The sequence below is a fragment of the Streptomyces sp. NPDC037126 genome, assembly GCF_055605965.1.
Genome location: NZ_JBVJTD010000017.1, coordinates 1 through 111,925, shown reverse-complemented (window position 1 = coordinate 111,925; position 111,925 = coordinate 1). Strand labels below are relative to the sequence as shown.

At 72.6% G+C, this 111,925-nt stretch carries 108 protein-coding genes, 1 tRNA gene and 2 pseudogenes (1 of these 111 cut by a window edge); 62 read left to right on the top strand and 49 right to left on the bottom strand.

The annotated features are described in order from the left end of the window. Together ACZ7FF_RS31505 and ACZ7FF_RS31500 are read left to right on the top strand one after the other, a co-directional pair. Positions 1-105, top strand: partial view of an HpcH/HpaI aldolase family protein gene (locus ACZ7FF_RS31505; RefSeq protein ID WP_470816427.1) — the final stretch only. It extends 675 nt beyond the left edge of the window; only the last 105 of its 780 coding nucleotides appear in the window; its start codon lies off the left edge, out of view; its stop codon occupies positions 103-105. A gap of 26 nt (positions 106-131) precedes the next feature. Continuing rightward, positions 132-1,028, top strand: coding sequence for a PLP-dependent cysteine synthase family protein (locus ACZ7FF_RS31500; protein WP_470816556.1), 897 nt, complete (start codon positions 132-134; stop codon positions 1,026-1,028). A gap of 211 nt (positions 1,029-1,239) precedes the next feature. Here the strand turns inward: ACZ7FF_RS31500 and ACZ7FF_RS31495 are convergent, their stop codons facing one another. From ACZ7FF_RS31495 to fabF, 4 genes are all read right to left on the bottom strand, one after another. Next, positions 1,240-2,580 carry an ATP-grasp domain-containing protein gene (locus ACZ7FF_RS31495; RefSeq protein ID WP_470816426.1) on the bottom strand — a complete coding sequence of 447 codons (1,341 nt, stop codon included), beginning with the start codon at positions 2,578-2,580 and terminating at the stop codon, positions 1,240-1,242. A 55-nt stretch (positions 2,581-2,635) separates the two neighbouring features. Then, positions 2,636-3,349 (bottom strand): serine O-acetyltransferase EpsC, encoded by a 714-nt coding sequence (gene epsC, locus ACZ7FF_RS31490; protein WP_470816424.1) that lies wholly within the window; start codon positions 3,347-3,349, stop codon positions 2,636-2,638. Positions 3,350-3,388: 39 nt separating this feature from the next. Further along, positions 3,389-4,591: an FAD-dependent oxidoreductase gene (locus tag ACZ7FF_RS31485; protein ID WP_470816422.1), complete on the bottom strand. Its 1,203-nt coding sequence runs from the start codon at positions 4,589-4,591 to the stop codon at positions 3,389-3,391. Between the two features lie 309 nt (positions 4,592-4,900). Further along, positions 4,901-6,139 carry a beta-ketoacyl-ACP synthase II gene (fabF, locus tag ACZ7FF_RS31480; protein WP_470816420.1) on the bottom strand — a complete coding sequence of 413 codons (1,239 nt, stop codon included), beginning with the start codon at positions 6,137-6,139 and terminating at the stop codon, positions 4,901-4,903. A 475-nt stretch (positions 6,140-6,614) separates the two neighbouring features. On the opposite strand from fabF, the gene ACZ7FF_RS31475 reads away from it, so the two are divergent. Together ACZ7FF_RS31475 and ACZ7FF_RS31470 are read left to right on the top strand one after the other, a co-directional pair. Next, on the top strand, positions 6,615-6,872 hold the full coding sequence (locus tag ACZ7FF_RS31475; protein ID WP_470816418.1) for a phosphopantetheine-binding protein: 258 nt from the start codon (positions 6,615-6,617) through the stop codon (positions 6,870-6,872). Between the two features lie 20 nt (positions 6,873-6,892). Continuing rightward, complete coding sequence (locus ACZ7FF_RS31470; protein WP_470816417.1) at positions 6,893-7,651, top strand: 4'-phosphopantetheinyl transferase family protein; 759 nt, start codon at positions 6,893-6,895, stop codon at positions 7,649-7,651. A gap of 132 nt (positions 7,652-7,783) precedes the next feature. On the opposite strand, the gene ACZ7FF_RS31465 is transcribed toward ACZ7FF_RS31470, so the two are convergent. Together ACZ7FF_RS31465 and ACZ7FF_RS31460 are read right to left on the bottom strand one after the other, a co-directional pair. Next, a complete protein-coding gene (locus ACZ7FF_RS31465) occupies positions 7,784-8,683 on the bottom strand; it encodes an alpha/beta fold hydrolase (RefSeq protein ID WP_470816415.1) in 900 nt (299 codons plus the stop codon). A 76-nt stretch (positions 8,684-8,759) separates the two neighbouring features. Beyond that, positions 8,760-9,230: a nuclear transport factor 2 family protein gene (locus ACZ7FF_RS31460; protein WP_055705649.1), complete on the bottom strand. Its 471-nt coding sequence runs from the start codon at positions 9,228-9,230 to the stop codon at positions 8,760-8,762. A 249-nt stretch (positions 9,231-9,479) separates the two neighbouring features. Here ACZ7FF_RS31460 and ACZ7FF_RS31455 point away from each other — a divergent pair, with 249 nt between their 5' ends. The 13 genes from ACZ7FF_RS31455 to ACZ7FF_RS31395 all read left to right on the top strand — a co-directional run bounded on the left by ACZ7FF_RS31455 (position 9,480) and on the right by ACZ7FF_RS31395 (position 24,948). Next, positions 9,480-11,354: an AfsR/SARP family transcriptional regulator gene (locus tag ACZ7FF_RS31455; RefSeq protein WP_470816413.1), complete on the top strand. Its 1,875-nt coding sequence runs from the start codon at positions 9,480-9,482 to the stop codon at positions 11,352-11,354. Between the two features lie 308 nt (positions 11,355-11,662). Next, the gene (locus ACZ7FF_RS31450; protein ID WP_470816555.1) at positions 11,663-13,207 is read left to right on the top strand and encodes an acyl-CoA carboxylase subunit beta; all 1,545 of its coding nucleotides are present in this window, start codon (positions 11,663-11,665) and stop codon (positions 13,205-13,207) included. Further along, a complete protein-coding gene (locus ACZ7FF_RS31445; protein ID WP_470816411.1) occupies positions 13,204-13,446 on the top strand; it encodes an acyl-CoA carboxylase subunit epsilon in 243 nt (80 codons plus the stop codon). The genes ACZ7FF_RS31450 and ACZ7FF_RS31445 overlap by 4 nt, the downstream gene beginning before the upstream one ends. Beyond that, positions 13,446-14,444 carry an ACP S-malonyltransferase gene (fabD, locus tag ACZ7FF_RS31440; protein WP_470816409.1) on the top strand — a complete coding sequence of 333 codons (999 nt, stop codon included), beginning with the start codon at positions 13,446-13,448 and terminating at the stop codon, positions 14,442-14,444. Before ACZ7FF_RS31445 ends, fabD begins: the two co-directional genes overlap by 1 nt. Positions 14,445-14,521: 77 nt before the next feature. Further along, complete coding sequence (locus tag ACZ7FF_RS31435) at positions 14,522-14,935, top strand: acyl carrier protein (protein ID WP_470816408.1); 414 nt, start codon at positions 14,522-14,524, stop codon at positions 14,933-14,935. Then, positions 14,907-15,464, top strand: coding sequence for a holo-ACP synthase (gene acpS, locus ACZ7FF_RS31430; RefSeq protein WP_470816406.1), 558 nt, complete (start codon positions 14,907-14,909; stop codon positions 15,462-15,464). Before ACZ7FF_RS31435 ends, acpS begins: the two co-directional genes overlap by 29 nt. A 110-nt stretch (positions 15,465-15,574) precedes the next feature. Then, on the top strand, positions 15,575-16,867 hold the full coding sequence (locus ACZ7FF_RS31425; protein ID WP_470816404.1) for a beta-ketoacyl-[acyl-carrier-protein] synthase family protein: 1,293 nt from the start codon (positions 15,575-15,577) through the stop codon (positions 16,865-16,867). Continuing rightward, positions 16,864-18,165: a beta-ketoacyl-[acyl-carrier-protein] synthase family protein gene (locus ACZ7FF_RS31420; protein ID WP_470816402.1), complete on the top strand. Its 1,302-nt coding sequence runs from the start codon at positions 16,864-16,866 to the stop codon at positions 18,163-18,165. The genes ACZ7FF_RS31425 and ACZ7FF_RS31420 overlap by 4 nt, the downstream gene beginning before the upstream one ends. A 37-nt stretch (positions 18,166-18,202) precedes the next feature. Beyond that, positions 18,203-20,569: a beta-ketoacyl synthase N-terminal-like domain-containing protein gene (locus ACZ7FF_RS31415; RefSeq protein WP_470816400.1), complete on the top strand. Its 2,367-nt coding sequence runs from the start codon at positions 18,203-18,205 to the stop codon at positions 20,567-20,569. Continuing rightward, positions 20,566-21,672, top strand: a complete 1,107-nt coding sequence (locus ACZ7FF_RS31410) for a 3-oxoacyl-ACP synthase III family protein (protein ID WP_470816397.1) — start codon at positions 20,566-20,568, stop codon at positions 21,670-21,672. Before ACZ7FF_RS31415 ends, ACZ7FF_RS31410 begins: the two co-directional genes overlap by 4 nt. Positions 21,673-21,765: 93 nt before the next feature. Next, the gene (locus tag ACZ7FF_RS31405; protein ID WP_470816395.1) at positions 21,766-22,770 is read left to right on the top strand and encodes an aldo/keto reductase; all 1,005 of its coding nucleotides are present in this window, start codon (positions 21,766-21,768) and stop codon (positions 22,768-22,770) included. A 47-nt stretch (positions 22,771-22,817) separates the two neighbouring features. Beyond that, the gene (locus tag ACZ7FF_RS31400) at positions 22,818-24,026 is read left to right on the top strand and encodes an FAD-dependent oxidoreductase (protein WP_470816392.1); all 1,209 of its coding nucleotides are present in this window, start codon (positions 22,818-22,820) and stop codon (positions 24,024-24,026) included. 40 nt (positions 24,027-24,066) lie between these two features. Further along, a complete protein-coding gene (locus ACZ7FF_RS31395; protein ID WP_470816390.1) occupies positions 24,067-24,948 on the top strand; it encodes an ester cyclase in 882 nt (293 codons plus the stop codon). A 211-nt stretch (positions 24,949-25,159) separates the two neighbouring features. On the opposite strand, the gene ACZ7FF_RS31390 is transcribed toward ACZ7FF_RS31395, so the two are convergent. From ACZ7FF_RS31390 to ACZ7FF_RS31380, 3 genes are all read right to left on the bottom strand, one after another. Further along, a complete protein-coding gene (locus tag ACZ7FF_RS31390) occupies positions 25,160-26,068 on the bottom strand; it encodes a glycosyltransferase (protein WP_470816388.1) in 909 nt (302 codons plus the stop codon). A 17-nt stretch (positions 26,069-26,085) separates the two neighbouring features. Beyond that, positions 26,086-26,898: an AfsR/SARP family transcriptional regulator gene (locus tag ACZ7FF_RS31385; protein ID WP_470816385.1), complete on the bottom strand. Its 813-nt coding sequence runs from the start codon at positions 26,896-26,898 to the stop codon at positions 26,086-26,088. A 248-nt stretch (positions 26,899-27,146) separates the two neighbouring features. Continuing rightward, complete coding sequence (locus ACZ7FF_RS31380) at positions 27,147-27,764, bottom strand: dTDP-4-dehydrorhamnose 3,5-epimerase family protein (protein WP_470816382.1); 618 nt, start codon at positions 27,762-27,764, stop codon at positions 27,147-27,149. Between the two features lie 156 nt (positions 27,765-27,920). Between ACZ7FF_RS31380 and ACZ7FF_RS31375 the strand changes: the two genes are divergently transcribed. Next, on the top strand, positions 27,921-29,327 hold the full coding sequence (locus ACZ7FF_RS31375; RefSeq protein ID WP_470816380.1) for an NDP-hexose 2,3-dehydratase family protein: 1,407 nt from the start codon (positions 27,921-27,923) through the stop codon (positions 29,325-29,327). 69 nt (positions 29,328-29,396) lie between these two features. Here the strand turns inward: ACZ7FF_RS31375 and ACZ7FF_RS31370 are convergent, their stop codons facing one another. The 3 genes from ACZ7FF_RS31370 to ACZ7FF_RS31360 form a co-directional block, all read right to left on the bottom strand. Then, positions 29,397-29,816, bottom strand: a complete 420-nt coding sequence (locus ACZ7FF_RS31370; protein ID WP_470816378.1) for an ester cyclase — start codon at positions 29,814-29,816, stop codon at positions 29,397-29,399. A 149-nt stretch (positions 29,817-29,965) separates the two neighbouring features. Next, positions 29,966-31,096: a glycosyltransferase gene (locus tag ACZ7FF_RS31365; protein WP_470816375.1), complete on the bottom strand. Its 1,131-nt coding sequence runs from the start codon at positions 31,094-31,096 to the stop codon at positions 29,966-29,968. Between the two features lie 136 nt (positions 31,097-31,232). Beyond that, positions 31,233-32,720 (bottom strand): MFS transporter, encoded by a 1,488-nt coding sequence (locus tag ACZ7FF_RS31360; protein WP_470816372.1) that lies wholly within the window; start codon positions 32,718-32,720, stop codon positions 31,233-31,235. A gap of 308 nt (positions 32,721-33,028) precedes the next feature. Here ACZ7FF_RS31360 and ACZ7FF_RS31355 point away from each other — a divergent pair, with 308 nt between their 5' ends. From ACZ7FF_RS31355 to ACZ7FF_RS31315, 9 genes are all read left to right on the top strand, one after another. After that, positions 33,029-34,021, top strand: coding sequence for an NAD-dependent epimerase/dehydratase family protein (locus ACZ7FF_RS31355; protein ID WP_470816371.1), 993 nt, complete (start codon positions 33,029-33,031; stop codon positions 34,019-34,021). 56 nt (positions 34,022-34,077) lie between these two features. Continuing rightward, a complete protein-coding gene (locus ACZ7FF_RS31350; RefSeq protein WP_470816370.1) occupies positions 34,078-35,178 on the top strand; it encodes a DegT/DnrJ/EryC1/StrS family aminotransferase in 1,101 nt (366 codons plus the stop codon). Beyond that, on the top strand, positions 35,178-35,777 hold the full coding sequence (locus ACZ7FF_RS31345; RefSeq protein ID WP_470816368.1) for a dTDP-4-dehydrorhamnose 3,5-epimerase family protein: 600 nt from the start codon (positions 35,178-35,180) through the stop codon (positions 35,775-35,777). Before ACZ7FF_RS31350 ends, ACZ7FF_RS31345 begins: the two co-directional genes overlap by 1 nt. 6 nt (positions 35,778-35,783) lie before the next feature. Beyond that, positions 35,784-36,680: a glucose-1-phosphate thymidylyltransferase RfbA gene (gene rfbA, locus ACZ7FF_RS31340; RefSeq protein ID WP_470816366.1), complete on the top strand. Its 897-nt coding sequence runs from the start codon at positions 35,784-35,786 to the stop codon at positions 36,678-36,680. Between the two features lie 33 nt (positions 36,681-36,713). Further along, positions 36,714-37,745, top strand: a complete 1,032-nt coding sequence (gene rfbB / locus ACZ7FF_RS31335; RefSeq protein WP_470816363.1) for a dTDP-glucose 4,6-dehydratase — start codon at positions 36,714-36,716, stop codon at positions 37,743-37,745. 109 nt (positions 37,746-37,854) lie between these two features. After that, positions 37,855-38,178 carry a hypothetical protein gene (locus tag ACZ7FF_RS31330; RefSeq protein ID WP_470816361.1) on the top strand — a complete coding sequence of 108 codons (324 nt, stop codon included), beginning with the start codon at positions 37,855-37,857 and terminating at the stop codon, positions 38,176-38,178. Further along, positions 38,175-40,472 (top strand): TOMM precursor leader peptide-binding protein, encoded by a 2,298-nt coding sequence (locus ACZ7FF_RS31325; protein WP_470816359.1) that lies wholly within the window; start codon positions 38,175-38,177, stop codon positions 40,470-40,472. The genes ACZ7FF_RS31330 and ACZ7FF_RS31325 overlap by 4 nt, the downstream gene beginning before the upstream one ends. Positions 40,473-40,596: 124 nt before the next feature. Next, the gene (locus ACZ7FF_RS31320) at positions 40,597-41,835 is read left to right on the top strand and encodes a sensor histidine kinase (RefSeq protein ID WP_470816357.1); all 1,239 of its coding nucleotides are present in this window, start codon (positions 40,597-40,599) and stop codon (positions 41,833-41,835) included. Positions 41,836-41,938: 103 nt separating this feature from the next. Then, complete coding sequence (locus ACZ7FF_RS31315) at positions 41,939-42,547, top strand: response regulator transcription factor (protein ID WP_470816356.1); 609 nt, start codon at positions 41,939-41,941, stop codon at positions 42,545-42,547. Between the two features lie 36 nt (positions 42,548-42,583). Here the strand turns inward: ACZ7FF_RS31315 and ACZ7FF_RS31310 are convergent, their stop codons facing one another. Continuing rightward, a complete protein-coding gene (locus ACZ7FF_RS31310) occupies positions 42,584-43,213 on the bottom strand; it encodes an NADH oxidase (protein ID WP_470816353.1) in 630 nt (209 codons plus the stop codon). A 266-nt stretch (positions 43,214-43,479) separates the two neighbouring features. Between ACZ7FF_RS31310 and ACZ7FF_RS31305 the strand changes: the two genes are divergently transcribed. The 5 genes from ACZ7FF_RS31305 to ACZ7FF_RS31285 all read left to right on the top strand — a co-directional run bounded on the left by ACZ7FF_RS31305 (position 43,480) and on the right by ACZ7FF_RS31285 (position 48,309). Further along, the gene (locus ACZ7FF_RS31305) at positions 43,480-43,758 is read left to right on the top strand and encodes an acyl carrier protein (protein ID WP_470816350.1); all 279 of its coding nucleotides are present in this window, start codon (positions 43,480-43,482) and stop codon (positions 43,756-43,758) included. Between the two features lie 21 nt (positions 43,759-43,779). Then, positions 43,780-44,574, top strand: coding sequence for a 3-oxoacyl-ACP reductase FabG (gene fabG, locus ACZ7FF_RS31300; protein ID WP_470816348.1), 795 nt, complete (start codon positions 43,780-43,782; stop codon positions 44,572-44,574). A gap of 30 nt (positions 44,575-44,604) precedes the next feature. After that, positions 44,605-45,540, top strand: coding sequence for an aromatase/cyclase (locus ACZ7FF_RS31295; protein ID WP_470816344.1), 936 nt, complete (start codon positions 44,605-44,607; stop codon positions 45,538-45,540). A gap of 214 nt (positions 45,541-45,754) precedes the next feature. Continuing rightward, positions 45,755-47,035: a beta-ketoacyl-[acyl-carrier-protein] synthase family protein gene (locus ACZ7FF_RS31290; protein WP_470816341.1), complete on the top strand. Its 1,281-nt coding sequence runs from the start codon at positions 45,755-45,757 to the stop codon at positions 47,033-47,035. Next, positions 47,032-48,309, top strand: coding sequence for a ketosynthase chain-length factor (locus tag ACZ7FF_RS31285; RefSeq protein ID WP_470816339.1), 1,278 nt, complete (start codon positions 47,032-47,034; stop codon positions 48,307-48,309). Before ACZ7FF_RS31290 ends, ACZ7FF_RS31285 begins: the two co-directional genes overlap by 4 nt. Positions 48,310-48,428: 119 nt before the next feature. On the opposite strand, the gene ACZ7FF_RS31280 is transcribed toward ACZ7FF_RS31285, so the two are convergent. From ACZ7FF_RS31280 to ACZ7FF_RS31265, 4 genes are all read right to left on the bottom strand, one after another. Next, a complete protein-coding gene (locus tag ACZ7FF_RS31280; RefSeq protein WP_470816337.1) occupies positions 48,429-48,878 on the bottom strand; it encodes a nuclear transport factor 2 family protein in 450 nt (149 codons plus the stop codon). Between the two features lie 128 nt (positions 48,879-49,006). Beyond that, complete coding sequence (locus tag ACZ7FF_RS31275) at positions 49,007-49,567, bottom strand: antibiotic biosynthesis monooxygenase family protein (protein ID WP_470816334.1); 561 nt, start codon at positions 49,565-49,567, stop codon at positions 49,007-49,009. A 156-nt stretch (positions 49,568-49,723) separates the two neighbouring features. Continuing rightward, complete coding sequence (locus ACZ7FF_RS31270; RefSeq protein WP_470816331.1) at positions 49,724-49,927, bottom strand: ferredoxin; 204 nt, start codon at positions 49,925-49,927, stop codon at positions 49,724-49,726. Between the two features lie 41 nt (positions 49,928-49,968). After that, a complete protein-coding gene (locus ACZ7FF_RS31265; protein ID WP_470816326.1) occupies positions 49,969-51,180 on the bottom strand; it encodes a cytochrome P450 in 1,212 nt (403 codons plus the stop codon). Positions 51,181-51,562: 382 nt separating this feature from the next. Here ACZ7FF_RS31265 and ACZ7FF_RS31260 point away from each other — a divergent pair, with 382 nt between their 5' ends. The 7 genes from ACZ7FF_RS31260 (at position 51,563) to ACZ7FF_RS31230 (ending at position 57,872) form a co-directional block, all read left to right on the top strand. Next, positions 51,563-53,047 (top strand): FAD-dependent monooxygenase, encoded by a 1,485-nt coding sequence (locus ACZ7FF_RS31260; RefSeq protein ID WP_470816325.1) that lies wholly within the window; start codon positions 51,563-51,565, stop codon positions 53,045-53,047. Between the two features lie 24 nt (positions 53,048-53,071). Beyond that, on the top strand, positions 53,072-53,398 hold the full coding sequence (locus tag ACZ7FF_RS31255; RefSeq protein WP_470816323.1) for a TcmI family type II polyketide cyclase: 327 nt from the start codon (positions 53,072-53,074) through the stop codon (positions 53,396-53,398). Next, entirely contained in the window at positions 53,395-53,574 is a 180-nt protein-coding gene (locus tag ACZ7FF_RS31250; RefSeq protein ID WP_470816322.1) for a hypothetical protein, read from the top strand. The genes ACZ7FF_RS31255 and ACZ7FF_RS31250 overlap by 4 nt, the downstream gene beginning before the upstream one ends. A 1-nt stretch (position 53,575) precedes the next feature. Continuing rightward, entirely contained in the window at positions 53,576-54,769 is a 1,194-nt protein-coding gene (locus tag ACZ7FF_RS31245; RefSeq protein WP_470816321.1) for an FAD-dependent monooxygenase, read from the top strand. Continuing rightward, positions 54,766-56,280, top strand: a complete 1,515-nt coding sequence (locus ACZ7FF_RS31240; RefSeq protein WP_470816320.1) for an FAD-binding oxidoreductase — start codon at positions 54,766-54,768, stop codon at positions 56,278-56,280. Before ACZ7FF_RS31245 ends, ACZ7FF_RS31240 begins: the two co-directional genes overlap by 4 nt. A 40-nt stretch (positions 56,281-56,320) precedes the next feature. Then, complete coding sequence (locus ACZ7FF_RS31235) at positions 56,321-56,689, top strand: antibiotic biosynthesis monooxygenase family protein (RefSeq protein WP_470816318.1); 369 nt, start codon at positions 56,321-56,323, stop codon at positions 56,687-56,689. A gap of 214 nt (positions 56,690-56,903) precedes the next feature. Then, positions 56,904-57,872, top strand: coding sequence for an LLM class flavin-dependent oxidoreductase (locus ACZ7FF_RS31230; protein WP_470816317.1), 969 nt, complete (start codon positions 56,904-56,906; stop codon positions 57,870-57,872). A 200-nt stretch (positions 57,873-58,072) separates the two neighbouring features. Here the strand turns inward: ACZ7FF_RS31230 and ACZ7FF_RS31225 are convergent, their stop codons facing one another. Both ACZ7FF_RS31225 and ACZ7FF_RS31220 read right to left on the bottom strand, forming a co-directional pair. Further along, positions 58,073-58,756 (bottom strand): TetR/AcrR family transcriptional regulator, encoded by a 684-nt coding sequence (locus ACZ7FF_RS31225; protein ID WP_470816316.1) that lies wholly within the window; start codon positions 58,754-58,756, stop codon positions 58,073-58,075. 223 nt (positions 58,757-58,979) lie between these two features. Further along, on the bottom strand, positions 58,980-59,282 hold the full coding sequence (locus ACZ7FF_RS31220; RefSeq protein WP_470816315.1) for a hypothetical protein: 303 nt from the start codon (positions 59,280-59,282) through the stop codon (positions 58,980-58,982). 935 nt (positions 59,283-60,217) lie between these two features. Between ACZ7FF_RS31220 and ACZ7FF_RS31215 the strand changes: the two genes are divergently transcribed. From ACZ7FF_RS31215 to ACZ7FF_RS31200, 4 genes are all read left to right on the top strand, one after another. Beyond that, on the top strand, positions 60,218-60,445 hold the full coding sequence (locus ACZ7FF_RS31215; RefSeq protein WP_470816313.1) for a hypothetical protein: 228 nt from the start codon (positions 60,218-60,220) through the stop codon (positions 60,443-60,445). 195 nt (positions 60,446-60,640) lie between these two features. Continuing rightward, positions 60,641-60,898 carry a helix-turn-helix domain-containing protein gene (locus tag ACZ7FF_RS31210; RefSeq protein WP_470816311.1) on the top strand — a complete coding sequence of 86 codons (258 nt, stop codon included), beginning with the start codon at positions 60,641-60,643 and terminating at the stop codon, positions 60,896-60,898. 8 nt (positions 60,899-60,906) lie between these two features. Then, positions 60,907-61,638, top strand: a complete 732-nt coding sequence (locus tag ACZ7FF_RS31205; protein ID WP_470816309.1) for an IS3 family transposase — start codon at positions 60,907-60,909, stop codon at positions 61,636-61,638. Positions 61,639-61,679: 41 nt separating this feature from the next. Beyond that, positions 61,680-61,907 (top strand): hypothetical protein, encoded by a 228-nt coding sequence (locus ACZ7FF_RS31200; RefSeq protein ID WP_470816308.1) that lies wholly within the window; start codon positions 61,680-61,682, stop codon positions 61,905-61,907. A gap of 157 nt (positions 61,908-62,064) precedes the next feature. Here ACZ7FF_RS31200 and ACZ7FF_RS31195 read toward each other — a convergent pair whose 3' ends face one another. The 4 genes from ACZ7FF_RS31195 to ACZ7FF_RS31180 form a co-directional block, all read right to left on the bottom strand. After that, positions 62,065-62,436, bottom strand: a complete 372-nt coding sequence (locus tag ACZ7FF_RS31195; protein WP_470816305.1) for a helix-turn-helix domain-containing protein — start codon at positions 62,434-62,436, stop codon at positions 62,065-62,067. 1,308 nt (positions 62,437-63,744) lie between these two features. Beyond that, the gene (locus ACZ7FF_RS31190) at positions 63,745-64,740 is read right to left on the bottom strand and encodes a BN159_2729 family protein (protein WP_470816304.1); all 996 of its coding nucleotides are present in this window, start codon (positions 64,738-64,740) and stop codon (positions 63,745-63,747) included. Then, positions 64,737-65,336: a sigma-70 family RNA polymerase sigma factor gene (locus ACZ7FF_RS31185; protein ID WP_470816302.1), complete on the bottom strand. Its 600-nt coding sequence runs from the start codon at positions 65,334-65,336 to the stop codon at positions 64,737-64,739. Before ACZ7FF_RS31185 ends, ACZ7FF_RS31190 begins: the two co-directional genes overlap by 4 nt. Positions 65,337-65,450: 114 nt before the next feature. Then, on the bottom strand, positions 65,451-65,744 hold the full coding sequence (locus ACZ7FF_RS31180) for a helix-turn-helix domain-containing protein (RefSeq protein ID WP_470816300.1): 294 nt from the start codon (positions 65,742-65,744) through the stop codon (positions 65,451-65,453). 236 nt (positions 65,745-65,980) lie between these two features. On the opposite strand from ACZ7FF_RS31180, the gene ACZ7FF_RS31175 reads away from it, so the two are divergent. The 5 genes from ACZ7FF_RS31175 (at position 65,981) to ACZ7FF_RS31155 (ending at position 71,146) form a co-directional block, all read left to right on the top strand. Next, positions 65,981-66,544, top strand: coding sequence for a transcriptional regulator (locus tag ACZ7FF_RS31175; RefSeq protein ID WP_470816299.1), 564 nt, complete (start codon positions 65,981-65,983; stop codon positions 66,542-66,544). A 379-nt stretch (positions 66,545-66,923) separates the two neighbouring features. Continuing rightward, complete coding sequence (locus ACZ7FF_RS31170; RefSeq protein ID WP_470816297.1) at positions 66,924-67,163, top strand: hypothetical protein; 240 nt, start codon at positions 66,924-66,926, stop codon at positions 67,161-67,163. Positions 67,164-67,984: 821 nt separating this feature from the next. Further along, positions 67,985-68,197: a hypothetical protein gene (locus tag ACZ7FF_RS31165; RefSeq protein WP_470816295.1), complete on the top strand. Its 213-nt coding sequence runs from the start codon at positions 67,985-67,987 to the stop codon at positions 68,195-68,197. Between the two features lie 425 nt (positions 68,198-68,622). Further along, a complete protein-coding gene (locus ACZ7FF_RS31160; protein WP_470816553.1) occupies positions 68,623-70,416 on the top strand; it encodes a zinc metalloprotease in 1,794 nt (597 codons plus the stop codon). A gap of 37 nt (positions 70,417-70,453) precedes the next feature. Continuing rightward, the gene (locus ACZ7FF_RS31155) at positions 70,454-71,146 is read left to right on the top strand and encodes a hypothetical protein (RefSeq protein ID WP_470816293.1); all 693 of its coding nucleotides are present in this window, start codon (positions 70,454-70,456) and stop codon (positions 71,144-71,146) included. A 970-nt stretch (positions 71,147-72,116) separates the two neighbouring features. Here the strand turns inward: ACZ7FF_RS31155 and ACZ7FF_RS31150 are convergent. From ACZ7FF_RS31150 to ACZ7FF_RS31140, 3 genes are all read right to left on the bottom strand, one after another. Beyond that, a complete protein-coding gene (locus tag ACZ7FF_RS31150) occupies positions 72,117-72,626 on the bottom strand; it encodes a transglycosylase SLT domain-containing protein (RefSeq protein WP_470815753.1) in 510 nt (169 codons plus the stop codon). 830 nt (positions 72,627-73,456) lie between these two features. After that, positions 73,457-73,612, bottom strand: coding sequence for a hypothetical protein (locus ACZ7FF_RS31145; protein WP_470816557.1), 156 nt, complete (start codon positions 73,610-73,612; stop codon positions 73,457-73,459). Between the two features lie 141 nt (positions 73,613-73,753). Then, the gene (locus ACZ7FF_RS31140) at positions 73,754-74,245 is read right to left on the bottom strand and encodes a MarR family winged helix-turn-helix transcriptional regulator (protein ID WP_470816292.1); all 492 of its coding nucleotides are present in this window, start codon (positions 74,243-74,245) and stop codon (positions 73,754-73,756) included. Between the two features lie 103 nt (positions 74,246-74,348). Between ACZ7FF_RS31140 and ACZ7FF_RS31135 the strand changes: the two genes are divergently transcribed. Then, entirely contained in the window at positions 74,349-75,716 is a 1,368-nt protein-coding gene (locus ACZ7FF_RS31135; RefSeq protein ID WP_470816291.1) for a pyridoxal phosphate-dependent decarboxylase family protein, read from the top strand. Between the two features lie 350 nt (positions 75,717-76,066). Here the strand turns inward: ACZ7FF_RS31135 and ACZ7FF_RS31130 are convergent. From ACZ7FF_RS31130 to ACZ7FF_RS31105, 6 genes are all read right to left on the bottom strand, one after another. Beyond that, positions 76,067-76,140 (bottom strand) — tRNA-Met (locus ACZ7FF_RS31130). Between the two features lie 188 nt (positions 76,141-76,328). Beyond that, positions 76,329-76,535, bottom strand: coding sequence for a DUF6417 family protein (locus ACZ7FF_RS31125; protein ID WP_470816290.1), 207 nt, complete (start codon positions 76,533-76,535; stop codon positions 76,329-76,331). 126 nt (positions 76,536-76,661) lie between these two features. Then, positions 76,662-77,543 carry a helix-turn-helix domain-containing protein gene (locus tag ACZ7FF_RS31120; protein WP_470816288.1) on the bottom strand — a complete coding sequence of 294 codons (882 nt, stop codon included), beginning with the start codon at positions 77,541-77,543 and terminating at the stop codon, positions 76,662-76,664. 30 nt (positions 77,544-77,573) lie between these two features. Further along, a complete protein-coding gene (locus tag ACZ7FF_RS31115) occupies positions 77,574-78,263 on the bottom strand; it encodes a peptidoglycan-binding protein (RefSeq protein WP_470816286.1) in 690 nt (229 codons plus the stop codon). Positions 78,264-79,252: 989 nt separating this feature from the next. Continuing rightward, complete coding sequence (locus tag ACZ7FF_RS31110; protein ID WP_470816285.1) at positions 79,253-80,428, bottom strand: ABC transporter permease; 1,176 nt, start codon at positions 80,426-80,428, stop codon at positions 79,253-79,255. 168 nt (positions 80,429-80,596) lie between these two features. Further along, positions 80,597-81,382, bottom strand: a complete 786-nt coding sequence (locus ACZ7FF_RS31105) for an SDR family NAD(P)-dependent oxidoreductase (protein ID WP_470816283.1) — start codon at positions 81,380-81,382, stop codon at positions 80,597-80,599. A gap of 230 nt (positions 81,383-81,612) precedes the next feature. Here ACZ7FF_RS31105 and ACZ7FF_RS31100 point away from each other — a divergent pair, with 230 nt between their 5' ends. Together ACZ7FF_RS31100 and ACZ7FF_RS31095 are read left to right on the top strand one after the other, a co-directional pair. Beyond that, complete coding sequence (locus ACZ7FF_RS31100) at positions 81,613-82,278, top strand: TetR/AcrR family transcriptional regulator (protein ID WP_470816282.1); 666 nt, start codon at positions 81,613-81,615, stop codon at positions 82,276-82,278. A 266-nt stretch (positions 82,279-82,544) separates the two neighbouring features. After that, on the top strand, positions 82,545-83,183 hold the full coding sequence (locus tag ACZ7FF_RS31095) for a nucleotidyltransferase domain-containing protein (protein WP_470816280.1): 639 nt from the start codon (positions 82,545-82,547) through the stop codon (positions 83,181-83,183). Between the two features lie 90 nt (positions 83,184-83,273). On the opposite strand, the gene ACZ7FF_RS31090 is transcribed toward ACZ7FF_RS31095, so the two are convergent. The 3 genes from ACZ7FF_RS31090 to ACZ7FF_RS31080 form a co-directional block, all read right to left on the bottom strand. Continuing rightward, positions 83,274-83,771, bottom strand: coding sequence for an RICIN domain-containing protein (locus ACZ7FF_RS31090; RefSeq protein WP_470816278.1), 498 nt, complete (start codon positions 83,769-83,771; stop codon positions 83,274-83,276). Positions 83,772-84,207: 436 nt separating this feature from the next. Further along, positions 84,208-84,378 (bottom strand): DUF5670 family protein, encoded by a 171-nt coding sequence (locus ACZ7FF_RS31085; protein WP_285563149.1) that lies wholly within the window; start codon positions 84,376-84,378, stop codon positions 84,208-84,210. Between the two features lie 168 nt (positions 84,379-84,546). Next, positions 84,547-85,503 (bottom strand): NAD-dependent epimerase/dehydratase family protein, encoded by a 957-nt coding sequence (locus tag ACZ7FF_RS31080; RefSeq protein WP_470816277.1) that lies wholly within the window; start codon positions 85,501-85,503, stop codon positions 84,547-84,549. Between the two features lie 203 nt (positions 85,504-85,706). Between ACZ7FF_RS31080 and ACZ7FF_RS31075 the strand changes: the two genes are divergently transcribed. Both ACZ7FF_RS31075 and ACZ7FF_RS31070 read left to right on the top strand, forming a co-directional pair. Then, a complete protein-coding gene (locus ACZ7FF_RS31075; RefSeq protein ID WP_470816275.1) occupies positions 85,707-86,414 on the top strand; it encodes a TetR/AcrR family transcriptional regulator in 708 nt (235 codons plus the stop codon). Positions 86,415-86,753: 339 nt separating this feature from the next. After that, the gene (locus tag ACZ7FF_RS31070) at positions 86,754-87,659 is read left to right on the top strand and encodes an alpha/beta fold hydrolase (protein WP_470816274.1); all 906 of its coding nucleotides are present in this window, start codon (positions 86,754-86,756) and stop codon (positions 87,657-87,659) included. A 4-nt stretch (positions 87,660-87,663) separates the two neighbouring features. Here the strand turns inward: ACZ7FF_RS31070 and ACZ7FF_RS31065 are convergent, their stop codons facing one another. After that, entirely contained in the window at positions 87,664-87,822 is a 159-nt protein-coding gene (locus tag ACZ7FF_RS31065) for a hypothetical protein (RefSeq protein ID WP_470816272.1), read from the bottom strand. A 288-nt stretch (positions 87,823-88,110) separates the two neighbouring features. Further along, positions 88,111-88,656 (bottom strand): RNA polymerase sigma factor, encoded by a 546-nt coding sequence (locus ACZ7FF_RS31060; protein ID WP_470816270.1) that lies wholly within the window; start codon positions 88,654-88,656, stop codon positions 88,111-88,113. 213 nt (positions 88,657-88,869) lie between these two features. Between ACZ7FF_RS31060 and ACZ7FF_RS31055 the strand changes: the two genes are divergently transcribed. After that, on the top strand, positions 88,870-89,574 hold the full coding sequence (locus ACZ7FF_RS31055; RefSeq protein ID WP_470816269.1) for a Clp protease N-terminal domain-containing protein: 705 nt from the start codon (positions 88,870-88,872) through the stop codon (positions 89,572-89,574). A 195-nt stretch (positions 89,575-89,769) separates the two neighbouring features. Here ACZ7FF_RS31055 and ACZ7FF_RS31050 read toward each other — a convergent pair. After that, a pseudogene (locus tag ACZ7FF_RS31050) lies at positions 89,770-90,293 on the bottom strand (GNAT family N-acetyltransferase); the annotation flags it as partial. Positions 90,294-90,342: 49 nt separating this feature from the next. Continuing rightward, a complete protein-coding gene (locus tag ACZ7FF_RS31045; RefSeq protein ID WP_470816267.1) occupies positions 90,343-90,801 on the bottom strand; it encodes a MarR family winged helix-turn-helix transcriptional regulator in 459 nt (152 codons plus the stop codon). A 53-nt stretch (positions 90,802-90,854) separates the two neighbouring features. On the opposite strand from ACZ7FF_RS31045, the gene ACZ7FF_RS31040 reads away from it, so the two are divergent. Further along, positions 90,855-91,469 carry a TIGR03086 family metal-binding protein gene (locus tag ACZ7FF_RS31040; RefSeq protein WP_470816266.1) on the top strand — a complete coding sequence of 205 codons (615 nt, stop codon included), beginning with the start codon at positions 90,855-90,857 and terminating at the stop codon, positions 91,467-91,469. Between the two features lie 13 nt (positions 91,470-91,482). Here ACZ7FF_RS31040 and ACZ7FF_RS31035 read toward each other — a convergent pair whose 3' ends face one another. Further along, positions 91,483-92,304, bottom strand: coding sequence for a TrmB family transcriptional regulator (locus ACZ7FF_RS31035; RefSeq protein WP_470816265.1), 822 nt, complete (start codon positions 92,302-92,304; stop codon positions 91,483-91,485). Between the two features lie 285 nt (positions 92,305-92,589). Here ACZ7FF_RS31035 and ACZ7FF_RS31030 point away from each other — a divergent pair, with 285 nt between their 5' ends. After that, positions 92,590-93,798 (top strand): S53 family peptidase, encoded by a 1,209-nt coding sequence (locus ACZ7FF_RS31030; RefSeq protein WP_470816264.1) that lies wholly within the window; start codon positions 92,590-92,592, stop codon positions 93,796-93,798. A gap of 706 nt (positions 93,799-94,504) precedes the next feature. Here ACZ7FF_RS31030 and ACZ7FF_RS31025 read toward each other — a convergent pair. Further along, entirely contained in the window at positions 94,505-95,911 is a 1,407-nt protein-coding gene (locus ACZ7FF_RS31025; RefSeq protein WP_470816262.1) for a vanadium-dependent haloperoxidase, read from the bottom strand. Between the two features lie 503 nt (positions 95,912-96,414). Here ACZ7FF_RS31025 and ACZ7FF_RS31020 point away from each other — a divergent pair. Both ACZ7FF_RS31020 and ACZ7FF_RS31015 read left to right on the top strand, forming a co-directional pair. Further along, positions 96,415-97,656, top strand: a complete 1,242-nt coding sequence (locus ACZ7FF_RS31020) for a PP2C family protein-serine/threonine phosphatase (RefSeq protein ID WP_470816261.1) — start codon at positions 96,415-96,417, stop codon at positions 97,654-97,656. Between the two features lie 115 nt (positions 97,657-97,771). Next, positions 97,772-97,866: pseudogene (locus ACZ7FF_RS31015) on the top strand. Between the two features lie 409 nt (positions 97,867-98,275). Here ACZ7FF_RS31015 and ACZ7FF_RS31010 read toward each other — a convergent pair. The 4 genes from ACZ7FF_RS31010 to ACZ7FF_RS30995 form a co-directional block, all read right to left on the bottom strand. Next, positions 98,276-98,632: an STAS domain-containing protein gene (locus tag ACZ7FF_RS31010; RefSeq protein ID WP_470816259.1), complete on the bottom strand. Its 357-nt coding sequence runs from the start codon at positions 98,630-98,632 to the stop codon at positions 98,276-98,278. A 36-nt stretch (positions 98,633-98,668) separates the two neighbouring features. Continuing rightward, entirely contained in the window at positions 98,669-99,145 is a 477-nt protein-coding gene (locus ACZ7FF_RS31005) for a B12-binding domain-containing protein (RefSeq protein WP_470816551.1), read from the bottom strand. Beyond that, on the bottom strand, positions 99,142-100,794 hold the full coding sequence (locus ACZ7FF_RS31000; protein WP_470816549.1) for a PP2C family protein-serine/threonine phosphatase: 1,653 nt from the start codon (positions 100,792-100,794) through the stop codon (positions 99,142-99,144). Before ACZ7FF_RS31000 ends, ACZ7FF_RS31005 begins: the two co-directional genes overlap by 4 nt. Positions 100,795-101,334: 540 nt before the next feature. Continuing rightward, positions 101,335-102,654, bottom strand: a complete 1,320-nt coding sequence (locus ACZ7FF_RS30995) for a PP2C family protein-serine/threonine phosphatase (protein ID WP_470816258.1) — start codon at positions 102,652-102,654, stop codon at positions 101,335-101,337. A 1,455-nt stretch (positions 102,655-104,109) separates the two neighbouring features. Between ACZ7FF_RS30995 and ACZ7FF_RS30990 the strand changes: the two genes are divergently transcribed. Continuing rightward, complete coding sequence (locus ACZ7FF_RS30990) at positions 104,110-104,247, top strand: hypothetical protein (protein ID WP_470816256.1); 138 nt, start codon at positions 104,110-104,112, stop codon at positions 104,245-104,247. 138 nt (positions 104,248-104,385) lie between these two features. Here the strand turns inward: ACZ7FF_RS30990 and ACZ7FF_RS30985 are convergent, their stop codons facing one another. From ACZ7FF_RS30985 to ACZ7FF_RS30975, 3 genes are all read right to left on the bottom strand, one after another. Next, a complete protein-coding gene (locus ACZ7FF_RS30985; protein WP_470816255.1) occupies positions 104,386-104,787 on the bottom strand; it encodes a PPOX class F420-dependent oxidoreductase in 402 nt (133 codons plus the stop codon). A gap of 650 nt (positions 104,788-105,437) precedes the next feature. After that, on the bottom strand, positions 105,438-106,013 hold the full coding sequence (locus ACZ7FF_RS30980; protein ID WP_470816253.1) for a GNAT family N-acetyltransferase: 576 nt from the start codon (positions 106,011-106,013) through the stop codon (positions 105,438-105,440). Between the two features lie 547 nt (positions 106,014-106,560). Then, positions 106,561-106,773, bottom strand: coding sequence for a DUF4287 domain-containing protein (locus ACZ7FF_RS30975; protein ID WP_470816251.1), 213 nt, complete (start codon positions 106,771-106,773; stop codon positions 106,561-106,563). A 250-nt stretch (positions 106,774-107,023) separates the two neighbouring features. On the opposite strand from ACZ7FF_RS30975, the gene ACZ7FF_RS30970 reads away from it, so the two are divergent. The 3 genes from ACZ7FF_RS30970 to ACZ7FF_RS30960 all read left to right on the top strand — a co-directional run bounded on the left by ACZ7FF_RS30970 (position 107,024) and on the right by ACZ7FF_RS30960 (position 110,828). Continuing rightward, positions 107,024-107,644, top strand: coding sequence for a TetR/AcrR family transcriptional regulator (locus ACZ7FF_RS30970; protein WP_470816249.1), 621 nt, complete (start codon positions 107,024-107,026; stop codon positions 107,642-107,644). Positions 107,645-108,980: 1,336 nt separating this feature from the next. Beyond that, positions 108,981-109,637: a hypothetical protein gene (locus tag ACZ7FF_RS30965; RefSeq protein ID WP_470816247.1), complete on the top strand. Its 657-nt coding sequence runs from the start codon at positions 108,981-108,983 to the stop codon at positions 109,635-109,637. Between the two features lie 948 nt (positions 109,638-110,585). Then, entirely contained in the window at positions 110,586-110,828 is a 243-nt protein-coding gene (locus tag ACZ7FF_RS30960; RefSeq protein WP_470816246.1) for a hypothetical protein, read from the top strand. Positions 110,829-111,628: 800 nt separating this feature from the next. On the opposite strand, the gene ACZ7FF_RS30955 is transcribed toward ACZ7FF_RS30960, so the two are convergent. Next, positions 111,629-111,925, bottom strand: a 297-nt coding sequence (locus ACZ7FF_RS30955; RefSeq protein WP_470816244.1) for a transposase, incomplete at its 5' end; no start/stop codon positions are given.

Sequence of the window (111,925 nt, the reverse complement as noted above, 5' to 3'; positions counted from 1 at the left end):
CTGTCGGACGGCTACACCTTCGCCACGATCTCCAGCGACATCACCCATCTGGAACAGACCGCGGCCGCGCACCTGGCGGCGGCCCGGGGGGCGGGAGTCTCGTGAGCCCGGAAGGCCGGATCTACCAGTCCATGGAGGAACTGGTCGGCGGCACCCCCCTGCTGCGGTATCGGCTGCCGGGCGTCCCGGCGGGTGCGCGGACTCTGGCGAAGCTCGAGATGCTGAACCCGCTCGCCAACGTCAAGGACCGGGCGGTGCTCTACATGTTCCGTGCCGCCCAGCGGTCGGGCGAGCTGCCGCCGGGCGGGACGGTGATCGAGTGCTCCTCCGGGAGCACCGGCATCTCCCTCGCCGCGCTCTCCCTCCTGCACGGCCACCGCTGCATCATCGTGATGCCGGACAACGCCACCGTGGAACGGCAGCTGATACTGCGCAAGCTGGGGGCCGAGATCAGGCTCGTGCCCCACGGCGACGGATTGCCGGCCGCATGGGCGTACGCGGAGCGGCTGCAGAAGTCCATACCCGGCTCCTGGCTTCCGCACCAGGACACCAACCCGGCCAACGTGCTGGCGCACTACGAGACCACCGGACCCGAGCTGTGGCGGGACACCGCGGGAGAAATGGATGTGCTGGTATGCGGTGTCGGCACCGGCGGGACGCTGACCGGGATCGCGCGTTTTTTCAAGGAACGACGCGATGTCCATGTGGTCGCGGTCGAGCCCACCAGGTCGCCCGTCCTTTCGGGGGGCGAAGCGGGACCGCACTGCATCCCCGGGATCGGAGCGGGCTACGTCTCGGAAATCACCGACCTTGCGCTTATCGACGAGGTGATCGCGGTATCGGATGACGACGCGGCCACCACCAGCCGGGAGATCACCCGGGCCACCGGACTGCTCGCCGGGATCTCGTCGGGGGCCGCGGCACATGCCGCCCGTATCGTGTCCCGGCAGCCACAGTGGTCCGAGGCGACGATCGTCACCGTGTTTCCCGACTCCGGCGAACGCTATCTTTCGACCGGCGCGGACTGAGACGGTGGCGGTCCCCCGGCGGTGAAGGCCGCACGTCCGGCCGGGTCATCTCCCAGCCCCAGAACATCGTGCGGCGGCACATCGAAGCTCCGGTGCACCAGGGCGACTTGTCGAGGTCGCCCGGTCCACCGGAGCTTCGTCGCGTTGGTGTCGGGACGTCGGGGCGTCATGACGCCGCTGTGGCCGGCGCACCCGCTCGGTCAGGCATGGATCAGTCGGCTGTGGCCATGTCGACGGCGGGCTCACCGTGTGCCGGACGGCGCGGGAGACGGTCCGGGAGGGCGATGCGTGCGTGCCGCAGAACGCCGTCCTCGCCCCGCACCTGGAGCCGGATGGTGTCGCGGAGGACCTCGTCGGCACGGCGGACCGCCATGTCGCCGGTGGCCCCGGTGGCGGCCACCAGCCCCAGACGGTCCCAGGAATCCTCGACCGGGCGGACCGTGTCGCCCGGCTTCACCCACATCTGGGCCGTCAGGACACCCGGCTGCGACCGCGCGTCCTCCACTCCCGTTATGGATTCCACCCGCCCCGGGCCGCCGACGAGGAAGCGGACGGCGGCAGCGCCGTGCGCCCGCGGCGGCCGGGAGATCTCGGGCACCAGCCCGAACGGCCAGCCGAGCGCGTAGGTTTCCAGATCGATTCCGTAGGCGCCGCGCACGAGTTCGTTGATGGCGCCGCCGCCGAAGCGGTTGTGCGACTCGATGACCACCGGCCCTCGCCCGCCGAGCCTGAACTCGGTGTGCGCGGGCCCGTCGCGCAGCTCCATGGCGTCGAGGAAACGGCTCACGGCGTCGAGCACGCCGGCCTGGGCGGCGGTGTCGAGCCGGGCGGGCATGGTGTGGGAGAAGGCCGCGAAACCATCGGCGGCGAGATGCGTCTCGGTGATGCCGATCACCACGTGACGGCCGTCGAAGCTGAAGGACTCCGCGCTGAACTGAGGCCCGTCGATGTATTCCTCCATCATGAAGCCATCGACGGAGAACGGCATGGTCGTGCGGGCCATGGGATGCCCGTTCAGCGCGCTCACCGTGTCCCACGCCGTGTCCGCCGCTTCGGGGCCGGTGACCTTGACCACCCCGTAACTCCCCGTGCCGTTACGCGGTTTGACGACGAACGGATAACCGTGGCGGTCGGCGAACTCGTCGAGGTCACGTCGCGTCGCCAGCGGCGCCGCGGCGGCGCCGGCCGCTTCGTCGCCGGCCGTGAGCAGGCGACGGCGCATGGCCAGTTTGTCCCTGAAGCGCCTGGCCGCCTCGAGCCCGGTGCCGCCCAGGCCGAACAGGTCGTTGATCAGGCCCGCGCCTTCCAGGCCAGGCTCCGTGAGGGACAGGACAGCGGTGAATCCCGTGGTGCTCCACAGCTCACGGGCCGCCGCTTCCAGCGCGGTCAGATCCGTGTAGTCCACGACCCGGACGGCGTCGGCCGGTTCGCACGGCGCCTCCGCACGTTTCTGGGGATGCTGGAGCACGAGAACATCCAGGCCCAGGTCCTTCGCCTTCTTCACCGTACGGTCGGTGGCGCCGACGAGAAGCACCGTCGAATCCGCTTGCACGCTTCCTCCGCTTTTTCCGGGGCGAGGATGAGATGGCGGGAGACAGGCCGTCCGATCAGGGCATCCACGCTGTCTTGGGCAGTGCGCCATGCGATGTGGGTGCCGCGGTCGCGGCCACCACATGAGTGTCAGCGGGTACGTCCGCCAGGACGAGGGCCTGTGCCCCGATCACGGCTCTGTCACCGACGACCACCGGTCCGAGGACGGTGGCGCCGGCGCCCAGGACGGAACCGCTGCCGATCGCCGGGTGGCGCCGTTCTCCGGGCAGCCTGCGGTTGTCCCGCCACCAGCCGACCGCTCCGAGGGTGACCTGGTGGTAAATGGTGACGTCGTCGCCCACCACTGCCGTTTCACCGATCACGACGGCCGCACCGTGGTCGATGAGCACCCTGCGGCCCAGCGTGGCACCCGGGTGGATCTCCGTACCGGTCAGCGCCCGGGCACCTGTCATCAGGGCGCGCGCGATCAGCCGGGCGCCGCGCCTGTGGAGCAGGTGCGCCACGCGGTGGACGCACAGGGCGGGCAGTGCCGGATGCAGCAGGGCTTCCGCGAACGTCTGTATGGACGGGTCGCGCTCGATGACGGTGCGGATGTCCTCGGTGAAAAGGCGGATCAGATCCGCCGGCGTGTACTGCTGCGGCAGGTCGGGCTTCCGGTCCGGATCCGGCCGCCTGCGTGCGGCCATGAGCCGGGTGGCGAGGACGGAGCCCGCCTGCGCGTCGGCACCGTGCCGGGACGGATCCCGGCGGGATCGTCGTCGCCTGTTCATCGTGTCCTCCCGGCCGTGTGTCAGGAACCGTCGACGGGGTTACGCCGCGAAGGCCGGGACGGCCCACCGGGTGATCTCGTGGAGCGCCGCGTCCTTGCGCCCGCGCAGACTCATGGCGGTATTGCGTACGAGCGACTGGACCGTGCCCGTTCCCTGGTCCAGCAGGCCCTGGCGGCGGGAGAGGAGTACCACCCGGGCGGTGCGTTCCACGCGCTGTCGCTGGTAGGCGCGGAGCGCGCTGCCGAAGTCGCCGCGACCGCCGTCCACGACGTGGGTGCGCAGCTCCGAGGCGAGGACGACGGCGTCTTCGAGCGCCATGTTCGCCGCTTGTCCCAGGGCCGGGGCCATGGGGTGCGCCGCGTCGCCGAGCAGGACCACGCGGCCGTCCACCCACCGCGAGACGGGGTCACGATCGTGGACGTCGGTGACCGCGACATCGGCGGGGTCGCTGCTGGTGACCAGCCGCACGATCGGGTCGGGCCATCCGTCGAGCAGTTCCGCCAACCGTCGTTGCGCCGCCTCCGGGCCGTGCTGCCGCCAGGTTCCGGGTGGGGCGGTGATCTTGGCCGTCCAGTAGAGCGTGCCGTCGGCAACCGGAGCGGCGTATATCTGGACGCCGTTCCCGTTGGCCACGAAGCCCTGGGGCCATGGCCAGTTGCCCGGCGTGTGGCTGCGCACCGAGGTGTAACCGCAGTACCGGGGCGGTCCGTCCGCGAGCATCTGCCGGCGCACTGCCGACCAGATCCCGTCCGCGGCCACCAGCAGGTCCGTGGAGTGGGTGCTGCCGTCGGACAGCCGCAGGGAGACCGGGCCGTCGTCCGTCGCGTAGTCGCACACCACCGTGCCCATCCGGACCTCGGCGCCGGCGGAGGAGACGTCGTCGATCAGCGCTTCCTGTACGGCTGTGCGCAGGATGGAGATCGACGGAGTTCCGTCGGGCCAACCCAGTCGGCCGATCTTCTCCCGCGCGAGGATCCGGCCGGAGGCGCTGAGCAGCAGGCGCTCCTCGTCCGGTCGTATCACGTGCCCGGATTCGCGGATGCGCCGGCCGAGTCGACTGCTGATGGCGTCCGCGGCGGCAACGCCGTTCGGGTAGAGCATCAGGCCCGAGCCCGCGGGCTCGAAGCTCGGTGCGCGTTCGACGACCGTTACGTCGAGGCCGCAACGTGCGAGTGCCGCCGCTGCGGCCAGTCCGCCGATGCCACCACCCACGACGGTCGCGGTGAACCGTTTGGCCGTCATGGCCGCACCGCCAGGGCCGCCAGGACCCCCGGATTGTCGGTACTCCTGTCATACATGATTACAAGGATGTTGGATCTGGGCCGCTCATCCATCTCGGATATTGCTGAGCCGAGTGGCGCACGCGAGGTGGTGAGGAGGCGCGGGCCTGGTCCGGGCCCGCGCGGGCAGGCGGGAGCGCCGCCACAGGGTCTCGGCAGGGGTGCGCGGGCGGTGTGTCAGCCCCGGAGGGTGACGATCAGACCCTCGGTCAGCAGGGCGACGGTGGACAGGCCGAACCGGACGCGGCCCGGCAGGGCCTCCTGCGCGTGCTCAGGCGGGCTCGGGGGCGCTGAACACCACGACGCAGTTCTGGCCGCCGAACCCGAAGGCGTTCGCCATCGCCGTCCGCACGGGTATCCGCCGCGCGACGTTGGCCACATGGTCCAGGTCGCACTCGGGGTCGGGCGAGTCCAGGTTGATCGTGGGCGGCACGACGCCGTCGCGGATGGCCATGGCGCACACCATCGCGCCCAAGGCGCCCGCGCCGCCGACCAGATGGCCGACGCTCGACTTCGGGCTGCTCACGGCGATCCGGTCCGCCGCGGCGCCGAACACGGCGCGGATGGCCGCGGACTCGGTGCGGTCGTTGGCCTTGGTGGACGTGCCGTGGGCGCAGATGTAGTCGAGGTCCTCGGGGGCGACACCGGCCCGCTGGACGGCGGTCCTGATCGCGGCCGTGGCGTACTCGCCCGTCGGGTTGGGGGCGGTGACGTGGAAGGCGTCACAGGTCAACGCGCCACCGTTGACGGCGGCGTACGGGGTGACCCCGCGCCGGCGGGCGTGCTCGGCGGACTCCAGGACCATGATCACCGCCCCCTCGCCCAGCACGAAGCCTTCCCTGTCCACGTCGAAGGGGCGGCTCGCCCGGGTGGGGTCGTCGTTGCGCTGGGAGAGCGCGCCCAGGGTGGACAGGCCGGTCATGAAGGACCGCGTGATCGCCGCGTCGGTGCCGCCGCAGACGACCACGTCCGCCTCGCCGGAGAGGATCAGGCGCCGCGCGTCCAGCAGCGCGTACAGGCCGCTCGCGCAGGCAAGCGCGTTGGCGTTGGTCGGGCCGTGGGTGCCGAGGTCGATCGCCACCTCGCAACTGGGCATGTTCGTCAGCGAGTAGGGCACGAAGTAGGCGCTCGGCTCCTCGCCGTCGACCAGCAGCCGGGTGGCCGCCTCGATGGTGTCGAAGCCCGCCGCCCCGGCGTTCACCACGACCGACACCCGGTCCCGGTTGTCGTCGTCGATGTCCAGCTTCGCGTCGGCCACCGCCTCGCGCGCCGCCACGACGGCGAACGCCGTGAACCGGGAGATGCGCCGGGTGCGTTTGGCGTCAAAATGCTCGGAAGTTCGGAACGACTTCACTTCCGCGGCGATCCGGGTGTTCAGTCCTGTGGGATCGAAAGCGGTGATGGGGCCCACGCCCGACCGGCCCGCCACGATCGCTTCCCAGCTGCTCTCCCGGTCATTTCCGACCGGGGTCAGCGCGCCTATGCCTGTGATTACCACGTCATCATGCATTGCACCGACAATACGCGGGCCGATCCGGGCAGGCAATACTCCCCGGCGGGCGCTCTCCGGGTCGCGGACCGGGATATGGACACCGTGCCGGGCCAGTGTCACAGTGGAAAATCGCACAGGTCGAAGAAAAGGCCCGCCCCTTGCCGCGACCGCGTGTTCCGGTTCCTTCCGGGTGCCCGCCACGGCCTGCCCGAACCCCGGCAAAAGCGGTGTCTCTGCAGGTCATGGCAGCCTTCAGCGGATGCTGGACAGAACCACGCTCCCCCTTGCCCCCGGGACCGGACTCTCCGGCGCACCACGGATCACGCGCGTTTCCTGCTCTGCGACCGTGAGCACAATTCCAGTATTCTTCGGGAATTCCTCAAGCATCCTTCCAGTTCCTTTCAAGGATTTGTCGAGTGCGACTGGAGAGAATGCGAAGGCGCACCCGCATCGCCTACGGCTCACTTTCCGAGCAATCATGAGGAGAAATTCCATGTCCCAGTCCACTGAGGTGACCGCGGAGTCCGTGCACGGGCTGCTCCGTACCGAACTCATCGCCCTCGGAATTCCGGAGGACGCCACCTCTGCGGAGACCGTCATCGACACGCTGGAGATCGACTCGCTCGATCTCGCCGACCTGATGGTCACGGTCAAGCGTGAGTACGGCGTGGACATCCGGCGCGCCGAGCTGGCCGGGGTCACCGTCGGCGAGCTGGTCGACCGCGTCCTGGCCGGCACCGACGGCCGCTGACGGCGACCCGCACCGCGAAGATGACTGACACGGACGGTCCGGTGGCCGTGGCCGCGGGCACCGACGAGGTGCTGCGGCATCCGGCGGCGGGGACGCACCTGCTGAACGACCGGGAACGGCGGCGCCTCGCGCGGTTCCACCGGGAGCCGGCCCGCCGGGACTTCCTCGCCGCGCACGTCCTGGTCCGGTTCTGCGCGGGGTGGCTGCTGGGCGTCGCCCCGGCCGAGGTGCCCTTCGCCCAGCGCTGCCCGACGTGCCGGGGGACCGACCACGGCAGGCCGCTGCTCGCGGGCCGTCCTGACGTGTGTCTGAGCCTCTCCCACACCGACGGCGTGGTGGCCGCGGCCGCCGGTCACGTCCCGGTGGGCATCGACGTGGAGCGCCTGGGGCGCGCTCATGGCCCCGGGGTCATGGACCGTGCGCTCACCGCCGCCGAGCGCGCGCTGGTGACCGCGGACGCGGATCCCGGCCGCGCCTTCCTGCGCCAGTGGGTGCGCAAGGAGGCGCTGATCAAGATCGGCAGGACGGATCTGGACGCGCTCGGCAGTCTCGACCTCTCGGAGCTTCCGCTCGACGGCCGGGCGGACGGGGCGCCCCTGCGCTTCGAGGACCTCTACGTCACGGACCTGACGGATTCCCGCCTGGGCGCCCTGGTCTCGGCGGTGGGCACCGAACCGGTCCGCCTGGACGCCGCGTTGCCGTCGGCCGCGCCGTCGCCGGCCGGACGGGTCCGCCGGCCCGGTCCGGGGCTGTCGACCGGGCTCAGGGCAGGGGCGTGACCGGACCGCCGTACACGCCCGGAGGATCCACTGGCCGCGTTGGTGCCATGGACGGCTCCTGGCGCCGCTACGACGCACAGCGCGCCGGCGGTCCTCCGGTGTCGGTTCGTACGGCTCGGTGCGGGTCCGGGTTCAGGGACGGGTCTCGGCGGCGGACTGCAGGCACTCCTCGAAGAAGGCGAACGCGCTCAGGTGATAGGAGCGTGCCGCCAGGCCGAGGCTGATGTTGTGGCCCGCGCGGGGCTGGTGCCCGATCCGGAGCACGGGTGCCTTGGTCAGCAGGGAGGCCAGCTGGTCGAGGTCCTGTTCCTCGTGCACCCACCAGCCCTCGTGCTCGGCGAAGGTCAGCCGCAGCGGGATGTCGATCCGGGGGGCCAGGTCCTCGAACATCTTCGGCCACAGGTCCACTTCGGAGGCCTCACGCTCGGGCATGGGCGCGACCAGGGCCTCGGCCGCGCGGAAGGTGCCCGCCGGATACAGGCCCAGCGGGCCCCAGTTGCGCTCCCAGTCGAGGTTGCGGCGCAGCCGCCGGCCGGTGGGCGCGACGCTGAAACGATGGCCGACGCCGGAGGCGTCGAGGGCGAGCAGGCCGGGGGTGTCCGCGACGGTCGTGAGGGCGAGCTTGCCGCCGTAGGAGTGGGCGAGCAGCAGAAAGCCCCGCCCGACGGCGTGCCGGGCGGCGAAGGCGTCGAGCGCCGCGGAGAGCACGGCGGACTGCTCGCCGAGGGTCATGCCGGCGGGTATCTGCCGGGCGGAGGTGCCGTAGCCGGGCCGGTCGAGGGCCAGCACGGTGAAGCCGAGGCGGGCGCCGAGGGTGAGCAGGGACAGGTCGGGGTGGACCTGCCCGTCGAAGTAGCCCGCGAGCATGCCGCCGCCGTGCACGGCGACGACGGTGGCCCGCGGCGGGCCGTCGGGCGGTTCGGCCAGCAGGCCGGACAGGGTGAGGCCCGCTGCCTCGAGGAGGATCGGGCGCACCCCGGCCGAGTGGGTCGCCGGCGGCTTCTTCTTCCGGTCCGTCCTGGACACGCTCATGGGTGGTCCTTGTCGGTCGGCGGTGGGCGGGGCCCGGGCCTCCGGGGCGCCGGCTGCGGCGCCCCGGCGCGAGTGGTCAGGCGAGCTGACGGGCGAAGGTGGCCATGTCGAAGTAGAGCGTCTCGTCGATCAGCACGTCGCCGTCGAAGTGGAAGAAGATCGCCACGGGGGCGTCGACGGTCTTGCCGCGGTTGGGGATGCCGCGCCAGTCCGCCTCCTGCTTGGCGCGGAACTGGGCCTCCACGATCACGGCGGTCGGCGTGTGGTGGACGTGGAACAGGCTGTGGTCGGCGACCGGGAAGGCCTTCTGCAGTTCGGCGAAGTAGCCCTTCTTGATGGCCTCTTCACCGATCAGCGGGGACTCCTCGAACGGGATGACCCGGTACACGCCGCCGCGCGGGAACGTCGCGATCACTCCGTCGATGTCCCAGGCGCCCTCGGCGACGGTGTGCTCGATGACGACCGCCTCGCGCCGCTTGCGCAGCTCCTCGTCGGGCTGGGGCAGGTCCGCGCCGGGCAGAGTGAACTCGTGCTCCTCGGTGGCCATGGGGGCTCCTTCAGGCAGTGGCTGGTTCGGTTCGTTCGGTGACGCTAGGCCGCTCCCCTCGCCTGTCCCTCGCGCTCCGCTGGAGCGCGAGTGCCGCTCGTGCGCGTCCCGTGAAGGGCGCAGGTCCGACGGCTCCCGGCCCGGGCAGGCAAGCGGAATGAGCCACTCCGTCGGGGCAGAGCAGGAATCGAGGAGCGCTGCACCGGCCGGAGTTAGTTTTCCGGCCACGGAAGGGACGGGTGGTCTTCGATGGAGATCCGGATACTGGGATCGATAGAACTGTGGACGGGCAGCGCCCTGGCCGACATCGGCCCCGCACGGCAACGCAGCATCCTCGGCGCCCTGTTGGTCGATCCCGAGCGCCCGGTGCCGCTGGAGTCCCTCGTCGACCGCGTGTGGGGGGACCGGCCGCCCGCCGGTGTCCGCAACGTCGTCCACACCTACGTCACCCGGCTGCGCCGTGCGCTCGACCGCGCCTCGGCGGAACTGCCCGAGCCGATCGGCCTGGTCAGATCGCCGGCCGGCTATCTGGTCTCGACGGATCCCGGCGCGGTGGACCTGGTGCGGTTCCGCCGCCTGCTCAAGGACGCCCAGCAGGAGACACTCCGCGACCAGGAACGCAGCGTGCTGCTCCAACAGGCCCTGGCCCTGTGGCGGGGCGACGCGCTGGGCGGCATGCACAGCGACTGGGCGGCCCGGGTCCGCGAGACGCTGCGGCAGCTGCACCACGAGGCACTGAGCCAATGGGCGGACACCGAGATCCGGCTGGAGCGCCCCGCCGCCGTCCTCGCGGAGCTGCGCGCCGCCCTGCTGACCGACCCGCTCTCCGAGCAGCTCGGCGAACGCCTGATGCTCGCCCTGTATCTGGAGGGGCGCAGCGTCGACGCCCTGGAGCACTACCAGTCGATGCGCGAGCTGATCGCCAAGGAGCTCGGCACCGACCCCTCGCCGCGGGTGCAGCAGCTCTACGAGACCATCCTGCGCGGCGAGGCGGCCTCTGTCGCCCCGGTGCCCGAGCGGAGCGCGGAGCCGCACGGGGTCGGGACGCACCCCGCCCCCGTCGCTGCCCGGCCCCGGTCCGCGGTGCCGCACATGCTGCCGCTGGACCTGCCCGACTTCACCGGCCGCGAGCGCGAACTCGACCTGGTCCAGCGGACCCTGACGCATCCTTCGGCCACCCAGCCGCCCGCCGTGGTGGTCGTCGGCGGCGGCGGGGTCGGCAAGACCGCGCTGGCCGTGCGCCTGGGGCACCGGCTCCGGTCCGCCTTCCCGGAAGGGCAGTTGTACGCGGCGCTGCGCGGCAGCGGCGCGCGCCCCGCGGATCCGCACGCGATCCTGGGGCGGCTGCTGCGCGCGCTCGGGACCGACCCGGACGAGATCCCGGCCGATCCCGACGAGCGCGCCGAGGTCTACCGGCTCGCCCTCGCCGGGCGCCGGCTGCTGATCACGCTGGACGACGCCTTCGACGACGAGCAGGTGCAGCCGCTGCTGCCGGGCAGCGGGGACTCCGCGGTGCTGCTCACCAGCAGAGGCCGGCTCAGCACGCCGCTCGGCGCCCGCGTCCTGAACCTGGCCGAGCTGCCGCATGGGCACAGTGTGCGGCTGCTGGCCCGGCTGCTGGGCGGCGAGCGGGTCACCCAGGAGCCGGCCGCGGCCGCCGCGATCGCCCGGTACTGCGGCGGGCTGCCGCTCGCCCTGCGCGCCGCCGCCGTACGGCTCAACGCCCGGCCCCACTGGTCGCTGCGCCGCTACGCGGAGCGGCTGAGCGACGTGGGGCGGCGGCTCGACGAGCTGACGCACAGCTCGCTGAGCGTGCGCGCCAGCTTCACCGCGTCCTACAACGCGCTGCCCGACGACGCCCGCGAGGTGCTGCGCTGCCTGGCCGACCTGACGGTGTCCGAGTTCGACGCCGATCTGGCGTGCCCGGTGCTGGGCAAGGACTTCGCCACGGTCGAGGACGCCTGCGAGCAGCTGGTGGAGGCCCACTTCCTGACGGTGGCCGAGCCCGCCGTGGCCGACCTGCCCACCCGCTACCGGCTGGACGGCCTGCAGCGCAGCTTCGCGGCCGGGCTCAGGACGGGTCACGTGGACGAGGCGGCCGAGGCCGTCCGGCCCTCCGCCTAGACCCCCTCCCGGGCTCTCCCGGGGGCGCCCGTCCAGGGCTCTTCGCGCACGTCCCAGGTCCCGTCACCACACCTGGTTCATTGGCGCCGGCCTGGGATTACACCCCCGGTCAAGAGGCGCTCCAGTCCCGTCAAGACGCGCTCAAGGCCTGCGCCCATCCCCGTGTCCGAGGGTTGCTGCGAAGGCCCCGAAGCGACAGGGCAGGACAGAGAGGGACCGCAATGGCTCTTCCGGACGCTCCCCAGGCCGTGCTGCCTGACCTCGACGAGACCGATCCCGAGATCACGGCACCGGTACGCACCGCGACGATGACGGATCTGACCGACGAGCTCACCGCCCGCCGGGCGGAGGCCCACTTCGGCCACGACCCGGAGGCCGACGCCCGCCATCTCTCCAAGGGCAAGCTGCTGGCCCGTCAGCGCATCGAGACGCTGCTCGACCCGGGCACGTTCACCGAACTCGGGCTGTTCGCCGAGCACCGGGCGACGGGCTTCGGCATGGAGGACTCCCACCCCGAGGGCGACGGAGTGATCACGGGCTGGGGCGAGGTCGACGGCCGTACGGTCTTCGTCTTCGCCCATGACGCCCGGGTACGCGGCGGCGCGCTGGGCGCGACGTTCGCCGCGAAGATCCACCAGCTGCTCGACCTCGCCGACTCCGTCGGCGCCCCGGTCATCGGGCTCAACGACGGCGGCGGCGCCCGCATCCAGGAGGGCATCGACGCCCTGGCGGGCTTCGGCAAGCTCTTCGCCCGCAACGTCCGCGCCTCGGGCGTGGTGCCGCAGATCAGCGTCGTGCTGGGCTCCTGCGCGGGTGGCGCGGTCTACTCCCCCGCGCTCACCGACTACACGTTCATGGTCGAGGGCATGGCCAACATGTTCATCACCGGGCCCGACGTGGTGCAGGCGGTGACCGGCGAGAAGATCACGCAGGAGGAGCTCGGCGGCGCCTACACCCACGGCACGCGAACCGGCGTGGCGAGCTTCGTGGCCCCGGACGAGGAGTCCTGCTTCGAGGGCGTCAGGGAACTGCTCTCCTACCTGCCGTCGAACAACGCCGAGACGCCGCCGTACACCAGGCCCCTGGACGAACCGGACCGGCGCTGCGAGGAACTGCTGCGCCTGGTGCCGGTCGACGACCGCACGCCGTACGACATCAGGACGGTCATCGGCCACATCGTCGACGACGGCGACTACCTGGAGGTCCAGGAGAGGTGGGCGCCGAACATCGTGTGCGCCCTGGCCCGGCTGGACGGCCACACGGTGGGCGTCGTCGGCAACCAGCCCGCCGCCATGGCGGGGGTGCTCGACATCGACTCCTCGGAGAAGGCCGCACGGTTCGTGCGCACCTGCGACGCGTTCAACATCCCGCTCGTGACGTTGGTCGACGTGCCGGGGTTCATGCCCGGGACCGACCAGGAGCACAACGCGATCATCCGGCGCGGCGCGAAGCTGCTGTACGCGTACTGCGAGGCGACGGTGCCGCGCGTGCAGGTCATCCTGCGCAAGGCGTTCGGCGGCGCGTACATCGTCATGGACTCCAAGTCGATCGGCTCCGACCTGTCGTTCGCCTGGCCGTCCAACCAGACGGCCGTGATGGGCGCCGACGGCGCGGCCAACATCATCTTCCGCCGGCAGATCAACGCGGCCGCGGAACCGGAGAAGGTGCGCCGCGAGCTGGTCGCCGAGTACACCGAGCAGCTGATGAACCCCTTCGTCGCCGCCCGGCGCGGTCATGTGGACGACGTCATCGACCCGGCGGACACCCGGCGGGTGCTGATCAAGTCCCTGGACATGCTGCGCACCAAGCGGGCCAGGCAGCCGCTGCGCAAGCACGGCAACGAGCCGCTGTGAGCACGCTGGAGGCCACCCCGCTGTCGGTGCTGCGGGGCAACCCGACGCCGGAGGAACTGGCCGCGCTGCTGGTCGTGCTCACCGCGGTGCTCCGCGCCCCCGACGCGCAGGAGGCGCCGCGGGCCGCCGGCCGCGGCTGGGGCAGGCCGGCCGCCTGGAACCGCCCCGAGCCGGCCACCGCACCCGACGCGGCCGGCTGGCAGCGCACCCCCGCACCGACTCACGGAAGGAGTACCTGATGACCGGTCGGACCGGCTTCGACGGCCGCGGCACGCAGACCAGCTGCCTGGCCATGTTCCCAGGACAGGGCTCGCAACGGCCCGGCATGGCCGCACACCTGCTCGACACCTATCACTCGGCCCGGCGGCTGTTCGCACGTGCCGACGAGATCCTGGGCCTGCCGCTGTCGCGGATCTGCGTGAGCGGAAGCGCCGAGGAACTCGCCCGCACCGAGATCACCCAGCCCGCGATCGCCACGACCAGCCTCGCCGTGTGGGAAGTGCTGCGGACGGCCGGCTACCGGCCCGGGGCGAGCGCGGGCCACAGCCTCGGCGAGTACCCGGCCCTGGTGGCCGCGGAGGTACTGTCCCTGGAATCGGCCCTGGAACTGGTGCAGTTGCGCGGCCGGCTGATGGGCGAGGTGGCCGCCGAGGTGCCCGGCGCGATGGCGGCCGTCCTCGGCCTGCCCGCGGACAAGGTGCTGGCCTCCTGCGCCGACGCCGACGGCTTCGGCCTGGTCCAGGTCGCGAACTACAACGAGCCGCTGCAGACCGTCATCTCGGGGCACGCCCGCGCCGTCGAGGAGGCCGGCCGGGTCGCGCTGGGCGCCGGCGCCGAGCGGGTCGTGCCGCTGAAGGTGAGCGCCCCCTTCCACTGCTCGCTGATGCAGGCGGTGGAGGAGGAGTTCACCGAGGCGCTCGCCGCCCGGCCGTTCGCCGATCCGGTCCTGCCGGTGATCAGCTCGGTCTCCGGCACCTACGTCCGCACCGGCGAGGAGGCCAGGGAACTGCTGCGGCGCCAGCTCACCGGCCCCGTCCGCTGGGTCGAGGTGCTGCGCACGGCAGCACGGCACCCGGTGAGCGCGTACACCGAGATCGGCCCCGGCCGGGTGCTCAGCGGGCTCGCCCGCCGGACGCTCGACGAGGTCCACACCCGCTCCAGCGGGGACCCGCGCCGCCTGGCGGCGCTCTGCTCCTCCCTGACCCCGGACACCTGGCAGGAACCGGTGGCGTCCTGACACCCCGACAGCCGTCGGCCCGCCGCACCATCCCGGCCCGTCCATCAGCAACAACTGTTCACGAAGGGTAAGAACACATGTCGTACCAGGAGAAGAACTTCTCCACCATCGTCCAGGACGCCGTCGCCGACGCGCTGGGCATCGACATCGAGGAGGTCGTGCCCGAGGCCACCCTGCTGGGCGACCTGGACGCCGAGTCCATCGACCTGCTCGACGTCCTGTTCCGCATCGAGCGGGCCTCGGACGTGAAGATCAAGGTCGCGGACATCGCCGAACTCCTCCAGGGCGGCATCCCCGACGAGGAGTTCGCCGACGAGGACGACATCATCAACGAGGTCGGCCTGGCGCAGCTGAAGAAGTCCCTGCCGCAGATCGACGTGCAGGAGCTGGCGGGCAAGCTCACGGCGGACGAGGTGCTGACCCTGTTCACCGTGCAGAACCTGACGGACCTGGTGGCCGAGCGTGCCTCACTCGCCGCAGCCGCTGCGTGAGCCGGGCGCGGGGCGGTCACCCGGCCGCCCCGGCCCGCCGCCGCTGCGGGTGCGCACCGGCGTGGACGTGGCCGAGGTGGCCCGGGTCGAGAAGCTGATGGCCTCGCAACCCGACCTGCGGGAGCAGGTGTTCACCCCCCGCGAGCTGGCCTACTGCGACCGCCGCAGACGCACCGGCGAACACCTCGCGGGCCGCTGGGCCGTCAAGGAAGCCGTACTCAAGTGCCTCGGGACCGGAATGACCCCGCGCATGGAGTGGACGGACATCGAGGTCGTCAACGACCGCGGCGGACGCCCCCGGGTCCGGCTGCACGGCGAGGTGGAGTCCGTCGCCCGGGCCCTCGGCACGTACCACATCGACATCTCCCTGAGCCACAGCGGAGGTCTCGCCGTGGCCAACGCCGTCCTGGTGTGCCCGGCCGACCCGCCAGGCACGGCCCCCGGTTCCGGGCCGCCCACCCGCACGACGCCCGACACGGCACCCCACAGCACACACACGGCAGAAGGAGACGATCGGCATGAGGCTTGACGGCCGGACCCCGCAGCTCGGCCTGGGGCGGTCCACGACCGAGGGAGGCCGATGATGCGGTCACACCTGATCGACCGCGCCGGCAGCCGGCCGGGGACGGAGGCGCTGCGATGAACCGCAGAGTGGTCGTCACCGGCATGGGCGCCGTCACGCCGCTCGGCAACGACGCCGAGAGCACCTGGCGGGGTCTGGCCGAAGGACGCAGCGGGGTCGGGCAGTTGACCTCGATCGACACCACCGGCCACGACGTGACCATCGCCGGCGAGGTCAAGGACTTCGACCTCGCCGAGGCCGTGCCCGCCTGGGTCGGCCTGCGCCACCTGCTGCGGCCGGGCACCTTCGGCGTGGGCGCGGCCTGGGAGGCGCTGCGCCACGCGGGTGTCGACAAGGACACCTACGACAGCGCGGACATGGGCGTGGCCATGGGCGCCAGCGTGGACCGACCGGACCTCCAGTGGCTGGTGGACGTCGGGGCGCTGCGCGAGGAGACCGGCCGTAGCGACGCGTTCTTCCCGTACGCGCCCTCGGACTCGCTGTCCTACAGCCAGAGCATCCCCACCGCCGCGATGGCCAGGATGCTGGACGCGACCGGCCCGATGCTGGGTGTGTCCACCGCCTGCTCGGGCTCCGGGCACGCCATCGGAGAGGCCTTCCGCACCCTTCAGGAGGGTGACGCGACGCTCATGCTCGCGGGCGGCTACGACTCGTTGACGTCCTGGCTCGACCTGGTGGGCTTCAGCCTGCTGGGGGCGCTGACCAAGGAGTACAACGACGACCCCACGCGGGCCAGCCGCCCCTTCGACGGGAAGCGGTCCGGGTTCGTCCTCGGCGAGGGCGGCGTCGCCTTCGTCCTGGAGGACCTGGAGTCGGCCCGCGCCCGCGGGACGCACATCTTCGCCGAGGTCCTGGGCTACGGCACCAGCCTCAACGCCTGGCGGGTCACCGACTCACCGCCGGACGGCAGCGGGGCCATCGAGTCCATGCAGGCCGCGATCGCGGACGCCGGTCTCGAACCGGCCGACATCGACTACGTCGCGGCACACGGCACCAGCACCCACGGAAACGACCTGTCGGAGACCACGGCGATCAAGAGGGTGTTCGGCGACCACGCCTACCGGCTGCTGGTCAGCTCGCCCAAGTCGATGGCCGGTCACCTCACCTCGGCGGGTGCCTCGTTGAGCGTGTTCGCCGCGATCGGGGCGATCAACCACGGTCTGGTGCCGCCGACCATCAACCAGGAGAGCCCCGACCGCAAGCTCGACCTCGACTTCGTCCCCAACACGGCGCGCAAGCAGGAGGTGCGGCACGCCCTCATCAACGCCTTCGCCTTCGGCGGCACCAACGTCGGCCTGGTCGTGGGGCGTTACGAGAACGAAGACGCCGAGACGGAGGAGCAGCGATGAGCGGCACCGGACGCCAGGTCGTCGTCAGCGGCATCGGCCTGCTGACCGCCCTGGGGGAAGGCCCCGAGGCCAACTGGAAGGCGATGGTGGCGGGCGAGTGCGGGATCGGCCCGATCCGGGCCTACGACCCCTCGCCGCTGCAGACCCGGCTGGGCGGCGAGATCCGCGACTTCGACGCCACCCGGTTCGCCAGCAAGCGCCAGCTGCGCACCATCAACCGCGGCGACCGCCTCGCGCTGGCCGCCGCCCGGCTCGCCCTCGACGACGCGGGTCTGGCGCACAACCAGGCCGGGGGCGAGGAACTCGGCCACCGGGCCGGCCTCTACCTCGGGGGCAACAAGTCGATCGGCCGCATGGACCAGCTGATCGAGGAGCTGAAGGTCATCCGCCGCCCGGACGGCCGGGCCGACCTGGCGCACCTGGGCCGGCACGCGGACGTCATCATGCCGCCGCTGTTCTTCGTCGAAGGGCTGCAGCCCGGCGCGGTGTTCAACATCTCGCAGACGTACGGCATCCGGGGCTCCAGCTCGTTCTTCGCGGGCGGCGCGGACGCGGGGGCCACCGCGATCGGCCGGGGCATGCGCGCGGTGCGCCGCGGCGACGCGGACGTGGTGATCGCGGGCGGCTACGAGGACGCCACCGACTGGTGGGCGATGACGCTGCTGGACCGGCTCGGCGTGCTGACCACGCGCAACGACCGCGGTCAGGCGGCGTACCGGCCCTTTGACCGCGAGCGCGGCGGAGCGGTCCCCGGCGAGGGTGCCGCGCTGCTGGTGCTGGAGGAGAAGCAGGCGGCGCTGCGCCGCGGCGCCCGCATCTACGCCGAGCTGACCGGCTACGGCGCCGGCCACGACTGCGGTACGCCGCCGGCGCCGGACGCCCGGGGCCGGGGCCTGTCGCGGGCGGTGCGGCACGCGCTGCGGGACGCCCGGCTGTCCGCGAGCGACCTCGGCTACATCGCCGCCGACGGCTCGGGGACCCGGCTCGGTGACGCCTCGGAGAGCGCGGGACTGCGCACCGCGCTGGGCGCGGCCGCCGCGTCCGTGCCGGTGAGCGCCGTGAAGCCGCAGACGGGTCACCTCGTCGGCGGCGGCGGTGCGCTGAACGCCGCCGTGTGCGCGCTGGCCCTGCACCACGGGGTGCTGCCCGCGACGCTCAACCTCGACGACCCCGACCCCGCGTGCGCACTGGACCATGTCCGCGGCAGCGCCCGGGAGTCCAGGCCCGCACACGCGATGGCGCTGGCCCGGGGCATCGAGGGCCAGGCGGTGGCCCTCAGCCTGTCCAGGCCCGCGTGAGCGCCGAACAGGCCTGTCCAGAAAGGGAAGCAGACGCATGAGTGACGTTCCTGACCAGGCCGTCCGCGTCGTGATCGCCGCCGTGGGCGCGATCACCTCGCAGGGCGGTTCTGCCGAGGCCCTGTGGGACGGGGTGCGCGCGGGGCGGGTCGCGATCTCGCCCGTACGCGGTCTGCCCATGGACGGCTACCAGACCACCGTGGGCGGCGAGATCACCGAACGCCCCTCCCCCGCCTACGACTACGCCCCGGGCTCCGGCGTCCGCGACTCCTGCGTGGACTTCGCGCTGACCGCCGCCGAGGAGGCCATGGCCGCCTCGGGCCTGAAGGTCGGCACGGACATCCCGGCCGAACGCTGGGGCGTCGCGTACGGCACCTGCCACGGCGGCTGGCGCAGCGCCGAACTCGCCCTGCGCCAGGTGCAGGAGGGCCGCACCCCCGACTGGCACCGGTACACGTTCGTACCGCCGCAGGCCGCCGCGGAGGCGCTGTCGGCCGCCTTCGGCCTCAAGGGTCCGGTGCTCAGCGCCAACACGGCCTGCGCCTCCAGCGCGCACGCGCTCGCCCACGCCCTGGACGTGATCAGGGCGGGCCGCGCGGACGCGATGCTCGTGGGCGGCAGCGACGCCTTCACCGAGTCGGCGTTCGCCGGGTTCAGCAGCCTGGAGTCGCTCTCCGTGCAGCCCGCGGCCCCCTACTCCAAGGGCCGCTCGGGCCTGTCGCTGGGCGAGGGCAGCGGCATGCTCGTGCTGCTGTCGCAGGCGGCGGCCGAGCGGACCGGCGCCCCGGTCGTCGCCGAGGTGCTGGGCTACGGCCTGTCCGCGGACGGCCACCACCCGACGGCGCCGCACCCCGAGGGGGAGGGCGCGGCGCGGGCGATCCGTGCGGCCCTGTCCTCCTCGGGCCTGACCCCCGGCGACGTCCGGTACGTCAACGGGCACGGCACCGGCACGCAGAAGAACGACGCGGCGGAGAGCAACGCGGTGCGTGCCGCGTTCGGCGACGCCGCCGAGAAGACCGCCCTGTCCAGCACCAAGTCGCTGATCGGGCATCTGCTCGGCGGGGCCGGTGCGGTGGAGGGCATCGTCACGGTGCTGGCGCTGCGCGACCAGGTGGCGCCGCCCACCGCCTCCTTCGCCGGGGAGGATCCGCAGTGCGGTCTTGACCCGGTGGCGGGGACGGGCCGCCCGATGGTGCTGGACACCGCGCTGTCCAACAACTTCGGGTTCGCCGGGGCCAACGCCACGGTCGCCTTCGCCCGCCCCGGCGGCGGCGCTGTGCCGGCTGCGGACTCTGGTCCTGACGACGTCGTGGTCACCGGCTTCGGTGTGCTCACCTCGGCGGGCGAGGGCGCCGAGGCGCTCTGGAACGCGTACGCGGCCGGGCGGCGGCAGGGTGTTCTGGAGGACGGACTGCGCCTGGCCCGGGTCGAGTTCGACCCCTCGGCCGCGGGCACCGCCCGGGAGCGCCGGCGCATGGACCGGATCTCCCAGCTCGCCGTCGCCGCCTGCCGGGCGGCCCTGGGACACGCGGACGCGTACGGCGACGCGGCCGCCACGGCCGCGACCGGCGTGGTGGTCGGCACCGCGATCGGTCCGATGGAGAGCAGCGAGCGGTTCACCGCCCCGGTGCTGTCGGCGGGCGCGCAGGCCGCGAACCCGGCCGTGTTCCCGGCCACCGTGTACAACGGTGCGGCCGGTCAGGTCGCCATGGCCCTCGGTACCAAGGGGCCGACGTCGACGCTGACTTCGGGCCACGCGGCGGGCGCCGCCGCGCTGGGCGCCGCGTACGACATGCTGCGCACCAGTCGCGCCGAGCGCCTGCTGGTGCCCGCGGTGGAGGCCTTCTCGCCGGGCGCGCTGGACGCGTACCGCGCCATCCCGCTGTTCGGTACGGCGGCCGGGCGCCGGTACACGCTCGCCGAGGCCGGCATCACGCTGGTGCTGGAGCGCCGGGAGAGCGCGGAGCGGCGCGGTGCCCCGATCCACGCCGTGGTCCTGGGCCATGCGACCGTCTCGGACGCCTGCGGCATCGGCCGCTGGGACCCGTCGGGCGAGGGCGTGGAGCGGGCGATGCGCGCGGCGCTGGACGGCGCCGGGCTGCGCCCCGAGGACGTCGGGGCCGTGTGGGCGAACGCGGCGGGTCTCGCCGCCGCCGACCGTCCTGAACGGGCGGCCGTGGAGCGGGTGTTCGACCTGGAGCGGGTGCGGTTCGAGGCCCCGAAGCGGGTGCTCGGCGAGCCGGCCGGCGCGGGTGCCCACCTGTCGGTGGTCCTCGCCGTCGGCGCCTGGCGCGGCGGTCGCGCCCGGCGCCCCGTCGTGGTCAACAGCTCGTCCCTCGGCGGCACCCACACCTCGCTCGTCCTTTCCCCCGCCCCCCTGCACGGAACGGAGCCCGGCCGATGAGCGCCGCGTACGACGTGAAGATCCTCTCCACCGGCGGCTATGTGCCCGGTGATCCGCTGGACAACGCCGCGCTGGAGAAGTACGTCGGGCCGCTGCCGGACGACGTCCTCGACGGCATCCAGGTCAAGACCCGGTACTGGATGATCGACCCGGCGACGGGCGAGCACGTGATCAACAACAGCCGGATGGCCGAGCGTGCCTCCCGGCAGGCCCTGGAACGGGCCGGTGTGGAGCCCGGCGAGGTCGACCTGATCGTGGTGTGCACGGCGACGCCGGAGTACACGCTGCCCAATGTGGCCACCACGCTGCAGCACTACCTGGGTCTGGAGAGCATCGCCGCGATCGAGATCCGCGGGGCCTGCGCGGGCTGGGTGCAGGCACTCGACCTGGCCAGGCGGCAGCTGTCCGACGGGACGGCGCGCACCGCTCTCGTGGTGGGCAGCGAGTGCGTCTCGCCGCTGATGGCGCCGCTGTTCCTGGACAAGGACCCGGCGCGCGTGCGGATGCGGGACCGGCTGACGCTGTACACGTTCGGCGACGGCGCGGGGGCCGTGGTGCTGCGGGCCGAGGCCGCACAGGACCCGGCCGGCCCACGGGCGGACGCGTCCACCTTCGTCAACGCCTGCGTGGGCGGCCTGCGCAAGCCGGGGATGGAGATCATCGGCGGTGGTACGGACGTGTCGCAGGCGGAGCAGCTGCGCCGCCGCCAGCTGATCCAGATGAAGATCGACGTGCCGGGCACCTCGTCCTTCGGGCCGCAGGTGTTCGTCCGCGCGATCCAGGAGCTGACGCGCAAGGAGGGCCGCCCCCTCTCGGAGTTCGACGCGATCGTGCTGCCGGAGGGCAACGCCGACTACTTCGCCGGCGAGTACGAGTCCGCCGGTCTGTCCGCCGAGGAGAACCAGGCGCTCACCGGGCGGATCGTGGAGAACCTGGCCGATGTGGGGGCCACCGGTTCCGCCGCGGTGCCGCTGTCGCTGGACGCGGGCTGGACCTCGGGACGCATCCGCCCCGGCCACCGCGTCGTGCTGCTCGGCATCGAGGCCAGCCGGTACGTCTACACCGGCCTCTCGATGACCTGGCAGGCACCGGTCCCGGCCTGAAACGGCTCCTCCGGCAGGGCAGCGCGGCCCACCACGGCCCTGCCCTCATCCCAGTCATCAGACGTAATGCGTGATTCCAAGGAGACACATCGCATGGCAATCGGACACCGCACGCTGGGAAAGCCCGGCCTCGACGTCTCGGCCCAGGGGCTCGGCTGCATGGGCATGACGATCGGCTATGGCGAAACGGACGCGACGGAGGCACTCGCCACCATCCACCGGGCGCTGGAGCTCGGCGTCACCCTGTTCGACACCGCCGACATGTACGGCCCGTACGCCAACGAGGAGCTGATCGGCCGCGCGGTCGCCGGGCGCCGCGACGAGGTCGTGCTCTCCTCCAAGGTGGGCAGCGAGATCGACGCCGACGGCCAACTGACGTGGCGGGTCAACGGCCGCCCCGACTACATCCGCCGGTCGATCGAGGGCACCCTGCGCCGCCTGGGCACCGACCACCTCGACCTCTACTACCTGCACCGGGTCGACCCCGACGTCCCCGTGGAGGAGTCCTTCGGCGCGCTCGCCGAGCTCGTCGAGGCCGGACTCGTCCGGCACCTGGGGATCTCCGAGGCGGGCCCCGGGAGCATCCGGCGCGCCCACGCGGTGCATCCGCTGACCGCCGTACAGACCGAGTACTCGCTGTTCACCCGCGACGTCGAGGTGAACGGCGTGCTGGCGACCACGCGCGAGCTGGGCATCGGCTTCGTGGCCTACAGCCCGCTCGGCCGCGGCTTCCTGACCGGCACCATCCGCGGCACCGGTGACATCGCCGACGGCGGCTTCGACTTCCGGCGCATCGCGCCCCGCTTCGAGGACGAGAACATCCGCCGGAACCTGCCCGTGGTCGACCGGCTCAGCGACCTCGCCGCCGCGGCCGACACCACCGTCACCCGCCTGGCGCTGGCCTGGGTGCTCTCCCGCGGCCAGGACGTGGTCGCCATCCCCGGCACCAAGCGCCGCACCTATCTGGAGGAGAACATCTCCGCGAGCGACGTGCGGCTCACCGGCGACGTCCTGGCGGCGATCGACTCCATCGCCCCGTACGGCATCACCGCCGGCGATCGCTACCCGGCCGGCGAGATGCCCCAGCTGACCCGCTGACGCTCGTTCACACCCAAGCCATCCGCCCCGACTCCCGGGAGAAGGACATGTCCCAAGAAGCACCCCGGCCCATCCGCCGGGCCCTCATCGCCGGCGGCGGGCTCGGCGGCATCGCCACCGCGCTGGCCCTCCAGCAGCAGGGCATCGAGTCCGTCGTCTTCGAGCGCGCGCCCGAACTGCGCGACGGCGGCGCGGGACTGCACATCTTCACCAACGGCATGCTCGCCCTGGCCCACCTCGGGCTCGCCGAGAGGGTCACCGAGATCGCCCCCGTCCAGTCCGTGTGCCGCTTCGCGACCTCGACCGGCCGGGTCATCGGCACCTACCCGGTGGGCGAGTTCATCGAGCGCTACGGGCAGCCCACGGTCGCCATCGGCCGCTCCGACCTGCACCGCATCCTGCGCGACGCCGTGGACGCGCCCATCGTCACCGGCGCCGAGGTCACCGGGTACACCGAGCACGCCGACGGAGTGAGCCTGCACTTCGCCGACGGCACCTCCGCGGAGGGGGACGTGCTGATCGGCGCCGACGGCGTCCGCTCCGCCGTACGCGCCGGCCTGCTGGGCTCCCAGCCGCCCGACTACACCGGCTGCATCGCCTGGCGCGGTCACGCGAAGATGAGCCCCGAGGAGTTCGAACCCGGCAGCTTCCAGGCCCTGTTCGGCCCCGGGACCCGCTTCACGTACTACGACATCGCCCCCGGCGTCGTGCACTGGATGAGCGTCGCCAACGGCCCCGCGGGCGGCCGCGACGAGGGCACACCCGAGCAGACCCTGGACATGCTGCGTGCCCGGCACGCCGGCTGGACCGACCCGGTGCAGCGGATCCTGGACGCCACCGTGCCGGAGAGCATCCGGCGCGACGACGTGGTGGACCGCAAGCCCGACCCGGTCTGGGGACGGGGCCGGGTCACCCTGCTCGGCGACGCCGCGCACGCCGTCAGCTTCAACATCGGGCAGGGCGCCTGTCTCGCCGTCGAGGACGCCCTCGTGCTGGCCGAACACCTCGCCGCGCCCGGCGCCACCGTCACCGAGGCGCTGCGCGGCTACGAGGCCGAACGCCAGCAGCGCACCCGGCCGATGCAACTGCTCGCCCACCGCATCGGTGTGATGGGCGCCTTGCAGAACCCGGCCGCCATCTGGCTCCGCGACCGGGTGCTGAAACTCGGCTGGGCCCGCACCCTGCACACCACGGAAAACGAACACGTCGCCTATGCCACGCGGTGGGCTTCGAACGCCACCGCCACCGCGGCGTGAGCGCGCTCGCAGACGCCCGGACGATGAGAGGACTGCTGCTGTGACCACTGCGACCACCACCGATCCCGCGCTGATGGCGTGGGAGAGCACCGAGGAACGCAACAAGGCGAGCATCCGGCGCGTCTTCGCCGAGTTCGTCAACCAGGGCGACTTCTCGGTCGTGGACGAGCTCTACCGGCCGGACGTCGTCGATCACGAGGGCCTGCCCGGGGCACCCCAGGGCGCCGAGGGCGTGAAGTACACCATCGGCGGACTGCGTGAGGCGTTCCCCGACTTCCACGTCACCATCGAGGACATCAGCGCACACGGCGACATGGTCGTCATCCACAACACCTGGCGCGGCACCCACCTCGGCGACCTGCTGGGCGTCGCGCCCACCGGCCGCTCGTTCGTCTCCGTCGGCATCGTCATCTGGCGGTTCGACGAGGAGGGCAAGATCGCCGAGCGCTGGGCGCACGGGGTGGCGTCCAACCTGTTCTCCGCGCTCGGCATGCGGATGCTGGCGCCCCGCAAGGGCGGCCGGCGCAGCGCGCAGGGCACCCAGTCGGTGGTGCGCACCGTGCCGCTGCGCAACGCCAAGCCCATGGCCTGGCACCGGCTCACCCAGGAGCTGCAAGGGCCGCGCCTGCGCGAGTACGAGGCCTCCCGGCGGCGGCTCGGCATCACCCACGAGGTGCTGCGCATCGACCCGCGGCCCAACCGGGACTACGTGATCGTGGAGTTCGAGACCGCGGACCCGGAGCGGACCAGGAAGCGCTGGGCGGAGTCGAAGGACCCCTTCGACCTGTGGCTGCGCGAGCAGATCCTCGACATCCACGGCGAGGACCCCTGGGCCGGGCCCGCCAGCCCCTGCGAGTCGATCGGCCTCACCTGGACGGCGCCGCAGCGGCTCGTCCCGGAGCGCGCCGACGGGTCCCGCTGAGCGGGGCACGGTCCGCCGACCGGTGTTCGAGCCGTTTTCCAGGGCCGGTCGGCAGACTGGGGTCCTCCCCCGGCCGCCCGCAGCGAGGCGTCCTGACCGCCGCACCGGCGCCGCCCGGGGAGGCCCGCCCACAGGGCATCCGGACCGACGGGTCCGCGCCGAACATCCCCCGCCGGCGCGGACCCGTCACAGCCGTTCCGGCCGCCCGGCGTCAGCGCACGAGCGCCTCGATGTCCGGGACGAGGTCCGCGGGCTCGGGCATGCGGGCGATGGTCAGGCCCAGACGGGCCGCCTCGGGCAGCACACGGCCGCCGTTGACCAGCTCGGCGATGTGGAAGCGCAGCCGCAGCATGCTGGGGTCGCCCGCCAGCTCGTCGTCGGAGAGACAACGGCCGATGCCGGCCGCCTCCAGACGCGCCCCGGCCCGCCGCTCGTTCTCCCCTGCGGGCAGCACCAGCTGGGAGATGCCGAACCGGGCCGCCGCGTACACGACTCCCTCGTCGCCGCCGTGCACGACGGCGACGCAGCCGGGCAGCAGCAGGCTCCAGGGATGGTCGTCGCCGGTCAGTTCGAGGAGTGCGAGGCCGAGGCTCTCGACGGCCTCGGCGGCCCGCCCGAAGAGCCGCGCGCGGCGCCGGTCCTGCGGCCGGGACCCGGCCGGCGCCCCGGTGACGCAGACGCGCGGCACCGGCGCGAAGCCCGTGAGCCGGGGCGTCGGCTTGGCCGGCAGTTCGTACGCGTCGCAGCGCACCGGCCAGGCGCCGGGCTCCGGCCGCTCGCGCAGCGGCGGCGGGCAGGGGTCGATCCAGACGGTCGGCCGCGGCACCAACGGCGGGTGGGCGTACGGGAGATAGCCGATGGTGGGCACCCCGGACGCGGCCGCCATGGCGGTCGAGTCGGGGCACAGCGGATCGTGGACCACCAGATCGGGACGCCAGGCCCGGCCGAACTGCTGCGGCCCGGCCAGGACCGGTACGAGTCCGGCCCGGGCCACACGGTGGCGGGCCCGGGCCGGACAGCAGAAGCGGACCTCGTTGCCGGCCGCCTGGACCGCCCTGGCGAGCAGGACGAGTCGCAGCACGGCCGGCATGCCGAGGCCTCCGGAGAACAGCACGCGCACGGTTCCTCCTTGCGGAGTCACCCGGCGAAGCGGTCGAGCAGCCGCCCGGCCCCGGGGTCGATGTCCAGCGCCGGATCGCTGCCGAGCACGGCCCGCTGCAGGCGCTGCAGACGCTGTGAGGGTTCGATGCCCAGCTCCTCCACCAGGTGGCCGCGCAGGTTCTGGAAGACCTGCAGGGCGGCGGAGGGGCGCCCCGCCCGGTAGAAGGCCACCATGGACTGGGCGTGCAGACCCTCGTGCAACGGGTGCCGGGCGGTCAGCGCGGTGAGTTCGGTGAGCAGTTCGGCGTGGCGGCCGAGCCGTAGTTCGACGTCGTTGCGCCGTTCCATCACCCCGAGGCGGCTCTCCTCCAGCCGCATCGCCTCGATTTCGAGCAGCGGCCCGGTGCGCACGTCGACCAGGGCGGGGCCCCGCCAGAGGCCGAGGGCCTGCTGGAAGAGCTCCGCGGCCTGGTGGTTTTCGCCGCGGTCGTAGGCGCGCTGGCCGAGTGAGGACAGCCGGTCGTACTCGTGGACGTCGATGCTGCCGGGCTCCGCGTGCAGGAGGTATCCCCCCTGCCGGGTCAGCAGCACTTCCTTGGAGCCGCCGGGTTCGCCCTGCAGCGCCTTCTCCATGCAGCGCCGGAGCTGGAGGATGTACGTCTGCAGGGTGGTGAGCGCGCTGCGCGGCGGGGCGTCGCCCCAGATCTCCTCCATCAGCGCGGACACCGGCAGGACCTGGTTGGCGTAGATGGCGAGCAGTGTCAGGATCTGCCGCGGCTTCGCAGCTGTGGGCAGGATCGGAACGCCCCTCAGCTCGGCGTCCAAAGACCCCAGAACGAAGATTCGCATGCGGCCCCCCTTTTTTTTGTCTCTGTCGTAGGACCTCGAACCTCCCATGCGGCCCGCCGGGCGGACAGTGCGTCAGTCCTCCTCCGCCGGGTGTCTTCGTCCCGTTCGGGGTGTGACCGATTCACGGTCCCCGCGTGACCGGCGGGACAGGCCGACCGGCCGAAGGGTCCCGGACATGACGCAGGCTCCGCGGGTGCCTCACGGCACGCGGAGCCTGCGGTCCGGCAGGGGGGCCGGATCCGGGTGATTCAGGCGCGCACGGAACGGCCGTACAGCGCGAGGCAGTCCTCGTAGGCCGGCAGGAGCCCTTTGGCGAGCGCCTCCGCCGCGGTGGGCGCGGCCAGGTCGTCGTCGGTCATCACCGGCGCCGTGGTGAGTCCCCAGGGCAGGGCGAGTGCCGGGTCGAGGGCGCTGACCGTGTAGGCGGCAGCCTCCGTGTGCGGCCGGGAGCTGTGGCAGGCGACGACCGTGTCGTCCTCGAGGGCGAGCCAGGCGTGGCCGAGGCCCTCCGGGACGAACACCCCGGAGGTGTTGCCGTGGTCCAGCCAGACCGTCTCGTAGCGGCCGTAGTCCGGGGACCCGACGCGCAGGTCCACCACGACGTGGACGGCGGCGCCCCGCAGACAGCCGAACAGCCGGGCGCGGCTGTCGGGGCCCGTGGTGCCGTGGATGCCGCGCAGCACCCGGCGCCGTGCGACCGACAGATCGCTGTACCGGATCGCGAAGGGCCGCCCGATCGCTTCCTCGACGTAGTCCTGGCGGAACGCCTCGTAGCGGACCACGACGTCGTCCTCGACGGCCCGGGGCGAGACCAGGAACACGCCCGGAAGGGCGAGTTCGCTGATTTCCAGGCTGCGCAGGTCCATGCCGGCGACGGTAGTCGGCGCTGCTCAAGACCGGCTGGAGCACTGCGGGCGCCGTCCGCGTCCGCGTCTCGAGGCTCTCTCCAGCCGTAGGCGATCGGGGTGCAGGAGGGTCGTGGTCCCGACCCCCGCGCACGAGCCCACGCGAAGGAGCCTGCCATGACGATTGCCGCGACCTCAGCGATGCCCTCCGAGACGACCGCGGACCTCGCCCTGCGCTTCACCCTGTCCGCGCACGCGCACGACAGCGCCGTCACACCCAACGCCGAGTTCCGCCGCTGGTTCACCGCCCAGCGCCGCGCCAAGCGCTACGACGTACGGCGCATCCCGTTCTCCGAGCTTGCCGGATGGCACTTCCAGGACGGCACCGGCAACCTCGTGCACCAAAGCGGGCGGTTCTTCTCGGTCGAGGGGCTGCACGTGCGCACGTCCTGGAACGGGCGGGAGAGCAGTTGGACGCAGCCGATCATCAACCAGCCCGAGATCGGCGTCCTGGGCATCGTGGTCAAGGAGTTCGACGGCGTCCTGCACTGCCTGATGCAGGCCAAGATGGAGCCGGGCAATCTCGAGACGGTGCAGCTGTCACCGACCGTCCAGGCCACCCGCAGCAACTACACGGGGGTGCACGGGGGTTCGTCGGTCCGCTACCTCGAGTACTTCGTGCCGCCGCGCCCGAGCAGCCGGGTGCTGTTCGACTCGCTGCAGTCGGAGCAGGGGGCCTGGTTCCTGCGCAAGCGCAACCGGAACGTGGTCGTGGAGGCGGTCGGCGAGGTGCCCGGGCACGAGGACTTCGTGTGGCTGACCCTGGGGCAGCTGTACGGGCTGCTGCACGAGGACAACGTGCTGAACATGGACGCGCGTACCGTGCTGTCGCAGATTCCCTCGTTCGTCGGCGGCGGGCCCTCGCTGCACTCGCTGCAGGAGGTCCTCAACCGGTTCACCGAGGTGAAGTCGCGGCGCGAACTGGTCCAGCGGTCCATACCGTTGGCGGAGGTCTCCCACTGGCGGCGTACCGACGACGAGATCGCCCACGAGTCCGGTCATCACTTCACGCTGCTCGCCGCGGACATACGGGCCACCAACCGTGAGGTGACCCACTGGTCCCAGCCGCTGCTCGCACCTGCCGAGCGGGGGCTGGCCGCGTTCCTGGTGCGCCGTGTCGCCGGCGTGCCCCATCTGCTGGCGCACGCCAGGTCGGAGGGCGGGACGCTGAACGTGGCGGAGCTCGCACCGACGGTGCAGTGTCAGCCGGGTCATGCGCTGTCACGGCCGGCCGAGGCCCGGCCGCGCTATCTGGAGCAGGTCCTCGTCGCGCCGCGGGAGCGGATCCTGTTCGACTCGGTGCAGTCCGAGGAGGGCGGCCGCTTCCACCATGCCGACAACCGCTACCTGCTGGTGGAGGTCGACGACGACTTCCCGCTCGACGTGCCTGAGGAGTTCGTCTGGGTGACCGAGGAACAGCTCGGCGGGCTGCTGCTGCACAGCAACTACGTGAACATCGAGGCGCGCACCCTGATCACCGCCCTGCGCGCGACCGCGGCGGTGCGGGGAGAGCCGGCGCTGTAGCCGGACGGCCGGGCGCCGGCTCCGCCGGTCCGCCCGGTCACGTCGGCCGGGTCGTCGCGCGTCCTTCGCCTAGGACTGCGCGACGGCCGCCGGGTCGACTCCCAGCTGCCGGAAGATGTCGCCCATGTCCAGCTGGTCCCAGTGCTCGGCGAGCAGGCCGTCCGCCACCCTCCAGATGTCGATGGACTGGAAGCTCACGGTGCGTCCGGTCGCCGGTATGCCGAGGAACGTGCCCTGGTGGGTCGCGGTGTACTCGAAGCGGCCGGCCACCTTGTCCCCCTCCACGACGAGGTCGTGCATCACGACCTTCATGTCGGGGAAGGCGGCGAACACCCCGACCCAGAAGGCCTGGTTGGCCTCGATGCCGTCGGCGACCACCGGGTTGTGGTCGATGTGGCCGGGCGCCGTGTGCTCCGGCATGGTGCTGACGTCATGGTTGTTGATCATGTCCACGAAGTGCTGGATCAGAGCGTGGTGGTTCTTCGACACGGTGGTGGCCTCTTTCGGCTGGGTCGGAAAAGAACGATCGGTCAGAGCATCGCCACATGCGGTCGAGCCGCCCTGGAGCAGGCTCCTCGCCGACGCACCGCGCCCCGCGCTCAGGGGCGAGCTCGGGGCGCGGTGCGTACCGGGGCCGGTCAGCGGACGAACTCGGCGAACCTGGCGACGGTCTCGGCCGGCTCGGGCATGGCCGCCATCTCGCGGGCGACACCCCGGGCGGCCTCCCGGTGGGCGCCGTCGCTCAGCAGGATGCGCATCTCGGCCTCCACCGCCTGGGCGGACACGTCCGCGGCGTGCAGCACCCGGCCCGCCCCGGTCTCCCGCACCGCGGCCGCGTTGTCGGGGCCGTCGTCCCCCGGCTGCGGCAGGATCAGCGCGGGCAGCCCCGCGGCGAGCACGGCCAGCGTGGTGCCCGCGCCGCCGTGGTGGACGACGGCGGTGGCGTGGCGCAGCGCCTCGGCCTGCGGCACCCAGGGAAGCGCGACGACCCGGTCCGGCAGCTCGCCCAGCGCGGCCGGGTCCACCACGGGGGTCGAGACGAGGACCCGGACGCCCAGCGGCAGCAGGCCGTCGAGCGCGGTGCGCAGCAGCTGCGCGGAGCCGAGCACGGTGCCGAGGCTGAGATAGACCAGCGGGCCCTCGCCCTGGGTGACACGCGCGGGCAGTTCGCCCGGTTCGGCGAAGGAGACGGACCGCTGCGGGATCCGCTGGACGTCCGAGGCCAGAAAGGCCTGGTTCTGCACGGCGGGAGGGCAGATGTCGAGGTACGGGTTGCCCAGGGTACGGCTCTGGCCGATCTTGTCGGCCACCCCCAGGTCGTTCGCCGTGGCGTACAGCTCCTGCTGGACCAGCGGGTCCATGGTGTCGTCGTAGGAGACCCGGCCGATGCCGTGGCACAGGGCGGGCACGCCCGCCGCCACGGCCGCGAAGGCCGCGCCCGGGTTGAGGATCTCGTAGACGACCAGATCGGGCCGGAGGGAGTCGAGGACGGGGGCGAGGTCCGCGGCCACGCTGCGCGGCAGCACCGAGCCGAACGCCTTCACGGCCAGGCCCGCCAGCACCTCGGGCGGAACGTCGCTGGCCTGTACGGCACCGCCGTTGGCCTCCAGGAAGGCCTGTCCGCCGGCCGCCTCGATGAACGCCTCGGGGACGGTGAGCCCCGCGGCGAGCGGCCGCAGTCCCGCCTTCTCGAGGATCGGGTGGAACGGCTCACTGGTGGCGAACCAGACCTCGTGGCCGGCTTCCTGTGCTGCCTGGGCGAGTGGCACCAGGGGGAATATGTGTCCGTAGTTTCCGAGGCTTGCGAAGAGAACCCTCATGTCGCGTACGGCCTTTCTGCCGGTGGCGTGATGACGTGATGACGAGTGGTGGGTGACGTGGGGCCGCGGGCGGGCCCGTGAGGGGTCAGCGGGTGGTCGCCGGGGCCGGTCGGGCCGCGTCCCGGGCCGGTTCGGCCGTTTCCGGTTCGGCGTCGTACCGCTCCTCCGCGCCGGCGGGCCGGGGGGCGAAGAGCATCACGACCGCGCCGAGGGCCATGGCCGCCGCGCCGACCCACAGGGCGGGCACGAGGCCGTCGACGAAGTTCTGGGCCGAGGCGTAGCCGCCGTTGTGGCTGAAGACGCCGGCGAGCACGGCCACGCCGAGCGCCGCGCCCAGTTCCTGGGTGGCCGAGGTCGCGCCGGAGGCGATGCCCTGTTCGGAGACGGCGACGGAGCTCATCGTCAGGTTGAGGAGCGGGGCGAAGAAGCAGGCGACGCCCACGCCGCCGAGGAGGAAGCCGGGCAGTTGCCCGACGTAGGACACGTCCGGGCTCATCACCAGCGCCCAGTAGGCGAACCCGGCGGCCATCAGGGCGAGTCCGAGGACGACCACGGGCCGTCCGCCGATCCGGTCCGACATGACGCCCGCGACGGGCGCCACCAGGAGCGGCATCGCCGTCCACGCCAGCATCCGCACGCCTGCCTCCATCGGCGACAGGTGCTGGATGGTCTGCATGAACTGCGTGATGAGGAAGACCACGCCGTACATGCCGACGGACATCAGCAGGCCGCCGGCGTTGACGGCGCTGAAGGCCCGGTTGCGGAACATGTCCATGGGCAGCATCGGCGCGCTGCTGCGCCGCTCCCACAGGACGAACACGGCGAGCACCGCGGCGCCGGCCGCCAGCGGGCCCACGACCTGCGGGGCGCCCCAGCCGCCGTGGCCGCCCGCCCGGATCAGGCCGTAGACGAGGCCGAGGATGCCGAGGCTGACCAGGAGTGTGCCGGGCACGTCCAGGCGGTTGTCCGCTCCGCGGCTCTCGGTCAGACCGCGCCAGGCGGCCGGGGCGAGCAGCAGGCCGACCGGCACGTTGATCCAGAAGACCCACTGCCAGGACATGTGTTCCACCACGACGCCGCCGACCAGCGGGCCGCCCGCGATGGCCAGTCCGTTGAGGGCACCGTAGATGCCGAGGGCGGCGCCCCGTTTCGCGGCGGGCACCGCCTGGGTGAGCAGGGTGAGGGAGAGCGGCATGACGATGGCGGCACCGGCGCCCTGGACGGCGCGGGCGGCGATCAGCTCGCCGCTGCCCGATGCCAGGGCCGCCCCGGCCGACGCCGACGTGAACAGCAGCAGGCCGGCGGTGAAGACCCGGCGGCGCCCGAACCGGTCGCCGAGGGCGGCACCGAACATCATCAGCACGGCGAACGACAGCGTGTAGGCGTTCACCGTCCATTCCAGGTCCTGCAGGCTGCCGCCGAGCTTCTCCCTGATGGTGGGCAGCGCGGTCACGACCACCAGGTTGTCGAGCCCTGCCATGAAGGCGGTCAGGCCCGTGATCAGCAGGGTGGCGACCGGCAACTTCCCCGCACCGGCGGCATCGCCGCCGACGGCGGCTTTGTCAGTACTCATTCAGGGATGTCCTTCCGGCTTCGCCATGGGGGCAACGGTTCTCGTCGCGCGGTCGGTGACGAAGCGCCGGTCCCGTGCGGGCGGCGCAGAACGTCGCGCCGAGGCTAGGCAGCCGGACTCAAGCACCGGTCGAACCGGGGGCGCGGCGCCCGGGCCGTGGCCGCCTCCAGCGCTTCTCCGCCCGCACCCGATCGGACGGCAGCAGCATCGGGCCACGGAACCCGGGCAGGCCCCGGGGCCCGCACCGCGCAGGCGCCCTCGCGTCCCGGCCGCACCGCATCCATCCGCCCGCCCTGGGAGGCACCCGCATGACAACGGAACCGACCGACCGGCCCCTGGTGGCCGTGCTCGGCGCCACCGGCTTCGTGGGCTCGGCCGTGCTCGCCGCGCTGGCCGGGCGCGAGCTGCGCCTGCGCGCGGTGGCACGGCGCCCGGCCGCCGTGCCGGACGGCGCCCGCGCGGAGGTCGAGGTGGTCACCGCCGACCTCACCGACCGGGACGCCCTGGTCGCCTCCGTCAAGGACGCGGACGTCGTGATCCATGTGCTGCTGTGCGAGGGCGGCTGGCGGGCCGCGGCCGAACCGGGCGGCGAGCGGGTCAACGTCGGGGTGATGCGCGATCTGCTGGACGTGGTCGCGAACGCTGGCCGGCCACCGCTGGTGGTCTACGCGGGAACCACCGGACAGGTCGGGATCCCACCGCGGGAGCCCCTCGACGGCACCGAACCGGACCGGCCGGCCTCGGTGTACGACGAGCAGAAGCTGGCCGCGGAACGGCTGCTGCTCGCGGCGAGCGAGGCCGGCCGGGTCCGCGGAGTCAGTCTCCGGCTGCCCACGGTGTACGGCGAGGGCAGTGTGCCGGGGACCGCGGACCGCGGGGTGGTCGCCGCGATGGCGCGCCGGGCGCTGGCCGGCCAGGAGATCACCCTGTGGCACGACGGCAGCGTCCGCCGCGACCTGATCCACATCGCCGATGTCGCCGCCGCGTTCGTCGCCGCCGTGGACCGTCCCGACGAACTGGCGGGCCGCACCTGGCTGCTGGGCGCCGGAGGCAGCCACGCGCTCGGTGACGTCTTCCGCGCGGTGGCCCGGCACGCGGCGGCGCGTACCGGCGCCCCGGCCGTCCCGGTCGTCTCGGTGCAGCCGCCCGCGCACGCCCCGAAGACCGACTTCCTGAGCGTGACCGTCGACTCCACCCCGTTCCGCTCGGTGACCGGCTGGCGTCCGCGGGTCTCGCTCGACGAGGGGCTGGAGCGCACGGTGGCCGCCCTGAGCCGCGCCGTACCGCACGAGCACCGCTGAACTCCCCGACTTCCCGCGCCCGCAGGACCAGAACGACGACAGGAGAAGGAACGCGCATGACCACGTATGTATGGGACTACCTGCCCGAATTCCACAGTGAGCGCGAGGACGTTCTCGATGCCGTGGAGAAGGTCTTCTCCTCCGGCACGCTGGTGCTCGGCGACAGCGTCAAGGGCTTCGAGGAGGAGTTCGCCGCGTACCACGGCGTCGAGCACTGCGTCAGTGTCGACAACGGGACCAACGCACTCAAGCTCGCCCTCCAGGCCCTCGGAGTCGGCCCGGGCGACGAGGTGATCACGGTGTCCAACACCGCGGCGCCCACGGTCGTCGCGATCGACGGCACCGGTGCCACGCCCGTCTTCGTCGACGTCAACGAGGACGACTTCCTGATGGACGTCGGCCAGGTCGAGGCGGCGATCACCGAGCGCACCAAGGCCCTGCTGCCGGTCCATCTCTACGGCCAGTGCGTGGACCTGGACCCGCTGAAGGCCCTGGCCGACCGGTACGGCCTGGCGCTCCTGGAGGACTGCGCGCAGGCGCACGGCGCCACCCGGCGGGGCAGGCTCGCGGGCACCACCGGCGACGCCGCCGCCTTCTCGTTCTACCCGACGAAGGTGCTCGGCGCGTACGGCGACGGCGGAGCCGTGCTCACCTCGCGCCCCGACGTGGAGGCCGAGCTGCGCAAGCTGCGCTACTACGGCATGGAGAAGGTCTACTACACGGTCCAGACGCCGGCCCACAACAGCCGCCTGGACGAGGTGCAGGCCGAGATCCTGCGCCGCAAGCTGACCCGGCTCGACGCCTACGTGGCCGGCCGCCAGGAGGTCGCCCGCCGCTACCAGGAGGCCCTGGGCGACACCGGGTTGGTCCTGCCGAAGGTCAACGAGGGCAACACGCACGTCTATTACGTCTACGTGGTCCGCCACCCCGAGCGCGACCGGATCATCGAGGCGCTCAAGGCGTACGACATCAACCTCAACATCAGCTACCCGTGGCCGGTGCACACCATGACCGGCTTCGCCCATCTCGGCTACGAGAAGGGCTCGTTGCCGGTGACGGAGAAGCTGGCGGGCGAGATCTTCTCGCTGCCGATGTACCCGTCGCTGCCGTCCGGCCTGCAGGACAAGGTCATCACCGCCCTGAAGGAGGTGCTGTGATGAAGGTGCGCGAACTGGACGTCGCCGGTGCACTGGAGTTCACCCCCGACGTCTTCCCCGACCAGCGCGGGCTGTTCCTCTCCCCGTTCCAGGGACCGGCCTGGGCCGAGGCCACCGGCAACACCCGCTTCCCGGTCACCCAGACCAACCACAGCCGCTCCAAGCGCGGTGTGGTGCGCGGCGTGCACTACACGCTGACCCCGCCCGGCTGCGCCAAGTACGTGTACTGCCCGAAGGGTTCGGCCCTGGACATCGTGGTGGACATCAGGGTCGGCTCGCCCACGTTCGGGAAGTGGGACGCGGTGTTGATGGACCAGAACGACTTCCGGGCCACGTACTTCCCGGTCGGGCTGGGCCATGCGTTCATCGCGCTGGAGGACGACACGGTGATGTCGTACATGGTCACCGCCAGCTATGTGCCCGAGCACGAGCTGGCGATCTCGGTCACCGACCCGGCGCTGGGACTGCCGATCCCCGACGACATCACGCCGGTCTACTCCGAGCGGGACACGGTGGCGCCCACGCTGGCCGAGGCCGCGGAGCAGGGCCTGCTGCCGCGGTACGAGGAGAGCATCCGGCTCGAACGGCAGTGGAGGTGAGCTGAGATGAAGGGCATCATCCTGGCCGGCGGCAGCGGCACCCGTCTGCGCCCGCTGACCGGCGCGCTGTCCAAGCAGATCCTGCCGGTCTACGACAAGCCGATGATCTACTACCCGCTCTCGGTGCTGATGCTGGCGGGCATCCGGGACATCCTGCTGATCTCGTCCAAGGACCACTCGGACAGCTTCCGCACCCTCCTCGGCGACGGCTCCCAGCTCGGCCTGAACATCGAGTACGCCGAGCAGGACCAGCCGCGCGGCATCGCCGAAGCGCTGCTCATCGGCGCCGACTTCATCGACGGCGACCAGGTCGCGCTGGTGCTGGGCGACAACATCTTCCACGGGCCGCGTTTCTCGGAGCTCCTCGAGGACGCGGTGCGCCGGCTGGACGGCGCGGCGCTGTTCGGCTACCAGGTGCGCGACCCGCAGCGCTACGGGATCGGGGAGATCGACGAGGAGGGCCGGCTGCTGTCACTGGAGGAGAAGCCGCGCCACCCGCGTTCCAACCTCGCGGTGACCGGGCTGTATCTCTACGACAGCGACGTGGTCGGGATCGCCAAGAACCTCTCCCCCTCGGCGCGGGGCGAGCTGGAGATCACCGACGTCAACCTGGCCTACCTGGCGCAGGGCCGGGCCCAGCTCACCCCGCTCGGCCGCGGCTTCGCCTGGCTGGACATGGGCACCCACGACTCGCTGCTGCAGGCGGCGCAGTACGTCCAGCTGATCGAGCAGCGGCAGGGCGAGTTCATCGCCTGCGTCGAGGAACTGGCGCTCAACTGCGGCTTCATCACTGCCGAGCAGTGCCTGCGCCTCGGCGAGGCGATGCGGGGTACGGACTACGGCGCCTACGTCACCGAGGTGGCGTCGCGCCGCATCCCGCAGCCGGCCGTCCGCGCCGCCTGACCAGAGTCATCTGCCGACCGAGGAGTCCGCTGCATGCACCCGACCCGACCGGCCGCGCCGGCCACGACCCGCATCCTGGTGACCGGCGGCGCCGGCTTCATCGGCTCCCACTACGTCCGTACGCTGCTCGGCCCCGAGGGACCCGGCGACGTCTCGGTCACCGTCCTGGACAAGCTGACGTACGCCGGCAATCCCGCCAACCTCGACGAGGTACGGGCGCACCCGCGGTTCTCCTTCGTGGAGGGGGACATCTGCTCCCCCGAGCTGGTCGGGAAGCTGATGGCCGAGCACGACCAGGTGGTGCACTTCGCCGCCGAGTCGCACGTCGACCGGTCGATCGACGGCGGCGCCGAGTTCGTGCGCACGAACGTGGTCGGCACGCACACGCTCGTCGACGCGGCGCACCGGGCCGGCATCGAGGTCTTCGTGCACATCTCCACCGACGAGGTGTACGGCTCCATCGACGAGGGTTCCTGGCCCGAGAGCCACCCGGTGCGGCCCAACTCGCCGTACTCCTCGGCGAAGGCCTCCAGCGACCTGATCGCGCTGTCGTACCACCGCACCCACGGTCTCGACGTCCGGGTGACCCGCTGTTCGAACAATTACGGCCACCACCAGTTCCCCGAAAAGGTCATCCCGCTGTTCGTGACGAACCTCCTCGACGGCAGGAAGGTCCCGCTGTACGGCGACGGCGGCAACGTCCGCGACTGGCTGCACATCGACGACCACGTGCAGGGCGTCGAACTGGTCCGCACCCGGGGCCGCGCGGGCGAGGTCTACAACATCGGCGGCGGCACCGAACTCTCCAACAAGGAGCTGACCGGCGCGCTGCTCGCGGCGTGCGGCGCCACCTGGGAGGGCAGCGTCGAGCACGTCGAGGACCGTAAGGGGCACGACCGCCGCTACTCCGTCGACTGCACGAAGATCCGCCAGGAGCTGGGCTACGCACCCCGCAGGAGCTTCGAGGAGGGCCTGGCCGAAACCGTGCGCTGGTACCGGGAGAACCGGAGCTGGTGGGAACCGCTCAGGGAGCGGCTGATGGAGGTGAAGCCTCCACTTGAATGAGAACTTCACCCGTCGCCGATGATCCGGACACTGTCCGGCAGGCGGCGCGCCCGCGAAGAATTCCGGCCATTGGACCACCAGCCAACCACGTCAGTCAGGACCGTCTCCAATGAGCCACGCCACCATCGCTTCCGCCGATCTCCTCCCCCCGCGCCCGGGGCGCGTCACCCGGGCGGCCGCCGCCCGCCCGCTCCTGGTGGTCGAGACCCTCGACCACTGCGCCGGCTCCAGCGTGCAGTTCACCTACACCTACGCCATGGACGCCGCACCCGACGGCGGCACCCCCCTGTTCACGTTCTGCGCCCAGGCCGCCCCGACCGACAACCCCCTGTTCACGTTCTGCGCCCAGACGGCGTCCGCCGACGCCCGCGGTGCATGGAGCGCGGCTCCCGTGGCCGTCGAGGGGGACGCGGTCGCGGGGGCCTGGATATGACTTCCGGATCACCGCACCCCGGGAAATCCGGACCGGCCGCCCTACAGGACGGCTCGACTCTCGTGGGGTTCAGGCACCACCTACGTCCCGCGAACGTCCCCGGCGAGGCGACCTACCTGGTCTCTCGCCGGGGCGTCACCGCCCTGCGCGGCGCCCTCGCCGAGGTGCTCGTCCCGCTGCTCGACGGCACCCGGTCGCTCGCCGAGATCCTGCGCGCCGCCGCGCCCGCGCTGAGCGCCGAGGAGACCCAGGGCGGGCTGCACCTGCTCAGCGAGGCCGGGCTGCTCCGCTTCGAGCGCCTCGCCCCGGCCGCGACGGACACCGACCCGGTCGCCGAGGCGTACTGGGACCTGGCCGGCCTGGACGGCGCCCGGGCGGCGGCGGGGCTCGCCGGCTCCCGGCTCCGCGTCCTGCCGCTCGCCGGTGTGGACGCAGGGCCGGTGCTCGCCGCGGGCACCGGGTCCGCCATCACGGTGACCGAGGCGGACGCGGACCTCACCCTGGTCCTGTGCGACGACTACCTCTCCCCGGAGCTGAAGCGGGTCGACGTCGAGCACCGGGCGGCGGGCAAGCCGTGGCTGCTCGCCCGGCTGTGCGGCTACGAACCGTGGATCGGCCCGTTCTTCCGGCCGGACGAGGGCCCCTGCTGGTCCTGTCTGGCCGCCCGGCTCGCCCAGCACCGCAGGTACGAGGCACCGCTGCAGCAGGCGCTGGGCCTCGACCGCCCGCTCGGCCGGCCGGCCGCCTCGCTGCCGGCCGGACGCGCCCTGGCCGCACAGAGCGTGGTCCTCGAGGCCGCCAAGTGGCTGGCCGGGCTGCGCTACGCCGACCAGGGCTCGGTCCGTACCGTCGACACCCTCCACCTGCAGACCCGGGTCCACGCCGTGTCCCGTGTCCCCCAGTGCCCCTCCTGCGGGGACCCCGGGCTGACGGCGCAGCGGGTGTCCGCACCGTTCGTCCCCGTGTCGCGGCCCAAGGCGGGACAGGGCGGCGGCGGCCACCGGGCGCTCAGCCCCGACCAGCTGCTCAAGCGCTACGGGCACCTGGTGAGCCCGGTCACCGGCGTCGTTCCGGTGCTCGAACCCTCCCCCGACGCACCGGAGTTCGCCACCACCTACGTGTCCGGGCGCAATCTCGCGATGCGGCAGAACGGCCTGGCCGGGCTGCGCTCGCTCAGCGGCGGCAAGGGCCTGACCGACACCGAGGCCCGCACGAGTGCGCTGTGCGAGGCGGTGGAGCGCTACAGCGGCACACGGCACGGCGACGAACCGGTCGTGGTGGACACCCTGCGCGCGCTCGGGAACGAGGCCGTCCACCCCAACTCCTGCCAGCTGTACGCGGACCGGCAGTTTCGCGAGCGGGACCGCTGGAACCGCTCGGGATCGCCCTTCCACCACGTGCCCGAGCCCTTCGACGAGAACCGGCCGGTGGAGTGGACTCCCGTGTGGTCCCTCACCGAGCGGCGCAGACGGCTCCTGCCCACCTCGATGCTCTACTTCCCGTCCGACACCCCGGCCCCGCACGGGCCCTACGCCGACTCCAACGGCAACGCGGCGGGCAGCAGTCCGGAGGACGCCCTGCTGCAGGGCTTCCTGGAGCTGGTGGAGCGGGACGCCGTGGCCCTGTGGTGGTACAACCGCACCCGGCAGCCGGCGGTCGACCTGGACGCGTTCGACGAGCCGTACATCGGGCGGCTGCGCGACGGATACCGCAGGCTGGGCCGGGAGTTGTGGGCGCTGGACCTCACCTCGGACCTCGGCATCCCCGCGATCGTGGCTCTCTCCCGGCGCACCGAGGGGCCCAGCGAGGACATCGTCTTCGGCTTCGGCGCCCACTTCGATCCCGCCATCGCGCTGCGCAGGGCGCTCACCGAGATGGGACAGCTGCTGCCGGCCGTGGGGGCGGGCCGCCCCGGCCAGGGGTACGGCATCACGGACCCCCTCCCGGTCCGCTGGTGGCGCGAGGCGACGCTCGCCAACCAGCCGTATCTGGCCCCCGATCCGGCCACCCGGCCGCGTACCCCGGGCCACTGGACCTACGTGGTGCGCACCGATCTGCTCGACGACGTCCGGGCCGTCACCGAACTCGTCCGCGCCAAGGGCCTGGAGCTGCTCGTCCTGGACCAGACCCGGCCGGACATCGGAATGCCGGTGGTCAAGGTGATGGTGCCGGGGCTCAGGCACTTCTGGGCCCGGTACGCGCCGGGCAGGCTCTTCGACGTACCGGTCAGGCTCGGACGCCTTTGCGGCCCTACGCCGTACGAGCGGCTGAATCCGATCCCGCTCTTCGTGTGACCGAGTCTTTTCGGACAGTTGGACGAGAAGCGAGTAGACAAAATGCGCCAGCCGTTGACCGTACTCTGCCTAGAATGACGCCGGTTTCATCGGAACCGGGATCGAGAGACGGGGGCTCGGACGAATGGTGAACGGCACGGATCCGAACGGACCTGCAGCACATTCCGGCCAGACGTTCACGAGAACCGCCCGCGGCATTCTGTTAGCTGCGCTCGCATGTTATCTGGGCATCACCTTCCTCAACATCCTGTCCCAGCCCCTCAATCCCTACCACCTGGCCCTCGCCGTCGTCTGCCTGGTGCTGGTGTTCCTGCTGCAGCTCGTGCACTCGGCACCCGGCGCCTTTGCGGCACGGCCGCGCAGCAAGCTGCTCACCCTGACCGCGCAGGGTGCCCTCTCGTACCTGCCGCTGATCTGGTTCGGGGTGTCCTGGGGCGCGATGGCGGGCTTCTTCGCCGGATCCGTGCTGCTGCTCCTGCCGGCCAGGGCGGGCTGGACGCTGTACGGACTGACGACGCTCAGCCTGCTCGTCCCCGGCTTCCTGCACGACCTGGCGGTCGTCGACATGGTGTACATGTGCCAGACCACCGCGCTCACCGGTCTCGTGGTGTACGGCCTGAGCCGGCTGACCGGCCTGGTCGACCAGTTGCACCGGGCCCGCACCGACCTCGCCCGGCTCGCCGTCAACAACGAGCAGTTGAGGTTCTCCAGGGACCTGCACGACCTGCTCGGGTACAGCCTCTCCGCGATCACCCTCAAGAACGAGCTGATCCACCGCCTCATCCCGGCCAATCCCCGCAGGGCTCGCGAGGAGGTCGACGATGTGCTCGTCATCTCCCGCCAGGCGCTGGCCGATGTGCGCCGGGTCGCCCGCGGGTACCGGGAGATGTACCTCGACTCCGAACTCCCCTCCGCCCAGTCGGTGCTGGCCGCCGCCAGGGTCTCGGTCACGGTCGACACCCATGACGCCATCGGGCGGCTGGGACCGGAGACGTCCACCGTGCTGGCCACGGTGCTGCGGGAGAGCGTCACGAACCTGCTGCGGCACTCCAAGGCGTCGTACTGCCGGATCTCCGCACGGGTCGAGGACGGTCTCGTCCGCCTCACGATCGTCAACGACGGTCTGGTGACCGGTCACCAGTTCCCCTCGCCGCACAGCGGCAGCGGCCTGGGCAACCTCCAGCGGCGGCTGGAGGACATCGGAGGACGGCTGATCGTGCGGCGCCTGCTCGACGGTTCCGGCGCGGACGTCTTCCGGATCACCGCCGAGGCACCGCTCCGGGCGGCGCGGTCCGGCGAGCCGTGTCCGGATCGGGGCACGGCCGGCAAGGACGCCTACCGCCGGGCCGACAACATCGCGTGAGCAACCTCGGCTCGGTCCTTGGCGTATTCACGGAAAGACGGCGGACGCGCTCGGGCGGCATCCAGCCGATTGCAGTCAGCGGGGGAACGGGGAAAAGGCGACGATGATACGGATCCTGCTGGCCGAGGACATGCACATGGTCCGCGGCGCGCTGGTGGCTCTGCTCGATCTGGAGGAAGATCTGAAGGTGGTCTCCGAGCTCGAACGCGGCGACGAGATCCTGAGCGCGGCGCGCGAACACCGGCCGGACGTGGCCATCATCGACATCGACCTGCCCGGCCTCGACGGCCTCAGCGCGGCCGAACTCCTGCACGAGCGTCTTCCCGAGTGCCGGGCGCTGATCCTCACCAGCCTGGGCCGCCCCGGCACCCTGCGCCGGGCGATGTCCGCGCACGTCGCGGGCTTCCTCCTCAAGGACGCCCCGCCCGGCGAACTCGCCCACGCCGTGCGCCGTGTCGCCGCCGGCCAGCGGGTGGTCGACCCCCAACTGGCCCTGGCCGCCTGGGGCGGCGCGGAGAGCCCGCTGACCACCCGCGAGACCGAGGTGCTGCAACTGGCCGCGCAGGGCTCGGAACCGCAGGAGATCGCCGCACACCTCCGGCTCTCCGTGGGCACGGTACGCAACTACCTCACCACCACCGTGACCAAGCTCAACGCGCGCAACCGGGTCGACGCGATCCGCATCGCCCGCGACTCGGGCTGGCTGCTGTGACCGCCCCGCCTCACCGCACGCCTCGCGGCGCTGCGGTCAGGCCGCGGTCACCGTCAGACCGGCCCCCGCCAGATAGCCGAGGATCTCCAGGGTCAGCTCGGCCGGCAGCGGGAGCACGTCGACCATCGCCTCCGGCGTCATGGGCCAGGCCAGCAGCGACACCACCCACATCGCCTCCGGGCGGTGGATCTCCACCCGGTGCCCCAGGGTGTGGCACTGCACCAGGAAGGTGTTCCCCCGCACGGTGATCGTCGCGGTGGGCCGCAGCCGCACCCTGCGCCACGCCGGCAGCCGGACGGCGGCGAAGCGGGCGCTGCGGCCCACCGGCACCACGGAGAGCACCGGCCCCCGGAGATCGTCCAGGGACAGCGTCCTGATCACGACGTAGGAGATTCCGCGGAGCACGGACAGGACCACGGTGAAGGTCTCGTGCCCGGGGACCGTCCGGCCCTCCGGCGGCGGCAGGTTGGCGAGCAGCACCGGACCGAGTTCCATCCGGCGCAGCGCCTCGGCCACCGCGGGACCGGGGTCCTCGACCCGCTCCGTGCCCTGCGGGCCGCTGAGCACCAGCGCCCGCCCTTCCTCGTCCCAGCCGACCACCGTGTCCTCGCGCAGGGACCACAGGTGGTGGATGCGCAGGGGGGCGTCTTCCGCGTGGGGAGCCACGGTCAACCACCTCCTCGGGGTGGCGGGACCGGCTCAGGTGCGGCCCCGCCCACCGGCCCGCTCGCGTCCTTTGAGTATGGAGCCGCGTGCGGCGGGCCCGGCAGCGAGGAGATCACACCGAAAACATGAGGAAATCACGGGTCTTGTCCGCACCCGGCCCCCGCGATCCAGTCCTTCTTGAGGCCGTTCTGGCCCAATGGTCGACGTCCGGGCACCCGTGACGAACCGTCACCGACATGCCGAACAACCCGCCATGAGGGGACCCCATGCCAAGGCTCCAGTTCACCGAGGACGACCTCAAACGCATCCTGTACGCCGCGGCAGGCACCGAGGAGGAGGGCGTCGCCGACGGCGACTTCTCCGACACCGAGTTCTACGTGCTCGGCTACGAGTCGCTCGCGCTCCTGGAGACCTGCGGCCGCATCGAGCGCGAGTACGGCGTCGCGCTCGCCGACCACACGCTCGCCGAGGCGGTCACCCCGCGTCTGCTGGTCGAGGCCGTGAACCGGTACCTCGGCGAGCAGCCCGCGGCCGCCACCCGCTGACGGACGCCCGAGGAGGCGAGCATGACACAGCACACGACACAGGAGAGCCGGACCGCGCTGGTCACCGGCGCGACGAGCGGCATCGGACTTGCCGTCGCGCGGCTGCTGGCGGCCCAGGGGCACCGGGTGTACATCGGTGCGCGCGACGCCGGGAACGTGGCCGCGACGGTCAAGGAGCTCCAGCGGGAGGGCCTGGACGTGGACGGCTCGACGCTCGACGTGCGGTCCGCGGACAGCGTGACGGCGTTCGTGCGGGCGGCCGTGGACCGGTTCGGCACCGTCGACGTCCTGGTCAACAACGCGGGCCGGTCCGGCGGCGGCGTCACCGCCGACCTGTCGGACGAGCTCTGGGAGGACGTGGTCGACACCAACCTGAACAGCGTCTTCCGGATGACCCGGGCGGTGCTGAACACCGGCGGCATGCGGGACAAGCCGCGCGGACGGATCATCAACATCGCGTCCACCGCGGGCAAGCAGGGCGTGGTGCTCGGCGCTCCGTACTCCGCCTCGAAGCACGGCGTGGTCGGCTTCACCAAGGCGCTCGGCAACGAGCTGGCGCCGACCGGCATCACCGTGAACGCGGTCTGCCCGGGCTATGTCGAGACCCCGATGGCCCAGCGGGTACGGGCCGGATACGCGGCGGCGTACGACACCACCGAGGACAAGATCCTGGAGAAGTTCCAGGCGAAGATCCCGCTCGGCCGCTACTCCACCCCCGAGGAGGTCGCGGGTCTGGTCGGCTATCTCGCCTCCGACACCGCCGCCTCCATCACCGCGCAGGCCCTCAACGTGTGCGGCGGCCTGGGCAACTTCTGACCCCCGCACCCCCTGACAGGAGAGACGACGATGACCATCCGTGAAGTGGCGCACGAGATCACGGTCTCGGCGCCGGCCGATGTGGTCTACCGGCTGCTCGCCGAGGTGGAGAACTGGCCCCGGATCTTCCCGCCCACCATCCACGTCGACCACGTCGAACGCGGTGAGCGCGAGGAGCGGATCCGGATCTGGGCCACCGCCAACGGCGAGGCCAAGAACTGGACCTCGCGCCGCACCCTGGACCCCGGGGCGCGCCGCATCACCTTCCGCCAGGAGGTCACCGCGCCTCCGGTCGCCGCCATGGCAGGCACCTGGATCATCGAGGCGCTGTCCGAGAACCGGGCCCGCGTCCGCCTGCTGCACGACTACCGGGCGATCGACGACGACCCGGCCGGTCTGCGGTGGATCGACGAGGCGGTCGACCGCAACTCGCGCTCCGAACTGGCCGCCCTCAAGGAGAACGTCGAACTGGCCTGTTCGACCGAGGACGTGACGTTCTCCTTCGAGGACGCCGTACTCGTCCAGGGCGCCGCCAAGGACGTCTACGACTTCGTGAACGAGGCGCACCTGTGGAGCGAGCGGCTGCCGCACGTGGCGAGCGTCCGGCTCGACGAGGACACGCCGGGCCTGCAGACCCTGGAGATGGACACCAGGGCCAAGGACGGCTCGACGCACACCACCAAGTCGTACCGGGTGACCTTCCCGCCGGACAAGATCGCCTACAAGCAGGTCACCCTGCCCGCGCTGATGACCGTGCACACCGGGATCTGGACGTTCACCGAGACACCGGAGGGGGTGCGGGCCGCCTCGCAGCACACCGTGACCCTCAACACGGCCAACATCGAGCGGGTCCTCGGCCCCGAGGCCACCGTCGCCGGCGCACGCTCCTACGTGCACGAGGCGCTGAGCACCAACAGCCTCGCCACGCTGGGCCGTGCCAAGGCCTACGCGGAGGCCAGGCGCTGACGGCCGCGCTCCCGGCCCGCCCGTCCGCAGGCGGCGCGGGCCGTCGCCGTGCGCCCGCGGCGCGAGTGCGCGCCGCTGTCGGCGAGCCCCGGCTGGGTCGGCCCTCCAGCACGGTTTGAGTCCCTCAGGGCACCGTCGAGTTGCTTGCGGGATCCGCCGGGGCACACCCAGGACTCCGCGCCCGCACGCCCATCCCGGCAAACGGAGGAGTCACATGGAACGACGCGTAGTCATCACCGGGATCGGGGTGATCGCGCCGGGCGGCATCGGGCTGAAGGAGTTCTGGTCACTGCTGACGTCCGGCCGCACGGCCACCCGGTCGATCACCCGCTTCGACACGTCCCAGTTCCGCTCGCGGATCGCCGCGGAGGCCGACTTCGACCCGGAGCAGGCGGGCCTGTCGCCCCAGGAGACGAGCCGGATGGACCGCGCGGCGCAGTTCGCGGTCGTGTGCGCCCGGGAGGCCATGGCCGACAGCGGCCTGGACTTCGCGGGGCTCGACCCGTACCGCGTCGGCGTCACCGTCGGCAGTGCGGTGGGTGCCACGACGTCCCTGGACACCGAGTACAACGTGGTCAGCGACGGCGGCCGCAAGTGGCTGGTCGACCACCAGTACACCAGCAGGCACCTCTTCGGTCACTTCGTGCCGAGCTCGTTCGCCTCCGAGGTGGCCTGGGCCGTGGGCGCCCAGGGTCCGGCCGCCGTGGTCTCCACCGGCTGCACCTCGGGCCTGGACTCCGTCGGGCATGCCGCCGAGCTGATCCGTGAGGGCTCGGCCGACATCATGGTGGCCGGAGCCACCGAGGCCCCCATCTCCCCCATCACGGTGGCCTGCTTCGACGCCATCAAGGCGACGTCGCCGCGCAACGACGACCCCGAGCACGCCTCGCGCCCCTTCGACGCCTCCCGCAACGGCTTCGTGCTCGGTGAGGGGGCCGCCGTGTTCGTCCTGGAGGAACTGGGCCGGGCCAGGGCCCGCGGCGCCCATCTGTACGCCGAGATCTCCGGCTTCGCCTCGCGCTGCAACGCGTACCACATGACGGGCCTGCGGCCGGACGGCAAGGAGATGGCGGAGGCCATCCGGGTCGCCCTGGACCAGGCCCGCCTCGACCCGACGGCCATCGACTACGTCAACGCGCACGGTTCGGGAACCAAGCAGAACGACCGCCACGAGACCGCCGCGTTCAAGAAGAGCCTCGGCGCGCACGCCTACGAGACCCCGGTCAGCTCCATCAAGTCGATGATCGGCCACTCGCTGGGGGCCATCGGCTCGCTGGAGATAGCCGCGAGCACGCTCGCCATCGAGCACGGGGTGATCCCGCCCACGGCCAACCTGCACGAACCCGACCCCGAATGCGACCTGGACTACACGCCGCTGACGGCACGTGAACTGAACACCGAACGGGTCCTCACCGTCGGGAGCGGCTTCGGCGGCTTCCAGAGCGCGATGGTGCTGACCAGGCCCGACGGCACACGGAAAGGCAGTGTCCGATGAGCACGCCGACGAGCACCCAGGCGAGAGGGACCACTCCCCCGCAGCCGTCCGCGGGCCCCGCCCACCCGGTGTTCACCGGGGTGGGCGTCGCCGCGCCCAACGGCCTCGGCCGCGACCGCTGGTGGCAGGCCACCCTGGCCGGACAGAGCGGCATCGCGCCGGTGTCCCGGTTCGACGCCCGCGGGTATCCGGCACAGCTCGCCGGGGAGGTCCCCGGCTTCGACGCGGCCGAGCACATCCCCGGCCGGCTGCTGCCGCAGACCGACCACATGACACGGCTCGCGCTCACCGCCGCGGACGAGGCGATCGCCGACAGCGGTCTGGACCCGCAGACCGAGCCGGAGTTCGCGTCCGGAGTGGTGACCGCCGCGTCCGCGGGCGGGTTCGAGTTCGGCCAGCGGGAGCTGGAGGCCCTGTGGGGCAAGGGCAGCCGCCACGTCAGCGCCTACCAGTCCTTCGCCTGGTTCTACGCCGTCAACACCGGCCAGATATCCATCAGGCACGGCCTGCGCGGGCCCAGCGGCGTCATCGTCAGCGAACAGGCCGGGGGGCTCGACGCGGTCGCCCAGGCCCGCAGGCAGCTGCGCAAGGGCAGCCGGCGCATCGTCACCGGCGGGGTGGACGGGGCGATCTGCCCCTGGGGCTGGGCCGCGCTGCTCGCCGGCGGCCACATGAGCACCGTCTTGGACCCCACCCGCGCGTTCCTGCCCTTCGACGCGGCCGCCGGCGGCCAGGTGGCCGGTGAGGGCGGCGCGATCCTCGTCCTGGAGGACGCGGCCACCGCCCGGGACCGCGGCGCCCGGCCCTACGGGGCGCTCGCGGGCTACGCGGCCACCTTCGACCCGCGGCCCGGCAGCGGGGGCGAACCGGGCCTGCGGCGGGCCGCGGAAGGCGCGCTCGCCGACGCGGGCCTGACCGCTGACGCGGTCGACGTGGTGTTCGCGGACGCCGCCGGGGTGCCGGAACTCGACCGGGCCGAGGCCGAGGCGATCTGCGCGCTGTTCGGGCCGCGCGGCGTGCCCGTCTGCGTGCCCAAGACCATGACGGGCCGGCTCGCCGCGGGCGGCGGGTCACTGGACCTGGCCGCCGCCCTGCTGGCGCTGCGCGACGGCGTGGTCCCGCCCTCGGTGCACATCACCGGCGACGGCCTGCCGGAGCACCTCGCCCTGGACCTCGTCACGGGCGCCCCCCGGAAACTGCCGCTGCGCACCGCGCTGGTGCTGGCCCGGGGGCAGGGCGGCTTCAACGCGGCCACCGTGGTGACGGCTCCCTGAGCCGCGCCGGGGCGCGGCCCCGGCACACGCCGGAGGGCCTTCGCGGGTGTCGCCCGCGAAGGCCCTCCGGCATGCCCGCTCTCTTCGTGCGTCGTCGTGTCGGGTGGTGTCCGGTGCCGTCAGACCAGGTCGTCGCGGCTGACGTCACGCCGCCGCACGGCCGGTCCGTCCGGGCCGAGTTCCAGGACGTCCTCACACGTGGCGGTGCACAGGATCGTCGCCTGGCCGCCGCGCGGGGTCTCCATGAGCAGGACGTAGGAGCGTGCGGTCACCGTCGTCCCCTCCTGTCCGGTCACCGTCAGCATGCCCAGCCAGTGGCGGCGCCGGATGCCCTGCGCGGCGAAGTACTCCGTCGCCTTGCGGGCGGCCGCCCCGATCGCCTCGCGGCCGACCGTCGGCTCGGGCTGCGCGTTCGCCGCGAAGACGCAGTCCTCGGTGAAGGTGCGCGTCCACGCGTCCACCTCTCCGCTGTCCAGCAGTTGCATCTGCCGCGCGTAGAACTGCTGGACCTGCTGGTACAGCTGCACCGAGGACCGTTGTCCCCGCAGGGGGGTCTCCTGCACGCTCATCGGGACTCCTCATCGCTTCCTGGCGTGGGTCCGGGCCCGGGGCCCGGGTCCGCTCCCCCACCTTCCAGGCGGTCCCTCGTGCGTCCCTCAACAACCGATCGACCGACCGGGGCGTCAGAGCTGTCGGGTCATACCTCGACCTGCTCGAAGATGTGCGGGTAGGACACGATGTCGTCGGGGAAGTCGGCGGCCATGCGCTGGAACTCCGGGCTGCCGAACGCCTTGGCGAGAGCCTCGGTCGACTCCCACACCGCGACGTTCATCAGAAGCTGACTGCCCGCCGTTCCCTGGTGCATCTGCAGGGAGACGAATCCCGGCTGAGCCTTCATGAACTCCGCCTGCCGGCGAAAGAGGGGCAGGAACGCTTCGGTCCTCTCCTTCGGAACGAAGAAGGTGTTGGCCAGGACGATGGGCCCGGTCTTCTCCTTGAACTGCGCGAACATCGGCGTCATCGGGTCCAGGCTCTCCAGCTTGGCCATCTTCGGCACTTCCTCTCGCCATCGGTTGTTCCCGGCGCCGAGGCCGGCCGTCGCCGTACCGAATACGGCGACGCCCACGACGCTCGCTTGTCCCTGCGGGAACTGCTTTCTGAGGACCGTTCCATCGTCCCGCCGTGAGCGGGCCGTGAAGTCAGCCGCAGTTCCCGTTCCGATGGGCACCTTCGGTCGCACCGCGCGCAGCCGTGTCATACCTGCGGATGACAACGGACCCTGAGGGCGCGGAGTTACGGCCGAAAGGAGAGGTGGAATTCCGTGTGCGCCGGTCCTGTGCCTTGTGTTCCCCGGAAGCGGACGCCCGGCGGGAAGGTCCCGCCGGGCGGCTCGCTGCGGGGTGGAGGGGGGAGGTCAGTCCTGTGTGAAGCGGATGGCCTGGGCCGGGCAGGCCGACAGTGCCTCGTCGAGGGTGTGCTCGTCCGGCCCCTCCCCTGATCCGGCGCCGGCCCGGACGCGGCTCAGCCCCTCCTCGTCCTGTTCGAACACCTCGGGTGCGTTCCAGGCGCACAGCCCCGCGCCGATGCACGCCTCGCGGTCCACCTCGATCCTCGCCATCTCCCTCATCCCTCCTCGTCGCTGCCCGTCTCCGGGACCCGTCACCATGTGACCGGGAACTCGATCAGGCCCTGGATGGTGTCCCCCGGCTTGATCGGCAGCTCTTCCACATCGACGGCCGACCGCAGCCCAGGCAGCCGCCGGAACAGGGTTCCGAGCGCCACCTCGAGTTCCAGCCGCGCCAGGTTCTGCCCCAGGCACTGGTGCACCCCGAAACCGAACGCCAGATGGTGCTGCCCGCCGCGGTCCGGGCGCAGCGCGTCCGGCTCCGGGAAGTGGCCCTCGTCCCGGTTGATCATCGAGGTGTTGAAGACCACGCCCTCGCCCGCCCGGATCACCTGGGCGCCGCAGGGAATGTCCTCGGTGGCCACCCGCAACAACTCGTCCACGACCGACAGATGGCGCATCAGCTCATCGACCGTCTGCGGCAGCAGGCCCGGATCGACGCGCAGCGCGGCCAGTTGGTCCGGGCGCTCCAGGAGCAGCAGCGTCCCGAGCGAGATCATGTTGGTGGTGGTCTCGTGGCCGGCCACCAGCAGGTTGAACGCCAGCCTGGCTATCTCCTCGCGATCCGTCTGGCCGGTGAGCAGCCGGTCCCGCACGAGTTCGTCCAGCAGCCCGGAATGCGGGCCGGGTTCGGTCCCCTGACGCTGGTGCCGCTCCTTGTCGAGGAGAAGCCCCTCCAGGTAGCCCAGCATCTTGCCCCGTGCGGCCGCGGACTCCTCCGGCCCGGACCCGCGCATGACCAGCCGCGACAGTTCCTCGAAGGACGTGTGGTCCTCGTACGGCACCCCGAGCAGCAGGCTGATCGCCATCGACGGCACGGGCAGCGCGAACGACGAGACCAGTTCGGCGGGCGGGCCCTGCTCGACCATCGCGTCCAGCAGTTCGTCGACGATCTGCTGGATCCGGGGGCGCAGCGCCCTGATGCGCGGCACGCCGAATCCGGGGATCAGCATCCGGCGCTGCCGGCCGTGCTCCGGTTCGTCCGCGTTGAACAGCAAGGGGGGCAGGTGGCGCAGCGCCGTCAGCACATGGCTCGTCATGGGGAAGCCGGGCTTGCGCCGGTCGGCCGACAGCCGCGGGTCGCCGAGCAGCTTGCGGGCCTCGGCGTGGCCGGTCACCGCCCACGCGGTGGTGCCGTCGTAGAGCGTGACGCGGGCCAGCGGGCCCTCCTGCCGCAGGGACTGGTAGCCGGCGGGTGGTTCATAGGGGCAGGTGCGGTCCTGGGGGAAGGGGGTCGGACGGGTCACCGGGCCTCCTCTGGTGTGGTGGTGCTCTTCGTGTTTTCTTGTATTCGAATAGCGGCGGGCGAGGAACAGAAGAAAGGGAAGGAATGGAAGAAATAAGATTGCGCGCATTCCGCGGTGAGGGCCCACAGGATGCCCGGTGGCGGTGGTGGCGCACTGGAGGCGAAATGGAGGCGCGGTAGAGAACTAGCTGAAAGAAATGAGGAGTTGACATCGCGACAGGCCCGGTGGCACGGTAATTCGCAGCAGGGCGGCGAGCCCGATGTCTTCGAATTCCTCTCACGAGCGCTGTCCTTCGGTAATTCTCCGCCGCGCATCGTCTGCCCACACCCGCCTTTTCTGTCCGCGGCTGCCTGCCGCGGTTCCCGCCTGCCAAGGAGGCCCCATGGACGCTCCGGTGATCATCGTCGGCGCGGGCCCCGCGGGGCTCGTGCTGGCCGCGGAACTGCGCCTCGGCGGCGTCGAGGCCCTGGTCCTGGACCGGCTCGAGAAGCCGTCGGAGGAGTCGCGGAGCCTGGGCTTCACCGCCCGCGCGGTGGAGCTGTTCGACCAGCGCGGGCTGCTGCCCCGCTTCGGCGACCTGGGGATCAGCACCTCGGGGCACTTCGGCGGACTGCCGCTGGACTACAGCGTCCTGATGGACGCCCACTTCGGGGCGCGGAGCATCCCGCAGGCCACCACCGAGCGGGTGCTCGGGGAGCGGGCGGCGGAGCTCGGCGCCGACGTCCGGCGCGGCTGGACCGTGGTCGGCCTGCACGACGACGGTGACAGCGTGCGCGTCGAGGTCGAGACCCCCGGCGGGCCGCGCCTGCTGCGCTGCCGCTACCTGGTCGGCTGCGACGGCGGACACAGTTTTGTGCGCGGTGCCGCCGGCTTCGAGTTCCCCGGGACGCCGTCGACCCGCGAGATGTTCGTCGCCGACATCGGCGGATGCGCGCTCAGGCCGCGTCCGATCGGTGAGCGGCTGCCGACCGGCATGGTGATGGCCACCCCGCTCGGCGGCGGTGTCGACCGCATCATCGTCGTCGAGCACGGCGTCCCGCCCCGGCGGCGCACCCGGCCCCCAAAGTTCGCCGAGGTGGCGGACGCCTGGCAGCGCCTGACGGGGGAGGACATGCGTGGCGGCACCGCCCACTGGATCAGCTCCTTCGGCGATGCGACGCGCCAGGTCACCGAATACCGGCGGGGTTCGGTGCTGCTGGCCGGCGACGCCGCCCACACCCATCTCCCGGTGGGCGGCCAGGGCCTGAGCGTCGGCGTGCAGGACGCCGTCAACCTCGGCTGGAAGCTCGCCGCGGTGGTACGCGGGTCGGCGCCGCCGGATCTGCTCGACTCCTACCACGCCGAACGCCATCCCGTCGGCGCCCGGCTGCTGCTCAACACGCTGGCCCAGGGCGTGCTCTTCCTGTCCGGGTCGGAGGTCGAGCCGCTGCGCGAGGTGGTCGCGGACCTGATGGAGCTTCCCGAGGTCCGCCGCCACCTGGCCGGGATGGTCAGCGGTCTCGACATCCGCTACGACGTCGGCCCCGGCACGCATCCGCTGCTCGGTGCCCGCGTCCCCAGGCGGGACCTGCGCGCAGCGTCCGGGCCGACGACCACCATCGCGGCCCTGAGCAGCGGCCGCGGCGTGCTGCTGGACCTGGCGGACGACCCGGAGCTGCGCCGCGCCGCCGAACCCTGGGCCGACCGGGTCGACGTGGTGACGGCGGCCCCGCACCACCTCCCGCAGGGGTGCCTGCTGGCCGGGACGTCCGCCGTGCTGCTGCGCCCCGACGGCCATGTCGCCTGGGCGGACCCCGGATGCGGGCCGCTGCCCGACGCGCTGCACCGCTGGTTCGGGACGAGTCGCCTGGCGACCTCCCGTCAGTAACCGCCTTCGAATGAGGAGAGACCGATGCACAGCACCTTGATCGTTGCTCGTATGGACCCCGCGTCGCAGGGCGAGGTCTCCCGCATCTTCGAGGAGTTCGACGGCACCGAGATGCCGGGGCTGATGGGCACCCGCCGCCGTCAGCTGTTCAGCTATCGCGGCCTGTACTTCCACCTCCAGGACTTCGACTCCGACGACGGCGGTGCGGCCATCGAGGAGGCCAAGACCCACCCGCTCTTCGTGAACGTCAGCGCCGACCTGAAGCCGTTCATCGACGCCTACGACCCGGCCACCTGGCGCTCGCCCGCCGACGCGATGGCACAGCGCTTCTACCACTGGAACGCCCGATGAACGAGCTGCCGGGCGACGGCCGCACCGCGGCGCGCGGGATCGGCCTCCTCGATGCGGGCGCGTTCCGGTCCCCGGTGGCGACGGCCGGCAGCGGCCCGGAGCCCGGGGACCCGGAGCCGTACCGGACGGGCTCCCCCCTGGGGCACGCCGGGGACCACACCGAAGGCCGGTGCTGACATGAGCGGTCGGGTCATCCTCGTCGGTGCCGGGCCCGTCGGGCTGGCGCTCGCCGGTGAACTGCGCGTCGGCGGGGCCGAGGTGACGGTGCTGGAGCGGCTGGCCGCGCCGACGACGGAGTCCAGGGCCACCACCCTGGACGCCCGCACCATGGAACTCCTGGACGAGCGCGGACTGCTGGCGCCGCTCGGCACCGTGCCCCGCGAACCCCGGGGACACTTCGGTGGTCTGCCCCTCGACCTGGACGGCCAGCCCTCCCCCTTCGCGGGCCAGTGGAAGGTGCCGCAGGCGCGGGTCGAGGCACTGCTCGGCGACCGGGCGCGCGAGCTCGGCGCGGACGTCCGGCGCGAGCACGAGGTCTGCGCCCTGCATCCGGCCGCGGACGGCGTGACCGTCGACGCCGTCGTGCGTGCCGGGCGCGGCTCCGGGCGGCGGGTGCGGCTGACCGCCGACTACGTGGTCGGCTGCGACGGCGAGGAGAGCACCGTCGGTGCCCTGGCCGGCTTCGAGTTCCCCGGCCGGGACGCCCGCCGCGAGCTGCTGCGCTGCGACGTGCGCGGGGTGGACATCCCCGACCGCCGCTTCCAGCGGCTGCCCCGTGGCTTCGCGGTCGCCGCGACCCGGCAGGGACTGACCCGGGTCATGGTGCACGAGTACGGGCGCGCACCCGTCGCGCGCACCGCCGCGCCCGGCTTCGACGAGGTCGCGGCCGCGTGGTCGCGGGTGACCGGGGAGGACATCAGCGGCGGCACCCCGGTGTGGGTGAACGCCTTCGGCGATGTCAGCCGCCAGGCCGCGCACTACCGCCGGGGGCGGGTGCTGCTGGCCGGGGACGCCGCCCACCGCCATCTGCCGGTCGGCGGACAGGCCATCAACCTGGGCCTGCAGGACGCCTTCGACCTGGGCTGGAAGCTCGCCGCCGAGGTCGCGGGCGGCGCGCCGGCCGGGCTGCTGGACTCCTACCACGAGGAGCGGCATCGGGCCGGCCGCCGTGCCATGGCGATCATCGACGCCCAGGCGCTCCTCATGCTCGGCGCCCCGGAGATCGAGCCGGTGCGCTCCCTGTTCGGGGAACTCCTCGGCCACCGGGCGGTGCGCGAGCTGCTGGCCTCCCGGCTCGGCGGCCTGGACGCCGGCGTCAGCGGCCCGCCCGCAGCCGGGACCCCGGACCGCACCGCGGGGGTCCCCTCGTGATCACCCGTCGGGCGCTGCTCGGGGCCGGTGTGGCGGGGGCCGCCGGGGCGGCGGCCCCCGCCGCCCGTGCCCGGGGTCTGGGCGCCGTCGCCTGGAGCCGGCTGGCCGGGCACCTGACCGGGGACCTGGTGCTCCCCTCCGATGCCCGGTACGCGATCGCCAGGCAGCTGGACCTGATGCAGTTCGACGCCATCGCCCCGCAGGCCGTCGCCTACTGCGCCGACGCGCGCGACGCGGCGCTGTGCCTCGCCTTCGCACAGCAGAACGGGCTGACTCCGGCGGTGCGCAGCGGCGGCCACAGCGCCGCGGGGTACTCCACCGGCACCGGCCTGGTGGTGGACGTCTCCCGGCTGGACTCGGTGCGGGTCGGCGGCGGTTCGGTGACGCTGGGTCCGGGCGCACAGAACGTCGACGTGCTGAACACGCTGGCCGACTCGGGTCTGGCCGTCACCGGCGGCGCGTGTGCGACCGTCGCCGCCGGCGGGTTCGTCCACGGCGGCGGGCTGGGGTTCCTCACCCGGACGCTCGGCATGGCCTGCGACGCGCTGACCTCCGCGACGGTGGTGCTGGCGAACGGACAGATCGTCACGGCCTCCGCACAGGAGCACCCGGACCTGTTCTGGGCGCTGCGCGGGGGTGGAGGCGGCAACTTCGGCATCGTCACGTCCTACACGCTGACGCCGACCGCCCTGTCGCAGGTGGCCACGGCGCACCTCGGCTACACCTACGACCGGGCGCTCGACATGCTCGACGGCTACGCCCGCTGGCTGGCCGACTGCCCCCGCACCATCGGCTCGGCGGCGGTGGTCACCCTCGCCGACGCGGCACCGGGCCATGTCCCGACCCCGTCGATCATCGTGGTCTCCACCGGGACCCCGGCCGAACTCGACGCGGAGCTGGCCCGGTTGGACTCCCTGGCCGGAAAGCCGTCCTCGCGGCAGACTTCGGTGCTGCCCTACCGTGACCTGATGACGGGGATCTTCGGCTGCGCGGAGAAGACCACCGCGGAATGCCACCGGTCGGGCGCCTTCCCGCGCGGACAGCTTCCCCGGACCGCGTTCGCGCTGGAGCGCAGCCGCCTGATCCGTGCTGCCGTGCCGCGGGACGGCTGGGCGCGCATCCTGGCGCTCTTCGACGACGAGCGGGTGTCCGGCGGCCAGACGCACGGGCTCCAGGTGCTGCCGATCGACGGCGCCGCCCAGGACCCGGACCGCACCGCGACGGCGTTCGTGCACCGCGACAGCCGCTTCTCCGTGAACTTCCAGGGCTTCATGGCGCAGGGGCCGGTCACCGACGAGCTCCGGACCGCCGCGAAGGCCTGGGTCGACGCGGGCTTCGCGGCCGTCGACCCGCTCTCCTCGGGCGAGTCCTACCAGAACTTCATCGACCCGGACCTCACGGATTGGAAGACCTCCTATTACGCCGAGAACTATCCGCGGCTGGTGAAGACCAAGAACAGCTACGACCCGAACGGCCTCTTCAGCTTCGCGCAAGGCATACGCGCGGCCTGACGGAGCGTCGGTAAATCAAGATCGAGAGAAAGAGTCAGAAATGGCCAAGCTGGAGAACCTGGACCCGACCACTCCGATGTTCGCCCAGTTCAGGGAGAAGACCGGGCCCATCGTCCTGGCCAACACCTTCGTCGTCCCCAAGGACAGGTCCGAGTCGTTCCTGGCCCACTGGAAGAAGCAGGCCGAGTTCATGAAGGCGCAGCCGGGCTTCGTCTCCCTGCAGATGCACCAGGGCACGGCGGGGAGCCAGCTGTTCATGAACGTCGCGATCTGGGAGTCGACCGAGGCCCTCGCCAAGGCGCTCGGCAACCCGCAGTTCCAGGCCATGTCCGCCGAGGTCCCCGACGACATCGTGTCGTACGCCCACATCTTCGAGAAGATCGCCGTCGAGGGCCTCTGCGAGGCCTGACCCGGGGAATCGCGTACCGCGGAAATCCCGGTGAGCCCGGCACCTCCGGCCGGAGGTGCCGGGCTCTCCCTTTCCTCGGCGGTGCGAGGAGGACGCTCGACGTGTCCCCTCTGACGCACGCCGCACCTTTGACGCCCGCCGCACCGGTGCCGGGGCGCCCGGAGTCCACGCTGCCACGGCCCGTCGAACTCACTCCACGAATGGGGACTTCACCATGGATGTAGGACTTCTCTTCGACCTGCGGAACCCGGAGGGCTGGAAGCGGCCCTGGGCCGACCACTATGCGCGGAGCCTGGAATTCTGCGAGGAGGCGGACCGGCGGGGCGCGGGCGGGCTGTGGTTCACCGAGCACCACCTCTTCGAGGACGGCTATCTGCCGCAGCCGCTGACCTTCGCCGCCGCCGCGGCGGCCCGCACCCGCCGCGCCCGGATCGGCACCTCGGTGGTGCTGCCCGCGCTGCGCAAGCCCGCCCAGCTCGCGGAGGAGGCGGCGATCGTCGACCTCCTGAGCGGCGGACGCCTCGAACTGGGCATGGGCGCCGGCTACCGGGTTCCCGAATACGACCTGATGGGCGCCGACTTCACGCGGCGCTTCCGGCGGACCGAGGAGCACATCCGCGAGGTCCGCCGGCTGTGGGAGGAGGGCGGCGTCACCCCGGGCCCGATCCAGGACCCCGTTCCGCTGTGGGGCGGCTTCTACGGACCCCGCGGCGCGCGGATCGCCGGCCGGCTCGGCATCGGGCTGCTGCACATCTCCCACGAGCTGTTCGCGCACTACCGCGAGGGACTGGTCGAGGGCGGCCACGACCCGGCGACCGCCCGGGTCTCCGGCCTGCTGCCGATCATCCTCGCCGACGACCCGGAGGAGGCCTGGGCACGTGTCGCGCCCTGCCTCGCCCACCAGATGAACAGCTACCGGCAGTCGTCCGTGGAGGGCACCGACAAGCCCCGGCCGCCGATCATCCACCCCGACGAGTTCCGCAACCGGACCTCCAACGCCCCCTGGGGGGCCCTGAAGATCCTCACCCCCGCGGAAGCCGCCGTCCAGATCAAGGAGACGGTCGAGGGGCTGCCGGTGGAGCACCTGATCTTCTGGGCGAGCATCGCCGGCATGCCGGACGACCTGACCGCCCGGAACATCGAACTGGTCAGTGAGGAGCTGCCGCCGCTGCTGGGCCCGTGACGGCCACCCGCGTCAGCCGCTCGGCCCCTCGGCCGCCCGGTGACGACCGCCGTGATCGCGTCCGGGCCGTGCCGGGCCTTCCCGGGGCTCCGGCGGCGCCGGATCCTCCGAGCGCGCCTTGTCCGGCCGTTCCTGGTGCCTGGCCGATCCGGTGGCCCTGGCCTGGCGTCTCAGCGGTGGCGAGGCAGTCGCGCGGGCGGTCAGGCCGCACTCACGGGTGCGGACGTCGACCCGGGCGGTACCGGGCGGGACGCGTCGGGCGGTGAGGACTTCGCCGACGGCCCGGAGGCGGGCGGCGCGGCGACGAGGGTGTCCCACGCGGCCGTCGCGCAGATGATGACCTCTCCCAGCTCGGCGCGGGTGGCGCCGTCGCGGGCCTGGTCGGACAGGCCGGCGACCACGGTGGTGCAGTAGCGCGCGACGGCGTCGAGGCGGGCGGGGAGCGCGGTGAGGTCGCCCTCGGTGATTCCGCGGGCGAGGCGGTCCTTGATGGTGGCGTGCATGTCGCGCCGCAGTTCGGCAAGGAACTCCCGAACCCCCTGGTTGTCCACCGGGCCGGTCAGCGCGGTCAGGATGAGCATGCAGCCCGTCGGCGTGTCCGGGCGGGTGATCTCGTCGGCGGTGGCGCGCAGCATGGCCTCGATCGCCGGGCGCGCGGTCGGCTGTTCGCGCAGCGCGCGCCGGGGCGACTCACCCGAGGTCGTCCCGTAGAGCACCATGACCTGGCGGAACAGGTTCTCCTTGCTTCCGCAGCAGGCACAGATGCTGGCCGAGGCGATCCCCATGGCCTCGGCCAGGTCGTTGAGCGATGTCCCCTCGTAGCCGCGCTCCCAGAACAGGACCAGAGCCTGGCGCAGGGCGGTGTCCGGGTCGAAGTCCGGCACCGGCGAAGCAACTGCTGTGGTTCCTGCCCCCGTACTTCAGCCTTGGAGTCGTCCCCCAGCCTGCGGCGAAGGCGGCCGGACGGACGGGCACGGTGCTGCGCCGGTGGTCGCAGCAGCGGTGACGCCGCGCCGCCGCGGGGACGGCACCCTGGCACAACGACGGCCGCCCGCCGTCAGGGTTCCCTGACAGCGGGCGGCGCTGATGTCGTCCGGGCTGACGACGTCAGTCGCAGTCCCAGTAGGAGACACGGTGGTGGTCGCCGTACCTGTACTGGTCCCAGCTGGAGTAGCGGTCGCCGCGGCAGTGGTTGCGGTAACGCCAGCCGTCGTAGCGGTCGTTGTCGCAGTACCGCCGCCAGTCACCGCTGTGGCGGTACCCGTAGGCGTGGTGGTTGCCGTGGAACGAGGGCGCCACCGCCGTCACAGAGGTCGCCGCCGGGGCAGCGGCCGCCTCCATCGAGAGAGGGGCCATGACAGCGCCGGCCGCCAAAAGCGCGCCCGCTACTGCCTTAGCAATGGTCTTCACCTGATCTCCTTTCAAACATCAGGGCCGGTTTCGCCCTGGTGCTGAGCCTGACGCTACATCAAATGACTCGCAATTCATTACGGGCCGGATCCCCGGTAATTCACCGGTGCGCCGGGCGAGACATCAGAAACGGCAGCTCAGGGGCAATGCCATGCCTCTTCGTGGACATCTGTGCCGCGCCCGGCGAGGGGCACCCGACCAGGTGAACTTCCCGGTTGGTCAAATCAGTTGGCGGGTGTGCGACGGGTTGAGACCGGCCGTGTGAATACACCCTCTGAAATGCCCCGCGTTTTTCGGAGTCACGTGACGAGAAAATGCGCGGCGACCTGACGGCGAAGCCGGTGAGTCGACTTTCGGTGCCGACCCGACTTTTATGGAGTGCATTTCTCGTCGAAAGACGCCTGCCGGCCGGCCGCGGGCGAAAGGCCACGCCGGACTCCTTGCGTGTCGCCTTCCGCCGGGCGCTCGGCGGCCGCGCAGACGCGAGGGTCGCGTGGGGCAGCTCCCGGCGGGGACCGGTGCCGCTCCCCGTACCTGTGCGCGCCGCCGGCCGGGGACGACGGCCGCAACGTGCGGCGTGGGGCGTGCAGTTGAGGGCCAGGGGCCGGGAATGAAACAGACACACACTTCTGAACGGATGTCGGAAATAGACGGTTTGCACTGACCGTTCCCTTTCGGCTACCGTCCACGCTCTCCGGACGAATCGTCCAGAGACTTCGGACGACGGGGTTGGCGCCCACCTGCGCGTTCCCGATGGCCCGTCCACCCATGGGCGACAGCCTCCGTCCGGATCCGTGCGGCGCCGTCGCACCCGGTCCACGGCTCCTGCAGTGGCCGGTGCGGGTGGCGCCGACCGGGGGTGGAGCACGGCCGGCGGCAGCGGTTGGTCCGCTGCCGCCTGGCCCAACTCCTGTTTCGCGTACATCCCTTCACTCATGAAAGGCTTCTTGATGAACAACGACTGGCTCGAGGCCGAGACCGCCGAACTGCTGCCCGGCCGCGAGGCGCTGGGCAAGCTCTCGTTCAGCTTCGCCAAGATGACGACCGTCTCGAAGAAGATCGCGCACGTGGACGCCCACAACGAGTCGATGGCGGTGAACCAGTCCTCGCCGTTCGCGACGGCCCAGTCACAGGCCTCCCAGGCCATCAGCGTCCGCCAGTAGCACGGCCCTTGGCGCAGGGGCAGGCCCCCGGGCGTGCCCCTGCGGCCCTCCGGCAGTTGGGGGATGTCACGTCCTGGCGCAAGTCGGTCCACGAGCGCCCGGCGGCATCCACCGGCGGACGCCAGGATGTGAACCGGCCCCCGCTCAGGCCCTTTTCACCCGTCCTCCGGCAGCGGAACGAACGAGTGGGATCCCGTGAGCAGTCCTCACCCCGCGGCACTGCGCACCCGCGCGGAGCAACTGGCCCTGGAAGGGCACCCGGCGAAGGAAGTGGCGCGGCGACTGGGCGTCTCCCCGCAGACCGTCTACCGCTGGCGGCGCTCCCGTGCGTCCGGGTCGGACCTGGCACAGGCCCGCACCCGCATCGGCGAACTGGAGCAGGAAGTCCTCCTGTGCCGCGAACTCATCGCCACGCTGCGGCAGATGATGCCCCCAAAAGACGTTACGAGGTGATCCACCACATGGCGTCGCAGGGATTTCCGGCACGCAGGATCGCCGTTCTCCTCAACGTCTCGGAGTCCGGGTACTACGCCTGGCGCGCACGCACCCCCTCCCCGCGAGCACTGCGCCGCGCCTGGCTGACCCGTCTGATCCTCGACATCCACCAGGAGTCCCGCTCCGCCTACGGCTACCGCAGGGTGAGGCAGGAACTCGGCCACCGCTACGGCATCGACGTCAGCCACACCACCGTCGAGGTCATCATGAAGGCGGCCGGGATCCGCGGCAGAGCGGGACGGCTGCACGAACGGGCCCCGCAGGACAGCGCCCGCACGCCCAGCCGGCGCTGGACCGTCGACGTCCTCGCCTTCACCACGCTCCAGGGTCCCCTGTACACGGCCGTCGTCCTCGACACCGCATCCCGCTGCCCGATCGGCTGGAGCACCGCCACGACAGCGGACCGCACCCTCGTCCACCACGCCCTCATGGCGGCCATCACCCGCGCCGCCCACGCCGAACCGGCGGCCGGGACCGCGTACGAGAGCCTGCTGGCCTGCACCTTCACCGAGCGGGCCGGCGTGCTCGAATGCGCGCCCAGCGGCGGAAGGGCGGCGGACCGGTACGACCACGCGGTCGTCGGGGTCTTCTGGGACACCGTCCACCGCGAACTGCACGGCCCGTCCTCCTGGCCGGACACACACTCCCTGGAGGACCGGCTCAGGGAGACCCTCGACCGCTTCGCCCGGCAGGCCTGAGCCGCCGGACCAGCCAGCCCACCCACACCAAGGCGGACCCATTGGAAACGACGCCACCTCTGCCCGCCCCCGGCGGCACCCGGCCCGGCATCCACGCGGGGCAGGACACCTCCACCGCCCACGCCCACCGACTGCGGCTGTACGGCGCCCTGGAGCGGGTGTGCGTTCCCCTCGCCGCCGCCGACGTCCAGGCCATCTTCCAACTGGCGGAACTCGATTGCGCCACCGTGCACGCCGTCATCGACTGGTTGACTTCCTCCCCCTCCTGAAGGAGGAGGATTGCCCTGTGCGGGAGTTCGGCCGCCAATCCCCAGCTGCAGCGGGCTGTATTTGCTCAAGCCTTCAGATCAACACGGCGCGCACGCTTCCACCGCTGCCGCTTACGAGTTGACGGATTCCCGCGTACGACCGGGACGCCCGCCTTTTCTACTGGGTGCCGTCCGCCTGGAGCAACGACTCGACGAGGACGGCCACATGCCGGCGGTCCGTCGGGCTCAGCTTGTGCACGCTCGCGATGAGGATCGCCACCTCGGGATCCGCGGCCTCGGGTGTGTCCTCGAGGTACAGGTTGACGCCCGCGGCCTCGGCGGCGGCCCGCTGCACCGGCGCCACCGGGATGCCCAGTCCCTTGGCCAAGCCCTCCAGAGTGGTCTGCTGGGGCATCTGCGCCAGCCGCGCCGACGTCGCCAGATGATGGACCGTCGAACGGGAGATGCCACCGCGGCGCGCTACATCGCTGTAGGACCAGCCGTGCTGGTCCAACTTGTGCTTGATCATTTCCTGCAGTGTGTTGGGCACGCCGGTTCTTCCTGTGGAGAGAGGGAGTGACCGTCTGTCAATGAGTCTAACGGTCCTGCCGCCGGGGCGTTCTGCACCTTCTTTTCCACCGGCGCCCTGCGCTAGGCTGCCGTCCGACTGCGCGTCACGGTCGACACCTGCGGACCGGCTGAGCCGGCACCGTGGGCAATGAGCGCATCCGCCAGGGCAAGTCCGCAAGTCCCGTACCGCGAACCGCACCTCCACCCGCGCCCTGTCCTTCGGCGCAGGGCCGTAGCCGCCCCCTGCTCGGTTCCCCCCCAGTCAATGGCCGGCTCCACGCCCATGCCCGGCGGCGCGGCAGCCGTGACCGCTCCTCGACGGACAAGGCATGGCCCTGGCGCAGGCCGGGGTGGCGACGGACGGGCGGGTCCCCGGCCGCACGCGCACGGCCGAGCGGCTCGGCGGCGCCTCACTTGTGATCACGGAGGCGGGCCGGAGCCGGCGTGCAGGAGGCAGAAGTCGTTGCCGTCCTGGTCGGCCGGGGCCCGCCGGGGTCCGCCGGTTCTCGGCGGTGCGGCCGTCGTCGGGGGGCCCGGCGCCGGGCGCGGGCAGCCGATCCCGGCTCGGCGTCCTGGTCGCGGTCGGTGGCGTCGGCGTACGGCCAAAGCCGTCCGGGCCGCGGGCCGCTGCCGGGATCGAGGACGAGCGGGAGTTGTGGGCCGCCGGAGCCGGCGTCGGGCTGCCCGATCTCGATGCTTCCCGTCGCCCTGACGGCCGGGTTCGATGCGGTCCGGAGATCTCGCTCCAGAACGGCGCGGGCCGGTGCGTCGGCAGCTTGCCTGCGCGTCAATGGGCCTGGTTGCCCCGGAGGTTGGTCGTCGGTTGTGTGCGGGGGCTCGGCGCGCGATCGCGATGTCGGCTGGGGCAGTTCACCGGCGACGCCGGCAGCAGCCGGCTCCCTCGTGCCGGGCCGCATCGATGACCAGTCTCCCGGCGGCGAAGGGGTACGCGGCGTGCAACGCCAGGCGGTTCAGCTCTGGGCGAGGCGGTCGTGCCGGTCGGCGAGGGCCCTGGCCGTTCCGCGCACCTGCCTTGCGGTGGGTCCGGGCCCTCGCCTTCGCCGACGCGCCGCCGTAGGCCGCATTCGTGTGGAGCCGTCGCCGTTGACGTGTTCTCCCGGCCGAAGTCGGCGCTTCTGCCCCGGTGTTGCGGTGGCGGGACCGGCGCGGCCGCAGCGTGCACGGCAACTGCCCTGCCGGTAGGCGGGGGTGGCATCCTGCGGCCTGGGCGGCCGTCGTCCGCCGTGCTGCGCTCGCGCGTGAGGACGGCCGGCGGTGTGACGCGCGCTCAGCAGGTGTCGGGGTTCGCGGCGGCGGGGGTGAGGGGGCCGTTGGCCATCACGATGGAGGTGAGCGAATAGGGCGGACCACTGGTACCGCCCAGCGTGAGAAGGGGCGTGTCGTCCTCTTGGCGCCGGCCGTGGTAGTGCCAGGTCTGGCCGAGGCGGTCGGTGTGGCCGAGGGCGAGGTCGTAGATGCGGCCGCCCAGGCAGAAGGGGTCGGTGGCCCTCTGCGCCGCCTCCTCCAGGAGGCGGGGCACGACGTCCGCGGTGAGGCGGACCTCCACCCCGGCGAGGTGCCCGGTGGCGGTCTGGACCCAACCGCTCTGGTGGGTCGGCGCGTCCAGGGGCGCACCGATCGCGGTCAGCCAGTACTCCCAGTCGCCCAGCGACATGGCGTGGATGTGGACGCTGACGCTTTCGTGATCCGAGGTGATCTGTGTGACCTCGAGCCGGCCCGCGTTCTCGGCCCGCAGCCTGGCCGCCGTGACGGCGGCCGGGGGCTGCGTCTGGTCCCCGTCGGCCGGGTGCGGTTCCCGGGCGCCGGTGCTCCGCCCGGTGACCGGTCCGGGTGCGGCGGCCTGCCGGGCACGCTCCGGGTCGGCCGGGTCGGGTGCGGCGGGCGGGGTGTCGCACGCGTCGAGCAGGTTCGCGCTCGTGGAGCAGGGCTCGGACACGTCGAGGATGTGCAGCGGGCGGGGCGTCCCGGGTGCGCCGGGTGCCTCCTCGCCGGTGCGGGGCGCGATGATCGCCTGCCACAGGGCCGAGGCGCCCGGTGCGGGATGCGCGGCGGCCCCCGTGGCCTCGGCGTCGGGGGGTTCGGCGTCCGGCGGGCTGTGCTGCGGCCGGTTCTGTTCCCCGAGTCGTCTGAGGGTGTCGGCCCCGCCGGGGCCCACGAGTCGGCCCTGTGCGTTGAGATCGGCGATGAAGGCGCGGGCGAGTTCGCTGAGCCGGGTGGCGAGTTCCTGCTCGACGTCCGTGCCCTTGCCGTAGGCGATGGTCATGCCACGGCTCCCACGTAGGCCTTGCGCAGGGAGTCGAGCGCGCGCCACTGGAGCGTTTTGACGGCGCCGTCGGTGGTGCCCATGGTGCGGGCGGTCTCGTGGACGGACATCTCCCCCAGGAACCGCAGCCGGATGACGACCTGTTGGCGGGGGGTGATCTCGGACAGGGCGTGATGCAGGTCGTCGAGTTCGAGCGAGGACAGGACGGTGTCCTCGGGGTTGCTCACCGTGGGGGCCCAGGCATCTCCCACCTGGGTGATGTGGTCGACGAAGGTGAGGTTGCGTGTCGTGGCGGTCTTGAAGTGATCGGCGACGACGTTGCGTGCGATGGCGCACAGCCAGGCGCGGATGGACGTACCGTTCCAGGTGAAAGTGGTGATCTTGGCCCATGCCTTCATGAAGACGTCCGCCGTGAGGTCCTCGGCCAGGGCGGTGTTCGATCTGACGCGCTGGGCGATGAGCGTGGCGATGAGGCCGTGGTGCATGAGATACAGCTCGGCGAACGCCTCGCGATCGCCCTGCTGGGCACGGGTGATGAGGGACAGTTCCCCCGTGACGCCGCCGTCGAGGGCGCCGTCGTGAGCGTGAGTGGTCAAGGGTGCTCCCGGTCGTGCGTGGACAGAAGTGAGGTGGGACTGCGGGCAGAAGTGGTGCGGTGGCGCCAAGGCCGCCTGAGGGCCGCGGCCTTGGGGACGGGGTCGGGCCGGTTCTCAGCCGGCCGCGTGCCGGTCCGCCTCCCCGTGCCGCAAGCGGTGCCGGTCCTGGGCGGGCACACGCTGCCGTTGCGGAAGGCTGCTGCGCTGCATCGTCTGCGGGTCGTCGTAGACGAGCGCGTCGAGCCGGACACTGTAGGCGTCGCGCAGCGTCCAGAGTGTGGCCAGGCTCGGCTGTTTCGTTCCGGTCGCGAGCCGGTGAAGCGTCGACCTGCTGATGCCGGTGCGCTGCGCCATGTCGGCGACGCTTTCGTCACCGAGCTCCCTGGCCTTTACCAGGAGCGTGGCCATATGGAGGCGAAGCATGGTCAAAAGACCCCCTCAGCAACGTGCAGCACGTGTGGCTAACCCACACGCGCGCAACATATGCAAGTTGCCAAGGGGGAGTGACGCAAGGGTATTTTGATTCGCACACAGATGCGAGATTCGGGATGTGGCCTGCAGAAATGCCGATCTAGGTTTTGACCTGCGGAGGTGCACGCGTGCAACTAGCATGCGACAACTTGCCTGCGCGCTACCCTCCGACCATGCGGAGTGCGAAAGATTCCCCCCACGAAAACCGGGCCAAACGCCAGGCTCAGGCGCAGCGGGTCGGCGCGTATCTTACGAGAGCTGCGACGGCAGCCGGATACGACGTGCGCCGGCGGCAGGGCGGCCGGGCGCAGCTGGCGGCCGTGACCGGTCTGAGTCTGACCACGGTCAGCCGGACACTGGACGGCAAAACCTTGCCGCTGCCCTCGCAATTGACGACGTGGGCGACGGTCCTCAACCTTGATCACCGGGGGATTCTGGTGGAGAGCGGTCTCATTCCCGAGCAGCGGGGGCCTCATTCACCACGACGGGTACCGAACGCGGCGACGCTCTCGCCGGACGAGGCCATGACGGCGTGGAGAATCACCGATCCCATCATCCGCAGGACGCTGAACGGGAGCATCGTCCACGCGATCGAACTCCAAGCGGAAATCGATGCGGCCCAGGATCCGGGGACGTGCGGGAAATCAAGTGCCCGTGGCGCACGCGCGGATGACACCGCTGCCGCCAGGATTCCCTTCCGTGGAGCACCGCATGCCGATCGCCGCGGCTTGAACTGACCGCCCGGACAGGGACGTCAGCGGCCGGTCCCGCACCGCGGGGCGGGCCGGGCCGTTGGGCGTCATCCGCTCCCACCTCCGCCGGCGGCCCGGCCGGAGCACGGCCGGAGCACGGCCGGGCCGCCGCGCACCGCGATCACCGACGGCACCACCGGACCTGCCCCGCAGGAATTCGAGCACATGCACGCCCGCCAGGTCCGGCCACCCGGCAATGACTCTCCCGCTAAGCTCGGCGGAATCTTCCCGAAATCCCGTGCCTGCACCACGGCTCACGGTCACAGGAAGAGCGAGGGATATCCTCCTGCCGTGCCGGCATCCAGCGGGTCGGAAAGGGCCACGCGGAGAGGGGTAGCAGGTGCTTGTCGTACAAGGAGCCCCTATGACCGCCGTCGTGCGCAGCAGCACCGGCGAGGCGGTGGTCCTGCTTTCCGGTGACTCACTCCAGCAGGTGCCGGAGGCGACGTTCGCCGACATGATCAAGGCTGCTTCCGCCGTGCTGAGCGCCGCGGAACTCAAGACCGTCAACAACGCCGTTCCCACGCTCGGCACAGGCCCGCCGGATTTCCATGTTCATGTCGATGGAAACGAGTTGACGGTCTACCGGCTGGCCACCGGCTGAGTTCCGCCGCGGCCGACGAGCGCGATTCATCCGGCCTTTGCCGTGCGGCCACCGATCCCTCCCGGCGCAGTTCGCCCTCGGCGAGCGGCCCATGTGCAGTGAATGCGGTTCCCCACGCCCGGACTTGATGCCGCACAGCGCCCTGCACGGGCAAGCGGCAAGCGGCAAGCGGCAAGGCGAAACCGCCCGTACCCGGGGCCTGTTGCGTACGGCGCCATTCCCGCCGCGATGTGCCGCATATCCGCGTGCCCGCGCCGCCTGCCTACGCACGCACCCGGTACGCCTCACGCCTCCGCCGGTCCACGACGGCACGGTACCGAGCCCGGCCCTCCGGGGCGCCAACCGCACGCCCCCGCACCGCATTCGACCGGCGCCGCGGCCGCCGGTCCGATGTGCGCCGCAGTGCCGCTGCGCCCCAGTCGGCCCTGGTGACGCCGGACGAGTGGACAGCAGTGCGACTTTGAACGAATGTCGCATTTGGATTGTTTGCTCTTTTCCTTCGGTTTCGGCTACTGTCCGGATCCTCCGGACGAATTGTTCGGAGACTTTGGACGGCGGGCGACTGTCCCCCAGTTCCGCCGTGCCCCGACTCCGCAGCCCGGGTTTCCGCATGACCCGGCTGTGGAGGAAGGCATTTCTTGCCGTCCATCGAATCCTGCCGGCGCGACCGCGCAGACAACCTGCTGCTCACTCACTGTCAGCCGGAACGCGCCGGCAGGCCGAAACGAGGCCGGACAGCGGCCCCAACGGCATGTTGGGACACGACTCCCCGGAACTCGCTTCGCTCACACACCACTTGAAGCAATGAAAGGAGTCTTTTCATGAACACGGACCAGCTCGAGGCCGAGACCGCGGAACTGCTGCCGGGGCGTGAGGCGCTCGGCAAGTTCTCGTTCAACTTCGCCAAGGTGACCACCGTGACGAAGAAGGTGGCGCACGTGGACGCGCACAACGAGTCGGCCGCGGTGAACCAGTGCTCGCCGTACGCGGTCGCCCAGTCCGAGGCCGCGCAGAGCATCAGCGTGCAGCAGTAGCACACGGACCAGGCAGGGCCGGGCCGGCTGAGCGGGCGGACCCGGCCCTGCCTGACTCATCCCGCGGACACACTTCCGCCTTCCGTCGACGGTGCGCCAACAAGCCTCGCTGTCAGCACAGTTGGCAGACGTCGCCGCCGGCGCAGTCGGCAGTGGACGCCCGCGGGTCCGCCTCCGGCCCGGGACCGCCCCGTACGGCCGTGCCCTGTGGCGCGGCCGCCGGGATGCGACATCCCCACCGGCATCCGCTGCGCACCGCGCACATGTGTCGAACCGTCAGATGCGCCCAGGAGAACACCATGCCGGCGTCCGAAGACAACAGCAGCCTCACCACGCTGCAGGCCCGCACTCCCCACCCCCGGCATCCCCCCGGGCAGGCCACCGCCACGCTCGCGCCCGATCCCCTCGCGCACCCGGCACCCGCCATGACGGCCGGCACCCCGGCGTCCCCGGGCGCCGCGCCCGTCCCGCAACGGAGCCACGGCCTGCAGACCCTGGGTGAGTACAAGGGGTCGGGCTTCACCGAACGCCGGTACATCGTCCGCCGCGGCGACGGACAAGTGATCCAGCTGTCGCGCCTGCTGTACCTCGTCGTCAGCAGTGTCGACGGCGTCCGCGACGCCGAGGCGATCTCGCACCGGGTCAGTGGCCGCTACGGGGCCGAAGTCACCACGGAGAACATCGTCTACCTGGTGGAGCACAAGCTCACCCCGCTCGGGATCACCGTCCCCTTCGGGGACCGGCCCGGCGAGGTCCTCGCTCCCCGCTCCGATCTGCTGCTGGCCCTGCGCGGCCACAAAGTGATCTTCCATGAGCGGAACGTGGCCCGCATCGCCGCCGCGCTCGCCTGGCTGCACCGGCCCCTGGTGGTGGTGGCGACGCTGGCGGGCGTCGTCGTCATGGACGTGTGGCTCTTCGCCGTCCACGGAGCCATGACCCCCGTGCTGCAGGTCCTCGAACAGCCGCTGTGGATGCTCATCATCTTCGCGCTGACCGTGGCCTCCCTCCTCTTCCACGAGTTCGGGCACGCGTCGGCCTGCCGGTACAGCGGAGCGGTGCCGGGGAGGATCGGATGCGGCATCTTCCTCATCTGGCCGTCCATGTACACGGACGTCACCGACGTGTACCGGATCGGGAAGGCCGGCCGCCTGCGCACCGGGCTGGGCGGCGTCTACTTCAACGTCATCTTCATGCTGGCCCTCACCGCGGCCTACCTGCTCACCGGCCAGTCCTTCCTTCTCGCCGCGGTGTACCTCGCGCACTTCGAAGTCCTCGAACAGCTCGTACCGGCGGTGCGGCTGGACGGTTACTACATCCTGGGCGACCTGGCCGGCGTGCCCGACCTGTACGGCAAGGTCAAGCCGATCCTGCTGAGCCTGCTGCCCGGGCACCACCGGGCCGCCGCGCAGGTGGCGGACCTCAAACGCTCCGCACGGACCGTCGTGACGGTGTGGGTCCTGACCATGGTCCCGCTGCTGCTCGCCGAGGCGGCGTACGCCCTGTGGAACCTGCCGCGCCTGCTGGCCACCGCGGCGCGCGGCCTGCGCGACCAATGCCTGGGAACGCTCGCGGCGTTCACCGACGGGCACCTGGCGGCCGGGCTGGTCGGCGTGATCGGCACGCTCATGCTGCTGTGCCCGATGGCGGGAGGCGCCTACCTCGCCGCCCGGCTGGCGGCCCGCCTGTGGCGCGCTGCCGCGAGGGCGAGCGAAGGCAGGCCGGTGGTGCGTCTGACGCTGGCCGCCGCGGCCACCGCGGGCTGCGCCGTCCTCGCCGCGGCCTGGGTGCAGGGCCTGACCCCCCAGCCGCTTCCGGAGGCGGCCCCGGTCACCCCCGTCCTGCAACCGGGCAAACCCGCGCCGCCCACGCCCTCCCCCACCCCCGTACGCCCCGCCGCGACACACCCGGCCGTCCATCGCTTCGCCAGCGCCACGCCCGGGCAGAGCCGCCCCGCGTCGCCGGTCCCCCACCCCACCGCAAGCGGCCGGCCCACCCCCGCGGCCACACCGTCCGCCGCCTCCCCGGCGGCCCCGGCGCCCGGCACCGGCACACCGAGCCCCACGACGTCGGCCGGCACCACGCCCACCGGTCCCGCACCCAGCGCATCCCCGAGTCAGACCCCCACCGAACCCCCTTCCGAGTCCCCCTCGCCGTCGCAGCCTCCCCCCACCCCGTCCTCACCCTCGGCGAGCGCGCCATCGGCCCCGAGCCATCTCTGACACCACGCCCCACCGCCCCCCTTCGCAGGAGAAGACCATGCACCATCGCAAGCCGCACCCGTCCAAGGCCACCAGGACGGCCGTCCGCCTCGGCGCCGCCGTCACGGCCGGCCTGGCCATGACGGCCGTCGCCACCGCGGCCCGCGCCACCCCCGGCCGTACCGGCATCTCCCACGACGTCGCCATCGCCGTCGACGCCGCGCTCAGCCACGCAGACAGGACCCACGTGAACCAGTTCGACGCATCCTTCGTGATCCACGAGTACGGCCCCTCCGTCGCCGTGTCGGCCAACAACCGGGCCACCGCGGTCTCGGTGGGATGCTCCGTGAACGACCCCTGCCGTTCCGTCGCCCTCTCGTACCAGATCCTCACCACGGCCGGCCGCAACGCACGCCTGATCAACGCCACCAACATCAGCAGGTCCGTCAACGAACACTGCCCGGCGTGCCAGACCGTCTCCGCCGCCTACCAGTTCGTCGTGGCCACACCCCGGCAGTTCAGCCTGAGCCGCCAGGCACGCAGCGAACTGAGCGGCATCAACCGCCAGGTGGACGCCCTCAGGGCCTCCCACCTGCCGATCGACCAGATCACACGTCAGGCCGACGAACTCGCCCGGCAGGTCAAAGCCGTCCTCGACCGGGAGGCGGCACGCGCACCGCGCACCGGCGGCGGCACCGACCCCACGGCCGACTTCATGCCGACCGTGACGATGCACCGCTACGTCCGCTGACCCCCGGTCCGGGGGCCGAGCCGGCGCGGCGCAACTGGACAGCCGCAGAGGCGAGCGCCGCGCCACGGCCAAGACAGAGAAGCCCCGGCTGCGTCCGCACGCATCGCCATGACCCGTCCCCCGGGCCGACCGGCGCGCGTTCCCGAAAGGCGCGGGCAGTTGGGGGGCGTACCCACCGGGGGCGGCGGGGGGCCGGGACGTCGAGAGCGCCGTACGCACGGCCTGCGCTCCGAGCGGGGCGCAGGCCGTGCGTGGTCACGAGGCAGATCTCTACGGGATGCCGTCCTCCGTAACGGAGGACTGCGGGAAAAGGTGCTCTTCGAACGCGGTCATCCCGAACAGGAGGACCATCATCGCCACGGGCGTGAGCAGGGCAAGCAGGATCACAGCACCTCCCGGAAGGTCGGTCTGTGGCACCTGAAGGAGCCTTGTACAGGATGCGGCCGATCGGGGGATCCCGCACCTTGCCCAGGGCCTGACGGCCTTCGTCGCGGCCCCGGACTCAAGGGGGCACCGGACAGACGCCCACGTGTCCCCGCCGGGAGTACGCCCACCCGCGCGGCCGGCTGCCCTGCGGGGGCACAGGCGGGTGCGCGGATCGTACGTGGCCGGCGGGCGGGAGATGCGCGGGGCGGCCTTCGTCGGGGCGCACGGAGCGGTGTCGGCGCGGCACGGGTGCGGTGTGCCGGTGAGGGGGGCGCGGGGCTTCGGTACGCAGCGGACAAGCCGCTGCGCAGGTGGCGGAAGCAGTGTCCGCAGCGGCCGGCGCGACGGTCGGTCGTCGCATCGTGCGCGGCCGGCACGCGCCGGGCCGGCGTCGTCACGAGCGGGACGACGAGATCACCCGGAGCGGCCCTGAAGACTCAAGTCGGTCGGCGCGGGTGAACTCCGCCGTGCTGGGCGCGCGGTGGACGGCTCCGCGGTTGTGCGGGCCGACCACCGTGGTCGGTGCCTGTCCTGAAGGACTGGGTCAGTAGGCGGAGTTGACGTTGTCGATGGAGCCGTAGCGGTGGGCGGCGTAGTTGGCGGCCGCGGTGATGTTGGCGACCGGGTCCTTGATGCTGTGGGCGGTGCCGGCCACGTGGAAGGCGTTGAAGGTGGGGTCGATCACCTGGAGCAGGCCCTTGGAGGGGATGCCCTTCTTGGCGTTGACGTCCCAGTTGTTCTGCGCGTCGGGGTTGCCGCCGGACTCGCGCATGATGTTGCGCTTGAGGCCCGCGTAGCTGCCCGGGATGCCCTTGGCCTTCATGATGCTCAGCGACTGCTTGATCCAGCCGTCCAGGTTGTTGGCGTAGGCGCCCTTGGCGGCGGAGGCGTGGGTGTCGTTCGAGGCCCTGACCACGGAAGAGGCGTGCACCTGCGTCGCTTCGGCCGCCTGCGCGCTCGCCGGCATCATCGTGATCGCGGCGGCTGCCGCGCCCGTGGTGGCGAGACCGGTCAGGGCGATACGGGCGATGCGGGTGCGGGTGGTCATGGCCATGCGAGAACAACCTTCCGTAGGGGACACACGTCAGTGCCGGCCGCGAACCATCACGGCGGCGTGGGGCACCCGCAATCCACGGGCAGACCCTCCAGGGATCCGCCGCGACCCGATGACCGGCCCGCGGCGACGACAGCCATGATTAGCGGCCGCCGACACCCGCCGCAACGATGTGACCTACTACCCACCTACGGAGAAATGCCCGAAATAAGGCAATCAAGCTTGTTCGGCCCTTTTCAGGGGCTTCCGTTCCTACGACCCTCCCTAGGATGTGATCCCGCTCGCATGGCGGGCATCACGCCCACGGGGCACCGGAAGCCCTCCCCACACCTCCGGCGGAGCGTGGTTTTACGGCTCATGCCCTCGAGGCCCGGCCGTCCGCCCGAAGGTCCCGAATGCCTGGTCCTGCGTGCGTATCGCGCCTCACGACGGGGCGGCCGGCCGCGAGGCGGGTGAAGGCCATGGGGGCGCGGCCGGGCGCGGCCCCGGATCCAGGCCACCCGGCCGCCGAGGCCGGCGGGTGCACAACCGCGGCGGGCTGCGGGCCGCAGGCATGTCACCGGTGAGGACGATCAGGTCCGCTGCGGGGCATCGGGTTTTGCGGGGACCGCCCCGGCCGGCAGCACGCCATGGATGCCGGAGAAGACCGCTACCCGCTTGAGCACGGCCCAAGCAACCGGCTCGCCCACCGACTTGCCGTCCTTGGATTGAGGATGGCTGCCAGGCACCGCGGAGCCCTCTCGCGGCGTGTGGCGAGAGGGCTCCGTCCGGTGCTGCCGCCCGCGTGGGGGGAGTTGAGGGCTTCGCGGGATGTGGAGCTTGATGCCTGGTCAGCGTCTGCGGGACCAGGTGCTGCCGATTCCGGCGACGTGCAGGGCCAGTGCGGTCAGGCCCAGGAGCATGACGTTGACCGACGAGAACGTGTGATTGGTGCTGATCTCCGCCGCGTTGATGAGGAACGCGATGAAGAACAGTACTGCTGCCACCAGGCCGAGCATGGCGGGACTCCTCTCACAGGGTGAAGCCCGTATGCCCGGATGCCGGTCCGCCAAGCGTGGCGTGCAGGCACCGGGGTCGCCCAGGTCGCGCGCCCGAGGAGGCCGCGGTCTTGAGGGGCGGGGGTGGCCTTACCGGATGCCTTCGCCAAGGGCCTTGTCGATCTCGCCCAGGGCGCTGGTGAGGCGTGTGTATTCCTCGGCCGCGAGGGGTTTGACGAAGTACTCCTCCACCACGTGCGCGTGGACGGCGGCGGCGCGCAGGAAGGCCGTGCGGCCCTCGGTGGTCGGTTCGACCAGGGCCACCCTGCGGTCGGCCGGGGAGGGGAGGCGGCGGACCAGGCCGGCCTCTTCCATGCGGTCGATCAGGCGGGTGGTGCCGCTGCTGGTGAGGGTGAGGTCGTCGGCCAGCTGCCGCTGGGAGACCTCCTCGCCGGGCCGGCGGCACAGCCGGATCAGGACCTCCAGCATGGTGTGGCTGATGCCGCACTCCTTTCGCAGCGCGCTGTCGATGCGCTGTTCCAGGCGGGTGGCGGACTTGATCAGGAGCCCGAAATCGCGGACGAGCCGGCTGTTGGCGGCGCGGGCGGCGGCTTCGTCGCTGTGCCGGGGGGTGGTGTTCATCGCCGCCGACTCTACTGCTTGCACACCTACTGCTGTCTCAATTGCTGAGTAGTCAGCGAAATTCTATGGTGGGTGCGCACTCGCGAGCGAGAGGGAGACTCCCGTGGATCTGCAGCACTGGCTCGGCCGGGCCGCCCAGGCGGTACAGGGCTGGGCCGACTCCTTCGGCCCCTACGAGCCCCATGCGTCCCTGCAGGTGGACGACGACCGCTTCGCGTCGGTCTTCGCGGAGTTCACCGGGCGGCTGAAGGACAACTACCCCTTCTTCCACCCGCACTACGCGGGCCAGATGCTCAAGCCGCCGCATCCCGCCGCGGTGGTCGGCTACCTCACCGCCATGCTGATCAACCCCAACAACCACGCCCTGGACGGCGGTCCCGCCACCGCCGCGATGGAACGCGAGGCCGTCGCCCGGCTCGCCGCCATGTTCGGCTACGACGACACCCACCTCGGCCACCTCACCACCAGCGGCACGATCGCCAACCTCGAAGCCCTCTTCGTCGCCCGCGAACTGCACCCCGGCCGGGGCGTCGCCCACAGCGCCGACGCCCACTACACCCACGGCCGCATGTGCCAGGTCCTGGGCATGACCAGTCACCCCGTGCGCACCGACGACCGGGGCCGCATGGACCTCGACGCGCTGGAGGAGGTCCTCGGCACCGGGCAGGTGGGCACCGTCGTCCTGACCACCGGCACCACCGCACTGGGCGCCGTCGACCCGGTCCACGACGTGCTGCCCCTCGCCGAACGCCACGGCGTCCGCGTCCACGTCGACGCCGCCTACGGCGGCTTCTTCACCCTCCTCGCCGGCGCCGACGGCCCCGAGGGCCTGCCCGCCGAGCCCTGGCGGGCCATCGCGCGGGCGGACTCGGTCGTGGTCGACCCGCACAAGCACGGCCTGCAGCCCTACGGCTGCGGAGCCGTCCTCTTCCGCGACCCGGAGGTGGGCCGCTTCTACCTTCACGACTCGCCCTACACCTACTTCACCTCCGCCGAACTCCACCTCGGCGAGATCAGCCTGGAGTGCTCCCGCGCCGGTGCCTCCGCGGCCGCCCTGTGGCTCACCTTCCAGCTCCTCGCGCCCACCCCCGACGGCCTCGGCAAGGTCCTGGCGGCCGGCCGGCGGGCGGCGCTGAAGTGGGCGGACCTGATCGAGGCGTCCGACGTCCTCGATCTCTACCAGCGGCCCCAGCTGGACATCGTCACCTACTTCCCCACCGCCGACCCCGCCACCCTCACCGGCGTCGACGCCGCGTCCGCGCGCATCCTGACCGGCGGCATGACCGGCCCCGACCCCGTCTTCCTCAGCACCCTCAGGGCCGGCCACGAGGCGTTCACCGCCCGCCACCCCAAGATCACCGCGGACGCCGACGGGGCCCGCATCCTGCGCAGCGTGCTGATGAAGCCGGAGTCCGAACACCACGTCGAGCGGTTGCACCACCGGGTCGAGCGGCTGGCCCGGGCCGCCTGATCTCGCCAACTTGCCGGTCACGGCGTGCAGTTCACCCGCCGCCGGGTCCGGGCCGCCGCGCCTCGGTATCCGTCGGTATCCGTCGTCCGAGGCAGCCGCGGCTACGGCACGGGCGTCAGCACCCCTGCCGCGGCCGGCGAGGTGGCGCGAAGGACGGCCGGCGGCCGCGAGCCCGGTCGGCGGCTCCCCCGCGGCCACCTGGCCCGGCATCCGCCGGGCCGGGTGGCAGGCCGGTCGAAACGGCGCGTCCCCGCCTCGTCCAGGCCGCCGGAGCGAGGGACACACCGGCCGGGCGCGGGGCCCGGGCATGCCGAAGGGCCCGGCGGATGGCGCCGGGCCCTTCGGTTTCGTAGCGGGGACAGGATTTGAACCTGCGACCTCTGGGTTATGAGCCCAGCGAGCTACCGAGCTGCTCCACCCCGCGTCGGTACGCCCACTCTACACAGCAGTGCGCACAGAGCCGAATCCATATTTGATGTCGCCCGCCGCTGCCCACCCCGGGCGGTCCGGTATTCGGTCTCCGCTCCCCCGCCGATTCCTTGCTCCAGCCCGCATGCGGACCCCGCTGAGCCCTCCTCGGGCCGGGCGACGCGGGCGCTGGGATGTCAGGTCTCAGTTCTGCGCGGGTACGCGTGCGGCGATCTCTTTGGCCAGCCGGTTCGCCTCCGCGGACATGCTGGGGCCCTCGGCCGCGACCACCAGGACAAGCCGCAGCAGGTCGTGAGCCTCCTCCAGGCTGAGCCGTGCGAGACGCTCGCCTGTCTGCTCCACGGGGGCGAAGCCGCTCTCGTCCCGGTCCGGGTGCACGTAGTCGTCCATAGCAGGGCAACGTACCCGGCCGTTCTTCGGTCACTCCCCACCGGCAACGACGTACAGCCCCGGGCCCCTGGCACCGGGCCCCGACCGCGTTCGAGGAAGCGGTCGTGAAGGGCGTTCTCCCAACGGTCAGCCGGTGCTGCCGAAGCACTCCCTTCCCGGATGGTCGGGGGACGGGTAGTAGCACGCCTGCAGATCGGAGGGGTGGGGGGCGGCGATCATGGTCGTCGTCGTGACCTCGCTCCCGGCCGGCCGCGCTGCCCCGGCGGCGCTCTGGAGGTGTGCGCCGGGGCCGGTGAGCACGATGCGGAAGCCGGGGTGGGCGGGCCAGGCGCGGATCCATCCGGCCTGGCAGCCCGGGCTAAGCCTGATCTCGAGGCGGGTGCCGTCGGCTGCCGTGTGGGAAGCGGTGGTGACGGGGTCCTCGCATGCCGTCGTTCGCGGGTTGCGGCCTTCGCAGGAGCCCAGCCGGCAGATGGGCGCCCGGGTTGCCGCGGGGGCGGTGGTGGTACGGGACGCGTACAGGACGGCGGCGGGCGTCACCATCGCCGCGCACAGCAGGAACACGGCGGCCGCTGCGCTCACCGGGCGCCTGTCGATGAACGCGGATGCGGCGAGCAGCACGGTGCGTGCGCGGCCGACGCGTGGTGGCGCAGGCGGACTGTCGAGTACGGCGGCGCCGGAAGGGGGCAAGGCCGTCCGGTCGGTGCCGCAGGGCGTCGTGTGCCCTCGCCTGCTCCAGGCCGCGTCCGCCAGCACCCACTGCGCCAGCAGTTCCTCCTCGCTCTGTCGTGCTGCCCGGCACAGGGCCCGGACGGCGTGCCGGGGCGGGAACTGCTTGCCGTTGAGGTAGCGCTCCCACGACGACTTGCTGATAGCTGTCGCGTGCGCCAGTTCGGTCAGGGTGAAGCCGCTGTGGTCCTTCACGGTGCGCAGGCCGGTGACCAGACGTGAGCAGGCGGCGGGCAGATCCAGGGGCAGCCCTCGCCGGTCATCTGCAAAGTACGCCATCGCCTCCGGTTCCCCTTTCCCGGTCACCGTCTATCCCACGTGGCGCAGTAACGCCCAGGTCTGCTCGCCGACGATCCCGTCGGCAGGCACACGGTCCAGCCGCTGCAGCCGTTTGACCTCCGCCTCGGTGCGTCCGCCGAAGTACCCGTCCACGTCACCGGGTGACAGCTTGTGGCGCACGAGCAGGCACTGCACTTCCGCGGCTTCGGGGCCGGTGGTGTTGCGCATGACCAGGCGGGAGGTGGTGGTGCTGTTCCCGGCGTAGAGCCGGTCGCCGTGCCGGGCGTAGGTGCACGTGTACTTCCCGACACCTGCCCCACCACTCGCAGGGCCCTGCCCGCGCCAGGGATCGGCGATCAGCAGGAGTGAGGTGATCGCGGACAGCAGCAACGCGCACGCGGCGACGGCCAGTGCCGCCACCCGGATCCTCGGCTCCTGTGCGGGCGGTACCGCAGCGGCGGTCCGGGTTTCCCCGGCAGCATCCCGCAGGGCCAGCAGCGGCGTGGCATCGGCGCCGGCCGTCCTGGCCAGTGCCTCGACGGCGTCGTGAGGGGGCAGTGTCTTGCCGTTGAGATACCGCTCCCAGGAGGCCCTGCTGAAAGGTGTTTTCGCCTGGAGCGATGTCAGGCTCAGCCCGCTGTGGTCCTTCAGCCGCCGCATCTCCACCACGAGTTGCCGGGTGCGCGGATCAAGCGACTGAGGCAGTGCCTTCCACCTCACCACGCCTCCTCGCCGGTCCCGGCTCCTTCACGGGCAGCGCAACGCCCGCACGGCCGGAGCCCTTCTCCAGTCTCTCCTCGGTGCGCCGCCCACGTGGCGGGTTCGTCTTTCCCTCCCCCTTTCGTGCGCTCGATTCCGGTCACGCCGGCGGAGGACTCGAAGTGCCCGCGCATCTCACCGGCACGGGTTCCCAAGAACACGTCTTCCGGCTGCTTGTGTGCAGGTCACAGCCTGGGACGTCCCGGGACGTCCCGGAGTGCTCGCCGTGTGTGGAGGCGTGCGCTTTCGTCCGGCACGCTCGTGCCGACCCCGGGCATCACGCCCGAGGGCCAGGCAAGAAGGGGAAATTTCCGTGCAACTACGCAGTCGTATGATTCCGTTCGCGATGACTGCCGTGCTGATCGGGGCAGGCGCGGCAGCTGTGGCACCTGCCGCTCACGCGCAGACGACGGCTCCGGCGACACCCAGGTGCAAGGTGTGGGAGAAGAACACCACCCGGTTCTCCGGCTGGTGCGACGGGCGGGGGCCGGCGAGCTACCGCGCGACCATCACCTGCCGGCGAGGCGGCGAACACCAGGGACAGTGGCGCTGGCTGGGGGACCGACGGGGCTCCACGGCATGGTGTGAGAAGAACGACCGGGTCGCCAGCAAGTGGCAGTTCATGAGTGGTTGACCGACCGGCGCGCAGCGGCCGGCCGGTGAAGAGCGGCGCGAGAGGCCGCCATCGCCTGCGTCCGGTCCGCCGCGGTGCAGACCCCGGCAGCACCACCCGCCGGGGCCTGCACCGCCGGCCGTGCAGACCCCGGCACCCGGCCGGGACGCCGCCGGTTCACCGGGGCCAGTACTGGGCGAGGGCTCCCTCGCGGTACGGGGCCGGGCTGACACTCAGCTCGCCGGCGAAGGGGCGCTCCAGGTCACACGAGCGGGTGAGGGGCCGGCCCGGCGTCCGCGAGGACGGGCGGCGGCCGTCCGGGGAGGGCCCGCGGCGCTCAGGTCGCCGGTGCCGCCTGCTGCGGCCGGGAGCGGTGGCGGGCCGTGCGGTCGAGGGTGTACTGGGCGGTGAGGCAGGCGGCGCTCCAGCCGGCGAGGAGGGTGAGGCCGGTGGCGAGGTGGGCGCTGTGGAAGTACGACGCCTCGCGCAGGGCGTGGACGGCGATGCCCGGCGGCAGGACGTAGGCGAGGGGGGACAGCCATGCGGGCAGGTACTGCGGGGGCAGGATCCCTCCGCTGGAGGCGTTGCCGAGGATGAGCAGGGCGATGGAGGCCAGCGGGATGCCGGCGGGCCCGCACGCGCGCATGATCAGGCCCGCGGAGGCGGCCATCGCGAGGGACAGCAGCGCGGCGACGGCCGCGGTGGTGGTGAAGGCGGCCGGGATCGCGCCGAGGGCGAGGCAGGCGATGGCCGCGACGACCAGGCCGGAGGCCGCGGAGAAGGCGGCCATGGCGGTGACGCGCGCGGCCGGCGCCATGCGGGGGGCGATCTGGTAGGAGGACACCGCGAAGAGGTAGCCGGCCAGGACGACCCCGAAGCACGCGTAGAAGATCGACAGTCCGCGGGAGTCCTGCGGGGCCAGCGGCACCACGTCGCTGACGGGGACCGGGTGGCCGAGCGCGGCGGTGAGGGTGGCCTGGACGGCGCCGGTGGCGGAGGGGCCCTGGGCGCCGGCCACCAGCAGTTTCAGGTGCCGGTGCGCGTCGGTGACCAGGGCGGCGCCCACCTCGTCGCGTTCGATCGCGGCGCGGGCGGCCGCGGGGCGCGGGTAGCGGTGGAAGCTGACGGCCTGGCCGTCGAGGTCGTTGACCGCCAGTTCGACGCGGGACGCGGTGGTGTCGGGGGCGGCTATGCCCAGCGGCAGGCGGTGCGAGGTGGGGGCGTGGAAGGCCGCGAGGAAGACGGCGACGAAGGCGGCGCCGACGAGCAGGGAGGTGATGACCGGGACGGTGATCGCCTTGCGGACCGGGACTTCCGCGACCGCCGGGACCGCGGCCGGGATGCCGTGCTCGGTGTCGTCCAGGTGCGGATGGGAGGAGTACGGGTGAGGGGGGTGCCGGTCGATGTGGGGGGTGTGGTCGGCGCGGTGGCGGGGCCGGGCGGGCCCGGCGGGTGCCGGGGAGTCCGGTGTGTTCGGGGCCATCGGCGGGTTGGGGGTGTTCGGGGAGGGCATGGCTTCTTCTCGTCGGCTGCGGGGGTGCGGGCTTGCGGGCAACGGGCCACCGGGCTGTGCGGCCCGACGGCACAGGGCTGCGGGGTCAGGGCTGCGGGGCCGTGAGGAGTGGGGGCTGTCGGCTGCGGGGCGGGGACTTCGCGGCGGGTGCCGGGGGCTCGGGGGCGGTCAGAAGAAGCCGCCGTCGAGGGGGAGGGTGCGGCCGGTGAGGTAGGCGGCGTCGTCGGAGGCGAGGAAGGCGTAGCCGGCGGCGACCTCCTGGGGGCTGGCGAGGCGGCCGAGCGCGCCGTGGACCTCGAGCCACTGGGGCAGGGGCATGGTGCCGCGGAGTTTGGGGTGCTGGTAGTCGGCGCCGTGTTCGGCGGCCATGTCGGTGGCGGTGCCGCCGGGGGCGATGGCGTTGATGGTGAGGCCGCGTGTGCCGAGTTCCGCCGACAGGTTCAGGACCATCGACTCCACGGCCGCCTTGGACGCCGCGTACAGGGTGTGGCCGAAGACGGCCCGGGAGGCGCTGACGGAGGAGGTGAGCACGATCCTGCCGCCGGCGCCCATGCGGGCGGCCGCCTGCTGGGCGGCGAAGAGCTGGCCGCGGGTGTTGACGGCGAAGACGCGGTCGAAGTCGGCGGGGGTGATGTGCTCCAGCGCGTCGAAGTGCTCGACGCCCGCGCAGGAGGCCAGGACGTCGATCCGGCCGAAGCGGTCCGTCGTCTGCTCGAACAGGGCCCTGGTCTGGTCGGGTTCGGCGACGTCGGCGCGCAGCGCGAGCGCGTGGCCGCCGTCGGCGCCGAGGGTGGCGGCGAGGTCCTGTGCCGCCTGTTCGTTGCCGCGGTAGCCGATGACGACGGCGGCGCCTTCCGCGGCCAGGCGGGTGGCGACGGCGGCGCCGATGCCCCGGCTGCCGCCGGTGACGACGGCGACTTTCCCGGTGAAGCGTGAACAGTGCACTGCGGTCATGGGACGGGTTCCTTCCACTGGTGCATCAGGTGGGTCGGCCGGCGGGCCCGGGCCGGGCGCCGGTATCCGCCCGGTGATGGGGGCGCGCAGGGCGTGCGGGCGGCCGTCGCGTCGCGTATCGCGGTGCGGGGCGGCGTACCGACACTAACACTAAGCGCAGGGAATCCTTCGCTTACGGGGTTGTGTCGTAGTCTCGGCTGGCAGGCCAGGACGAGAACAGAGGTGAGCCGGTGACCGCCGAAGGGGCCAAGGGGGGCGCAGCGCCGCGGCTGCGGATGGACGCGGCGCGCAATCGCGCCCAGATTCTCAGCGCCGCCCGCGGTGCCTTCCTGGAGGCGGGTACGGCCGTGCCGCTGGAGGAGATCGCCCGTCGTGCGGGCGTGAACATCGCCACCCTCTACCGGCGCTTCCCGCGCCGTGAGGCGCTGATCGCGGCGGTCGTCACCGAGGGGTTCGCCATCGTGCTGGACGCGGCCCGCTCGGCGGCCGCGTCGCAGGCGGATCCGTACGCGGCCGTCGAGGCGTTCCTGCAGGGGGTGGCCGCCAGCCGCGATGTGCTGGTGCTGCCCCTGATCGGCGGGCCGCAGACCGACGACCCGCAGGCGCGCGAGATGCAGCGCGACATCGCCGCCGTCCTGGAGGAGATCCTGGCCGAGGGGCGCCGGCGCGGGCTGATCCGGGCGGACGTCACGGCCGTGGACCTGATCACCACCGCCGCGCTGGTGTGCCGCCCGCTGCCTTATCTTCCGCCCGAGCAGGCCGCCGCGCTGACCGCGCGTCACCTCGGCGTCTTCCTCGACGGGCTGCGTCCCGAACCCTCCCGCGTCCTGCCCTGGGCCCCGAGCTCCGAGGAGATGGCCGAGCACCTGCACGGCGGCGGCGCGGGCGGGCGCTGAACGGGAGTCCGCCCGAACGCCCGTGTGCGCGCGGGGAGTCGGCGGCCGGCCGCGCCGGTCGTACCGGGGGCACGGCCACCGGGACCGGGACTCCTCCCGGCGCCCGCGGCCCCCGACGGCACGGCGGACGGGAGGCGCCGTCCCTCGTTTCAGGGCGGCGAGGATGCCGGTGCCCCTCTTCGCCGCGAGGCGGTCCCGGCGGCGCGGCCGCGGGGCCGGGGCCGGCCGCGTGTCCGGGGCCCCGGGGGGGGACGTAGGTGGTGTCGGTGACGGAGTCTTTGCCGCCCGGCGGCGTCGTGCTGGACGAGGACGGGCTGGAGGCCCGGTGGGCGGGGGCCTGGCGGCCGTGGCAGGTCGCGGACCGGCTGGAGGGGGTCGGTGTGCCGTGGTGCGTCGCGGCCGGGTGGGCGCTGGACCTGTTCCGGGGAGGGCGGCCTCGGCCGCACGGGGACCTGGAGATCGCGGTGCCCGCGGCCGGGTTCCCGCAGATCCAAGAGCGTTTTCCCGAGGGCGTGTTCGACGCGGTGGGTTCGGGGCGCGTCTGGGCGGGGGCGGGAGCCGAGGCGCTGGCGGCGACGCACCAGACGTGGCTGCGGGATCCGGCCGGCGGGGGGTATCTGTTCGACGTCTTCCGCGAGCCGCACGAGGGCGGAACGTGGATCTGCCGGCGGGACGCGGGACTGCGGCTGCCCTACGACGCGGTCATCGAGCGGACGGCGGACCAGATCCCCTACCTGATACCGGAGTTGGTGCTGCTGTTCAAGGCGAAGGCGGTACGGCCCAGGGACCAGGCGGACTTCGACGCCGTGCTGCCGCTGCTGGGCCCGGCGCGGCGGGGGCGCCTGGGTGAGTGGCTGGAGCGTGTGCACCCCGGGCATCCGTGGACGGCGCGGCCGGCGGGGTGAAGGGGCCGGGGGCTGACACCGGGCGACCCGAGGTCCTGTGCCGGCCCCCCGCGGGGCGGCACAGGACCTCGGGTCGCCCGCGGGGTGCGGTCAGGGCACCCAGAGCCACTTGGTGTGGTTGCCGTCGATCTGGTAGCAGCTGGGGTAGGTGTCGCTCGACGAGTAGTGCCCGATGTATCCGCTGACGGTGCCGAGGGTCGTGGGCTTGTTCGCCTTGGGGATCGTGCTCATCCCCAGGTAGTAGTTCTTGTAGTTGTTGCAGCTCGTGGTGTCGACGTCCTTGGGGAAGTCGCCGCTCGGGCTCTTGGGGACGGCCAGGCAGATGTCCGTGTCGTGGAGGCCGCCGTAGACCTCGTGCACCTGGCCCTGGACGACGCCCCACCACTGGTTGGCGTCGTTCCGGTTGCACTTGGCCATCGTGACGACGTACGTGCTGCTGGAGCGCACCCCGCGCATGCACTTGCCGGTGGCCACGTTCTTGATCTGGTAGGCGGCGCCGGACGCGGACGCGGGCGTGGCCCCCAGGGCGATCTGGGTCGCCGCGGCGATGCCGGCGACCGCGAGCAGGTCGGTCGTTGTGCGTTTCACTGCGTTCCCCCATGGTCGGTGACGTGATGTCGACTCCGCGGTCCCGGTTGATCGCGGCGAGTGGTTCGAACCTAGGGGCCCCGGTCAGGGGCGGCGTCGGCCACTCGAACGATGTGCCTCCGCCGGTCGGGGGAGGAACCGTACGACCGCGGAACGGGGATGCCCGGTGCCGGCGGGCGGGTTCCGCAGGTGAGGTGGCTGCGCGCCCGCGGGGAAGGGGCGCACCGGCCCGGCGAGGTGTAGGAGGCAGGTTCCACTGCTGGCCCCGCGGGACCGGTGCGTACCTCGGCTACCCTCCGGTGCGCCCGATACGCCCGGATCCCTCCCGCCCCTCCCCTCGAACGGGGTGTCTTTCGGGCATGCGTGGGGGCCCGGCCGCGTCCCGGCCGGGCCCCGCTCCTTGTTCCCTCGTGGTGTGCGCCGGGGGTGCCGGTGGCTACCAGCGGTACCAGCGGCCCCGGCGTCCGCCGCTGCCCGCGGGCCGGACGAGGAAGCCGAGCAGCCACAGGACCAGCACGATCACCGCGATCCACCACAGCGCCTTCAGGGCGAAGCCCGCGCCGAAGAGGATCAGGGCCAGAAGGAGAACCAGAAGAAGTGGAACCATCGTTATCGACCTCCTGGCCACCGGATGCCCTTACTTTGCCCCTACAAGCACACAAAATATGGGTTATTTCCACGGGATGGAGGGCATGCGCGCATCTCGCGACGTTCCCCCGCTCCCCCGCCTCATGCACCCGGCCCCGAGGGCGCGGTGCCCGGCGGGGCGGGGCCGTCAGCGGTTGTCCAGCCAGGTCCTGAACCAGGCCAGGGTGGCGTCCAGCGCGTCGCCGAGCGGGGTGGGGGCGGCGTCGAAGGTGCGCTCGAAGGCGGAGGAGTCCACGATCTGCGGTTCCAGGTGCTGGTAGAACATCTCGGCGTACTCGGCCATGAAGGTCTCGTCGAACGGGCCGAAGGGGCGCGGCTCTTCGAGGAGTGTGACGTCGAGCGGCCGGCCCACCCGCTCCTCGATCATGGTGTGGATCTCGCGGGTGCTGACCGCCGGCGCGGTGGGCAGGTGCCACACCCGGCCGTCGCCCTGGGCCCGCTCGCCCAGGGTGGCGAGGCCGGCGGCGACGTCGCCGATGTAGGTGTAGCTGTGCGGCAGGCCGATGTCGCCCAGGCCCAGGACCTGGGTCGCGGTGAGCGCGCCGGGGAAGACGGTGGCGCCGAGGCTGGAGTTGAGCACGCCGGGGCCCATGAAGTCGGCGGAGCGGCCGAGGACGACCCGGGCCCGGCCCTCGCGGTGCGCGGCCAGGTACGCCTCGTCCAGGTCGGCCCGCATGCGGCCCTTGCGGCTGGTCGCCTTCCAGGGGCTCTCCTCGGTCATCACCGCCCCGCCCGTCTCGCCGTAGGGGTAGAGGGTGTCCAGGACGACCAGGCGGGCACCGGACTCGGCCGCGGCCCCGAGGACGGCCTCCTGGATCCGCGGCATCACCTCGACCTGGAGGTGGTAGCCGACGTTGACGCAGTGGTGGACGACCGCGGCGCCCGCGATGGCGGCGCGCGCGCCGTCCGCGGTGCTGACGTCGGCGGCACGGCGCTCGACCCCCTCGACGGCCGGCCCGGCGCCGGTGCGGTCCACGAGGCGTACGGCGTGGCCGCGGCGCACCAGTTCGCGGGCGAGGGCGGTTCCGGCGGGACCGGATCCCAGGACGGCGTGCAGGGCGCGGGGGGCGGTGGCGGCGGACATGGCGGGCTCCTTCTGACGGTGTGCGGCGGCCTCGGTGCGGTGCGGCCGGTGTGCGGACCCTTCGGGCGGCCGGTGTGCGACCCCTTCGAGTTATCCACACTCTCGACAGTTAGAGACTGTAACTGAAGCGATTGTTCATAGCAACAGTGGTGGGTCGGGGCGGGCGTTAAGGTGTGTCACGAGGTCTGTGAAAGGAGACGTCCATGGCCGCCGCTTCGCTCAGCCCGAGGGCCCGCTACCGGGAGCAGACACGCGCGGAGATCAAGGAGATCGCGCTCGGCCAGCTCGCCGAGGGCGGTACGGCGGCCGTGGCGCTGACCCGGATCGCCAAGGAGGTCGGCCTGTCCGGCCCCGCCCTGTACCGCTACTTCGACAGCCGCGACGCGCTGCTGGGCGACCTGATCCGCGACGCCTACGCGGACCTCGGCGCGGCGGTCGCGGCGGCGGCGAAGGAGCTGCCCGCGGGCGGGACGCGGCGGGCGCGGCTGCGGGCCCTCGCGGCGGCCGTGCGGGCCTGGGCCGTCGCCGAGCCGCACCGCTACCTGCTGATCGAGGGGACGCCGGTGCCCGGCTACACGGCGCCCGCCGACACCCTGGACAGTGCCCGGGCGGTGCTCGGGCCGTTCCTGGCCTGCTTCGAGGAGGCGGAGCCCGCCCCCGCGGTGCGCCCGCTGGTGGCGCAGATGACGGCGTGGGCCGACGGGGACGCCGGCGTCGCCGCATGGGTGGGCGCGCACACCCACACCGCCGGTGCGGGCACCGCCCTGGCCGGCGCCGTGCTCGCCTGGACCCAGCTGCACGGGGCGGTGAGCCTGGAGGTGGCCGGCCAGTTCCAGGGCATGGGCCACGACGGAGCCACCCTGCTCACCGCCCAGATGGACTCCCTCGCCGACACCTTCGCCCTGGACTGAACCGGGGCCGGTGCGCGGCGGCCGGGGCCAACTGCCGCCGGGTGCCCGGGTGGTGGCGCGGGGGCGCCGGGTGATGGCGGGGGCACTCGGGTGGTGGCGCGGGGGCACTCGGGTGGTGGCGCGGGGGCACTCGGGTGGTGGCGCGGGGCGCCGAACAGTGCTTGGCCCGTCGGGGGCGCGGCAGCCGCCCACCGCACGCGGCGCGGTCCGCTGCCCCGGTCTGTTGCGGCCCCGTTCCCGCCATCGCGAGGGGGTGGGGAACGTTCTGGCCTCCTGCCGCCTCCTGGCATGCCGAAGCGGGCCGCCAGCGGGCCCGCCGGAGGCGAGAGGTGTTCTTCCATGGCATCGAGTACGACCCCGGTCACGGCCGGCGCCGGCCGGCCGCTCCCCGACGCCGAGGGGGCCAGGCACCGCTGGCTGGAGGTGCGCGGCATCCGGTTGCATGTCGCCGAGTACGGGAGCGGGGCGCCGGTGCTGCTGCTGCACGGGTTTCCGCAGCACTGGCTGGCCTGGCACCGCGTCGCGCTCCTGTCGGCGGGCGGGCGGCGGCTGATCTGCCCGGATCTGCGGGGCTTCGGCTGGTCCGAGCAGAGCCGGCGCGGCTACGACATCGACGGCCTGTGCGAGGACATGCTCGCGCTGCTGGACGCGCTCGGGCTGGAGCGCGTGGGTCTGGTCGGTCACGACTGGGGTGCGCACGTCGGTTTCCGGATGTGCCTGCGGGCACCGCAGCGGTTCACCGGGTACCTGGCGCTGAACGTGGCGCACCCGTGGGCCCGGCAGCGGGCCATCGCGGCGAACCTGTGGCGGCAGTGGTACACCGCCTTCGTCGAACTCCCGGTGATCGGCCGGGCCGTGCTGCGCCACCGGCCTGCGTTCGCCCGCTTCCTGCTGCGCCACCAGGTCGCCGGCCGCTCGCTGTGGCAGGCCGGTGAACTCGCGGAGTTCGGCGCCGCGGCCCAGGCCTGCGCGCACGCGGGGCAGGCCATGTTCTGGCAGTTCGTGCTCCGCGAGATCCCGGCGCTGGTGCGCGGCACGTGGCGCGGGCACCGGCTGGGCGTTCCGACCGTGCTGCTGGGCGGTGAGAAGGACACCGTGTACCCGCCGTCCATGCTGGCCGGGGGCGTCAGCCACGCGGCCGGGCTCAGGGTGCGGATCGTGCCGGGCGCCGGGCACTTCCTGCCCCGGGAGCGTCCCGAGGCCATCGCCGCGGCGATGAGGGAGCTGTTCGGGGCCGGGAGTTGACCGGCTACGGGCGCGCGGCGGCCCGGGCGGCGACCTTGCGGACGAAGGCCCGCCCGCGGCGGCCTCCGAGCGCGTACGCCCGCTGAAGGGGGCGCAGGGCGGCGGGGCGGGCCGCGCCGAGCATGGCGAAGCGTGTGCCGTCGCCCTCCGGTACGGCGGCCATGCCCCCCCACCACGAGCCGTGACTGCATCAGGCACCAGCCGGGAGCCAGCCGCACCTCGAAGGCGCTGGTCCGGCCCAGCGGGCCCACCGCGAGGGCGTGTTTGCGGCCGGCGTCGCCGGGCGGGACGCGGAACTCGCGCAGCCCCGGCACCAGGTGGGGCAGCTCGCCCGCCAGGTCCGAGGCGACCGCCCACACCCGGTCGTACGCCAGCTCCAGGTGCTCCTCGGTGTACAGGGTGGTGTGCAGTCCGGCGGCCATCAGCCGCAGCCGGGTCACGGCGTCAACGCTCATTGCCGCCACGCCTTGCGGAAGGCCGAACGGGCCCGGTGCAGCCGGGACTTGACCATGCCGGGTGCGATGGCGAGTATCTCGGCCGCGCTGCGTTCATCAAGCTCCTCAAGTTCGCGCAGGACGAGGACGGCACGGTGGTGCGCGGGCATCCGCGCGAGCACGTCCCGTACCTGCGTGGGAAGTTCGCCGTCCGCGGGGTCGACGAGGCCGCGCAGGCGGGCGACTTCGTCGGGATCGGCGGGCCGCTCGGCGGCGGTCCGCCGCGCCACCCGTACCGCCTCGCGCACGGTGACGGTGCGCACCCATCCGAAGAACGCCTGCGGATCACGCAGGGACCGCATCCCGACGAAGACGGCGGTCAGCGCCTCCTGGACGGCGTCCTCGCAGTCCGCCAGGGCGATCGGGCGGCACAGGCGGGTCACGTACGGCGTCACCACGGTCAGCACCTCGTCCATCGCCAGCACGTCACCCGCCCGCGCCGCCCGCACCAGCGCGGCCACCTCGCCCCACGGCGGCTGGGGCCGTCCCGCTGCACCGTTCATCGCGGCGGACCCTACCGCTTCAGGGCCGAGCGCATGCCGCGTGGGCGACCGGCCGATGACGACCCGCCCGGGCGCCTCCCCGATGCCGCACCAGGCGTGCACCACGGGTGAGTTGGGGGCTCCGCCGCGAGTGGCAGGCCGGTGCTTGACGCGTGAACCACCAATCGTCAATTACTACTTGACGGTGATGCATCGTCAATTCATGCTTGACGCATGAGTCCTCTCGACATCAACCTCGCCGATCTGATCGCCCGCCTGGACGAGGAACTTCCCCACGCCAGTGAACTGGCCCGCATCAGCGAGGCGCGCCTTCGCGCCCAGACGCTGTCCGACCTCGGTGAGCAGCTCATCGACCACTACGTCAGCAAGGCCAAGCGGACCGGCGCGTCCTGGACCGAGATCGGTGACGCCATCGGGGTGTCCAAGCAGGCCGCCCAGCAACGCCACGCGCCCGCCCCGTTCGAGCGGTTCACCGACCTGAACCGGCACAGCGTCGTGCTGGCGCAGGAGGCCGCCCGCACCTACAAGCACGACTCCATCGGCAGCGAACACCTTCTGCTCGGCCTGCTCGGCGAACCGCGGGGCCTGGCCCACGAGGTGCTGGTGGCGAAGGCCGGGTCGGAGCAGCGCGTCCGCGAGGCGGTCGAGGAGGCGATGGCACCGGCCGGGGAGAAGGCGCTGCGGGGGCACATCGCGTTCCACCCGGAGAGCAAGGAGGTCATCGAGCAGGCGCGCCGCGCGGCGGCCAACTTCGGCCACGACTGGGTCGGCACGGAACACACGCTGCTGGGCCTGGTCCGCGCCGGGCAGTGCACGGCCGCGCAGATCCTGCGCGGCCTCGGCTTCACCTCGGACGAACTGCACGAGACGGTCAGGGCCGAGATCGCCCGGCGGGCCGCCGCACGCGACGGGCGCTGACGAGGCGGCCGGCCGCCGTGCAGGACCGTACCGCTGCGGCCTTCGCGCGCAAGGAGGGGCGGTGCGCCCGCGCCGCCCCTCATCCTGCGGCCACGGCGCCGGCGGCGGCCCGTTCACCGATCGCGCGGCACCAGGAGTCCTTCTTCCCGTGCCCCACGCCCCGGGCGGGCGGCGTTTTGCGTCCGGGCCGGTGTGCCGGAGCCGCTTGTCCAGCAGGGTGAAGGACTGGGGTGTCCCGCCCGGCTGGGGCTTGCCCCGCTTGTGGCCCACGACGCGGTGGCCGGCGCTGTGGCAGCAGGCGCCCAGCCGTGCGTCGGCGGTCAGGCGGTCCAGGCGCACACGGGTGCGTCCCGCTTCGGCCACGCGGTGTTCCGCCGCGCCGAGCAGCAGCCTGCCCGTTCCGGGCGCGGCGATGTCCCGGTCCACCATGAGCCGGTGGCACGTACCCGGCCACCGGCGGCTGGGGTCCCCAGGCGGCCTCGTCCTGCCACCACCGTTCCCAGGCACCGGCGATCCGCCCGCCGCGCGAGCCAGACCTCGCCGCAGGCCATGACCCGGCGGAAGTGGTCCTGGTCCAGCTCCCTCGGCCGCCACTGCCCCGTGATGCCGCGGGCCCACATCCAGCGCGCCGCGTCGTCACGGAGGCGGACCAGGACGGCCGAGTCGGCCTCGCCGGCCCGGCGCACGCGCAGATCATTCACCCGCAGGTGCTCACACACCGCCCCAGGAGCCGACGCGGCGGGCGAGCGGCGAGGGGCAGGACGCCGCCTACTGCTCGCCGCCGATCTCGGCGGGCGGCAGTGCGGCCAGCGCCTGCAGGGCGTTCAGGAAGCCGCGCCGGTCCCCCTGGGGCAGGCGGGCCAGCAGCCGTTCCTCGCGTTCCCGGATCGCCGAGCGGGCCGCCTCGCGCACCCGGCGCCCCTCGGGGGTCAGGGAGAGGACCCGTGCGCGGCGGTCGGCCGCATCGGGGCGGCGGGCGATCAGTCCGCGTTCCTCCAGGTCGTCGAGGACGGCGATGATCCGTGTCTTGTCGGCGCCGATGTCCCGGGCCAGCGCGGCCTGGGTGCGCACGGGTTCCTCGTCCAGGGCGAGCAGGACCGAGTACGCCCACATGACCAGTCCGTGCGCGCGCAGCACCGGCAGTTCGGCGGCCACCAGGGCGCGGCCCAGCGGAACGATCATCGCCGCCAGGTCGGGGCGCCCCTCGGACGCGGTGGTGTCGGCCATGGGTCAAGAAGATACTCGTTGACCTATCGTATGCTGCTGCTTATCGTAAGCACATGAGTATGGATTTGGCGGTGGTCAGGGCGTTCGACGCGCGTGCGGTGCGCGGGAGCATCGACGTGGTGCGCCGTGCGGGCGGTGCGGACCTCGCCCGCCCGACACCGTGCGGGGCCTGGGACCTGGGCGGGCTGCTCGCCCATATGACGGCGCAGCACCGGGGGTTCGCGGCGGCGGCGCGCGGCGAGGGCGGCGATGTGCGGCACTGGGAGGCCGCCGCGCCGGGGCAGGACGCGGTCGCCCGCTACCTGGCGGCCGCGGAGGCGGTCCTGGGCGCGTTCGCCGCCGTGCGGGCGGCGGACCGGGAGTTCGCCCTGCCCGAGTTCGGTGCGGGCGCGCGCTTCCCCGCCGCCTGGGCGATCGGTTTCCACTTCCTCGACTACGTCGTCCACGCCTGGGACGTCGCCCGCTGCCTCGAGGTGCCCTTCGCCCCGGAGCCCGACCTCCTCAAGGCCGCGCTGCCGATCGCACTGGCCGTGCCCGGCGGCGCCCACCGCACCGGACCGGGCGCCGCCTTCGCCCCGCACCTGCCCGGGCCCGCCGGCGGCGGCACGCTGGCCCGGATCCTGCTGCACCTGGGCCGCTCCCCCTCCTGGACGCCGCCCGCCGGCTAGCGGGCACGCCGGTTCACGGGGCCAGGCCGGCCTCGGCGGCGGGGACGGCGTCCTGCCAGACCGTGTGGAAGGCGAGGCGCAGGCAGCCGGCGAGGGCCGGGTGCTCGATGAACAGGGTGGTGGTGGAGCCCGCCCCGGCCACCGGGTCGGGCATGTCGCACAGCACGAGGGCGGCGTCGGCGATCACGAGTTTCAGCGGCAGCTCGGGCGCGAAGCGCGCCTCCTCCCCCGCGGCGGCGAAGCGCCGCACGTGCTGCGCCGTGTCGGGGTCGCGGGCGGTGTCGCCGAGGTAGATCGCCCGGACGGTGCCGCCCGCCTGGTGCAGCCGGCGCACCACCGCGATGCCCTCGGTGTTCTCGGTGGGTGCCACGAACGGCGGTTTGCAGAAGGTGAGGAGCTCGCGGCGGGCCTGGCGCTGGATGTCGGCGAAGCGCCCGGCGATCGCCTTGGGGTCCCGCAGGATCTCGATGTAGTCCAGCGGGTCGGTGTGCCGGCGCCCCTGGGACCACAGCGGCTGCAGGACGGCGGTCAGCGACTGGGAGACGCGCTCCAGGCGGTCGACGGACTCGCGCTGCACGGCCATCAGCCGGGCCAGGGCCAGTTCGGGGGTGACGGCGGAGTACGTGGTCACCCGCCCGGGGTGGGCGGTGGCCAGCCGGCGGCGCACGAGGGCGTCCAGCACGTCGTACACGCGCTGGCGCGGCACGTCGGCCTCCCGGGCCACCTCGGCGGCGGTGTACGTGCCGCGCCGCACGAGGGAGAGGTAGACCCGCGCCTCGTAGCGGGCGAGTCCCAGGGACATCAGGTCGTCGGCGGTTCTGTCTTCCGGCTCCATGGCCGCCCAACGTATCGGCCCGCGCCGGGGAGTTGGAGGCAAGGTTTTACCAACTGGCCCTGTTCTCTTCGGCAAACAGTCAATAACCTCGTCGACAGCCACCACTGACCGGGGTGGCAGCAACCGTCATCATGCCCGGAACACGGCTCTCGAGCGGCCACCCCCAACAGAAAGCGTTGTCATGCACGTGACAGCTTTCTGGCCGCCGTGCGGGAGCCGACCATCCCCCCACGGAGGGCAGTTCACTTGCGTTCTCATCGCAGAAGGAATCCCATACGCCGCGGCGTGCCCGCGCTGCTGTCCGCAGCGGCCCTGATCGCAGCCGGCGTGGCCGTCTCGCAGTCGGCGGCGTTCGCGACGACGCCCGCCGCCTCGCCCGGGGCGGCGACTGTGCACACGCACCGGCTGTGTTCGCAGCCGAGCAAACCCGGCTACATGGCCTGCCAGTCGGTCGTGCGCACCGACCTGGCCCCGCAGCGCTCGCTGGGCCGCCACGACACCCCCAAGGGCTTCGGGCCGGCGGACCTGCAGGCCGCCTACAACCTGCCCAAGGACGGCGGCAAGGGCGCCACCGTCGCGATCGTCGACGCCAACGACGACCCCAACGCCGAGAAGGACCTGGCGGCCTACCGCTCCCAGTACGGCCTGCCCGAGTGCAGCACCGCCAACGGCTGCTTCAAGAAGATCGACCAGGACGGCGGCTCCAGCTACCCGGCGCCGGACGCGGGCTGGGCCGGGGAGATCTCCCTGGACGTCGACATGGTCAGCGCCGCCTGCCCGCAGTGCCACATCCTGCTCGTCGAGGCCAAGTCCGCCAACATGGACGACCTCGGCGCGGCCGTGAACCAGGCCGTCAAGCAGGGCGCCAAGTACGTCTCCAACAGCTACGGCGGCGGCGAGGAGAGCGCTGACACCGCCTCCGACGACAAGTACTTCAAGCACCCCGGCGTCGCCATCACCGTCAGCTCCGGCGACAGCGGCTACGGCGTGGAGTACCCGGCCTCCTCGCAGTACGTGACCGCCGTCGGCGGCACCAGCCTGAAGAAGGACTCCAGCACCCGCGGCTACTCCGAGTCCGTGTGGGGCACCTCCGCCGGCGGTGAGGGAGCGGGCTCGGGCTGCTCCCAGTACGACGCCAAGCCGTCCTGGCAGAAGGACACCGGATGCGCCAAGCGCGGCGTCGCCGACGTCGCCGCCGACGCCGACCCGGCCACCGGTCTCGCCGTCTACGACACCTACCAGGCCGCCGGCTGGAACGAGTACGGCGGCACCAGCGCCTCCGCACCGTTCATCGCCGGCGTCTACGCCCTCGCCGGCGCCCCGGGCAGCTCCGACGTCCCGGCCTCCTACCCCTACGCCCACCCGGACAAGCTGAACGACGTCACCACCGGCTCCAACGGCTCCTGCGGCAACTACCTGTGCCAGGCGGGCAAGGGCTACGACGGCCCGACCGGCCTGGGCACCCCGAACGGGGTCGCGGCCTTCACCAAGTAACCCCGGGGCGCCGGCCCGGCCCGGTCCGGGGCCGCCGCGAGTGCGGCGGCCCCGGCACACCGGCCGGCGCGACGCCGGTCCGACACCGGCGGACCCGAGCCGGCACCGACCGTGCCGGCCCCTCCTCCGCACCGCTTCGCCCCGCCGGTCCTCCGGCGGGGCGAAGTGCTGTGCTGCCGGAGCAGCACACGGCGGCCACCCGGCGGGCCGGGTCGGGGCACGGAGGCGGCGCCGGCACTCCCAACCGCCGCAACAGAGGGCGTTTTTCAAGCCAGTGGGCCGCTGCTCCCTCAGGCCGAGAGCACGACGAGAGGGTGCCCGCGGGCCACCGGGCAGTCCGGCGACCGAGGTGACCGAGATCGTCGAAGTGACCGAGGTGACCGAGATCGTCGAGGTGGTCGAGGCGACCGAGGTGACCGAGGTCGTCGAAGTGGTCGAGGTGACCGAGGTGGTCGCGCGGCCGGGAGCCGGGCGGCAGGTCACGGGCGGAGCGGGCGGAGCGGGCGGCTTCCTCGGTGGCGAGGCCCAGGCGCCCCGCCGGTCCGGCCCACCCCGCGCAAGGCACAACCCGGTGCGGCCCGCCCGGGCAAGGCACAACCCGGTGCGGCCCGCCCGCGCGGAGGACGCCCCGGTCCGGCCCGCCCGCGCAGGGGAGGGTGACGGCCGGCCGTCGTACCCTGCGCGGGCGTGGGGGGACGGTGTCGTCTCAGTGCTGGTGCGGACGGCCCGGCCGGATCGGCAGCAGCGCGTTGGCGGCGACGTAGTCGGCGACGTGGGTGCCGATCGCATTGCCGTCCTCGGCGTCCCAGCGGTAGTGCATGCCCAGCCAGAGGCGGCTGAACTCGCCCTCGTGGGCGACCTGGCTGAAGCTGCCCATCCGGCGGTAGGCCACGAGGGTGTGCGGGTCCTCGGAGTGCGCGAGGAAGGAGACCTTGTCGCGGCCGAAGAAGTGCCTCATCGCGCCCGCCCACGCGGCCGTGAAGTTGGCGTGCCCGGAGGTCCAGGCGGGGAAACACGGGGTGAACGGTGCCCCGGCACGGTCCGCGTTGAGCGGCTCCCAGGTCACGTCGCCCGTCGCGTGGATCGCGGACACCGGGCGCCACAGCTTGATCGGGGTGTCGAACTTGGTGTCCCAGGCCGCGATCCCGGCATCCGCCAGCGCCAGCGCCGACGCCGCGAACAGGCGGGTGGTGTCGTACGTGCCGAGCCGGAACTTCCTGGCGACGATCCCGGTCAGCTCGACCATCTGCCCCGGGGGCTTGTAGGTGCCGTCCAGGTCGTGGTCCCAGAACCAGGCGATGACGGTCTGCTCGTGGGTGCGCTCGGTGGAGTCGACGGCGCCGACCCGCCGCACCTCGTCGCGCTGGCTCGCGTACTCGGGGCTGGCCAGCAGGTCGGCGTAGTCGGTGAAACCGCGCAGGGTGGGAGGCCGGAACTGCGAGCCGGAGCGCAGCACGAACGGCCGCACCTTGCCCCAGTTCGGGGTCACCGCGTCGCTCGGCTGCGTGCAGCCGTCCCCACCGGTGGGCCGCCAGGCCCCGGGGGTGGTGGTGTCGCCGTGGTAGACGTCCGGGTTGTGGGAGCCGTCGCCCGCCCGGGCCTTGTCGATCTGCCGCACCACCGGGTCGACGACCAGGCGGTCCAGCGGGTCGTAGGAGTGCGGGGAGCGGCCGGTGCGTTCCCTGAACTTGGCGTCGATGTAGGCCTGGTCGCCCGGAAACAGCTGCGAGATCATCCGGTACGCCGTGCGGTCGATCAGCCGCTCCTCCTCGTCGGGAGCAGGCCGCGAGTTTCTGCCGGCGTACTTCAGCGGCCGGTTGAGGTACGGCTGGTACTTCAGGGTCTTGTACGTGTACTGGTAGGCGCTCTCGGCGTTGTAGACCGCCGCGTAGACCATCGCCCCGGCCCGGGAGAGTCCGCCGGGCGAGGCGTCCCAGCCCCGCGCATCGCGGAACGTCTGGAGCAGGACCTTGGTCCAGTACTGCGTCGGATCGCCCTTGGACCCCGTCGCGGCGGCGGCCTGCGGCGCACCGGCCACCATCGGGCTCACCCCGGCGAGCAGGGCACCGGCCACGGCGGCGGCCCGCAGCCGTCCGCCCGCACGGGATCTCAAGCGTGAGAGCACGGGCTTCGCCGCCGGCCGACGGCCGTGATCGGGAGCCATGGCATTCCTTCCGTCGTCGCTGATCAACAGCGGCAGCGTAAGGTGGCATATGCCGAAATAGAGATTAATAACGCCTATACGTCGGGTGTCTTATTCGACTTAAGGATTTACGCGAAAACGCTCATCCGATCATGATGGGCACCCAACCGGGCCGCCACGGCCCAGGCGTGACGAGGTCTCACTCGTGCGAGTGACGTCCGGATCGAACGGTGGATGCCCGGCACCGACGCCGCGGACAGCACACGCCCGGCCCCTCGATCCCCTCGATTCCCTCGATTGCCTCGATCGCCCCGGGCGCCTCGGTCGTGACGTGCCTGCGCGCACCCGCGCGCCCTTTCGCCGTCCTGGCCCGGGTCCGTGCCGGCCGGTGCGGTTTCGGCAGGCTGATCGCCGCCCATACCGGACATACTTTTCAGGTGAGGGGATCCGGCGGACGGGACGGGAGACCGCAGGTGACCACAGTGCGGATCGACTACCAGGTGCTGTTCGCCGTGACGCCCAGCCCCTACCTGGTACTCGACGCCCACCTGGTGGTTGCCGAGGTCAACGAGGCCTACCTGCGGGCCACCGGCCGCACCCGCGACGAGCTGATCGGCCGCTACCTCTTCGACGTCCGCCCCGCCCATCCCGCCGGCCCCGGCGCCGACGCGGTCCGCAACCTGACCGCCTCCCTCGACCGGGTCCTGTCCACCAAGGAGCCGGACACCATGGCGGTGCAGAAGTACGACGTCCCCGTGACCGGCTGCCCGGGCACGTTCCGGGCCACGTGGTGGTCGCCGGTCAACACGCCCGTCCTGGGCCCGGACGGAGAGGTCGCCTGGATCATCCACCGGGTGGAGGACGTGACCGAGTTCGTCCTGGCCCGCACCCTCGACGCCGGCCCCCACGACGCGGGCGGACAGCGGTCCCCGGCGGAAGCCGAACTGTATGCGCGGGCCCAGGAACTGCAGCGCCTCAACGAGGAGCTGCGCGACGCCCACGACCGTGAACGCCGTACCGCCCTCACCCTCCAGCAGGCCATGCTGCACACCCCGGACCTGGCCCAACACCCCGACATCGCCGTCCGCTACATGCCCGCCGCCCCCACCCTCAACGTCTGCGGCGACTGGTACGACGTCGTGGACCTCTCCCCGGACAGCTTCACCGTCGCGGTCGGCGACGTCGTCGGCCACGGCCTGCAGGCCGCCGCCATCATGGGCATGCTCCGCAGCACCCTGTCCGCCGCCCTGCGCGCCACCCACGAACCCGGCCGGGCGATGGACGTCCTCAGCACCTACGCCCGCACCTTCGAGGGCGCCCTGGCCACGACCGCGGTCAAGGCCGTCGTCGACACCCGCCGCCGGCGCATCACCTACACCAGCGCCGGCCACCCCCCGCCCGTACTGGCCCATGCGGACCACACCGCCGTCCTGCTCGACCAGGCCACCGACCCGCCGCTGGGCGTCCCCGCCGGCCACACCCCCCGCACCCAGGCCACCGTGCCCTACACCCCCGGCGACACCCTCGTCCTCTACACCGACGGGCTCATCGAACGCCGCGACGAGGACATCGACGCCGGCCTGCACCGCCTCACCACCACCCTCGCCCGCCACGCCCGCCTGAGCCCCGAGGACCTGGCCGACACCCTGCTGGAACGCCTCGGCGTGCCCGACGGCGGCCGCGACGACATCGCCCTCGTCGTCGTCCGCCTCTAGCCGCCCCCCCTTCGCCGGCGGCGGGTGTCAGGGGGTTGTCAGGGGGTTGTCAGTGCCTGCCGGCAGTCTCTTTCCTGTGAACGGCCGAGGGGGCAGCACCCGGAGCCGGGAACGAGGAGAGGTGCCCGGAGTGGTTGATCGGGGACCAGCGAGCACGTCTCGAGGTCGGGCCCCCAGGGGCCCACGCAGGTTCGAATCCTGCCCTCTCCGCCCCCTGGGCGGTGCCCCGGCTCACAGGCCGGGGCACCGCCCTCGTGCCGTACGTGCCGGGGCAACCGGGTGTGTGGTGCGTGCCGGGGCAACACGGACCGGCGGCTTGACCGCGTCGCTGCCGGACATCCCGGCGGCGGCTTGAGCGCGCGTCGGTGGCGGACGGTGTCCGGGCCGGACTGCTGTGCGGGGTGATTCCTCCCGCCCTTGGGGGGCTGGTTCTTACCGGGTGCTGACGTTTGGGCCGCCGGCTGGTGGTGTGCGCTGCGGGCGGGGCAGGGTGGCGGGGTGCAGGCCCGCCGGTACGGGGCCGTCGCTGCGGCATGAGGCAAGCGGCTGCCGCAGCGGCACCGGCCGTCCCGGGCCCGCTCGCCCGGGACGGCCGCACGAGCGGGCCCGGCCTGCCCGGTCACGCGCCCGTGCCGGTCAGGCCGTCGTCCCGGCCGGTCTGCCGGGTCCCGGGGGGGGCGGGGGCGGTGAGGTGGTCCAGGACGTTGGTGCGGTCGAGCATGCGTTCCAGGACGTCCGGCCCGTTGTCCAGGTGCAGGGTGGCGCCGGCCGCGCTGGTACGGCGGTGGATCATCAGCAGGGCGGACAGGGCCGAGGAGTCGATCCAGGTCGGTGCGGCGAAGTCCAGGCGGACGTCGCGGGGCGGTGCCTGGCCGCCCGTCAGCAGCTGCCCGAGGACCGCGCGGACGAGGTCGTCGCTGGTGTCGTAGTCGGGTTCTCCATGGACACGCACGGTCAGCGTGCCGGGTTCACACACGAAGGCGACGGCGAACTCGGTGGGGGGGTGGACTGGTCATGAGCGGGTGCGGGGGCGGAGGCCGGGAACAGGACGGTCGGGGCGGGGGAAGCCGCGCGGTCGGCCCGCGCGGACGTCCGGGGCCTCGGCGCAGCGGCCGTGGGGGCGAAGGCCCGCCCGCCGGCCAGGGCGGGGAGGGCGTGCCGTGCGCCGTCGGCGCTGTCGACCGTGGCGCGGCCGCGGGCGGTGGTGTGCCGGATGTGTTTCGGCGCGGCGGTGGTGGGCCGCAAAGGCGACGGTGCGCTCGTCGACGGCGGTGGCGGCGTGTTCCCGGGCGACGGTGATGCGGTCGGCGCCCCGTCGGTCCCCGGCTCTTTCCTGCACCGGTGCGACGGCCTGCAGCAGCGGCGTCTCCTGCGTCGTCGCGTCGGTTTGCGCCTGGTGCACGGGGTGGGCGGCCGCGTGTTCCTCGCCCTCGGCCACCGCCTGCCCGAGCCGCTTCGCCGGCCGGGCCGTGGCGGTGGGAGGGCTCAGCGTTTCCTCCTGCCGTCCACGCCGGCGCGGGGTGCGCCGACGAGGGTCAGGGAGCCGGCCTTCGGGGCGCTGATGGCCACGGCGGCCATGTCGTCGTGGCGGCCGGCGCCGATCCACTGGGCGGCCAGCATCTGCACCCGCTCCACGACCGCCTGCGCCGGCAGGCCCGCGCACGCGGCCAGCACCCGGCGCAGCCGGCGTTCGCCGAAGAACTCCCGGCCCAACGGGCCGCCCCGGGCCTCGGTGATGCCGTCGGTGTAGAGCAGGCAGGTCTCCCCCGGTTTCAGGACGGTGTGCACGGTGTGGGCGGTGACGTCCGGCAGCGCGCCCACCAGCGTGCCGCGGGTGGCGACCTCCTCGACCGTGCCGTCCGTGCGGACGATCAGCGGCGGCAGGTGGCCGGCGCTGGTCAGGCGCACCTGCACCCGGTGGCCGCGGCGGCGCACCGAGGCCAGCACCAGGGTCGCGAAGCGGGTGTGACGGGAGGTCAGCAGGGCGCCGTTGAGCAGGTCCAGGACGCGTGCGTGGTCGCCGGCCAGGGGCAGCAGGGCGTGCAGGGTGTTGCGGATCTTCCCGGTCAGCACCGCCGCGTCCAGGCCCTTGCCCGCCACGTCGCCGAGCACGGCGAGGGTCTCCTGGGAGGGGTCGGCGCCGGGGTGTACGTCGTAGAAGTCGCCGCCGACGCGTTCGTGGTCCCTGGCCGCGCGGTAGCCGCCCGCGTACTCCACGCCGTGCACACTGTGCAGCGCCGGGGGCAGCAGTTCCCGCATCAACGTCGAGGTGATGGTGGCCTGTTCGGCGTAGAGACGGGCCGCGGACAGGGCGGCGCCGGCCCGGGCGGCGAACAGGCGGGCGAAGACCTCCTCGCCCTCGGTGAACGCCCGCTCGGTGCTCGAGCGCAGCAGGATCAGGGCGCCGGCGGGCACGCCGTGGCCGGGCAGCGGCGTGACGATCACCGAGCCGACCTCCCCCGCGAAGCCCTCCGGGACCGCCCAGTCGGGGATGTCGGCGGGGTCGATCCAGCGGGCCGGCACGGGCGGGAAGCCCTGCAGCGCCTCCTGCAGGCCCGGCACACCGGAGACGTCGACCGTGCGCGTGGCACGGGTGACGGGCCCGCCGCGTCGGGCGTAGGTGAGCGGGCAGCGCCTGCCGTGGGGCGGGGCGACGAGGACGGCGGCCTCGGCGAGGTGGTCCGCGGCCAGCGCGGCGGCCAGTTCCATGCAGCGCGGCACGTTCAGCGTGGACAGCAGCGCGCTGGAGGCCTCGGACAGGACCGCGGTACGCGTCTGCGCGTCGCTCAGGGCCGACTCGGCCAGACGCCGGTCGGTGTCGTCGACCAGCCACCACACCACCTGGCCGCCGTCGCCGTCCCCGCAGGGCGTGGGATGCGCCTCGTAGAAACGGCCGTCGATGAACCCGGCCGCCGCGACGGCGGGGACGGGGTGGGGGCGGGCCGGGTCGGTGATCCGGCGGTGGGCGGCCGCGAGCCAGGGCGGCGCCTGCTCGTGCAGCCGGTCACCGGTCTCGGCGTCGGGCAGCAGCAGCCGGGCCGCCTTGTTGATCCTCACCAGGCCGCCGTGCCGGTCGACGACGAGCACCGGGTAGGGGGCATCGGCCCACGCCCCACCGATCGTGGGACCGGCAGCCACGGGACCGGCAACTGTGGGACCGGTGATCACGAGTTCGGCCGTCGTGGGTTCGGCGTCGGCCGTCGTGGGTTCGGCCGTCGTGGGTTCGGCCGTCGTGGGTTCGGCCGTCGTGGGTTCGGCGTCGGACGGCCGGGCGGGAAAACCACGGGAAACAGACACAACCGCAGGCACGCACCGTGCGCACCTCACCACCTTCCTGCCCTGGACATAGATGTCCTTCGGCAACCGTCCCGCATCGGCCCCACGGTCGCAACCCACCCCCGAAAGCCCCACCGGAACACCACAACCGGCCCGCCGGCGGGCATTCGGGCGGGCATTGTGCGCCACGCGCACCGGGAACCGCCGTGTCCACGGGGGCTGTTGCCGGCCGCCTTCTCATCCCTTTCAGCGACAGGTCGCTGACGTGTTCGCCGCAACGGGCGGGTGCCTTGCGGGCTTTGAGGGGAGGTCAGGGCGCTCACGGGGTGGGGCCGGCGGACTGCGGGCCGGCAGCGGCCGGGTCACCGGGCGTCAGGCGGGTAGCGGCGGGGTCGCCTGGCGTCAGGCCGGGAGCGGCGGGGGTGTCGGGCCGGGAGCGGTGGGGTCGCCTGGCGTGGGGCCGGTGGTTGAGGGGTCGCTGGTCGTCAGGCCGGCGAGGTCGGCTGCGACGCGGGCCGGTTCCGTGTGCGGGCCGATCCACTCGCACATCAGGACGGTGGCGTCGTCCTGGAGCCGGCCCTGGTGGTAGTCGAGCAGGGCGTGGATGAGACGGCGCAGGGTCTCGGGTACGGGCAGGCCGTCGGCGTGGTGGCGGATGAGGAAGTCGGTGAAGCGTTCGACGCCGAACTCCCGGCTTTCGGGGCGGCGGGCCTCGGTGATGCCGTCGGTGTAGAGCACGATCCGGTCGCCGGGCTGGAGGTGTTCTTGGCACACGGTGCTGGGCAGGCCCAGGTCGGTGCCCATGGGGTGGGCGGGCGGGCAGGCCAGGCGGGTGGTCCAGCGGTTGTCGCGGATGACGATCGGCGGGTGGTGGCCGCGGTTGACCCACTGCAGGATGCCGGTGCGGGTGTCGAGCGTGGCCAGGATGCCGGTGGCGTAGCGGCGGTGGTCGTACTGCTCGAGCAGGGCCGCCTCGACGGCGTCGGCCCGGGCGACGAGGTCGGCGCCCTGGCGGCGGGCGTTGCGGTAGGCGCCCAGCGCGAGGGTGCCGCACAGGCCCGCGGCGGTGTCGTGGCCCATCGCGTCGAAGATCGCCAGGTGGACCAGCAGGCCGTCGACGGCGTACTCGAAGACGTCGCCGCTGATGTCGTAGGCCGGCTCCAGGGACGCGGAGATCGCCACGCGTGCGTCGGCGTAGGTCCGCGGTGGCAGCAGGTTCCACTGCATCTCCGCCGCCAGGCTCATCGGCTGGGCGCGCACCAGCCTGGCCAGTACGTCGCTGGTGGGCCGCTTGCTCACCAGGATCAGCGCGATCAGCGCGGCCAGGGCCTCCATGTCGGTGCGGGCGGCGGTGTCGTTGCGCAGCGCGGTCACCCGCAGCAGGCCGATGCGTTCGGTGCCGTCCAGCAGCGGCACCCACCATTCGAAGACCTCTTCACCGGCCGGTGCGGCGGGCAGGATCTCGCCGTGCTGGAAGGCACGCCCGGCGACCGTCCCCTCCACATGCAGTTCCACCTCCACCCCCGCCGCGACCCCGGCCTTCGGGCCCTGGTCCGGGCTCGCGGGTGTGTCGGCGGCCAGCAGGCGCAGCCGGTTGCGCTGCAGGTCCGACAGGTAGATGAGCACCTGGCGGAAACCGGCCGCCCGCGCGCACTGGGCCGCCTTCGCCGGCAGCGACTCCACCGGCATGAGGTGACTGGCCCGCAGCAGATCGGCGAGCATCGCCCGGCCTCCCTCACCGCGGTCCGCCATCATCGTCCACCTCCGGTCATCCCCACGGCACTACGAGAACCACGCCCTGGCACGACGAAACCGGACAACCGGCGACTGCGACAACCAGCGGACCGGGGGCCGGGGCGGGCCCGGGGCCGGGGCGGGCCCGGGGCCGGGGCGGGGCCGGGGCCGGGGCCGAGAGGCGAGTTCGGGGCAACCGGCGGGTTCGAAGGCCGACCCGAGGGCCGGGGCGAGTCCGGGAGCCGAGGCGAGTCCGGGAGCCAGGGCGAGTCCGAAGGCGGGGCCGAGGCGGGTCCGAAGGCCAGCGCGACTCCGGAGCCGAGGCGGGGCCGGGGCGGGCCCGGGGGCCGGGGCGGGGGTTGGGTCGGGGGGCAAGCGGGGAGGGGCGCGTCGGTGGCCTGTGGCGGGGTGGCTGATCCGGTGGGGGCCGGCCGTGCTTGTCATACTGCTGGAGCAGGTGGGCGGTCCCGGCTCCTGCGGGGTGGGCCCGGCCCGGGCGGGATCTTCGTACGCAACCGGCCCGAGTGCCTGTTTGCGGGGCCGACACGGCCCCGGCACCCCCGATGACCCGCCCGCCGTGACCGGCTTCGGGGGGCGTTTCACGGCGCCCTCGGCAAAGGACGGGGCCGGTAGTCCGAGTGGCAGCGTCGCGGCCGCTTTCGGACAGTAAGAACCATGAATCGTCACCGGCGCCCACGCCGGCGGACCCCGTGGATCGCGGGCGGTGCCGCCGTCCTCGTCCTCGGCGGCGTCGGCGTCTGGGCCCTGGTGACGACGCACCACGGCACCCCCCACCCGACGCCCTCGGGCCTAACACAGCCCACGCCCGGACGCACACCGCAGACCACCCGGCCCCCCACACCCACCCGTACGCCCCCGCACACCCCGACGGCGACGGCCCGTCCCGGCGAACCGACGACGTCCAGCACCCGGCGGCCCCCGCCGTCCCCCGGCAGAACGACAGGCGCCCTCCCACCCCTGCCGCCTGTGCCCCTGCCTCCGCCGCAGCCGACACCCCCGGCCCCCAGACCCCCCAGACCCCCGGCGACGCAGGCACCTGCGGCCACACCGACACCCCACGTACCGCCGCCTCCGCCCTCGCGGCCGCCCTCGCCCCCGTCCCCACCGGCGCCCCCGCCGACGCGGCCGGCGCCGCCACCTTCACCGCCGCGGACGTCCCCACCGCCGCCACCGACACGCTCACCCTCACCACCACCGCCGACACCGCCGCGGTCGCCGTCACCGCAGCCGTCGCTGCGCCCGTCACCGCCACCGCTGCCCCCGTCGCCCCTGTCGCCGCGGCCGTCCCTGCCGCCGTCGCCGACGCGGCCCTCGGTGCGGCCCTCTCCCCTGCCGCCGGCGCCGTCGGTGCACCCGCCCTCGCCGCCGCCGTCGACGACCCGGTGGTACACCAGCGCGGCGGCAACGGCTGCCGCTCGGCGGATGGCCGCCGCACACGTGGTGGGAGATCCCGCCTGCTCGCTGTCGGCCGCCGGCCGGCCGGACCCGGCACTGCTGCCCAGCGGGCTCTCCTCGGTGGGCATCGGACAGTCCGGCGCCTACTGGTGCCTCATCTGGTAGCAGCACGGGCCGGCCGCAACCGCCCCTGCACCGCGGGACGAACAGCCCACCCCCGGGCCGAGGACCGGCCACACAGACCAGGGCGCGGAAGAGGGACGGCGGCGACCAGGGGGCGGAGCCGGGGACGGAAGGGGGGTGTCAGCCGCGGGGGCCGCTGATCCGCTCGGGCTGGATCACATAGATCACCCGGACCTGGTCGCGGCCGCCGAACCACGGGTAGGGGCCGCCGAGATACTTCCTTGCCAGGGCCTCGATGTGCTCGACCGCGCCCTCGGTGGTCACCCGCACCACACGGCCGCGGATCTGCACGTAGGAGGCCGGCTGCGAGGGGTCGGCGACGGCCACGGCCACCCGCGGATCACGCCGGATGTTCCGGGTCTTCTGGTGCGACTGGACACTGTTGATCAGAACGTGCTCGCCGTCGGTGTCCACCCACGTCTGGGTGAGCTGGGGCGAGCCGTCGGGCATCGTCGTGGCGATGTAGCAGGTGCTGGGACGGCGCAGCAGCGCCAGCACCTCCTCACCAAGAGGCACGGACACGTGAGTTCTCCAAAAAAGGGGTCGAGGACGGCGGGCTACTGCTGCCGCAACGGTATCCACGCCCCCGGCCCGCCCTCGCACGGCACGGCACAGGCGGCACGCCACCCAGAACACGGCAACGGCAGGCCCGGCCGCCAGGCGCACGCCCGACGGCGAACGGCGAACGGCGGAGGGCGGAGGGCAAGCGCACACCACCGGCGACCGCCCGCACCACCACGCACACCCCGGCCCGCACCCGCGGGACGGGACCGGGCATGCCGCCTCCCCGGCAGGCACGGGACACCGCACTCCCCCGCCCCACCCGCCCCACCCCGGTCCGCCACGGTCCGCCGCGCCGCGCCGGGGGAGCAACGTGCAGGGGCGGAGAGCAACGTGCAGGGGCCGGGGCGCTGCGGCCGCCGGGCGGCACCGGGCCCCGGGCCGGGCCCGTCCGGCCCGGGCACTGCACGACGAGGCCGGCGCCGGCACGCACAGGCCGGCGCCGGCCTCGGCGCGGAGGATGGACACCGGCCCGGCCACGACGCCACCGAAGACGGCGCCAGCCCCAAGGGCCGTTCCTCGCCCTGCCCCGCACCTCCCCGACCCCCCCGCGCCCCCCGACTCCCCGACTCCCCCGGCTCCCCCGGCTCCCCGCTTTCGGGGGCCCGGTTTCAGCCCCGGGACGCGGGAGCGGGGTGTTCACGCAGCCCGGCCCATTCGCTGCGCAGCAGGCCGAGCAGCACACGGTCGTAGAAGAGGCCGTCGACCTGGACGGCCTCCCGGCGCCGGCCCTCCTCGCGGTAGCCGAGCCGGGCGAACGCACGCAGGGCACGCTCGTTGCCGCTCCAGGTGTCCAGTTCCAGACGCCGCAGGGGGTAGGCGCCGAACAGATGATCCGTCAGCAGCCCCAGCGCCTCGGAGCCGTGACCGCGCCCCCAGTAGTGCCGCTCGCCGATCGTGATCCCCAGCGTCGCCGCCGCCGCGTACGGGTCGAGTTCGCGGTAGTCGGCCATGCCGATCGGCCGGCCGTCGGCCCGGTCCTCGATGGTGAAGACCGCCGACTCACGCGGCACCAGACGCAGCATGGTCTCAAAACCCAGCGCGACGGCCTCGGCGGTGACCGGCCCGAAACAGGGATCGCCGGCACCAGCCCACCGGACCACCTCCGGATCGTTGCGCCAGCGCACATGATGCTCCGCATCCTCAATGCGCAGAGCACGCAACCGCACACGCTCACCCTCGAGCACGAACAACCTCCTGGATCAGGAAAACAAGAAGACAAAGAGGCCCGACGACGGCAGGCAACAGGCAACAAGGGGCCCGGGTCCGACGGCGGCAGGCAACAGGGAGCCCGGGTCCGACAGCGGCAAGGAGGAGCGGGGAACCACCGCCCCGGGCGGCCGCCCACCCGCTCCGACACCCGCGGACACCGAGGACACGGGCCGGACGCGAGCAGACCGGGCGCCGCCGGACAGCCGGGGTGTGGCGCCGGGCGCCCGGTGCCGTCCTGGGCACGTCCGGCACCGCCCAACACTGCCGGACGTGCCCGAGCGCTGCCGAGCGCTGCCGTGCGCATGGTGCCGCCCGGGCGGGTGCGGGACGGCGACTGCCGGGCTCCGGCCCCGGGGCGAGGGTGCCGCCTTCCCCGAGGCGGATTGCCGGCTTCCCCGGGCGGGGTGCCGGCTTCCCAGGCGGGTGATAAGGACCGCGAGGCCCCGGGCGTGCGCGGGGCGGGCGCGGGAACAGGCAGGGGCCGCTGCAGCCGGGGGGACAACAGGGTCTCGGGTCTCGGGGCTACTGCGCGGCGTCCTCGGCCAGGGTGTGTGCCACGAGGGCGTTGGCGTGGCCGTGTCCCAGGCCGTGTTCGGCCTTGAGCCAGGCCACGAGTTCCATGTGCCGGGTCAGCGGCGAGGCGCGGATGAGGTCCTTCCAGTGCGCTATCGGCTGCCCGTACTTCTTCTCGATCGAGGGGAAGTAGCTGGCGGGGCCCTTCACCGGTTCGGTCATGAGGTCGACGTCTCCTGTCGGCGGGGATGCGTTGCGGACGACCCGCGGCGGATGCCGGGGCCCCGGCGGGCGGCGCGGCGGCCGGGCCGGCCGGGCGGGAACCGGCGCACCGCACCGGGGCAGGTCGTGCGGGTCCCGGTCCCGGCCCGTGAACACGATCGGAACTGGACGGTTCAGTACCGTACTGGAACTGGACGGTACAGTACCCAGAGGGAAACTGGACTGTCCAGTACTTATGGATGGAGGAGGCATGGAGGCCAGCGCACCGGGGCGGTCGGCCCGCAAGCACCGGGCGATCATGGAAGCCGCGACCGAGGTGTTCCTGGACAAGGGCTACCAGGGCACCAGCATGGACGACATCGCCAAACTGGCCGCGGTCTCCAAACAGACCGTCTACAAGCACTTCGCCGACAAGGAGAAACTGTTCGCACAGATCGTCCTGGCCACCACCGACCGGGTCGACGCCATGATCGACCTCGTCGCCGACGTCCCCGCCGACGCCGCCCGCCTGGAGGAGAACCTCACCCTCCTGGCCCGCCGGTTTTTGACCGCCCTCACCCAGCCCCAGGTCCTGAAACTGCGGCGCCTGGTCATCGCCAACGCCGAGGCGTTCCCCGACCTGGGCGCCACCTGGTACGAACAGGGCTTCGGACGCGTCCTTTCCACCCTGGCAGCCACCTTCCAGCACCTGAGCGAAGCCGGACTGCTCCGCACCGACGACCCGCTCCTGGCCGCCGACCACTTCGCCGGCCTGCTGCTGTGGATCCCGGTCAACAAGGCGATGTTCACCGGCGCCCCCCAACACACCCCGACCGACCTCGACCACTACGCCACCACCGGCGTCCGCGCCTTCCTCACCGCCTACCGCTGAACCTCCCCCACACCACCCACCGGAGAGCCCGGCACCCCCGCACCCGCCCCGCCCACCCACCCGCAGCCACGAACCGCACGGCAACCACCCCCGCGACGGCGGCCGGCTCCGGGCCGTAAGCAGACGCACGACACACCCGGTGCCGCACAAGGCGCCACCAGGACGGAAGTCCACCGCGGCCCACGACCGGGGGTCCACCGTCAGACCCGGCACGAACAGAAGCACGGGCACGCCGCGGCACAGCCGGCGCACCACCCCGCCCGCACAAGGGCACGGGCCCTGCAGGCGGCACCCCGCCCGCACAGGGGAACAAGCCGCCCGGCATCACCCCACCCGCACAGGGGTGCGGGCCCTGCAGGCGGCACCCCGCCCGCACAGGGGCACGGGCCCGGCGGGCCTCACCCCGTGCGTCCGTAGGTTCGTACGTCCGTGCATGCCGGGGAAGGCGGCCGGACACGAGACCACCTCCGCCAACACGGCAGCCCACCAGCACCACAGCACCACAGCACAGCAGCACAGCAGCACAGCAGCACAGCAGCACAGCAGCACAGCAGCAGGAAGGCACCACGGGCGCGCGGCCGATGAAAGACGCCGGCCGGCCGGGCAGAGCACGTTCACGAACCGCCGAAGCCGTCCGGGCGAACAACTCGGCACGCCGGGACGGCTCACAGGGTGGTTTCACAAGGGCGGGCCGTCCGCGTGACCCCCGGCGTGCACGCAGAGGCCGCAGGGGCATCTCCGTGTCCCGCCGCAAGCAGACGACGCCCCCTCCCCCGGCCGGCGGGTGTGCCGACCGCGCACCGCCGGCAGGGGAAGCGGCCGGCGGCAGGAGCCCGGACACCCTCGCCCAGAACTCCGACACGGCGGGCCGGTTCCGGCGGGGTGAGCAACGGGAGCACGGCGGCGAGGGCGGCCCTGCGGATCCCCGGCTCGCGGCCCGCACGGAAGGGACGGACGACGCCCGAAGAGAGCCGGACGAAGGACGCGGAACGCTTCGACGCCGGCGTCGTATCCGCCAGATGGCTCCGCTCCCGGCGTCTTCGGCGCTGCCGCCGAGCCGGTCCAGAAGACCGATGCGCAACAGGAACCAAGGCCCCCTGGTACCCGGCACGCTGTCCGGGTGACATCCTCCGTGTCGCCCTAGTGGGGCAGTGAGGTTTTGCGACAGTTTGGTCCGGCAGGAATTCCTATCTCCTACCTACCGCACGAAAGGACTGCCGTGAAACGGGTCGGCATCTACGCAAGCCTGTCCTGTGCCGCCGCCATGGCACTGACCGGCACAACAGCAGGCCAGGCATCCGCGAAAATCGGCAACAATCCTGAATCCCCCGCACCCGTGACCATTGTTTTCAACAACGGATTCTACGGAAATATTATCAATAAGGGGGACGGTAACAGCAACAACGTCCAGTTCGACAACGGCCAGGGCGGCACCCAGGGCGGCACCGGCATCACCCAGGGCGGCACCGGAAACGTCCTCGCCGCGACCCAGGGCGGCACCAACAACACCCTCGGCGGCGCGCAGGGCGGCACCAACAACGCCCAGGGCGGCACCCAGGGCGGCACCCGCAACACCGACACCCAGGGCGGACCCCAGGGCGGCACCAACAACGTCCAGGGCGGCGTCCAGGGCGGCACCAACAACACCCAGACCCAGGGCGGCACCCAGGGCGGCACCCACAACACCCAGGGCGCCACCCTCAGCGGCACCCGCAACACCCTCGGCGCCACCCAGGGCGCCGGCAACAACAACACCCAGGGCGCCACCCAGGGCGCCGGCGACCGCAACACCCAAGGCGGCACCCAGAGCGGCACCAACAACACCCAGGGCACCGTCCAGGGCACCACCCAGAGCATCGACGACGCCACCGACAAACTCATCACCACCACCTTCAAACAAGCCACCGCCCACCTCACCCCCGACCAACCCACCACCCACCAGACCGACGACCCCGCCACCAACACCCCGGCCGACAACGACACCACCCCCTGACCAGCCACCCACCACACCCCCGGGCAAACCCCGCACCACCCACCAGCACACCCCCCGGCACCCCGCCCCCGTAACCGCGGCACCCACCCACATGACCGCGACACCCCGCGACCACGTGCCCGCGACACCCCGGAACTACGTGCCCGCGACACCCCGGAACTACGGCACGCAGAACTCCAGGACCGCGGGACCACAGAACTGCCAGGCCACAGGACCACGGGACTGCCAGGCCACAGGACCACGGGACTGCGGGGACGCCGGGACTGCGGGGACGCCGGGACTACGACACCGCGGAACTACAGCACCGCGGAACTACGAGGTCGCGGAACCACAGGGCCGCGGGACCACAGGATTACGGGGTTACAGGACGTGGGGCCGCAAAGCCGAGCGGCCGGGACACTGCGGGACTACGGAACTGCGGGACTACGGGGCCGCAGGGCTACAGGACTGCCGAACCGCAACGCTGTGGGGCCGCCGAACTACGGGCCCCCGGGGCTGCGAAGCCGCGGGACCGCGGGATCACGGGACCGTGAGGCCACGAAGCCGAGCGGCCGGGACACCGCGGGCCTCCGGGACGGCGAGGCCGCGGGACTACGGGACTGCGGGACTGCGGGACTGCGGGACTGCGGGACTGCGGGATCACGGGACCATGGGACCGCGAAGCCGAGCGGCCGGGACACCGCGGAGCTGCGGGGCTCCGGGACGGCGAAGGCCCCTCCACCACCGGAGCGCGCACCAGGCCGCACCACCCGCCCCCGCCCCGGGCCGGCACCAGCACCGACACCGGCGGGGGCGGCCCCGCGGTGTCCGCACCTGCCCGCCCCCGTCCGGCGTGTGACGGGCAGGCGACCCACCAAGAATCCGGCGCACACCGAAACCCCGCCGCACCACACACCCACCCGCATTCCAGCAACCCGGCCACCACCCCCGTGAGACCCATGACCGGCCTTGCCTCCCGGTACCGGAATCGACACCGAGTCGGCCGCAGGCGTCGCACCGCCCGGCGACCGGGGTCGGCGCTACCGGGTCCACCCCCACATCGGCGACAGCCCGGCACAAGACCGGCGCAAGGCCGATGAGGGGCAGACAAGGAGACGGCCCGAGACCTGCGAGAAGGCGGACCTGCGCAAGACCGGCACCGAGGCCACCGACACCCGCCGGACCAACACCACCGCCCGGTACTGCCGCTGACCGTCACCACATATCCAGGGCGACATCACCCAGCAAGACCCCGCGACCTCGCCCTCGACGATGCAAAAGCCCCGACCGCCCGGCGACACCTGCCACGGCACCAGCCGCACACACTCCGCCGGACCGAATCGCCCTCAACACCCCGACAGACCAGCCCAACACCACGGCCTCGAAAACGGACGCAGACCTTGAAGCGGACGCGCGCCGGCGTGCACCAGCCCGCCACCACCCGCCCGCCCGCATCGACACCCAAGACAGCCACCCCGCACCCGCACCCCGCACCCCGCACCCCGCACCCCGCACCCCGCACCCCGCACCCCGCACCCCGCACCAGCAAAACCCGCTCCAGCCCGACCCCCGACCACCCCTCCACGACGAACCGCCCACCACGAACACCCCCCTGCCACAACTCGTCCGGCACCCGACAGCCAAGGCACGCCACCACACCCCAACCCACCCCGGGCCGCAACGAAACCGACTACCCCAACCCCACCCCGCAACAGCCATCGCACACAAACCACACACAGCCAAAACCACAGCCCACAGCCCACAGCCCACAGCCATCGTGACCACACGCAAACCCCACCACCGGCAGCCCCCGGCACGACACACCCACACCCACACCCACACCCACACCCAGAAACCCCCCGCCCTCACCGATCACCGGAAAACTTGCCATAAATTCCTTGGCCTCACCGCGAAACAACACCGCGAAAACCGGCACACCATCACAGCATTCCGCGCCCCCCACTTACTGATCAGGGTGTGTCCAGTCAACGGCTGATCTTGGTTGTTGAGGTTCAGTGGCTGGTGGTGGGGGTGAGGCGTCCTTCGAAGGCGATCTGGAAGGCGTTAAGGGGTGCCTTCCAGCGCATCGTCCAGCGGCGGCGGCCCTTGCCGGTCGGGTCCAGGCTCATCAGCGCCATGTAGACGCACTTCAACGCGGCGGCCTCGTTCGGGAAGTGCCCGCGGGCCCGGACCGCCTTGCGGATGCGGGCGTTCACGCTCTCGATCGCGTTCGTGCTGCAGATGACCTTGCGGATCTCGACGTCGAAGGAGAGGAAGGGCACCATCTCGGCCCAGGCGTCGGACCACAG

Excerpts from the sequence above, each read along its gene's own strand:
- ACZ7FF_RS31500 (WP_470816556.1), top strand. The coding sequence starts at position 132 with ATGGAGGAACTGGTCGGCGGCACCCCCCTGCTGCGGTATCGGCTGCCG.
- epsC (WP_470816424.1), bottom strand. The coding sequence starts at position 3,349 with ATGAACAGGCGACGACGATCCCGCCGGGATCCGTCCCGGCACGGTGCC.
- ACZ7FF_RS31485 (WP_470816422.1), bottom strand. The coding sequence starts at position 4,591 with ATGACGGCCAAACGGTTCACCGCGACCGTCGTGGGTGGTGGCATCGGC.
- fabF (WP_470816420.1), bottom strand. The coding sequence starts at position 6,139 with ATGCATGATGACGTGGTAATCACAGGCATAGGCGCGCTGACCCCGGTC.
- ACZ7FF_RS31475 (WP_470816418.1), top strand. The coding sequence starts at position 6,615 with ATGTCCCAGTCCACTGAGGTGACCGCGGAGTCCGTGCACGGGCTGCTC.
- ACZ7FF_RS31470 (WP_470816417.1), top strand. The coding sequence starts at position 6,893 with ATGACTGACACGGACGGTCCGGTGGCCGTGGCCGCGGGCACCGACGAG.
- ACZ7FF_RS31465 (WP_470816415.1), bottom strand. The coding sequence starts at position 8,683 with ATGAGCGTGTCCAGGACGGACCGGAAGAAGAAGCCGCCGGCGACCCAC.
- ACZ7FF_RS31460 (WP_055705649.1), bottom strand. The coding sequence starts at position 9,230 with ATGGCCACCGAGGAGCACGAGTTCACTCTGCCCGGCGCGGACCTGCCC.
- ACZ7FF_RS31455 (WP_470816413.1), top strand. The coding sequence starts at position 9,480 with ATGGAGATCCGGATACTGGGATCGATAGAACTGTGGACGGGCAGCGCC.
- ACZ7FF_RS31450 (WP_470816555.1), top strand. The coding sequence starts at position 11,663 with ATGACGGATCTGACCGACGAGCTCACCGCCCGCCGGGCGGAGGCCCAC.
- fabD (WP_470816409.1), top strand. The coding sequence starts at position 13,446 with ATGACCGGTCGGACCGGCTTCGACGGCCGCGGCACGCAGACCAGCTGC.
- ACZ7FF_RS31435 (WP_470816408.1), top strand. The coding sequence starts at position 14,522 with ATGTCGTACCAGGAGAAGAACTTCTCCACCATCGTCCAGGACGCCGTC.
- ACZ7FF_RS31425 (WP_470816404.1), top strand. The coding sequence starts at position 15,575 with ATGAACCGCAGAGTGGTCGTCACCGGCATGGGCGCCGTCACGCCGCTC.
- ACZ7FF_RS31420 (WP_470816402.1), top strand. The coding sequence starts at position 16,864 with ATGAGCGGCACCGGACGCCAGGTCGTCGTCAGCGGCATCGGCCTGCTG.
- ACZ7FF_RS31415 (WP_470816400.1), top strand. The coding sequence starts at position 18,203 with ATGAGTGACGTTCCTGACCAGGCCGTCCGCGTCGTGATCGCCGCCGTG.
- ACZ7FF_RS31410 (WP_470816397.1), top strand. The coding sequence starts at position 20,566 with ATGAGCGCCGCGTACGACGTGAAGATCCTCTCCACCGGCGGCTATGTG.
- ACZ7FF_RS31405 (WP_470816395.1), top strand. The coding sequence starts at position 21,766 with ATGGCAATCGGACACCGCACGCTGGGAAAGCCCGGCCTCGACGTCTCG.
- ACZ7FF_RS31400 (WP_470816392.1), top strand. The coding sequence starts at position 22,818 with ATGTCCCAAGAAGCACCCCGGCCCATCCGCCGGGCCCTCATCGCCGGC.
- ACZ7FF_RS31385 (WP_470816385.1), bottom strand. The coding sequence starts at position 26,898 with ATGCGAATCTTCGTTCTGGGGTCTTTGGACGCCGAGCTGAGGGGCGTT.
- ACZ7FF_RS31380 (WP_470816382.1), bottom strand. The coding sequence starts at position 27,764 with ATGGACCTGCGCAGCCTGGAAATCAGCGAACTCGCCCTTCCGGGCGTG.
- ACZ7FF_RS31375 (WP_470816380.1), top strand. The coding sequence starts at position 27,921 with ATGACGATTGCCGCGACCTCAGCGATGCCCTCCGAGACGACCGCGGAC.
- ACZ7FF_RS31360 (WP_470816372.1), bottom strand. The coding sequence starts at position 32,720 with ATGAGTACTGACAAAGCCGCCGTCGGCGGCGATGCCGCCGGTGCGGGG.
- ACZ7FF_RS31355 (WP_470816371.1), top strand. The coding sequence starts at position 33,029 with ATGACAACGGAACCGACCGACCGGCCCCTGGTGGCCGTGCTCGGCGCC.
- ACZ7FF_RS31350 (WP_470816370.1), top strand. The coding sequence starts at position 34,078 with ATGACCACGTATGTATGGGACTACCTGCCCGAATTCCACAGTGAGCGC.
- ACZ7FF_RS31345 (WP_470816368.1), top strand. The coding sequence starts at position 35,178 with ATGAAGGTGCGCGAACTGGACGTCGCCGGTGCACTGGAGTTCACCCCC.
- rfbA (WP_470816366.1), top strand. The coding sequence starts at position 35,784 with ATGAAGGGCATCATCCTGGCCGGCGGCAGCGGCACCCGTCTGCGCCCG.
- rfbB (WP_470816363.1), top strand. The coding sequence starts at position 36,714 with ATGCACCCGACCCGACCGGCCGCGCCGGCCACGACCCGCATCCTGGTG.
- ACZ7FF_RS31330 (WP_470816361.1), top strand. The coding sequence starts at position 37,855 with ATGAGCCACGCCACCATCGCTTCCGCCGATCTCCTCCCCCCGCGCCCG.
- ACZ7FF_RS31325 (WP_470816359.1), top strand. The coding sequence starts at position 38,175 with ATGACTTCCGGATCACCGCACCCCGGGAAATCCGGACCGGCCGCCCTA.
- ACZ7FF_RS31320 (WP_470816357.1), top strand. The coding sequence starts at position 40,597 with ATGGTGAACGGCACGGATCCGAACGGACCTGCAGCACATTCCGGCCAG.
- ACZ7FF_RS31315 (WP_470816356.1), top strand. The coding sequence starts at position 41,939 with ATGATACGGATCCTGCTGGCCGAGGACATGCACATGGTCCGCGGCGCG.
- ACZ7FF_RS31305 (WP_470816350.1), top strand. The coding sequence starts at position 43,480 with ATGCCAAGGCTCCAGTTCACCGAGGACGACCTCAAACGCATCCTGTAC.
- fabG (WP_470816348.1), top strand. The coding sequence starts at position 43,780 with ATGACACAGCACACGACACAGGAGAGCCGGACCGCGCTGGTCACCGGC.
- ACZ7FF_RS31295 (WP_470816344.1), top strand. The coding sequence starts at position 44,605 with ATGACCATCCGTGAAGTGGCGCACGAGATCACGGTCTCGGCGCCGGCC.
- ACZ7FF_RS31290 (WP_470816341.1), top strand. The coding sequence starts at position 45,755 with ATGGAACGACGCGTAGTCATCACCGGGATCGGGGTGATCGCGCCGGGC.
- ACZ7FF_RS31285 (WP_470816339.1), top strand. The coding sequence starts at position 47,032 with ATGAGCACGCCGACGAGCACCCAGGCGAGAGGGACCACTCCCCCGCAG.
- ACZ7FF_RS31280 (WP_470816337.1), bottom strand. The coding sequence starts at position 48,878 with ATGAGCGTGCAGGAGACCCCCCTGCGGGGACAACGGTCCTCGGTGCAG.
- ACZ7FF_RS31275 (WP_470816334.1), bottom strand. The coding sequence starts at position 49,567 with ATGACACGGCTGCGCGCGGTGCGACCGAAGGTGCCCATCGGAACGGGA.
- ACZ7FF_RS31270 (WP_470816331.1), bottom strand. The coding sequence starts at position 49,927 with ATGGCGAGGATCGAGGTGGACCGCGAGGCGTGCATCGGCGCGGGGCTG.
- ACZ7FF_RS31260 (WP_470816325.1), top strand. The coding sequence starts at position 51,563 with ATGGACGCTCCGGTGATCATCGTCGGCGCGGGCCCCGCGGGGCTCGTG.
- ACZ7FF_RS31255 (WP_470816323.1), top strand. The coding sequence starts at position 53,072 with ATGCACAGCACCTTGATCGTTGCTCGTATGGACCCCGCGTCGCAGGGC.
- ACZ7FF_RS31250 (WP_470816322.1), top strand. The coding sequence starts at position 53,395 with ATGAACGAGCTGCCGGGCGACGGCCGCACCGCGGCGCGCGGGATCGGC.
- ACZ7FF_RS31245 (WP_470816321.1), top strand. The coding sequence starts at position 53,576 with ATGAGCGGTCGGGTCATCCTCGTCGGTGCCGGGCCCGTCGGGCTGGCG.
- ACZ7FF_RS31235 (WP_470816318.1), top strand. The coding sequence starts at position 56,321 with ATGGCCAAGCTGGAGAACCTGGACCCGACCACTCCGATGTTCGCCCAG.
- ACZ7FF_RS31230 (WP_470816317.1), top strand. The coding sequence starts at position 56,904 with ATGGATGTAGGACTTCTCTTCGACCTGCGGAACCCGGAGGGCTGGAAG.
- ACZ7FF_RS31215 (WP_470816313.1), top strand. The coding sequence starts at position 60,218 with ATGAAAGGCTTCTTGATGAACAACGACTGGCTCGAGGCCGAGACCGCC.
- ACZ7FF_RS31205 (WP_470816309.1), top strand. The coding sequence starts at position 60,907 with ATGGCGTCGCAGGGATTTCCGGCACGCAGGATCGCCGTTCTCCTCAAC.
- ACZ7FF_RS31190 (WP_470816304.1), bottom strand. The coding sequence starts at position 64,740 with ATGACCATCGCCTACGGCAAGGGCACGGACGTCGAGCAGGAACTCGCC.
- ACZ7FF_RS31180 (WP_470816300.1), bottom strand. The coding sequence starts at position 65,744 with ATGGCCACGCTCCTGGTAAAGGCCAGGGAGCTCGGTGACGAAAGCGTC.
- ACZ7FF_RS31175 (WP_470816299.1), top strand. The coding sequence starts at position 65,981 with ATGCGGAGTGCGAAAGATTCCCCCCACGAAAACCGGGCCAAACGCCAG.
- ACZ7FF_RS31170 (WP_470816297.1), top strand. The coding sequence starts at position 66,924 with ATGACCGCCGTCGTGCGCAGCAGCACCGGCGAGGCGGTGGTCCTGCTT.
- ACZ7FF_RS31165 (WP_470816295.1), top strand. The coding sequence starts at position 67,985 with ATGAACACGGACCAGCTCGAGGCCGAGACCGCGGAACTGCTGCCGGGG.
- ACZ7FF_RS31160 (WP_470816553.1), top strand. The coding sequence starts at position 68,623 with ATGACGGCCGGCACCCCGGCGTCCCCGGGCGCCGCGCCCGTCCCGCAA.
- ACZ7FF_RS31155 (WP_470816293.1), top strand. The coding sequence starts at position 70,454 with ATGCACCATCGCAAGCCGCACCCGTCCAAGGCCACCAGGACGGCCGTC.
- ACZ7FF_RS31150 (WP_470815753.1), bottom strand. The coding sequence starts at position 72,626 with ATGGCCATGACCACCCGCACCCGCATCGCCCGTATCGCCCTGACCGGT.
- ACZ7FF_RS31140 (WP_470816292.1), bottom strand. The coding sequence starts at position 74,245 with ATGAACACCACCCCCCGGCACAGCGACGAAGCCGCCGCCCGCGCCGCC.
- ACZ7FF_RS31125 (WP_470816290.1), bottom strand. The coding sequence starts at position 76,535 with ATGGACGACTACGTGCACCCGGACCGGGACGAGAGCGGCTTCGCCCCC.
- ACZ7FF_RS31120 (WP_470816288.1), bottom strand. The coding sequence starts at position 77,543 with ATGGCGTACTTTGCAGATGACCGGCGAGGGCTGCCCCTGGATCTGCCC.
- ACZ7FF_RS31110 (WP_470816285.1), bottom strand. The coding sequence starts at position 80,428 with ATGCCCTCCCCGAACACCCCCAACCCGCCGATGGCCCCGAACACACCG.
- ACZ7FF_RS31105 (WP_470816283.1), bottom strand. The coding sequence starts at position 81,382 with ATGACCGCAGTGCACTGTTCACGCTTCACCGGGAAAGTCGCCGTCGTC.
- ACZ7FF_RS31085 (WP_285563149.1), bottom strand. The coding sequence starts at position 84,378 with ATGGTTCCACTTCTTCTGGTTCTCCTTCTGGCCCTGATCCTCTTCGGC.
- ACZ7FF_RS31080 (WP_470816277.1), bottom strand. The coding sequence starts at position 85,503 with ATGTCCGCCGCCACCGCCCCCCGCGCCCTGCACGCCGTCCTGGGATCC.
- ACZ7FF_RS31075 (WP_470816275.1), top strand. The coding sequence starts at position 85,707 with ATGGCCGCCGCTTCGCTCAGCCCGAGGGCCCGCTACCGGGAGCAGACA.
- ACZ7FF_RS31070 (WP_470816274.1), top strand. The coding sequence starts at position 86,754 with ATGGCATCGAGTACGACCCCGGTCACGGCCGGCGCCGGCCGGCCGCTC.
- ACZ7FF_RS31065 (WP_470816272.1), bottom strand. The coding sequence starts at position 87,822 with ATGGCCGCCGTACCGGAGGGCGACGGCACACGCTTCGCCATGCTCGGC.
- ACZ7FF_RS31060 (WP_470816270.1), bottom strand. The coding sequence starts at position 88,656 with ATGAACGGTGCAGCGGGACGGCCCCAGCCGCCGTGGGGCGAGGTGGCC.
- ACZ7FF_RS31055 (WP_470816269.1), top strand. The coding sequence starts at position 88,870 with ATGAGTCCTCTCGACATCAACCTCGCCGATCTGATCGCCCGCCTGGAC.
- ACZ7FF_RS31045 (WP_470816267.1), bottom strand. The coding sequence starts at position 90,801 with ATGGCCGACACCACCGCGTCCGAGGGGCGCCCCGACCTGGCGGCGATG.
- ACZ7FF_RS31040 (WP_470816266.1), top strand. The coding sequence starts at position 90,855 with ATGAGTATGGATTTGGCGGTGGTCAGGGCGTTCGACGCGCGTGCGGTG.
- ACZ7FF_RS31035 (WP_470816265.1), bottom strand. The coding sequence starts at position 92,304 with ATGGAGCCGGAAGACAGAACCGCCGACGACCTGATGTCCCTGGGACTC.
- ACZ7FF_RS30995 (WP_470816258.1), bottom strand. The coding sequence starts at position 102,654 with ATGCTCGCCGATCTGCTGCGGGCCAGTCACCTCATGCCGGTGGAGTCG.
- ACZ7FF_RS30990 (WP_470816256.1), top strand. The coding sequence starts at position 104,110 with ATGGCCGCCGCACACGTGGTGGGAGATCCCGCCTGCTCGCTGTCGGCC.
- ACZ7FF_RS30975 (WP_470816251.1), bottom strand. The coding sequence starts at position 106,773 with ATGACCGAACCGGTGAAGGGCCCCGCCAGCTACTTCCCCTCGATCGAG.
- ACZ7FF_RS30970 (WP_470816249.1), top strand. The coding sequence starts at position 107,024 with ATGGAGGCCAGCGCACCGGGGCGGTCGGCCCGCAAGCACCGGGCGATC.